The organism is Pseudomonas sp. B28(2017) (genome assembly GCF_002113025.1).
Lineage (GTDB): Bacteria > Pseudomonadota > Gammaproteobacteria > Pseudomonadales > Pseudomonadaceae > Aquipseudomonas.
This window is the reverse complement of record NZ_NEJH01000001.1, coordinates 859,465-974,807: the sequence shown is the minus strand read 5'-3', so window position 1 is coordinate 974,807 and position 115,343 is coordinate 859,465. Positions and strand designations below refer to the sequence as shown.

90 protein-coding genes, 1 tRNA gene and 11 pseudogenes (2 of these 102 only partly in view) are annotated in these 115,343 nt (G+C 59.3%); 41 read left to right on the top strand and 61 right to left on the bottom strand.

Annotated features, from left to right (window positions below):
- The 3 genes and pseudogenes from CAF65_RS04420 to CAF65_RS04410 form a co-directional block, all read left to right on the top strand.
- Window positions 1-983: the 3' portion of an autotransporter domain-containing protein gene (locus CAF65_RS04420; protein ID WP_085715188.1), read on the top strand. The gene continues 2,065 nt to the left of window position 1, outside the view; 983 of the gene's 3,048 nt are visible here — the last part of the coding sequence; its start codon lies beyond the left edge, outside the window; the stop codon is at window positions 981-983.
- Window positions 984-1,181, top strand: a pseudogene (locus CAF65_RS04415) (polyurethanase); the annotation flags it as partial.
- 103 nt (window positions 1,182-1,284) lie between these two features.
- The gene (locus CAF65_RS04410; RefSeq protein ID WP_085715187.1) at window positions 1,285-3,138 is read left to right on the top strand and encodes a polyurethanase; all 1,854 of its coding nucleotides are present in this window, start codon (window positions 1,285-1,287) and stop codon (window positions 3,136-3,138) included.
- A 109-nt stretch (window positions 3,139-3,247) separates the two neighbouring features.
- On the opposite strand, the gene CAF65_RS04405 is transcribed toward CAF65_RS04410, so the two are convergent.
- Window positions 3,248-3,466 (bottom strand): YgdI/YgdR family lipoprotein, encoded by a 219-nt coding sequence (locus tag CAF65_RS04405; RefSeq protein WP_085715186.1) that lies wholly within the window; start codon window positions 3,464-3,466, stop codon window positions 3,248-3,250.
- 9 nt (window positions 3,467-3,475) lie between these two features.
- The gene (locus tag CAF65_RS28345; RefSeq protein ID WP_158090057.1) at window positions 3,476-3,640 is read right to left on the bottom strand and encodes a hypothetical protein; all 165 of its coding nucleotides are present in this window, start codon (window positions 3,638-3,640) and stop codon (window positions 3,476-3,478) included.
- 18 nt (window positions 3,641-3,658) lie between these two features.
- Here CAF65_RS28345 and CAF65_RS04400 point away from each other — a divergent pair, with 18 nt between their 5' ends.
- Window positions 3,659-5,326, top strand: coding sequence for a VRR-NUC domain-containing protein (locus CAF65_RS04400; RefSeq protein ID WP_085715185.1), 1,668 nt, complete (start codon window positions 3,659-3,661; stop codon window positions 5,324-5,326).
- The gene (locus CAF65_RS04395) at window positions 5,323-7,671 is read left to right on the top strand and encodes an ATP-dependent DNA helicase (protein ID WP_085715251.1); all 2,349 of its coding nucleotides are present in this window, start codon (window positions 5,323-5,325) and stop codon (window positions 7,669-7,671) included. The genes CAF65_RS04400 and CAF65_RS04395 overlap by 4 nt, the downstream gene beginning before the upstream one ends.
- 41 nt (window positions 7,672-7,712) lie before the next feature.
- On the opposite strand, the gene CAF65_RS04390 is transcribed toward CAF65_RS04395, so the two are convergent.
- A complete protein-coding gene (locus tag CAF65_RS04390) occupies window positions 7,713-8,867 on the bottom strand; it encodes a MalY/PatB family protein (protein WP_085715184.1) in 1,155 nt (384 codons plus the stop codon).
- 303 nt (window positions 8,868-9,170) lie between these two features.
- Here CAF65_RS04390 and fdnG point away from each other — a divergent pair, with 303 nt between their 5' ends.
- The 7 genes from fdnG to CAF65_RS04350 all read left to right on the top strand — a co-directional run bounded on the left by fdnG (window position 9,171) and on the right by CAF65_RS04350 (window position 18,278).
- Window positions 9,171-12,236, top strand: a complete 3,066-nt coding sequence (gene fdnG / locus CAF65_RS04380) for a formate dehydrogenase-N subunit alpha (RefSeq protein WP_143492072.1) — start codon at window positions 9,171-9,173, stop codon at window positions 12,234-12,236.
- The gene (fdxH, locus tag CAF65_RS04375; RefSeq protein ID WP_085715181.1) at window positions 12,237-13,172 is read left to right on the top strand and encodes a formate dehydrogenase subunit beta; all 936 of its coding nucleotides are present in this window, start codon (window positions 12,237-12,239) and stop codon (window positions 13,170-13,172) included. It begins immediately after the preceding gene.
- Entirely contained in the window at window positions 13,169-13,834 is a 666-nt protein-coding gene (locus CAF65_RS04370; RefSeq protein WP_085715180.1) for a formate dehydrogenase subunit gamma, read from the top strand. Before fdxH ends, CAF65_RS04370 begins: the two co-directional genes overlap by 4 nt.
- Window positions 13,835-13,837: 3 nt before the next feature.
- Entirely contained in the window at window positions 13,838-14,764 is a 927-nt protein-coding gene (gene fdhE, locus CAF65_RS04365) for a formate dehydrogenase accessory protein FdhE (protein ID WP_085715179.1), read from the top strand.
- Between the two features lie 51 nt (window positions 14,765-14,815).
- Window positions 14,816-16,246 (top strand): L-seryl-tRNA(Sec) selenium transferase, encoded by a 1,431-nt coding sequence (gene selA / locus CAF65_RS04360; protein ID WP_085715178.1) that lies wholly within the window; start codon window positions 14,816-14,818, stop codon window positions 16,244-16,246.
- Window positions 16,243-18,150, top strand: a complete 1,908-nt coding sequence (gene selB, locus CAF65_RS04355; RefSeq protein ID WP_085715177.1) for a selenocysteine-specific translation elongation factor — start codon at window positions 16,243-16,245, stop codon at window positions 18,148-18,150. The genes selA and selB overlap by 4 nt, the downstream gene beginning before the upstream one ends.
- A gap of 32 nt (window positions 18,151-18,182) precedes the next feature.
- Window positions 18,183-18,278 (top strand) — tRNA-Sec (locus CAF65_RS04350).
- Window positions 18,279-18,286: 8 nt separating this feature from the next.
- Here the strand turns inward: CAF65_RS04350 and CAF65_RS04345 are convergent.
- From CAF65_RS04345 to CAF65_RS04300, 10 genes are all read right to left on the bottom strand, one after another.
- Window positions 18,287-19,618: an OprD family porin gene (locus CAF65_RS04345; protein WP_085715176.1), complete on the bottom strand. Its 1,332-nt coding sequence runs from the start codon at window positions 19,616-19,618 to the stop codon at window positions 18,287-18,289.
- A 276-nt stretch (window positions 19,619-19,894) separates the two neighbouring features.
- The gene (locus tag CAF65_RS04340; protein ID WP_085715175.1) at window positions 19,895-21,373 is read right to left on the bottom strand and encodes a DUF1254 domain-containing protein; all 1,479 of its coding nucleotides are present in this window, start codon (window positions 21,371-21,373) and stop codon (window positions 19,895-19,897) included.
- A gap of 187 nt (window positions 21,374-21,560) precedes the next feature.
- A complete protein-coding gene (locus tag CAF65_RS04335; protein WP_085715174.1) occupies window positions 21,561-22,628 on the bottom strand; it encodes an alpha/beta fold hydrolase in 1,068 nt (355 codons plus the stop codon).
- A 163-nt stretch (window positions 22,629-22,791) separates the two neighbouring features.
- Window positions 22,792-24,150, bottom strand: coding sequence for an ATP-binding protein (locus tag CAF65_RS04330; protein WP_085715173.1), 1,359 nt, complete (start codon window positions 24,148-24,150; stop codon window positions 22,792-22,794).
- The gene (locus CAF65_RS04325; RefSeq protein WP_085715172.1) at window positions 24,126-24,791 is read right to left on the bottom strand and encodes a response regulator transcription factor; all 666 of its coding nucleotides are present in this window, start codon (window positions 24,789-24,791) and stop codon (window positions 24,126-24,128) included. Before CAF65_RS04325 ends, CAF65_RS04330 begins: the two co-directional genes overlap by 25 nt.
- A gap of 86 nt (window positions 24,792-24,877) precedes the next feature.
- Window positions 24,878-25,312, bottom strand: coding sequence for a hypothetical protein (locus tag CAF65_RS04320; RefSeq protein WP_085715171.1), 435 nt, complete (start codon window positions 25,310-25,312; stop codon window positions 24,878-24,880).
- A 27-nt stretch (window positions 25,313-25,339) separates the two neighbouring features.
- A complete protein-coding gene (locus CAF65_RS04315; RefSeq protein WP_085715170.1) occupies window positions 25,340-26,104 on the bottom strand; it encodes a hypothetical protein in 765 nt (254 codons plus the stop codon).
- Window positions 26,105-26,491: 387 nt separating this feature from the next.
- Entirely contained in the window at window positions 26,492-26,806 is a 315-nt protein-coding gene (locus CAF65_RS04310; RefSeq protein ID WP_085715169.1) for a winged helix-turn-helix domain-containing protein, read from the bottom strand.
- A 327-nt stretch (window positions 26,807-27,133) separates the two neighbouring features.
- On the bottom strand, window positions 27,134-28,117 hold the full coding sequence (locus CAF65_RS04305; protein WP_085715168.1) for a fatty acid desaturase: 984 nt from the start codon (window positions 28,115-28,117) through the stop codon (window positions 27,134-27,136).
- Window positions 28,118-28,182: 65 nt separating this feature from the next.
- A complete protein-coding gene (locus CAF65_RS04300; protein ID WP_085715167.1) occupies window positions 28,183-29,241 on the bottom strand; it encodes a hypothetical protein in 1,059 nt (352 codons plus the stop codon).
- Window positions 29,242-29,614: 373 nt separating this feature from the next.
- Here CAF65_RS04300 and CAF65_RS29005 point away from each other — a divergent pair, with 373 nt between their 5' ends.
- On the top strand, window positions 29,615-29,818 hold the full coding sequence (locus tag CAF65_RS29005) for a hypothetical protein (protein ID WP_143492071.1): 204 nt from the start codon (window positions 29,615-29,617) through the stop codon (window positions 29,816-29,818).
- 264 nt (window positions 29,819-30,082) lie between these two features.
- Here the strand turns inward: CAF65_RS29005 and CAF65_RS28665 are convergent.
- Window positions 30,083-30,253, bottom strand: a pseudogene (locus CAF65_RS28665) (integrase); the annotation flags it as partial.
- A 322-nt stretch (window positions 30,254-30,575) separates the two neighbouring features.
- Here CAF65_RS28665 and CAF65_RS04290 point away from each other — a divergent pair.
- The 4 genes from CAF65_RS04290 (at window position 30,576) to CAF65_RS04275 (ending at window position 34,004) form a co-directional block, all read left to right on the top strand.
- Window positions 30,576-31,586 (top strand): aldo/keto reductase, encoded by a 1,011-nt coding sequence (locus CAF65_RS04290; RefSeq protein ID WP_085715165.1) that lies wholly within the window; start codon window positions 30,576-30,578, stop codon window positions 31,584-31,586.
- A gap of 72 nt (window positions 31,587-31,658) precedes the next feature.
- The gene (locus CAF65_RS04285) at window positions 31,659-32,069 is read left to right on the top strand and encodes an SRPBCC family protein (RefSeq protein ID WP_085715164.1); all 411 of its coding nucleotides are present in this window, start codon (window positions 31,659-31,661) and stop codon (window positions 32,067-32,069) included.
- A 110-nt stretch (window positions 32,070-32,179) separates the two neighbouring features.
- Window positions 32,180-33,076, top strand: coding sequence for a LysR family transcriptional regulator (locus tag CAF65_RS04280; RefSeq protein WP_085715163.1), 897 nt, complete (start codon window positions 32,180-32,182; stop codon window positions 33,074-33,076).
- A gap of 7 nt (window positions 33,077-33,083) precedes the next feature.
- Entirely contained in the window at window positions 33,084-34,004 is a 921-nt protein-coding gene (locus CAF65_RS04275) for a LysR family transcriptional regulator (protein ID WP_085715162.1), read from the top strand.
- 35 nt (window positions 34,005-34,039) lie between these two features.
- On the opposite strand, the pseudogene CAF65_RS04270 reads toward CAF65_RS04275, so the two are convergent.
- Window positions 34,040-35,340, bottom strand: a pseudogene (locus CAF65_RS04270) (MFS transporter).
- 309 nt (window positions 35,341-35,649) lie between these two features.
- On the opposite strand from CAF65_RS04270, the gene CAF65_RS04265 reads away from it, so the two are divergent.
- From CAF65_RS04265 to CAF65_RS28440, 4 genes and pseudogenes are all read left to right on the top strand, one after another.
- Window positions 35,650-36,813 (top strand): iron-containing alcohol dehydrogenase, encoded by a 1,164-nt coding sequence (locus CAF65_RS04265; RefSeq protein ID WP_085715161.1) that lies wholly within the window; start codon window positions 35,650-35,652, stop codon window positions 36,811-36,813.
- Window positions 36,814-36,870: 57 nt separating this feature from the next.
- The gene (locus tag CAF65_RS04260; protein WP_085715160.1) at window positions 36,871-37,185 is read left to right on the top strand and encodes an NIPSNAP family protein; all 315 of its coding nucleotides are present in this window, start codon (window positions 36,871-36,873) and stop codon (window positions 37,183-37,185) included.
- 28 nt (window positions 37,186-37,213) lie between these two features.
- A complete protein-coding gene (locus tag CAF65_RS04255) occupies window positions 37,214-38,788 on the top strand; it encodes an aldehyde dehydrogenase (NADP(+)) (RefSeq protein WP_371918990.1) in 1,575 nt (524 codons plus the stop codon).
- Window positions 38,789-38,884: 96 nt separating this feature from the next.
- Window positions 38,885-39,013 (top strand): annotated as a pseudogene (locus CAF65_RS28440) (3-oxoacyl-ACP reductase); the annotation flags it as partial.
- 111 nt (window positions 39,014-39,124) lie between these two features.
- Here CAF65_RS28440 and CAF65_RS04245 read toward each other — a convergent pair.
- From CAF65_RS04245 to CAF65_RS04235, 3 genes and pseudogenes are all read right to left on the bottom strand, one after another.
- On the bottom strand, window positions 39,125-39,922 hold the full coding sequence (locus CAF65_RS04245) for an SDR family NAD(P)-dependent oxidoreductase (protein WP_085715157.1): 798 nt from the start codon (window positions 39,920-39,922) through the stop codon (window positions 39,125-39,127).
- Between the two features lie 86 nt (window positions 39,923-40,008).
- A complete protein-coding gene (locus CAF65_RS04240) occupies window positions 40,009-40,920 on the bottom strand; it encodes a LysR substrate-binding domain-containing protein (protein WP_085715156.1) in 912 nt (303 codons plus the stop codon).
- A 77-nt stretch (window positions 40,921-40,997) separates the two neighbouring features.
- Window positions 40,998-41,323 (bottom strand): annotated as a pseudogene (locus tag CAF65_RS04235) (MFS transporter); the annotation flags it as partial.
- A 1-nt stretch (window position 41,324) separates the two neighbouring features.
- Between CAF65_RS04235 and CAF65_RS04230 the strand changes: the two are divergent.
- From CAF65_RS04230 to CAF65_RS04220, 3 genes and pseudogenes are all read left to right on the top strand, one after another.
- Window positions 41,325-42,154, top strand: a pseudogene (locus tag CAF65_RS04230) (HlyD family secretion protein); the annotation flags it as partial.
- 15 nt (window positions 42,155-42,169) lie between these two features.
- Window positions 42,170-43,591: an OprD family outer membrane porin gene (locus CAF65_RS04225; RefSeq protein ID WP_085715155.1), complete on the top strand. Its 1,422-nt coding sequence runs from the start codon at window positions 42,170-42,172 to the stop codon at window positions 43,589-43,591.
- A gap of 95 nt (window positions 43,592-43,686) precedes the next feature.
- A pseudogene (locus CAF65_RS04220) lies at window positions 43,687-44,229 on the top strand (transporter); the annotation flags it as partial.
- A gap of 337 nt (window positions 44,230-44,566) precedes the next feature.
- Here the strand turns inward: CAF65_RS04220 and CAF65_RS04215 are convergent.
- Window positions 44,567-44,980, bottom strand: a complete 414-nt coding sequence (locus tag CAF65_RS04215; protein ID WP_085715154.1) for a DoxX family protein — start codon at window positions 44,978-44,980, stop codon at window positions 44,567-44,569.
- A gap of 321 nt (window positions 44,981-45,301) precedes the next feature.
- On the opposite strand from CAF65_RS04215, the gene wrbA reads away from it, so the two are divergent.
- Window positions 45,302-45,904: an NAD(P)H:quinone oxidoreductase gene (gene wrbA / locus CAF65_RS04210; RefSeq protein WP_085715153.1), complete on the top strand. Its 603-nt coding sequence runs from the start codon at window positions 45,302-45,304 to the stop codon at window positions 45,902-45,904.
- A 1,030-nt stretch (window positions 45,905-46,934) separates the two neighbouring features.
- Here the strand turns inward: wrbA and CAF65_RS28660 are convergent.
- From CAF65_RS28660 to CAF65_RS04175, 8 genes and pseudogenes are all read right to left on the bottom strand, one after another.
- Entirely contained in the window at window positions 46,935-47,057 is a 123-nt protein-coding gene (locus CAF65_RS28660; protein WP_256578599.1) for a hypothetical protein, read from the bottom strand.
- A gap of 574 nt (window positions 47,058-47,631) precedes the next feature.
- Window positions 47,632-47,844: pseudogene (locus CAF65_RS04205) on the bottom strand (inositol monophosphatase family protein); the annotation flags it as partial.
- Between the two features lie 106 nt (window positions 47,845-47,950).
- A pseudogene (locus CAF65_RS04200) lies at window positions 47,951-48,356 on the bottom strand (TonB-dependent receptor plug domain-containing protein); the annotation flags it as partial.
- Window positions 48,357-48,446: 90 nt separating this feature from the next.
- A complete protein-coding gene (locus tag CAF65_RS04195) occupies window positions 48,447-49,865 on the bottom strand; it encodes an aldehyde dehydrogenase family protein (RefSeq protein ID WP_085715152.1) in 1,419 nt (472 codons plus the stop codon).
- Window positions 49,866-49,877: 12 nt separating this feature from the next.
- The gene (locus CAF65_RS04190; RefSeq protein WP_085715151.1) at window positions 49,878-50,918 is read right to left on the bottom strand and encodes a homoserine dehydrogenase; all 1,041 of its coding nucleotides are present in this window, start codon (window positions 50,916-50,918) and stop codon (window positions 49,878-49,880) included.
- 119 nt (window positions 50,919-51,037) lie between these two features.
- Complete coding sequence (locus CAF65_RS04185) at window positions 51,038-52,561, bottom strand: diguanylate cyclase (RefSeq protein WP_085715150.1); 1,524 nt, start codon at window positions 52,559-52,561, stop codon at window positions 51,038-51,040.
- A gap of 388 nt (window positions 52,562-52,949) precedes the next feature.
- Window positions 52,950-53,846 carry a DMT family transporter gene (locus tag CAF65_RS04180; protein WP_085715149.1) on the bottom strand — a complete coding sequence of 299 codons (897 nt, stop codon included), beginning with the start codon at window positions 53,844-53,846 and terminating at the stop codon, window positions 52,950-52,952.
- Between the two features lie 147 nt (window positions 53,847-53,993).
- A complete protein-coding gene (locus tag CAF65_RS04175) occupies window positions 53,994-55,073 on the bottom strand; it encodes an SDR family oxidoreductase (protein ID WP_085715148.1) in 1,080 nt (359 codons plus the stop codon).
- Between the two features lie 74 nt (window positions 55,074-55,147).
- On the opposite strand from CAF65_RS04175, the gene CAF65_RS04170 reads away from it, so the two are divergent.
- Complete coding sequence (locus CAF65_RS04170) at window positions 55,148-55,537, top strand: MerR family transcriptional regulator (RefSeq protein ID WP_085715147.1); 390 nt, start codon at window positions 55,148-55,150, stop codon at window positions 55,535-55,537.
- A 231-nt stretch (window positions 55,538-55,768) separates the two neighbouring features.
- Here CAF65_RS04170 and CAF65_RS04165 read toward each other — a convergent pair whose 3' ends face one another.
- The 9 genes and pseudogenes from CAF65_RS04165 to CAF65_RS29000 all read right to left on the bottom strand — a co-directional run.
- Entirely contained in the window at window positions 55,769-56,206 is a 438-nt protein-coding gene (locus tag CAF65_RS04165) for an Lrp/AsnC family transcriptional regulator (RefSeq protein ID WP_085715146.1), read from the bottom strand.
- On the bottom strand, window positions 56,203-57,591 hold the full coding sequence (locus CAF65_RS04160; protein WP_085715145.1) for a pyridoxal-phosphate dependent enzyme: 1,389 nt from the start codon (window positions 57,589-57,591) through the stop codon (window positions 56,203-56,205). Before CAF65_RS04160 ends, CAF65_RS04165 begins: the two co-directional genes overlap by 4 nt.
- A gap of 18 nt (window positions 57,592-57,609) precedes the next feature.
- Entirely contained in the window at window positions 57,610-58,500 is an 891-nt protein-coding gene (locus tag CAF65_RS04155; RefSeq protein WP_085715144.1) for a LysR substrate-binding domain-containing protein, read from the bottom strand.
- 51 nt (window positions 58,501-58,551) lie between these two features.
- On the bottom strand, window positions 58,552-59,988 hold the full coding sequence (locus CAF65_RS04150; RefSeq protein ID WP_085715143.1) for an amino acid permease: 1,437 nt from the start codon (window positions 59,986-59,988) through the stop codon (window positions 58,552-58,554).
- Between the two features lie 136 nt (window positions 59,989-60,124).
- The gene (locus CAF65_RS04145) at window positions 60,125-61,393 is read right to left on the bottom strand and encodes a cystathionine gamma-synthase family protein (RefSeq protein WP_085715250.1); all 1,269 of its coding nucleotides are present in this window, start codon (window positions 61,391-61,393) and stop codon (window positions 60,125-60,127) included.
- Between the two features lie 354 nt (window positions 61,394-61,747).
- Window positions 61,748-62,188, bottom strand: coding sequence for a CBS domain-containing protein (locus CAF65_RS04140; RefSeq protein ID WP_085715142.1), 441 nt, complete (start codon window positions 62,186-62,188; stop codon window positions 61,748-61,750).
- Between the two features lie 663 nt (window positions 62,189-62,851).
- Window positions 62,852-64,435 (bottom strand): MFS transporter, encoded by a 1,584-nt coding sequence (locus CAF65_RS04135; protein ID WP_178076653.1) that lies wholly within the window; start codon window positions 64,433-64,435, stop codon window positions 62,852-62,854.
- A gap of 143 nt (window positions 64,436-64,578) precedes the next feature.
- On the bottom strand, window positions 64,579-65,232 hold the full coding sequence (locus CAF65_RS04130; RefSeq protein ID WP_085715140.1) for a hydrolase: 654 nt from the start codon (window positions 65,230-65,232) through the stop codon (window positions 64,579-64,581).
- Between the two features lie 121 nt (window positions 65,233-65,353).
- Window positions 65,354-65,443 (bottom strand): annotated as a pseudogene (locus CAF65_RS29000) (LysR family transcriptional regulator); the annotation flags it as partial.
- A 160-nt stretch (window positions 65,444-65,603) separates the two neighbouring features.
- Between CAF65_RS29000 and CAF65_RS04125 the strand changes: the two are divergent.
- The 4 genes and pseudogenes from CAF65_RS04125 to CAF65_RS04115 all read left to right on the top strand — a co-directional run bounded on the left by CAF65_RS04125 (window position 65,604) and on the right by CAF65_RS04115 (window position 69,365).
- The gene (locus CAF65_RS04125; RefSeq protein ID WP_085715139.1) at window positions 65,604-66,620 is read left to right on the top strand and encodes an alpha/beta hydrolase; all 1,017 of its coding nucleotides are present in this window, start codon (window positions 65,604-65,606) and stop codon (window positions 66,618-66,620) included.
- A 63-nt stretch (window positions 66,621-66,683) separates the two neighbouring features.
- Window positions 66,684-68,111: a mechanosensitive ion channel family protein gene (locus tag CAF65_RS04120; RefSeq protein WP_085715138.1), complete on the top strand. Its 1,428-nt coding sequence runs from the start codon at window positions 66,684-66,686 to the stop codon at window positions 68,109-68,111.
- A 205-nt stretch (window positions 68,112-68,316) separates the two neighbouring features.
- A pseudogene (locus CAF65_RS28995) lies at window positions 68,317-68,415 on the top strand (AraC family transcriptional regulator); the annotation flags it as partial.
- 128 nt (window positions 68,416-68,543) lie between these two features.
- Window positions 68,544-69,365: a DeoR/GlpR family DNA-binding transcription regulator gene (locus tag CAF65_RS04115; RefSeq protein ID WP_085715137.1), complete on the top strand. Its 822-nt coding sequence runs from the start codon at window positions 68,544-68,546 to the stop codon at window positions 69,363-69,365.
- A 46-nt stretch (window positions 69,366-69,411) separates the two neighbouring features.
- Here CAF65_RS04115 and otnI read toward each other — a convergent pair whose 3' ends face one another.
- The 16 genes from otnI to CAF65_RS04040 form a co-directional block, all read right to left on the bottom strand.
- Window positions 69,412-70,200 (bottom strand): 2-oxo-tetronate isomerase, encoded by a 789-nt coding sequence (otnI, locus tag CAF65_RS04110; RefSeq protein ID WP_085715136.1) that lies wholly within the window; start codon window positions 70,198-70,200, stop codon window positions 69,412-69,414.
- Window positions 70,201-70,221: 21 nt separating this feature from the next.
- Complete coding sequence (locus CAF65_RS04105) at window positions 70,222-71,682, bottom strand: SLC13 family permease (RefSeq protein WP_085715135.1); 1,461 nt, start codon at window positions 71,680-71,682, stop codon at window positions 70,222-70,224.
- 189 nt (window positions 71,683-71,871) lie between these two features.
- The gene (locus CAF65_RS04100) at window positions 71,872-72,510 is read right to left on the bottom strand and encodes an aldolase (RefSeq protein ID WP_178076657.1); all 639 of its coding nucleotides are present in this window, start codon (window positions 72,508-72,510) and stop codon (window positions 71,872-71,874) included.
- Window positions 72,511-72,518: 8 nt separating this feature from the next.
- Entirely contained in the window at window positions 72,519-73,817 is a 1,299-nt protein-coding gene (gene otnK, locus CAF65_RS04095) for a 3-oxo-tetronate kinase (RefSeq protein ID WP_085715133.1), read from the bottom strand.
- 10 nt (window positions 73,818-73,827) lie between these two features.
- On the bottom strand, window positions 73,828-74,733 hold the full coding sequence (gene ltnD / locus CAF65_RS04090; protein WP_085715132.1) for an L-threonate dehydrogenase: 906 nt from the start codon (window positions 74,731-74,733) through the stop codon (window positions 73,828-73,830).
- Window positions 74,730-74,876, bottom strand: coding sequence for a hypothetical protein (locus CAF65_RS28430; RefSeq protein ID WP_178076646.1), 147 nt, complete (start codon window positions 74,874-74,876; stop codon window positions 74,730-74,732). The genes ltnD and CAF65_RS28430 overlap by 4 nt, the downstream gene beginning before the upstream one ends.
- Before the next feature lie 321 nt (window positions 74,877-75,197).
- Entirely contained in the window at window positions 75,198-77,966 is a 2,769-nt protein-coding gene (gene metC, locus CAF65_RS04085) for a cystathionine beta-lyase (protein WP_085715131.1), read from the bottom strand.
- A 22-nt stretch (window positions 77,967-77,988) separates the two neighbouring features.
- The gene (locus CAF65_RS04080; protein WP_085715130.1) at window positions 77,989-78,645 is read right to left on the bottom strand and encodes a glutathione S-transferase N-terminal domain-containing protein; all 657 of its coding nucleotides are present in this window, start codon (window positions 78,643-78,645) and stop codon (window positions 77,989-77,991) included.
- The gene (locus tag CAF65_RS04075; RefSeq protein WP_085715129.1) at window positions 78,642-79,238 is read right to left on the bottom strand and encodes a cysteine dioxygenase; all 597 of its coding nucleotides are present in this window, start codon (window positions 79,236-79,238) and stop codon (window positions 78,642-78,644) included. The genes CAF65_RS04080 and CAF65_RS04075 overlap by 4 nt, the downstream gene beginning before the upstream one ends.
- Window positions 79,239-79,255: 17 nt before the next feature.
- A complete protein-coding gene (locus CAF65_RS04070; protein ID WP_085715128.1) occupies window positions 79,256-80,092 on the bottom strand; it encodes an amino acid ABC transporter ATP-binding protein in 837 nt (278 codons plus the stop codon).
- Complete coding sequence (locus tag CAF65_RS04065; RefSeq protein WP_085715127.1) at window positions 80,079-80,867, bottom strand: amino acid ABC transporter permease; 789 nt, start codon at window positions 80,865-80,867, stop codon at window positions 80,079-80,081. Before CAF65_RS04065 ends, CAF65_RS04070 begins: the two co-directional genes overlap by 14 nt.
- Window positions 80,857-81,591, bottom strand: coding sequence for an amino acid ABC transporter permease (locus CAF65_RS04060; RefSeq protein ID WP_085715126.1), 735 nt, complete (start codon window positions 81,589-81,591; stop codon window positions 80,857-80,859). Before CAF65_RS04060 ends, CAF65_RS04065 begins: the two co-directional genes overlap by 11 nt.
- Window positions 81,588-82,799 carry an aminotransferase class I/II-fold pyridoxal phosphate-dependent enzyme gene (locus tag CAF65_RS04055; protein ID WP_085715125.1) on the bottom strand — a complete coding sequence of 404 codons (1,212 nt, stop codon included), beginning with the start codon at window positions 82,797-82,799 and terminating at the stop codon, window positions 81,588-81,590. Before CAF65_RS04055 ends, CAF65_RS04060 begins: the two co-directional genes overlap by 4 nt.
- Window positions 82,796-84,220 carry an FAD-binding oxidoreductase gene (locus tag CAF65_RS04050; protein ID WP_085715124.1) on the bottom strand — a complete coding sequence of 475 codons (1,425 nt, stop codon included), beginning with the start codon at window positions 84,218-84,220 and terminating at the stop codon, window positions 82,796-82,798. Before CAF65_RS04050 ends, CAF65_RS04055 begins: the two co-directional genes overlap by 4 nt.
- Window positions 84,217-85,068 carry a transporter substrate-binding domain-containing protein gene (locus CAF65_RS04045; RefSeq protein ID WP_085715123.1) on the bottom strand — a complete coding sequence of 284 codons (852 nt, stop codon included), beginning with the start codon at window positions 85,066-85,068 and terminating at the stop codon, window positions 84,217-84,219. Before CAF65_RS04045 ends, CAF65_RS04050 begins: the two co-directional genes overlap by 4 nt.
- 61 nt (window positions 85,069-85,129) lie before the next feature.
- Window positions 85,130-85,972, bottom strand: coding sequence for a transporter substrate-binding domain-containing protein (locus CAF65_RS04040; protein WP_085715122.1), 843 nt, complete (start codon window positions 85,970-85,972; stop codon window positions 85,130-85,132).
- Between the two features lie 245 nt (window positions 85,973-86,217).
- Here CAF65_RS04040 and CAF65_RS04035 point away from each other — a divergent pair, with 245 nt between their 5' ends.
- Entirely contained in the window at window positions 86,218-87,069 is an 852-nt protein-coding gene (locus CAF65_RS04035) for a LysR substrate-binding domain-containing protein (protein WP_085715121.1), read from the top strand.
- 46 nt (window positions 87,070-87,115) lie between these two features.
- On the opposite strand, the gene CAF65_RS04030 is transcribed toward CAF65_RS04035, so the two are convergent.
- Genes CAF65_RS04030 through CAF65_RS04020 form a run of 3 tightly spaced genes read right to left on the bottom strand, consistent with a single transcriptional unit; the run spans window position 87,116 to window position 90,198 of the window.
- Entirely contained in the window at window positions 87,116-88,498 is a 1,383-nt protein-coding gene (locus CAF65_RS04030) for an LLM class flavin-dependent oxidoreductase (RefSeq protein WP_085715120.1), read from the bottom strand.
- Between the two features lie 36 nt (window positions 88,499-88,534).
- Window positions 88,535-89,380: an amino acid ABC transporter permease gene (locus tag CAF65_RS04025; RefSeq protein ID WP_085715119.1), complete on the bottom strand. Its 846-nt coding sequence runs from the start codon at window positions 89,378-89,380 to the stop codon at window positions 88,535-88,537.
- Window positions 89,377-90,198 carry an ABC transporter substrate-binding protein gene (locus tag CAF65_RS04020; protein WP_085715118.1) on the bottom strand — a complete coding sequence of 274 codons (822 nt, stop codon included), beginning with the start codon at window positions 90,196-90,198 and terminating at the stop codon, window positions 89,377-89,379. The genes CAF65_RS04025 and CAF65_RS04020 overlap by 4 nt, the downstream gene beginning before the upstream one ends.
- Before the next feature lie 237 nt (window positions 90,199-90,435).
- Between CAF65_RS04020 and CAF65_RS04015 the strand changes: the two genes are divergently transcribed.
- The 4 genes from CAF65_RS04015 (at window position 90,436) to CAF65_RS04000 (ending at window position 94,869) form a co-directional block, all read left to right on the top strand.
- Complete coding sequence (locus CAF65_RS04015; RefSeq protein ID WP_085715117.1) at window positions 90,436-91,608, top strand: DUF1624 domain-containing protein; 1,173 nt, start codon at window positions 90,436-90,438, stop codon at window positions 91,606-91,608.
- A 223-nt stretch (window positions 91,609-91,831) separates the two neighbouring features.
- On the top strand, window positions 91,832-93,151 hold the full coding sequence (locus CAF65_RS04010; protein WP_085715116.1) for an MFS transporter: 1,320 nt from the start codon (window positions 91,832-91,834) through the stop codon (window positions 93,149-93,151).
- A 26-nt stretch (window positions 93,152-93,177) separates the two neighbouring features.
- A complete protein-coding gene (locus CAF65_RS04005) occupies window positions 93,178-93,930 on the top strand; it encodes an Asp/Glu racemase (RefSeq protein ID WP_085715115.1) in 753 nt (250 codons plus the stop codon).
- Window positions 93,931-93,951: 21 nt separating this feature from the next.
- Complete coding sequence (locus CAF65_RS04000; protein WP_178076652.1) at window positions 93,952-94,869, top strand: LysR family transcriptional regulator; 918 nt, start codon at window positions 93,952-93,954, stop codon at window positions 94,867-94,869.
- A gap of 315 nt (window positions 94,870-95,184) precedes the next feature.
- On the opposite strand, the gene CAF65_RS03995 is transcribed toward CAF65_RS04000, so the two are convergent.
- Window positions 95,185-105,921 carry a peroxidase family protein gene (locus CAF65_RS03995; RefSeq protein WP_085715114.1) on the bottom strand — a complete coding sequence of 3,579 codons (10,737 nt, stop codon included), beginning with the start codon at window positions 105,919-105,921 and terminating at the stop codon, window positions 95,185-95,187.
- A 298-nt stretch (window positions 105,922-106,219) separates the two neighbouring features.
- Entirely contained in the window at window positions 106,220-106,642 is a 423-nt protein-coding gene (locus tag CAF65_RS03990; RefSeq protein WP_085715248.1) for a hypothetical protein, read from the bottom strand.
- Between the two features lie 72 nt (window positions 106,643-106,714).
- Between CAF65_RS03990 and CAF65_RS03985 the strand changes: the two genes are divergently transcribed.
- Window positions 106,715-108,211 (top strand): sensor histidine kinase, encoded by a 1,497-nt coding sequence (locus CAF65_RS03985; protein ID WP_085715113.1) that lies wholly within the window; start codon window positions 106,715-106,717, stop codon window positions 108,209-108,211.
- 63 nt (window positions 108,212-108,274) lie between these two features.
- On the opposite strand, the gene CAF65_RS03980 is transcribed toward CAF65_RS03985, so the two are convergent.
- Window positions 108,275-108,967: a response regulator transcription factor gene (locus CAF65_RS03980; protein WP_085715112.1), complete on the bottom strand. Its 693-nt coding sequence runs from the start codon at window positions 108,965-108,967 to the stop codon at window positions 108,275-108,277.
- A 514-nt stretch (window positions 108,968-109,481) separates the two neighbouring features.
- On the opposite strand from CAF65_RS03980, the gene CAF65_RS03975 reads away from it, so the two are divergent.
- The 3 genes from CAF65_RS03975 to gfa all read left to right on the top strand — a co-directional run bounded on the left by CAF65_RS03975 (window position 109,482) and on the right by gfa (window position 111,763).
- A complete protein-coding gene (locus CAF65_RS03975; RefSeq protein ID WP_085715111.1) occupies window positions 109,482-110,102 on the top strand; it encodes a LysE family translocator in 621 nt (206 codons plus the stop codon).
- Window positions 110,103-110,188: 86 nt separating this feature from the next.
- Window positions 110,189-111,055 (top strand): patatin-like phospholipase family protein, encoded by an 867-nt coding sequence (locus tag CAF65_RS03970; RefSeq protein ID WP_085715110.1) that lies wholly within the window; start codon window positions 110,189-110,191, stop codon window positions 111,053-111,055.
- Window positions 111,056-111,184: 129 nt separating this feature from the next.
- A complete protein-coding gene (gene gfa / locus CAF65_RS03965) occupies window positions 111,185-111,763 on the top strand; it encodes an S-(hydroxymethyl)glutathione synthase (protein WP_085715109.1) in 579 nt (192 codons plus the stop codon).
- 83 nt (window positions 111,764-111,846) lie between these two features.
- Here the strand turns inward: gfa and CAF65_RS03960 are convergent, their stop codons facing one another.
- Complete coding sequence (locus tag CAF65_RS03960) at window positions 111,847-112,425, bottom strand: DUF4157 domain-containing protein (RefSeq protein WP_085715108.1); 579 nt, start codon at window positions 112,423-112,425, stop codon at window positions 111,847-111,849.
- Window positions 112,426-112,810: 385 nt separating this feature from the next.
- Here CAF65_RS03960 and CAF65_RS03955 point away from each other — a divergent pair, with 385 nt between their 5' ends.
- The gene (locus CAF65_RS03955; protein ID WP_085715107.1) at window positions 112,811-114,133 is read left to right on the top strand and encodes a DUF1329 domain-containing protein; all 1,323 of its coding nucleotides are present in this window, start codon (window positions 112,811-112,813) and stop codon (window positions 114,131-114,133) included.
- Between the two features lie 108 nt (window positions 114,134-114,241).
- On the opposite strand, the gene CAF65_RS03950 is transcribed toward CAF65_RS03955, so the two are convergent.
- Entirely contained in the window at window positions 114,242-114,403 is a 162-nt protein-coding gene (locus tag CAF65_RS03950) for a DUF2986 domain-containing protein (RefSeq protein ID WP_085715106.1), read from the bottom strand.
- A 57-nt stretch (window positions 114,404-114,460) separates the two neighbouring features.
- Complete coding sequence (locus tag CAF65_RS03945; protein WP_085715105.1) at window positions 114,461-115,027, bottom strand: nucleotidyltransferase family protein; 567 nt, start codon at window positions 115,025-115,027, stop codon at window positions 114,461-114,463.
- Window positions 115,028-115,256: 229 nt separating this feature from the next.
- Here CAF65_RS03945 and CAF65_RS03940 point away from each other — a divergent pair, with 229 nt between their 5' ends.
- Window positions 115,257-115,343: the start of an MFS transporter gene (locus tag CAF65_RS03940; protein WP_085715104.1), read on the top strand. Its footprint extends 1,251 nt past the window's final position; only the first 87 of its 1,338 coding nucleotides appear in the window; its start codon is at window positions 115,257-115,259; the stop codon falls past the right edge of the window.

Genomic DNA, 115,343 nt, shown 5'->3' with positions numbered 1-115,343 from the left:
CTGTCGCGCAACAAGCGTTCCAGCAACTGTCCGGCGAGATTCATCCGGCGATCGGTACGCTGCTGATCAACGACAGCCGTTACCTGCGCGATGCTGTCGGCGAACGTCTGCGCGAGCATGATCTGTTCGACGCCGCGGCACCGACCGATGAGCGCAGCAACGCCTGGCTCAAAGTACTGGGCGCCTGGGGCAAGAGCGATGGCGGGCATGACAACGCCAGTTCCAACAGCTCCATTGGCGGGCTGCTGGCCGGTGTCGATGGCTTGATCGCTGAAGATACGCGGCTGGGTTTCGTCACCGGTTACAGCGACAGCTCGTTGAGCATGGGTGATAGCACGCACTCGCAAGCCAAGGTCGACAGCTATCACCTGGGTGCTTATCTGGGCCATGAAATCGATGCGCTGCGCTTGAGCCTCGGCGGTGCTTACAGCTGGCATCGCATCGACGCCAAACGCGACCTGCAATTCGGCGACGTCAGCGGCAAGCAGAAATCCAAACGCGATGCGACCACCGCGCAACTGTTCACCGAAGCGGCGTATCGCCTGGACTTGCAACCGCTGGCGCTGGAGCCGTTCGTCAATTTGGCGTACGTGCACCTCAACAGCGACAGATTCAGCGAAAAAGGTGACGCCGCCGCACTCGAGGGCGGTGACAACAACCGCGACGCGGTGCTCTCGACCCTCGGCCTGCGGGCGAGCAAAGCCATTTCACTGTCCGACCAGCAACAACTGGAACTGTCCGGCACGCTCGGCTGGCAGCACAACCTCGGCAATACCCGTTCCGAAGACCACCTGGCCTTCGTCAACGGCAACACAGCGTTCAGCGTGCAAAGCGTGTCCATGGACCGCAATGCCGCGGTGGTCGGTGCTCGCGCTGGATGGGCGCTGGGACGCGATACCCGTTTGAACATGGACTACAACGGAGTGCTCGGCTCCCGGGAAAAAGACCATGGGGTAGGCCTGACCCTAGACTGGCAGTTCTGATTTGATGCGATCAACGGCTACCAGGGCAGCGACACCCTGGTGTTCATGGGCGTTGAAGGCGCGGGGCAGGGCCATGACTACCGACAGCATGCCTCCCAGGCCGGTCAAGACAGGGTGCTGAAGGTTGGCGACTTTTCCGTGACCCTGATCGGGGTGGGGCTGGATGACCTTTCGAGTTCCGGCTTTGTGTTTGCCTGACAGATTTTTGTAACAGCACAGGAGGCTCCGGGGCACCCCGCGATCGAGGTGTCCCGGCCGTGAGCGATCTCTGACAATTCCAACAAAGAGAGAGGCAATACCCATGGGTGTGTATGACTACAAGAACCTGAGCACCGCAGACGCCAAAGCGTTGTTCGCTGATGCGATGGCGATCACGCTGTACGCTTATCACAACCTCGACAACGGCTTTGCCGCCGGTTACCAGCACAACGGTTTCGGAGTGGGCCTGCCGGCAACGTTGGTGACCGCGCTGATTGGCGGCACCAATTCCCAAGGGGTGATTCCCGGTATCCCCTGGAACCCTGATTCGGAAAAAGCCGCACTGGACGCGGTACAGAAAGCCGGTTGGACACCCATCACGGCCGCGCAGCTGGGCTACGACGGCAAAGTCGATGCACGGGGAACCTTCTTCGGCGAAAAGGCCGGCTATACCAGCGCCCAGGTGGAAATCCTCGGTAAGTACAACGCCCAAGGGCACCTCACGGAAATCGGCGTCGCCTTTCGCGGCACCAGCGGCCCTCGTGAAATCCAGATCAGCGACTCCATCGGCGATGTCATCAATGACCTTTTGGCAGCATTGGGTCCACAGGATTACGCGAAAAACTATGTGGGTGAAGCGTTCGGCAAGCTGCTCGCCGACGTCGCGGCGTTTGCCCGGGCCAACGGCCTGTCCGGCAAGGACGTGCTGGTCAGCGGTCACAGCCTGGGCGGGTTGGCAGTCAACAGCCTGGCGGATTTGAGTCGCGAAAAATGGGGTGGCTTCTTCCAGGATTCCAACTACATCGCCTACGCCTCGCCAACTCAAGGCAGCAGCGACAAGGTGCTGAACGTCGGCTATGAAAACGATCCAGTGTTCCGCGCGCTGGACGGTTCGGCGTTCAACCTGGCATCGGTCGGCGTGCACGATGCCGATCAAGCCTCGGCCACCAACAACATTGTCAGCTTCAATGACCACTATGCGTCGATCGCATGGAATCTGCTGCCGTTTTCCATCCTCAACATCCCGACCTGGATTTCCCACCTGCCGACCGGTTACGGCGACGGCATGACCCGGGTGCTGGAATCCCGGTTCTACGACCTCACCAGCAAAGACTCGACCATCATTGTTGCCAACCTCTCGGACCCGGCGCGAGCCAACACCTGGGTACAGGACCTGAACCGCAATGCCAACCCTCACAAAGGCAGCACTTTCATTATCGGCAGTGACGGCAACGATCTGATTCAGGGCAGCAAGGGCAACGACTATCTGGAAGGCCGCGACGGCAACGACACCTTCCGCGATGCCGGTGGCTACAACATCCTGTTGGGCGGCAAGGGGCACAACGTGCTCGACTTGCAGCAGTCGGTGAAAAACTTTGACTTTGCCAACGATGGCGCCGGCAACCTGTACATCCGCGATGCCAATGGCGGCATCAGTATCACCCGTGACATCGGCAGCATCATGAGCAAGGAGCCCGGCTTTCTATGGGGGCTGGTCAAGGATGACGTGACCCACAGCGTCACCGCCAACGGGCTGGTGGACGGCAACCAGCTGACCCAGTACGCGTCGTCGATAAAGGGGGGCGCGGGGAACGATACGCTCAAGGCGCAGGCGGTCGGCGATTGGTTGTTCGGGCTCGACGGCAACGATAATTTGATCGGAGGCAAGGGCAACGACGTGTTGATCGGCGGGGCCGGCAACGACTTGCTGGAATCGGGGGGCGGGATCGATACGTTCCTGTTCAGTGGCGCGTTTGGCCACGACCGGGTGCTGGGCTATCAGGCGAACGACAAACTGGTGTTTCTCGGGGTGCAGGGTGTGTTGCCGAACGACGACTTCCGGGCTCATGCCACAATGGTAGGGCAGGATACCGTGCTGACGTTTGGTGATGATTCGGTGACGTTGGTCGGGGTCGGGCTGGACACTTTGTCTGGGGCGGGGATTGTGATCGCCTGAGGATGATGCGGCGCCTGTAAGGGCCTCTTCGCAAGCAGGCTCGCTCCCACAAGAATCACACGAACTCCTGTGGGAGCGAGACTGCTCGCGAAGAACGATAATGCGGTATTCAGTCTTCCTGGCGAATGGTGGTCACTTCGTCGGCCCTGACTTTCACTTTCGCCCCGGAAATATCCTCGAATTCGAAGAAGCCATTCTTGGTATTCGGCATGTCCTTGGTCAAATACTGGGTGCCGTTCTGCAGGGTCACCACCGTTGGCGTAGAACAACCGGCCAGTACCAGAAAGGCCGCTACCGCCAATGGCAAACCCAGAGTATTGATGTTCATAACCACCTCTCAGCCTTCAAAAATGCTGCGACTGTCGTGCGCGACAGCACCTCTAACGCGGTTGGTGCCATGGATCGGCAGAAAGTTCGACGCGCTGGAAAAAATACCTGACAGCGCTTCCGCCCATCCTTTTCCGATTGCATCGGGGAGGGCGTTGCTGGTATCTGTACGCATAACCAGTATTCGCTCGCCATGGCCCATTTTTCCGTGACTGAAACCCCCCTCGACGATCCGTTCTATTACTTGAACAACTTCACACAAGTGCTTGATTGGCTTGAGCATCGCTATGGCGATGTGTTGAGCGTCGAGGAGCAGCGATTCATTCGCGACTTCAATGATTTGTCTCGCGAATCCCGGGCATTGCTGGTCAGGATGGTGATGCGCAAGGGCATTCATTTCAGGTGCAGCAAACTGCATTACGCCGAAATCGGTGACATTGCCAGCGCTGCCGAACCGCTCGTGGCACTGGGGTGGCTCGATGAAAAACTGCCATTGTCGGTCGAGGTGTTGTTCGACCTGCTGCTCAAGGCCGAAGTCGTTCAATATTTTGGCAACGCCATCGATCAGCCCAAGGGCAAAAAGACCGATTGGCTGTTGATGCTGGTCGAGCAGTTTCCCGAAGCGCGTAGTTTCGGTGAGTGGTGTCCGTCGCTGAACGAGCGCTTGTTCAGTTTGACTGTCATGGGCCTGTGCGATCGCTTGCGCTTGATGTTTTTCGGCAATCTTTATCAGGACTGGTCCGAATTCGTGCTGGCCGACCTTGGTATCTTCACCTACGAAAAAGTCGAATTCTGCGCTGATTCCCGGGGTTTTCGCAGCCGCGAGGACGTGGACGCCTGCATGTTCCTCCACCAATGCCAGCAGCGCTTCGAGGCCGGTGAGGCGTTGGCCGGCATCATTGAGCAGATCAACGGGTTGACGCTGATCAACCCCTGGCTGCAAAGGCGTCGTGACAAGCTGCTGTTCCAGATCGCCCAGCACTGCGAACGCATGGCGGATTTCTCCATGGCGCTGGCGTTGTACCGCAATTGTGCCTACCCCGGCGCACGTCAGCGGTCGATCCGCGTGCTGGAACGTTGCGGGGAATACGAGCGGGCCCTGGACCTCGCCACCCAGGCCGAACAATCACCACAAAGCGCCGCCGAACAACAACAGTTGCTGCGCATGTTGCCCCGACTGCGGCGCAAACTGGGCGGTCCGCCCGTGAAACGTCCGTCTGCGCGGGACATGCTGCGTCTGGAACTGCAACTGCCCAGAACCGACCCGGAGATGTCGGTGGAGTTTCACGTTCAAGCGCACCTGACGGAAGATTCGGCGCCGGTGCATTACGTCGAAAACAGCCTGATCAACTCACTGTTCGGCCTGCTGTGCTGGCCAGCCATTTTTGCGCCGTTGCCGGGGGCCTTTTTCCACCCGTTCCAGCGCGGCCCGGTGGACCTGCTCAACGAAGACTTCCATGAGCGCCGGGCTGACCTGTTCGAAGCCTGCCTTGCGGAACTCGACGATGGGCGATACCTGTCGACCATTCATCGGCGTTATAACGAAAAACGGGGCGTGCAGTCGCCCTTCGTGTTCTGGAACGTACTGAGCGATGAATTGCTGGAACAAGCCCTGGACTGCTTGCCGGCCGAGCACCTCAGGCACTGGTTCAACCGGTTGTTGCTCGACATCAAGGCCAATCGCGCCGGCATGCCGGACCTGATCCAGTTCTGGCCGCAGCAAAAGACCTACCGCATGATCGAAGTCAAAGGCCCGGGGGATCGCTTGCAGGATAACCAGCTTCGCTGGCTGGAGTTCTGTCATGAACACCACATGCCGATTGCCGTGTGTTATGTGCAATGGGCGGAGCAGGGCGCTTGAGCTACAGCATCGCGGTGCGGGCCCTGTGCGAGTTCACGGCCAAGACCGGCGACCTCGATCTGCGTTTCACTCCGTCGCCTACCGCACTGGAGGGCATCGTCGGGCACCGTACGGTGGCATCGCGCCGCAGTGAGGGCTATCAAAGCGAAGTCGCTCTTGAAGGCCAGTATCAAACATTGACGGTCAAGGGCAGGGCGGATGGTTATGACCCTGGGCAAAACTGCCTGGAAGAGGTCAAGACCTACCGCGGTGATCTGAGCCAACAACCGGCCAACCACCGTCAATTGCATTGGGCCCAGGCCAAGATCTACGGCTGGTTGATGTGCCGGAAACTGGATCTGTCACAGATCAATCTTGCGCTTGTGTATTTCGATATCGTCAGCGAAAAGGAAACCTGCCTGGTCGAGCCCTTCGAGGCCGCGCAACTGCGACAGTTCTTCGAGCTGCACTGCGCAAGTTTCCTCCAATGGGCGCAACAGGAAGTCGCCCATCGCGACGGGCGCAATCTTGCGGCGCAGCATCTGGCGTTTCCCCACACCGATTTTCGGACGGGACAGCGCCACCTGGCCGAGTCTGTGTTCAAGGCTGTCAGCACGGGGCGCTGCCTGATGGCCCAGGCACCCACTGGCATTGGTAAAACCCTGGGCACCTTGTTTCCCGTGCTCAAGACGCTGGCGCCGCAGCAACTGGACAAAGTGTTCTTCCTCACGGCGAAAACCCCGGGACGCAAACTGGCCCTGGACGCCGCGCAAGTGATTCTTGCCAGCGCCGATTCTCCGCCGTTGCGGGTGCTGGAGATGATCGCCCGGGACAAGGCCTGCGAACACCCGGATAAAGCCTGCCACGGCGAGTCCTGTCCACTGGCCCGGGGTTTCTACGATCGCCTGCCCGCCGCCCGGCAGGCGGCCAGTCAACTGAGCCTGTTGAACCAGAGCGCCTTGCGCGAGGTCGCCCTGGCACACGATGTGTGTCCGTATTACCTGAGCCAGGAAATGGCGCGCTGGGCCGACGTGGTGGTTGCCGACTACAACTATTATTTCGATTTCAGCGCGCTGCTGTTCGGTCTGGCCCAGGCCAACAACTGGAAAGTCGCGGTGCTGGTCGACGAAGCCCATAACCTGGTGGAACGCGGCCGGCAGATGTACAGCGCCAGTCTCGATCAGGCGACCTTCAACAGCGTGCGCAAAACCGCACCCGAAGTGCTGAAAAAGCCGATGCAGCGGGTCAACCGCGAGTGGAATGCCCTGCATAACGCACAAACCGGCGCCTACCAAGCCTATGACAAGGCGCCGGAAAAGCTCCTTCAGGCACTTTCATCGTGCAGCGCCAGCATGGGTGATTATATGAACGATCACCCGCAAGGACTGGACAGCACACTGCGGGGCTTTTACTTCGACATGCTGCATTTTTGCCGGGTGGCCGAACTGTTCGATGAGCAGTTCCTGTTCGACATCAGCAAGCGTGATCTTGAGCGCAAGCGCAATCTCTCGCAGCTGTGCCTGCGCAATGTGGTTCCCGCCGGGCTCATCCGCCCGCGCCTGACTGCCGCGCGCAGCACGGTGCTGTTTTCCGCAACCCTCAGCCCCCGGCACTATTACGCCGATTTACTGGGAACACCGGCGGATACGGTGTGTATCGACGTCGAATCGCCGTTTCATGCCGATCAACTGCAAGTGCACATCGTCAATCAGATCTCCACGCGGTTCGTCCATCGCCAGTCCTCTCTCGAACCGATCGTGGACTTGATCGCCAGGCAGTTCTGCAAACGCCCCGGCAATTACCTGGCGTTTTTCAGCAGTTTCGATTATTTGCAGCAGGTGGCGCAGTTACTCGCCGAGAAACATCCGCATATCAGTCTGTGGTCGCAGTCCCGAGGCATGGGCGAAGCGCAACGTCAGCAGTTTCTCGATCAATTCCACGCCGACGGCCAGGGTGTCGGCTTTGCGGTACTGGGCGGGGCCTTTGGTGAAGGCATCGATTTACCCGGTGCCCGGTTGATCGGCGCATTTATCGCCACGTTGGGGCTGGCACAGCTCAATCCGGTGAACGAGCAACTGAAACGGCGCATGGCCGCCATTTTTGGCACCGGTTACGACTATACGTATCTGTTTCCCGGCATACAGAAAGTGGTGCAGGCCGCTGGACGGGTCATTCGTACGCAACAGGACCAAGGAGTGGTGATGTTGATCGATGACCGTTTTGGCGAGGGCAAGGTCAAGCAGTTGCTGCCGCGTTGGTGGGCCATAGCAGGCAATTGCTCGGAGCATCAAAGCATCGGGTTGTCACCCTGTGGGAGCGGGCTTGCCCGCGATGGCGTCGGCACAGTCGACATTGATGCTGACTGACACTGCGCCATCGCGAGCAAGCTCGCTCCTACAGGGGGATATCAGGCCTTGAGATGGCGCAAACTGCGCTCCATCCGCGCAATGCCTTCTTCCAGCAGCGACCGTGGGCAACCGAAATTCAGGCGCACGAACTGTTTGCAGTCATCGCCAAAGTCCAGGCCGGCGCTCAAACCGACCCTGGCCTGTTCGAGGAAGAACTGCTGCGGGTTGTCCAGTCCCAGTGCCGTGCAGTCGAGCCATGCCAGATAGGTGCTTTGCGGCAGGTTCATGGTGATACCCGGCAGGCGGGTACGCACGGCCTCGGCGAGGAAATCGCGGTTGCCCTGCAGGTAGACCTTCAGCGCGGCCAGCCATGGCGCGGCTTCGCTGTAGGCGACGCGGGTGGCCTCCATGCCCAGCGGATTGACACTGTCGACCATGCCGCAACGGGCGTGGTTGACCTTCTCGCGCAGGTGGCGGTCCTGGATGATCATGAACGAGGTTTTCAGGCCGGCAATATTGTAGGCCTTGCTCGCCGACATCAGCGTGATGGTGCGCTGGGCGATCTGCGGGCTCAGGGTGGCCATCGGAATGTGCGTGCGGCCATCGAAGCACAACTCGGCGTGGATCTCGTCGGAAATGATCCAGGCATCATGCTCAAGGCAAATGTCGGCAATGGCTTGCAGTTCTGCGCGGGGGAAGGCCTTGCCCAGCGGATTATGCGGGTTGCTCAGCAGCAGTGCGCCACCCCCTTGCAGTGACTGGCTCAAGGCATCCAGCGGCGTGGTGTAGGTGCCATCGGCTTGCGCTTCGAAATTCAGCTCGACCTTGTTCAGGCCCCAATGCCCGGGGGCGTGGCGCAGCGGTGGGTAGTTCGGAACCTGCACGACGACGTTCTGTTGCGGCTGCACCAGGGCCTTCAATGCCATGTTGAAGCCCGACTCGACGCCCGGCAGGAAAATCAGCTCCTGGGGCTCGACGCGCCAGGCGTATTTGTTCCAGAGGTCGGCAACGATCGCCTCGCGCAGATCATCCTGGGCCACGCTGTAACCGACCATCGGGTGTTCCAGGCGCTTTTGCAGGGCCTGGATGATCACCGGCGGCGCAGCGAAATCCATGTCGGCGACCCACATCGGCAACACGTCGGCCGGGTAGCGACTCCACTTGGTACTGCCGGTGTTGTGGCGGTCGAACACCTGATCAAAATCGAAAGTCATGCGGGGTCTCGTAACTGCAGGTTGGTTATGGCGCCATGATAATCGCCAACCCCCTGTAGGAGCGAGCACGCTCGCGATGGAGTATCAGTCGACACTCACTCAACTGACACACCATCGTCGGAACGCCGCCCGGATCAAGCTCGCTCCTACAGTGGTTTGTGTCCGGGGGGCCGACGGTCGGCTGTCATGGTGAATTCGACAGTATTGACTACAGTTTGTAGTGTCGGCAGCCAGACTGCCGCGACCGTGGTTGTTCAAAAAAGCCCGGCCATGTACCGGGCGCCACCTGATCAGGAGTGCACGATGGATCTCAGCCGTCGTCAGTTCTTCAAGGTCGCCGGCATCGGCCTTGCAGGCTCTAGCCTGGGCGCGTTGGGCATGGCCCCGACGCCAGCCTTTGCCGAACAGGTGCGTCACTTCAAGCTCGCCCACACCCATGAAACCCGCAACACCTGCCCGTATTGCTCGGTCGGTTGCGGCTTGATCATGTACAGCCAGGGCGATACGGCGAAGAATGTCGCGCAAAACATCATCCACATCGAAGGTGACGCCGACCACCCGGTCAACCGCGGCACCCTTTGCCCCAAAGGCGCAGGCCTGCTGGATTTCATTCACAGCCCGGGCCGCCTGCAATATCCGCAGACGCGCAAACCCGGCAGCACCGAGTGGACCCGCATCTCCTGGGATGAAGCGCTCGATCGCGTCGCCGACCTGATGAAGGCCGACCGCGATGCCAACTTCACCGAGAAGAATGCCCAGGGCCAAACGGTAAACCGCTGGCTGACCACCGGTTTCCTCGCAGCATCGGCGGCCTCCAGTGAAGCGGGCTACATCACCCACAAGGTGGTTCGCAGTCTCGGCATGCTGGGGTTCGATAACCAGGCGCGTGTCTGACACGGCCCGACGGTGGCAAGTCTTGCCCCGACGTACGGCCGTGGTGCCATGACCAACACCTGGACCGATATCGCCAACGCGAATCTGGTTCTGGTGATGGGCGGCAACGCAGCAGAAGCGCACCCGTGCGGCTTCAAGTGGGTGACCGAGGCCAAGGCGCACAACAAGGCGCGGCTGATCGTGGTCGACCCGCGGTTTACCCGGACCGCCTCGGTGGCCGACTATTACGCGCCGATCCGTACCGGCACCGATATCGCCTTCATGGGCGGGTTGATCAATTACCTGCTGACCGAGGACAAGATCCAGCACGAGTACGTGCGCAACTACACCGACGTGTCGTTCATCGTCAAAGCCGGCTATGGCTTCGAAGACGGGATCTTCAGCGGCTACGACGCGGCCAAGCGCCTGTACACCGACAAGTCCGGCTGGGGTTATGAACTGGGCGAGGACGGCTTTGCCAAGGTTGATCCGACCTTGCAAGACCCACGTTGTGTCTATCAGTTGATGAAGCAGCATTACAGCCGCTACAGCAAAGAACTGACGAGCCAGATTTGTGGCATGCCGGTCGATGCCATGCAGAAAATATGGGAGGAAATCGCTACTTGCTCGCAACCGGGCAAGACCATGACCATCCTCTATGCGCTGGGCTGGACCCAGCACTCGATTGGCGCGCAAATGATCCGCAGCGCGGCGATGGTGCAATTGCTGCTGGGCAACGTCGGCATGCCGGGCGGTGGCGTGAATGCCTTGCGCGGGCACTCCAACATCCAGGGGCTGACCGACCTGGGGCTGTTGTCCAACTCACTGCCAGGCTACCTCACGCTACCCGGTGATGCCGAACAGGATTACAACGCCTACATCCTCAAGCGCACGCAGAAACCATTGCGTCCGGGGCAACTGTCCTACTGGCAGAACTACGGCAAATTCCACGTCAGCCTGATGAAAGCCTGGTATGGCGCCAACGCCACGGCCGAGAACAACTGGGCCTACGACTACCTGCCGAAACTGGACATTCCCCAATACGACATCCTCAAGGTGTTTGATTTGATGGGCCAGGGCAAGGTCAACGGTTACCTGTGCCAGGGCTTCAACCCGATTGCCGCGTTGCCGGACAAAAACCGGGTGACCGCGGCACTGGCCAAACTTAAGTGGCTGGTGGTGATGGACCCGCTGGCCACCGAAACTTCGGAATTCTGGCGCAATGTCGGGTCGTACAACGATGTGAAGAGTGCCGACATCCAGACCGAAGTCATTCGCCTGCCCACCACTTGCTTTGCCGAGGAGGACGGCTCGCTGGTCAACAGCAGTCGCTGGCTGCAATGGCACTGGAAGGGTGCCGACGGGCCGGGTGAAGCGCAGACCGACATCCGGATCATGAGCGAGCTGTTCGTGCGCCTGCGCCAGCGCTATCAGGCCGAAGGCGGCAAATACCCCGATCCGCTGCTCAAGCTGTCGTGGCCGTACAAGATCCCGAACGAACCTTCGCCCGAGGAGCTGGCGAAGGAGGTCAACGGCTACGCTACCACTGACTTCACCGACGCTACGGGCGCGGCGATCAAGGGCAATTCGCAACTGGCCGGGTTTGGCCAGCTCAAGGATGACGGCAGCACGGCGTCCGGCTGCTGGATTTTCTGTGGCAGCTGGACCGAACTGGGCAACCAGATGGCCCGTCGCGACAACAGCGACCCGTATGGCATGCACCAGCATCAGGGCTGGGCCTGGGCCTGGCCGGCCAACCGGCGGATTCTCTACAACCGCGCCTCGGCGGATTTGCAAGGCAAACCGTGGGATCCGAAAAAACGCCTGGTGTGGTGGAACGGCAAAGCCTGGGCCGGCACCGATGTGCCGGACTACAAGGCCGACGTGCCGCCGGAAGCCGGGATGAATCCGTTCATCATGAACCCCGAAGGCGTGGCGCGATTCTTCGCCGTCGACAAGATGAACGAAGGCCCGTTCCCCGAGCACTACGAGCCGTTCGAGACACCGATCGGCATCAACCCGCTGCACCCGCAAAACAAGAAAGCCACCAGCAACCCGGCGGCACGGATCTTCGATTCGGTCTGGGATTCCCTCGGCGTGGCCAAGGACTACCCGTACGCCGCCACCAGTTACCGGCTGACCGAACATTTCCACTTCTGGAGCAAGCATTGCAAGCTCAACGCGATTGCCCAGCCCGAGCAGTTCGTGGAAATCGGCGAGGTGCTGGCCAAGGAAAAAGGCATCGTCGCCGGCGACCGGGTGCGGGTCACCAGCAAGCGTGGCTTCATTGAAGCGGTGGCCGTGGTGACCAAGCGGATTCGCCCGCTGCAGGTCAACAATCAGGTGGTGCACCAGATCGGCATTCCGCTGCACTGGGGGTTCACCGGGCTCACGCGGCACGGTTACCTGACCAACACCCTGGTGCCGTTCCTCGGCGATGGCAACACCCAGACCCCGGAATCCAAGTCATTCCTGGTCAACGTGGAGAAAGTCTAAATGGCCAGCCAAGACATTATCGCCCGTTCGGCCACCACCACAGTCCCGTCCTCGGTACGCCAGCTGGAGGAAGTCGCCAAGCTGATCGACACCACCAAATGCATCGGCTGCAAGGCTTGCCAGGTCGCCTGCTCGGAATGGAACGAGCTGCGCGACGAGGTCGGTCACAACCATGGCACCTACGACAACCCGCAGGACCTCACCGCAGAGACCTGGACGTTGATGCGTTTCACCGAGCACGAGACCGACGCTGGCAACCTCGAATGGCTGATCCGCAAGGATGGCTGCATGCACTGCGCCGAGCCCGGTTGCCTGGCGGCGTGCCCCAGCCCCGGCGCGATCATCAAGCACGCCAATGGCATCGTCGATTTCAACCAGGACCATTGCATCGGCTGTGGTTATTGCATCACCGGGTGTCCATTCAACATTCCACGGATCTCGCAAAAGGATCACAAGGCCTACAAATGCACTCTGTGTTCGGACCGGGTGGCGGTTGGGCTGGAACCGGCCTGCGTGAAAACCTGCCCGACCGGTGCCATCGTGTTCGGGTCAAAGGACGACATGAAGGAGCATGCCGCCGAGCGTATCGTCGATCTCAAAAGCCGGGGCTTTGAAAACGCCGGTCTGTATGACCCCGAAGGCGTCGGCGGCACCCACGTGATGTACGTGTTGCACCACGCCGATACGCCAAGACTGTACGCCGGTTTGCCCGATCACCCGGCGATCAGTCCGCTGGTAGGGCTGTGGAAAGGCCTGAGCAAGCCGTTGGCGCTGCTGGCCATGGGTGTAGCGGTGCTGGCCGGGTTCTTCCACTACGTGCGCGTCGGTCCGCAAATCGTCGAGGAGGATGAACATCCGTCCCCGCCGGACAACGCCGTGCACGAAGTCGATCCGTCGGTGCACACCTTCGATCCCCGTGGGGAGGGCAGGCCATGAGCAACAAGACGATCCTGCGCTACACCAGCAACCAGCGCACCAATCACTGGCTGGTGGCGATCCTGTTCTTCATGGCGGGGTTGTCCGGGCTGGCGCTGTTCCACCCGGCGCTGTTCTGGCTGAGCAACCTGTTCGGCGGCGGACCCTGGACACGCATCCTCCACCCGTTCATGGGCGTGCTGATGTTCGTGTTGTTCCTCGGCCTGGTGTTGCGCTTCTGGCGCGCCAACTACTTCATCGCCAACGATCGCCTGTGGCTCAAGCGCATCGACCGGGTGATGCTGAACAAAGAGGAGGGCGTGCCACCCATCGGCAAATACAACCCCGGGCAGAAGCTGCTGTTCTGGACTTTACTGCTGTGCATGCTGGTGCTGCTATTGAGCGGCCTGGTGATCTGGCGTGCGTACTTCAGCGACTGGTTCGGCATCACCACGATACGCTGGGCGATGTTGCTGCATGCGTTTGCCGCTTTTGTGCTGATCTTGAGCATCATCGTGCACATCTATGCCGGGATCTGGATCAAAGGCTCGGTCAGCGCCATGTTGCACGGCCGGGTCAGCCGTGGCTGGGCGAGGAAACACCACGAACTCTGGTACCGCCAAGTGACTCAAGATGAGACCCGCGACGAAGCACCCCAGCGACCGATCACCAAAAAGGGCTGACATTTGCCAACCATCCTCGAACCCGGAGAAATCGAAGCGGCGGCCAGTTCGCCACCGTTTCTGTACATGCCACCGCATAACCTGTTCAGCCTGCGCGCCCAGCGCCTGGAAACGCTGGCCGAAGGGCACTCGCTGGCCGATTACCTGCGCCTGATTGCCGGGTTGTGCCGGGTGCAGCAACAGGTGCTGGACGATCCGCCGCTTGGCGAGCCTCTCGACCGGCAACGCATCCAATTGTGCCAGCAGCACGGCTTGCCGCCGTTCGCGGCCGACAGCCTGGCACGCGAAGACGATTGGCAGCTTTACCTCGATGCCTTGCTGCAACGCTTTAGCTCACCGCCACAATCCGCCGTGGCCGATGCCATAAACACCTTGCGCCTGGCCGGTGCCGGGCAACGCCGCGCCTGGTCGGTGGCATTGCTCAGCGGCCAGTATTCGCTGGTGCCGGCGGCGCTGGTGCCGTTTCTCGGTGCGGCGTTGCAAACAGCGTGGAGCCACTGGCTGTTGAGTAAGCCGAACCTGGCTCTGACACCCGGCGACAGCCTCAGCCAGTGCCCGGCCTGTGGCTCGCCGGCCATGGCCGGGGTCATCCGCCATCGCGGCAAGCACAGTGGCTTGCGTTATCTGGTCTGTTCACTGTGCGCCTGCGAGTGGCATGTGGTGCGGGTCAAGTGTGTGTATTGCGAGCAGAGCAAGGGCCTTGAATACCTCAGCCTCGAAGATGACCGCCATGCCGCCAACCACGCGCCGTTGCGCGCCGAAGTCTGCCCCGGTTGCAACAGCTATCTGAAATTGCTCTATCTGGAGAACGATGCGGACGCCGAAGCGCTGTCGGCAGACCTGTCCAGCCTGATGCTCGACATGCGCCTGGCCCAGGACGGTTATCAGCGTTTGGCACCGAATCTGTTGCTGGCGCCGGGAGACGAGTAACCGCAGCGTCTACACTCTGGCGCGACGGTCATTTGTTTTGAGGAGCGCCAGATGTCCGCACGCGGTGCCAGCCAATCCTTGCGTCTGCCTTCCATCGACAGTTTGTTGCGTCACCCGGCGTGCCGGCCGTTGGCCGAGCGCTATGGACGCGACGTTTTGCTGATGGCCTTGCGGCTGTTGCTGGACGAGTTGCGCAACGGGGTGCAGCAAGGTTTGCTCGAACCTGTAGAAGTCAGCGCTGAAGTGCTGGCGGGCCGGGTCGGCGAACGATTGGCAATCGAGCATCGCAGCCATGTGCGGCGGGTATTCAACCTCACTGGCACGGTGCTGCACACCAACCTCGGGCGGGCATTGTTGCCCGAAGAAGCGATTGCGGCTGTGCAAATGGCGGCCCGCTATCCGCTCAACCTGGAGTTTGACCTGCGCAGTGGCAAGCGCGGTGACCGCGACGACCTGATCGAAGGCTTGATCCGCGAGCTGACCGGCGCCGAAGCGGTGACCGTGGTCAACAATAATGCCGCAGCGGTTTTGCTAACCCTCAACAGCCTGGGCGTGCGCAAGGAAGGGATTATTTCCCGCGGTGAACTGATTGAAATCGGCGGCGCCTTCCGCATTCCCGACATCATGGCCCGTGCCGGGGTGAAGCTGGTTGAGGTCGGCACCACCAACCGCACCCATGCCCGCGACTACGAGGCCGCCATCGGCCCACGCAGCGGTTTGATCATGCGTGTGCATGCGAGTAACTACAGCATTCAAGGCTTCACCACGAGCGTGCCGACCGCCGAACTGGCGCAACTGGCACACCGGCACGGCTTGCCGCTGCTCGAAGACCTCGGCAGCGGCAGCCTGCTGGACTTGACCCGCTGGGGGCTGCCCGCTGAACCGACGGTGCGTCAGGCGCTGCTCGATGGCGCGGACATCGTCACCTTCAGTGGCGACAAACTGCTCGGCGGGCCGCAGGCCGGGTTGATTGTCGGCCGCAAGGAACTGATCGCCAGGATCAAGAAAAACCCGCTCAAACGTGCGCTGCGGGTCGACAAAATGACCCTGGCTGCCCTGGAAGCAGTGTTGGGTTTGTACCGCAACCCGGACCGACTGGCCGAGCGCTTGCCCAGCCTGCGCCTGTTGACCCGGCCACAGGCCGATATCCTCGCCCAGGCCGAGCGACTGCGGCCGGCGCTGGCCCAAGTGCTGGGTGAGGGCTGGAGCGTCAGCGCCATGCCGGCACTGGGCATGATCGGCAGTGGCAGCCAACCGGTGGCACGACTGGCCAGCGCGGCGCTGTGCCTGCGCCCGCTGACGTCCAAGCGCTTGCGCGGGCGGTCGCTGTTGACCCTGGAAGCAGCCTTTCGCGCCTTGCCCATCGCGGTACTCGGGCGCATTGACGATGACGCCCTGTGGCTGGACCTGCGGCAACTGGACGACGAGCCGGCATGGCTGGCACAGCTTAATCAATTGCAGGTGGAGGGCCGGGCAGGGTGATTGTCGGCACCGCAGGGCACATCGACCATGGCAAGACGGCGCTTCTCCAGGCACTGACCGGTCAGGTGGGCGACCGGCGCCGGGAAGAGCGTGAGCGCGGTATGACCATCGACCTCGGCTACCTGTATGCCGAGCTGGAACCGGGAGCAGGCTTGACCGGTTTCATCGACGTTCCCGGGCATGAACGCTTCACCCACAACATGCTGGCCGGGGCACAGGGCATCGATCTGGTGTTGCTGGTGGTGGCCGCCGATGACGGGGTGATGCCGCAGACCCGCGAGCACCTGGCGATTGTCGAGTTGCTGGGCATCCCGCAGGCGCTGGTGGCGATCAATAAGTGCGACCGGGTCGACAGCGCCAGGGTGCAGGTCGTGGGCGATCAGGTCCGCACCTTGCTCGCCCCCGGGCCATATGCCGATGCGCCGCTGATTGCGCTGTCGAGCGTGACCGGTGAGGGCATCGAATCCTTGCGCAAGGCGTTACTCGATGCCCAACGTGAAGTGTCACAACGCAGCACCGAAGGTGGGTTTCGCCTGGCGATCGATCGGGCGTTCAGCGTGGCCGGAGCCGGTATCGTGGTGACCGGTACGGCGCTGTCCGGTCAGGTCGCAGTGGGCGATACCTTGCTGTTGGGGCCACAAGGCAAACCGGTGCGCATTCGCGGCCTGCACGCGCAAAACCAGGCCGCCGACCACGCCGTTGCCGGCCAGCGCGTGGCATTGAACCTGAGTGCCGAACGGCTGGCCCTGGAGCATGTCCACCGCGGCCACTGGTTGCTCGCCGCCGGCTTGTACGCACCGAGCCAACGCCTGGACATCGACATGCAGCTACTCCCCGGCGAACCCAGGGCCTTCGAGCACTTTCAACCGGTGCACGTGCACCTCGGCACCCAGGACGTCACCGGTCGAGTCGCCTTGCTCGAAGGAGCCAGCCTGGCGCCCGGTGGGCGGATGTTCGCGCAACTGCTGCTCAATACAGCGGTGCAGGCAGTGAAAGGCGACCCGCTGATCCTGCGCGATCAGAGTGCCCAACGCACCCTGGGTGGCGGCCGGGTGCTCGATCCGTTTGCACCCACCCGGCAACGTCGCAGCGCCGAACGATTGGCGCAACTGCAAGCGCTGGCGGACAGCGCAAAGCTGGAAGATGTGTTGCCGGCATTGCTGGCCCACAGCGACAGCGGGCTTGATCCGCAGCGCCTGGAGCGGCAGTTCAACCGACCGCGCAGCAGTTGGACATTGCCCGCAGATGTGCGCTTGATCGACACCCGCCAAGGCGCGTTGCTGTTCAGTGCCAGCCGCTGGGAAGCCCTGAAGATTGCAGTGCTCGAGCACCTCGAGCGTTTCCATCAGCTTGAACCGGACCAGATGGGGCCGGACCGGGATCGTCTGCGCCGATTCACCGGTTGCGAGATGGAGCGCTCGACATTTATCAGTCTGCTCGACGAGTTGCTGGCCAGCGGCGACATCGCCAGCAGCGGCCCTTGGTTGCATCTGCCCGGGCATCAGGTGTGTTTGAGCGAAGAGGACGAAACCCTGTGGCTGCAATTGCAGCCGCTGTTCGAACTGGCGGGCTTCGCCCCGCCGTGGGTTCGCGACCTGGGGCATGACGAAGCGGCCGTGCGTGGGTTGCTGCGCAAAATGGCGCGCCTGGGCTTGATGCACCAAGTGGTACGGGACCTGTTTTACACAGACAGCATGATTCGCCAATTGGCGGCTATGCTGTTGCAACTGGCGGAAGGCAACCCGGTGATTCAGGTGGCGGCGTTTCGTGATGCGGTGGGCCTGGGGCGCAAGCGCAGCATTCAGATACTGGAGTACTTCGACCGTATCGGCCTGACCCGGCGCTTTGGCGATCGTCGACAGGTTCGCCGGGACAGTGCGTTGGCCCAGCGCACAGAACTCTGATACCCGGGCATGATTCAGGGGCATGGTTTCAAGGAAGGCAATCGCGCCCGGTGGCGCGGCCGGGCTTCAAACCCGGTTGGGGACGGCATCCGTTCCCGGGCAGGTTCGACTCCGGCTGCCTTCCGCCACATTCCACTCAGAACGGCCCGAAGTTCAACGGGTACTGGATGACCACGTACACCCGGTCGATGTCATCCCCGGCCTGGGCCGCGTTCGCCCGGTGCGACACATGGGACAGTTGCAGCGACAAGCCCTTGGCCGTCCCGGACTGCACGACGTAGTGCAGGTCGATATCGCGCTCCCAGTGTTTGCCCCCAGCACCTTGTTGCGGCACGAAGGTGCCGGTCGCCGGGTCGAACGGGTTGTACGCCCCGCCTTGTGGTGCATGCGTGCCGTCGATCTGGTCGCCGGTGACGTAGCGGGTCATGAACTTCAGGCCGGGTATCCCGAACGTGGCCAGGTCCAGGTCGTAACGAACCTGCCAGGAGCGTTCGTGGGCGCCATTGAAGTCGGCGAACTTGATCGAGTTGGCCAGGTAGATGGAGTCGCCACCGACAAAATCGAACGGCGTATCACCGTCGATTTTCTGATAAGCCAGGGTGAACGCATGGGCGCCCAGCGTGTACTGGCCGGCCAGGCTGTACGCTGTGTTGTCGATGGCACCGGCCAGCGCCTGGCCGGCGTCTTTGGTGTGATAGAGGTTGGCGTCGAGGAACACTTCGGACTGCTTGAAGTGCAGGTTGCCGTAGTACTGGTGCCAAGTGTCAGTCAACTCCGAGGCGTACAGCGCGCCGCCGACCGGGCTTCGGGTAAACAGGTCGGCGCCGACAAACGAAATGCCGCCAGCCTCGGTGTTGGCGCCATAGCCGAAAAAGTCACCCTTGCCTGAAGCGCTGTCCTGATTCTTGAACGCTGTGAAGTGGCCGGCTTGCAGGTTCATGCCGTCGATTTCGCGACTGTTGAGCAGAAAGCCGGTCGCGTACTCCGGTTGCAGGCGTTTGTCCGCGGTGTCGAATACCGGGGACTCGACTATCATTTCGCCAAACGCCAGAGTGGTGTTCGACGCCTTGAGCTTGATCGCGCCGCCACCGCTGGAGTAGTCGCTTTCACTACGGCCATCACTGCCCACGGGTAGCAAACCGGTTCCGGAATGGCCTTTGCCGCCGTCGAGTTTCAATCCCAGAAATGCATGGGCATCGAGGCCGAAGCCAAGCGTGCCCGGTGTGAAGCCGGATTCAAAAGTGCCGATAAAGCCCTGAGCCCATTCGGCTTTGTAGTTCTTGCCGGTCGGCGAGGGAGATCGATAGTCGCTGTTCAGGTAAAAGTTTCGACTGAGCACGCCAAGCGTCGCGCCGTCCAGAAAGCCCTGCGCCGATTCATCCGCCACCGCGTTCCCGGCCGTGCTGGCGAGCAGCACCAATAACCAGAGTGGTAATCCAGCCCTGAGGTCTTGCGAGTCACACTTCATCAATCGTTCACCACAGGCACAGCAACGGCAGGGGATGATCCACTGTAGAAGCGAGCAAGCTCGCTCCTACAGTGAACCGTCATCCGCAGTCGCTTGTTGTTTCGAAGGACCTCAATGGCCTTTGGACGCAGCAAACATGATGGTTACGTAGATTGGGCCGCGAATATTGAATCGGTGTGCTGTCTTTGACTCATTGTGCGTATACGGTGCATTTGCTTCGCCTTGCCGCCAGAACAAAATGAGCGCCACTCGGGCGCTCATTTTTTCCAATCCCTTTCAGTTCGTTTTCACCACGGGCGGCGGCGTCCATTGGCCGTCGAGCGCGTCTGATTCCGGCCAATAAGCCCGGATGTACAGCGAGAAACTGGCATCCCTGGGCGAGGGCAGCCAGTTGCTTTCCTTGTCCTTGCCTGGTGATTCGCTTTGCACATAGAGGGTCAACGAGCCATCAGGGTTGGTTTGCAGGGACTTGCTCTTGGTCCCGATGGAATAGCGCTTGAGGTCATTGGGGGCGAAGAAGTGTTGTTCGTTGTACAGCGTCAGCGACCAGAAACCCCTGACCGGCGGCAGATTGCGTTTGGCGAATGTCACGCTGTAGTCGTACCGGCCGTTGAGGCGCAGGCCGTTCTCGTCCAGGTCCTGGTAGAAGTACTTGGTCTCTTTCTGCCGGTTCACGAATAAGTTCGAGCGCGCCACGGCGGTACGGCTGAAATAGTCGGTGCCAAACGCTGCCCCGTTGCTCACAGTGCTCCAGTGATCCGGCAATTGCAGGCCAAAGTTACGGAACTGCAACAGTGGATCAATCACTTCGCTGTCGGCCTTTTTCGCCTCGTCGATCATCGCCGCCCGAAGTTGCGGATCGGCCTTGGCGATGGCCCCGAGGGCGGCCATTTGCGCATAGCGGACTTCTTCGCCCGGCAACGGTTTGGCGTCCTTGAGCAGGGCCGGCAGTTCGTCGAAGAACTTCTCCGGTACCACCCATCTGGTTTCGGCGTTGCCCTCAGCAGCCTGGGCCGGGAATTTCGGTTGTTTTTTCCAGTCGCGCTTTTTGGTCTTGCCGTCGTATTGCGACAGTGGGTACATGTCGATGCCCGACAGGGACGGCTGTACGGCCAGGCGGTCGGCGGCGGTGTCGTCCTGAAAGACCCGCGGAATCACGAACCCGGTGTTCGTGCGCGACCGGTATACCCGGGTGATGCCGGGCGGCACCTTGCCGTTCCAGTCCGGGCCGACCAACAGGTAGAAACCTGGTTGGGTGTTATACATTTTGCCCAGCTCGGCGAAGCTGTCGGAACGCAGGTCCACCACCTGATACACCCAAAAGCGGCCGTCGAAGTCAGGCACTTGCAGCACCACCGGCTCAAGGTCCAGGGCGATGCTGCCGGCGCCGTACACCACGTCCTGGTTCGGACAGCTCACCAGCCGCTGGGCCGGGTCAATGTAGTCACTGAGCATCGACAACCGGTTGATCGGGGCCACGGGCACAATGCCACCCATCAAGCCGGGCCCTGGCAGGTCTTTGAAAGCCTGGCGACGATTGAAGATGTTGGCCATCGGCCACGCCCAGAAATACGCCTCCCGCGCCATCATGCGCACATACGGCTCAGTGACCTTGGTGCCTGCGACAGGACCTGGGACCGGGCTGGCGACGGTGGTTTCGACAGCGCGGCTCTGGGCACCCATCAGGGGAGTGGCGGCGAGCGTACTGGCGACAGTAAAAGCAAAGAGGACATGGCGCCGGGGCAAACGAATCATGAAGCGTCCTTACCTGATAGCAGTCACCCGATGCAGGTGGGTTGCTGAAAAGATAGCTCACGTTTGCCGCAGCGATGAGGGGAGGGCGGTTGACCATCGACCTCCAGAAAAAACGGCCCGATTACGTAAACGGGCCGTGTGGTGGAGGTCGTTGTTCGGAGGAAAAGCGGGCAAGCCGAATCAGCCCTCAAAGATGGTCCGCGTCGATCACAGCCTTGGCGAATGCCTGCGGAGCTTCCTGCGGCAGGTTGTGGCCGATGCCGCCGTTGATCAGCCGGAACTCGTATTTGCCGGTGAAACGCTTGGCATAGTCTTCGGGCGCAGGGTGCGGTGCGCCGTTGGCATCGCCTTCAAGGGTAATGGTTGGCACACTGATGGACGGTGCCGTGGCCAGTTTCTTCTCCAGTGCTTCGTATCGGCTTTCGCCCTGGACCAGGCCCAGGCGCCAGCGGTAGTTGAACACGGTGATGTCGACATGGTCCGGGTTGTCCAGTGCCTTGGCGCTGCGGTCAAAGGTGGCGTCATCGAACGCCCATTTCGGCGAAGCCAGTTGCCAGATCAGCTTGGCGAAGTCGTGGGTGTTTCTCTCGTAACCGGCCTGGCCGCGGTCAGTGGCGAAGTAGAACTGATACCACCACTGCAATTCCGCCTTGGGTGGCAGCGGGTTCTTGCCGGCTGCCTGGTTGCCGATCAGATAACCGCTGACCGATACCAGTGCCTTGACCCGCTCAGGCCACAGCGCCGAGACAATGTCGGCCGAACGGGCACCCCAGTCATAGCCACCGAGCACCGCTTGTTTGATCTTCAGCGCGTCCATGAAGTCGATGACATCACTGGCCAGCGCAGCCGGCTGGCCGTTGCGCAAGGTTTCTTCGGACAGGAAACGCGTATCACCATAGCCGCGCGCATAGGGCATCAGCACTCGATAGCCCTTGGCAGCCAGCAACGGCGCGACCTCGTCATAGCTGTGAATGTCGTACGGCCAGCCGTGCAGCAGGATCACCACCGGCCCGTTGGCCGGGCCGGTTTCGGCGTACGCCACGTCCAGCAGGCCGGCGTTGACATGCTTGAGCGGACCGAAGGGCGAGGGCGCCGACTGCGTGGCAGCGGCAGAGGCCGCCGCTGGCTGCGCGGTGGCGGCCGTTTGCGCGTGGGCCGCGCCGAACACGGCGAACAGCGCAAGCGCGAGGATCGAAGGGCCGACCAGGTGGCGGCGAGTGTTGCGGGGTTTGCTGTTGCGCAGTGCCATCTTCATGGGATGTCTCCATTACCAGCCATGGGTCAGGGGTCCTGTCTGAGCCCCTTCAAACCTTGATTGCATTGAAACGCGGCAACGTATCCGGCCTGTGTCGAATCGACGGCCGGATGAAAGTCAGTGTATCGGGCAGTCATGCTGACACACTGTGATACACAGGGACTTAGGCTGAGCCTCTTGGTAACCCGATCGCAACACATAAACCGCTTTTGTCCGTCTCATTCGAGAATCCCAGATGCAGGCGAGCCCCGGTACGTTCGGCGATGGCCTTGACGATGGACAAGCCCAGCCCCGAGCCTGATTCTTCAGTGCCCACGCTGCGATAGAACGGGTCGAACACGCGCATTTGTTCATCGGCGGTGATACCCGGTCCGGAATCCTTGATCTGAAGGATTACCGTTTCCTGCGCCAGCTCCACCGACAGGTCGACGCGTCCGCCGCAAGGGGTGTAGCGGATCGCGTTGTCCACCAGATTCTTCACCAGGATCAGCAGGTCCATTTCGTTGATGACGAGCTGCACGTCTTGGGTGCTGTCAACGCCGATGTCGATGTTCTTGCGCTCCGCCAGGGGCAACAGGTCCTCCAGCACCCGTCGATAGACCTCATGCACCGAAACCGTGGTCTGCGGCCGCTCGGCGTTTGATTGCGCGGCGGCCAGGGCCAGCAACTGATCGATCAGTTTTCTGCTGCGTTCTATGCCGCGCGACAGCGGCAGCAGGCGCTCGACGGCTTGCGTCGGCATGGGTGTGGCCTGCAGTCGCTCGGCTTGCAGGGACAGGGCGGTCATGGGCGAGCGCAGTTCGTGGGCGGCGTCGGCGATAAAGCGGCGCTGGGCTTCCATGGACTGCGCAACCCGCGCGAGCAGGCGATTGATGGCCACGACGAAAGGGAGGATCTCGGTTGGCAAATGGTTTTCGTCGACCGGATGCAGGGCCTGTTTGTCCCGTCGATTAATTTCATCGGACAGGATCGCGATGGGGCGAAACAACTTGCGCACCAGATCACTCACCACCAGCAATAGCACGGGAAACAGAATGAGAAAGGGCAACAGGCTGCGCAAGGCACTCTCGCGCGCCTCCTTGTCGCGAACCCCCGTCTCTTGGGCGACGACGATGCGCTCGCCACGGGCGGTGGTCCTCACCAGCGTGCGAAAGTCTTCACCGGCGATGTTCAAGGTCGACAGACCATCGGCCAGCGTCATGGGGAAGGGCAGCGGCAGGACGTTGTCGTCAGTGGTGCCGACGGCTTTGCTGCCGTCGGCGAGGTATTGCACGATGACCCTGGATTCCTCGTCGTCACCGGCGATTTTTCCGGCAGCGGGGTAGTGCAGGGTCATCTGCTGCCGATCGAACAGTACGGCCACCTGACGCAAGGTTTCGTCCTGCATTTCGTGAGCCTCGCCGAGGGCAGAGACAAACGCAAACAACCCGGCCAGCACCGCTACGAGCAGGATGGCCAGCGACAGCGCGACTGACAGCCGTACCTGGACCGAGTCGCTCAGGCGCTTTTTGAAACCATCCATCCCATACCCCTGACGTTCTTGATGACCTGGTTGCCCAGCTTGCGTCGCAGCGAATGAATCAGAAACTCCACGGCGTTGCTTTCCACTTCGTTGCCCCAGCCGTAGAGGCGGTCTTCAAGTTCGCTGCGCGAGAGGATCGCCCCGGGGCGGATCAGCAGGGCCTGTAACAGGGCGAACTCGCGGCTGGACAGTTGCACGCCGGGGTTTTCGGCAGTACTCGCCTGTTTCGACACCAGGTCCAGCGCCACCACGCCGTTGTCCAGCAATGACTGGGCGCTCCCGCCATTGCGGCGCAGCACAGCGCGCATGCGGGCCAGCAACTCCGCCATGTCGAAGGGTTTGAGCAAGTAGTCGTCGGCACCTCCGTCGAGGCCGCGCAGGCGATCGTCGAGGCTGTCCCGTGCGGTGATGATCAGCAGAGGCACCGGGTTGTTGCGGCCGCGAATGCTGTCGAGCACATCGAGCCCGTCCTTGCCTGGCAACCCGAGGTCCAGCAGCACCAGGTCGTAGGTCTGGGTCTCCAGCGCCGAAAGTGCGGTAAAGCCGTTTTTCACCCAGTCGGTCGCGTAGCTCGCATCAGTCAGCGCGCCCTGGATGGCGTCCCCGATCATCGGGTCATCTTCGACCAACAATATGCGCATGTCCCGCTCCGAATAAAAAAGGCGCGGCGGTCTCGACCGTCGCGCCTGTATTGAAGCACCTGTACCGGTGTTTGTCCGCCCGGTTATTACGCGCCTTTCATCGAATCGAAGGCCTTCATCAGCTCGTCCATGCGGGCCTTGCAATCGTTCTGTTGCTGATTGCTGGCGCGCAATGCGTCGAGCGCCCGGTCAATGGCTTTGTCCAGGACATGCCAGTCGCTGGCGGCGCGAGGCTTGATCCCGGCCTCGGCAGAGTCCCAGGCGCTCTCCAGGTCCTTGATGCGGGCTTTCGCGGCCGGCAGGTCGTTTTTATCGACGAGCGCGGCAACGTCGGCAGCGATATTGCGGAACTCGGACAGATCACCCAGTTTTGAACCGGCCTGGGTTTGTGCGCTCATCGCACCGGATGAGGTGCCCGCGGCAGGCTTGTCGCCGGGTTTCGAGCAGCCGGCGGCGATGCTGAGCAAAAAGATCGACGAGACAATGGCGACGTGGCGAATGATGTTTTGAAAAGGGCGCATGACGATTCCTTGATGGACTATTTAGCGTTACTGAGTGACGGTTTTACGGTTGCCGACGTTGATCTGCGCGACCGCCACCAACAGGACGATGACGCACAGGAAGATCGTGCTGGTCCAGGTGGCGCCCATGCCGAAGCCACCGTAGGTCCTGGATTGGGTCAGCAGGTCGCCGAGAGAGGCACCGAACGGGCGGGTCAGGATGTAGGCGACCCAGAAGGCCAATACCACATTGGCGCCCAGACGCCAGGCCACCAGGGTCGCGGCGATCAGCGCGCCGAAAATCACGGCGCCGAGAGTGAAGCCCAGGCCGAGTGCTTCGGTGGCCAGGTCACCGGCCGCCGTACCGAGGGCAAAGGTGCAGAGCACGGTCGTCCAGTAGAACCATTCCCGTCGTGGTGTGACGATCTCGCGGATCGACAGGTTGTGTTCCACCCGATACCAGACAAAAAAATTGAGTGCCAACAAAACAGAAAACACGGCCGTGCTGGTGTACAGGCTGACGTCGAGAACGTCAGTCAGGATGTCGGTGAGCTGCGTCCCGACGATGCTCACCAGCACCACGGTCAGCCAGTAGATCCAAGGCGCGCAGGCGGTTTTGCGCATCTGTATGAACAGCGCGACGGCCAGCAATGTCGCCATGCCGACGCTGGTCCAGCCCAGACCGAGGCCGGCATCGACAGCGAGAAAGTCCGCGCCGGTTTCACCCACCGTCGTGGACAAGATCTTGATCACCCAGAATGACAGGGTCACCTCGGGTACTTTGTTCAGCCATCCGGCTGTATCGGGTTTCATGGGCGGGTTGCCTCTCCTGTGCAGCGCCGAACTTGCGCAAGGGAGACGATACGCAGCGAAACTTAGCTGAGACTGAGGGGCAGGGAAGTCGACCGGTTTCTGATACGGCTTCGAGGCCCAGGTTGACTTCAGGTCAACAAAACATGCTTTTGGCGGGACAGGGTGCCGGGGCAGAATAAAAGCCAACTCGGCTGAGGCACTATTTAGTCGAGTTATGTCGATAAGCGCTGCGTATGGCGCCGATCTTCGGTCGTGGGAATCCCGGCTGATGTTTCACTCTGATCATCGCAGTGGGTATTCGGCAAAGGCCATGGCACAACAGAATAAGCGCAAACCGATATCGTGCGCTTCTTCATGTACTACAACCGCACAAGGCTCCACTTGGTGTTATTGCTCGTGGGCGATATTCTGGATCAAGCAATATCCTCGATTTCTAACAGCGCAGAATAATCGCTCACCACTAGTGACCTTTTTGAACTTGTCTTGCAGGCGGCTAAGGCTCATCTCCAGGCCGCAGTACTGATTCGGCTCTCTACCGATACTTCGAATCAACTCCTCTTTGCTCACCACCCGGTCATCTGCTTGCACTAGAGTACTTACCAAAGCTGATTCGATGCCTGTGAGGATGACCTTTACATCATCCTTCACCAGCACCTTATGTATGATGTCTAACTTCCAGTTTTCCTTACTGGGCACGGTCATTTTCAGTTCCTTCTGTTGAATGCAGGTTTTCACTTTCCCTGTATAGCGTTCCTCGCCATGCGTAGAGGCGTGCTCATCAGTTCAAATCGGTACGGAACAGGCCACGATCAAACAAACTGTTGAACATGCGTATTCAAAGATTATCAAGGAAAGAATATATGACGCATATATTCGCGACCTGCGGTCATGCCTCTGGATTTAATTGCACATTTTCCCATAAAATTGATAAGCGATGGTTCTTGCCATTGCCGGTGGCCCTATAAAATCCTGCGATTCATTAGCACTCCATGGTAGTTGTCGCGTCAACCGTCTAACCACTGAACCCTTTCAGGCTCGACGATCGAAAAAATGGCCCATCAGTTTCAGCAGCGGCCGGCGTCGATTTTTCCAGGCAAAGTCCCATTCATTGATTTGCGATGCCACCGGACTGTGTTGCTGTTGATTCAGCAGGCTGTGGACCCTGGACAGGCGATACCAGGGCACCGAGGGGAAGGCGTGGTGAACGACATGCAGGTTGAAGTTCAGGATGATAAAGCGCGACCAGAGCGGCAGACTTTTGCAATCGTGAGATATGGCGTCCTGTTCCCAGTACTGAAGTCGATCGGCATCCTTGGGCAATAGCGGGGCCTCGGCGTGGTGGGGCAAGTTCAGCAACTCCACCATAAAACAGAGAAACACCCATGCCACCAGATAAAAGACCACCAAGTCCGCCAAATGACCGAAGGCCAGAGCAACCCCAGCCATTACCAGGTAACCGACCAAGTAGATACGGGCGAAACGAATCTCTTTGATTATTCTCGCTGAGCTGTTTCCCTGGGTGCGTGCAATAAAGGGCGCTCGCCAGTTGGAGAGAAAATGGTTGGCGGCGATCATGGGGATCCAGTGCTTCCACATGAACTCCAGCCTCCGTTCCTGTTTCTTGGTCATGACCGCGAACTTCTCGATCATGTTTTTGTTTTCCGGATCGTTGATCGGGTGGGCCGCCCAGGTGTGATGGGCCATGTGAGATCGGCGCCGCACCAGAAAGGGTAGAGCGATCAGCCAGCCGCTGAAATGGCCGATGAAGTTGTTGAGGTTGCGATTGTCGGAGGCCGCGCCGTGCAACGCCTCATGCAGGATAAGGTAGACCTGCAGAACGGAAAATCCTGCCAATACCAAGGCCAGCCCTTGAAGGACTGTGGATGAACTCAGCCATAGGTTCCAGGCCAGGGTGAGAACCAGCAGGTCAACTACCCACAATATGACTGTCCAAGGTTCTTTGGCGCCGTCAGGGATCTGTTTTCGAATAACAAGCCATTGCTCTTTGGTCATTTTCTGAAGTATCCAATAGTCATTTTTCTAGGGATGTATGGCGGTCGAATAGATAGAGTTTGTTTTTAATTGGGGCTGATATTGCAGAGATGACTGGCCAGCCTGGAGTAGGCTTGGTCAAAGAACATCACCTCGGCATCGAAACCATGGCTTCGTGGCACCTGAGGAAAGTCCTGAAGCACCAGCAAGATGCAGTCGTATCTGGCGCCATCCTGCTGGTACCAAGCGGGGAGGTAGGCGGTAATCGAGAATCCCAGCCTGATCATGCTGCTGATAAGTTCCAGTTTGTCGGCAAGAACACAGGCACTGATGTACTCGGCACGTTTCCAGTGCTGCAGAAGTGCCTTGAGTTCATCCATGATTTCCTGCCCCGTTTCGCTTGCACCAACATAACCGGACAGCATCAGGGCCTTTGCAGCAGTGCCGTAGGAGTAGAGAAATGCCCCGTGCTGATCGGTCCCTTGTGGTCCGGTCAGGTGGGTGGCTGGATAAGCATCGGATACCGCTTCAAGCCTCAGTGACTTATACAGGTAGTCGCTTATGAACTCAGTGCCGGATATGCTGGCATACCAGGGCGCTATATGACGGAAGCCGTCCGCGGTCCGAGGATGTATGGCGGTCAAGTGATATTCCCTTATGCCATCGACCATATCCGGGCCACCGTCATGGCCCACTAGCACGGCCGCTCTTATCTTCTTCATGACCGAGTGACTGGCTATATTCCGAGTGATATAGAACCCCAGCTCGTTAGGCTCAGTAAAATGACTTTCCAGGCCGAGTCTTACCAGGCTGGATATGAGACCTGCTCTGCGGGTGTCTGGATGTATCACCCCGTAACACACTTCCCACGACTGGTTCCAGGGGCGGCGGGCGATACATAAGCAGCCGACAATCAGCGAGTCGATCTCAACGACGAACCACTTTTGCAACCCGGAAATCATCGCGTTATAGATATAGATCTGGTTCAGGCAGGGATGGGTCGTTTGCGCATAGGTAACACTAAATAACTCTGCGAGGCTGTTTACATCCTCGGTTCTCCCGGAACGCAGGATAAAGCCAGGGGATTGCTGCTCGACGCCTAGGAGAAAGGTCGCTGCTTGATCCAGATAGTTAATTTCGGTCATGGCGGCACACCAAGTTTTTAATGTTTGGTTTTTATTCGTGACGAGCGAGTGCAGTGCGTCGTTAGTGGCGCACGCAATAAAAGAGGGGCGTCAACTTGCAGGTAGCCGCGGTGGCTCTCTGCGAAAGTCAATATGCGAGTGGTCGGGGGTGTTCTGGTAGGCTTTTTCGCGGTTCATCTGTAGTTCATCCGTGATCGTATACATCATGCAACTCCTGTTTCTAGCTCTGGCAGACTGGATTCCTTCCAATTAGCCGCAGATCGACTATAGATACTCATTGTGGCCTGTCAAATGGATTCGGCGAATTTATCCTGTACCTTCGATTCGGTGTTGCGAAGTTTTGCCGCTAGCGGCCTGGCTTGGTCAACGCGCCATGTTCACCAAGAACTTGCCCCTCAGGTTTTTGGAGCAGCCTAAGAGTGTTCCGTTCTTGGGTAACATGCCCGGCTTCAAGTGGTTATTTACCAGTAGCTCGGCCTTCTCAAATAGCACGGAGCTTGTTCTTTTTCTGGCGCCGAGACTGGTTGATCGCCATATAACCAAACTAAATAGAAACGTTTGGGTGCGACCCCGGTGACGAATGTCGGAAGATGCCTGGACATTTCCTCAAACATAATTAGTTCAACCTTGAGAACGGATTGTTTTTCCAAGAGAGCTCCGGAACAAATTTTTTCGAAGCTACGGTAACGCTATAGCGGAAGCGAAACTAACCGGTGGTGGAGGTTGTTCAGGGTTTGATATGCGACGCCCTGGTACGTCCTGGCAGTGAATCCCGGAAACCGCGCTGGCACTCTCCCACTTTTGCAACTGGTCGAAGCGGAAGAGGCCTTGGTCGCACCGGCCAGGTTTCGCCATCCAGGCGGCGCAGGTCTTCCACCTGCAGGCCAATCACCTCCGAGCGCCGGAGGCCGCCACCGCTCCAGGCCAACAATAGCAGGGCCCGATCACGTAACACGCGCACGCCAACGTTGCAAGTGGCGAGCATCGCCTGCAAGGGCTCCAGCGCCCGGGCGTAGCGCAGTTAGCGCCCCCCGGCAGAGTTAGCTTCCTCAGGCTTATTCAGTCCGGCGACCGTTACTGAATAAGTAATCAGAGACATATTTTTGATCTCAGGCATGAAAACCTGCCACTCACATCGTTGGCACCGTGAACAGATGCCTAGGCTCAACTCATCGACTAAAGCTAGAGCTGCACATTCGCGACAATGATTTAGTGGGTAATGCTTATAAGGTCTCAAGTCTGTCGAATTATGACTTGGACGATCTTGGTAGAGGCGGCATAGGATTGCCGCCATCGGAGTTCATAACCGACTCCCCTTACCAGGAAAACATTAGATGAACCTCAAATCCCTTATCGCCAATCCACTGGGCTTCGGCACAGCACCACTGGGCAACATGTTTCGCAATGTGCCAGAGGCCGAGGTACAAGCCACTGTCGACGCAGCCTGGAACAACGGCGTGCGCTACTTCGACACCGCGCCGTTCTACGGTGCCGGCCTCTCCGAATCGCGCCTGGGCAACGCCCTGGTCGGTCGTCCTCGCGACGAATACGTGCTCAGCTCCAAGGTCGGCCGGATCATCCTCGACGAACTGGAAGACCCTACCAGCCGTGAGCTGGGCGAGAAGAGCGGCTTGTTCGAACACGGCAACCGCAACCGCATCGTCAACGACTACAGCGCCGACGCTACCCTGCGTTCCATCGAGGATAGCCTGCGCCGTCTGAAGACCGACCGCCTGGACATCGTCTGGATCCACGACATCGCCCAGGACTTCTATGGTGACGAGTGGCTGGAGCGTTTCGAGACCGCACGCAAAGGGGCCTTCCGTGTCCTCACCCGCCTGCGTGAAGAAGGCGTGATCAAGGCGTGGGGCCTGGGTGTGAATCGGGTCGAGCCGATCGAGCTGACCCTCGACCTGGACGAGCCGCGTCCCGATGGCTTCCTGCTCGCTGGCCGTTATTCGCTGCTGGACCACGACCGCGCCCTGCAACGTGTCATGCCGCAAGCAGTGGAGCAGGGCGTTGGCATCGTCGTCGGCGGTCCTTACAGCTCTGGCGTCACTGCCGGTGGCGAGCACTTCGAATACCAGAAGGCCACCCAGCCAGTGCTGGAGAAGCTCGAGCGCATCCGCTCGGTCGCCCGTACCCATGGTGTCGACGTCAAGGCCGCCGCCCTGCAATTCGCCCTGGCCCACCCGGCCGTAGTCGCAGCGATCCCGGGCTCGACCCGTCCGCTGCACGCCAACGAAGACCTTGCGGCCCTGAGTACGGTCATCCCCGCCGCCTTCTGGAACGACCTGCGACAGCAAGGGCTGATCAATGCCCTGGCGCCTGTTCCAACTGTTTGAAATGACTTTGCGGGGCCGCGCCGCGGCCCTGTCCTTACCACATCATCGGGGTTGAACCCCAGGAGAAACATCATGGCTACTGCACAATCTTCCATCGACCTTCACATCGATGCCGACCGTGTCTGGCAACTGATTGGCGGCTTCGACGCTCTGCCCGACTGGCTGCCGTTCATTCCGCAAAGCACCTTAAGCGAAGGCGGTCGCGTGCGCACGCTCAAGAGCATCGACGGCGACACCATCATCGAGCGTCTGCTGGATTTCAACGAAGCCGGGCGCAGCTACAGCTACACCATCCTTCAAGGCCCGGCGCCGGTTCGCGATTACCAGTCGACCCTGCGCGTGGTGTCGGCAGGCCAGGGGGCCCGCGTGGAATGGTCCGGCTCGTTTGTGCCGGTCGGTGTCAGCGATGCCGAAGCGACCGCGATGTTCACCACCATCTACCAGGATGGCCTGGCGGCGCTGAAGCAGGCACTGGAAGGTTGATGGATGACTTGGGGCCGCAAAGCGGCCCCAAGCCTGAGCAGCCTGCCCCGCATCCGAACCGTGTTTTAGCGCGCCGTTAACCACGGCCTTGCTCATTTTCGAAGACTGATATGCTGGACTTCAGACAACTCCGTTATTTCGTCGCCGTGGCTGAGTTCGAACACGTGGGCAAGGCGGCGGAACAACTGCACATCTCCCAGTCGCCGCTCAGCCGGCAAATTGCCCAGCTTGAAGAACGCCTGGGCCTGCAGCTGTTCGAACGCAGCCAGCAACGGCTGCGCATTACCTCCGATGGGCGCACCTTCCTGCACGAGGCCAAGGCCCTGCTGAAACACGCCGAACGACTTGAGTCACTCGGCCGCCGGCTGGGCCGGGGCGAGTCGGGTGGGCTGTGCATCGGCTACGTCAACCACGCCATCCATGCTGGGGTGTTGCCCAAGGCGTTGCGCCAGGTGCGTGAGGAGCGGCCGGGAATCCATATCGCCCTGTACAACCTGACGGCCCAGGAGCAATTCGAGGGGTTGCGCCAGCGCAGCCTCGATATCGCGCTGGTGTGCGAGCCGATACCGGAGGGTGATCTGGATCTGCTGGTAACACCGGTATTCAAAGACCCGCTCCATCTCGCGCTACCCTCTGGGCACCCACTGGCAGACAAGGCGCAGATTGACCCCGTCGATCTGCACGAGCAGGACTGGATCATGGTCGACGGGCACGCGACCCCCAACCGGCGTGAGCGTTTCATGGCCCGTTGCGTGGAGGCAGGCTTTGCGCCACAGATCCGGCTGGAGGCCGTCGAACCATTGAGTGCGCTGGGGCTGGTGTCCGCTGGCTTGGGGTTGGCGCTGATCCAGCAGAGCATTGGCGGCGACAGCAACCCTGAAGTGGTGCTGCGCGAGTTGCCGTGGTTGCAGCAAAGCATCGGCCTTTGGGCAGCCTGGCACCGTGTTGACCTGCGCCCGATTGTGAGCGAGTTTCGTCAGATCGTATTGGCTGGTGCGGAGCGTTAAGGAGATCATGATTCCATCCCTGGACAGTATTTTCGCCCGACTGCGTTTGCGTCAGTTGCGTCTGCTCATCGAGCTGGATCGCTGCGGCTCACTGCACAAGGCCGCCGAGGCTATGGCCATCTCTCAGCCCGGGGCAACCAAAGCGTTGCGCGAGGTCGAGGAGATTCTTGGTGTGCCGCTGTTCGTGCGCCAGCACAGCGGCCTGGTGGCCAATGATGCCGGACGTTGCGTGGTGCGCTATGCACGGTTGATCCACAGCGACCTGGGCCATTTGCGCGACGAGGTGCTGGGGATCGTGCAAGGCCAGGGCGGGCGCCTGGCGGTGGGCAGCATCATGGGTGCCATACCGACACTGGTGGGGGCGCTGGGGCACCTGCGGCGCAAGCAGCCGCAGCTGGCGGTGGAGATCGTCGAGAACACCAGCGCCAACCTGTTGGCGCAACTGGATGAGGGGCGCCTGGACCTGGCGATCTGTCGCCCGGGGCTTGGGCGCAACGCGGCGGATTATGTCTTCCTGGAGCTGGCCCATGAACCACTGGCGGTGGTGGCCCATCCACAGCATCCGCTGGCCGGGGCGCAGGCGTTGGACGTGGGCGACCTGAGCCGCTACCGATGGATCGTCTACCCGGCCAACATGCCCATGCGCCAGGCTCTGGAGCGCGAGCTGAGCGAGGCAGGGGTAGAAGTGCCGCGCTATCCCCTGGAAACCTCGTCCACCTTCACCACGTTCATGCTGCTGGAAGAAGACCCCACCCTGGTGGCGGTAATACCCAGTACTGTGGCGGCATTCGCCGAGCAGCGCGGTTTACTGGTGTCGCTGGCGGTGCGGTTGCGGGCGTTGAGCGAGCCGTTCGGGGTGGTGCACCGGGTGGCTTCGCCGTTGTCCCATGCGGCGCGATTGTTGGTGGACGAGTTGCTCGCGCAGTAGGTGCAATGGGGCCGTTGTTTCGGCCCCGCCCACACTCAGAACTGCCGTTCGCGGTAGTCGATCAGGCTCGAGAACAGGGCAATCAGCAACGCCGCAACGACAAAGAAGATCAATGCGAAAAAGTACTCGCCGGTGAACTGTACGATCAGGCCAATGACGATCGGCACCAGCACCCCGGCCATGTTGCCGCAGAAGTTCATGGCCCCGCCTAGCACGCCAGTACGCGAGGGGCCGCCGATGATCGCCGGCAGGCACCAGTACATGCCACACCAGCGGATGAAGAACATCGCCACGCACAACAGGATGATCACCGGGCCCGTGCTGGCGACAAAAGCGGCGGCGAGGATGCATGCTGCGGCGACCAGTGCCGAGCCACTGAACATCGAGCGCATTACCAGGTTCGGCGAAGCGCCGCTGGCGCGCCATTTGTCTCCGATCCAGCCGCCGACCAGTTCGCCGATGAATCCGCACATGAAGATCATGAAGGTCGCCCCCCCATGGCCGAGATATCCAGGCCGTGGGCCTTGTGCAGGTAGCTGGGCATCCATGTCAGCAAGCCGTAGAACACCGCGAGGATGCAGCTGTAGCCGGCGAACATGGCGAAGATCGAGCGATCCTTGAGTAGCACGCGCAGGGGAGTGCTGATCTTGGCGGCAGCGGCATGAGCGCTGGCGTTGCCTTCGGTAATATGTCGCAGCTCGGCCTCGTTGACGCCCGGGTGTTCGCCGGGGTGGTTGCGGATGTACTTCCAGGCCAGGATGCCAGCCAGGATGGTACCTACCCCAGCGATCACGAAGGCCAGGCGCCAAGAGCCGAGCCAGGCGATCAGCGCGGAGATCAGGATCGCGCCCAGGGCACTGCCCAATGGGGCGCCGCCGTCCACCAGCACGGCGCCGCGACCGCGCTCATTGGGGGTGAGCCAGGAGCTGTTGAGCTTGGCGCCGGCGGGCATGATTGGCGATTCGGCCACACCCAAGCCGATGCGTGTCAGCAGCACCAGCCAGTGGTGCGAGGCTGCGCCGAGCGCCTGGAAAGCACCCCAGGCGACGGTTGCGGCACCGATGATGCCGCGCGTGTGGAAGCGGTCCAGCAACAAGCCACCGGGAATCTGCATCAGCGCATACGACCAGAAGAACGCGCTGAGCATCAGCCCCTCCATGGCTGGCGTCAGGTTGAATTCCGGTGCGATCAGCGGTAGGGCTACCGACAGCGAGGCGCGGTCGATGTAGTTGATCGCGGTGAGCAGCATCAGGATCAGGAAGATGCGCCAGCGCACCGTGGTCATGGGGGCGTTGGCGTCCAGTGTCAGGACAGCCGGGGAAGCGGTGGTCTTCATCGCAGTGCTCGTTCTTGTGATTATCGGGATGCACATCAACCGAAGCCTGCGGCGGCGGGCTTACCCATGCCTCCGCCACGTGCTCGGGCTGTGTGCGCTCCGATTGTTGGAGCCCTGGCGGGTAGCAGGTAATGAAAAGAGCTGATCCATGGATAACCGCTGCTTATCGATAAGCCATGGTTATCCCCGGATCAGCTCTTTTCATTATCCAGCGCCTGTCCCCCTCCCTAGATTGCCCAGGCACGGCCCGTCGCGAAGCTCGGCGGGTTCAACAATAACAACACGGCTCCACGTGCCAGAGGATCTTCCATGAGCAACTTCCAGTTTCATTTCCCCACCCTCGCTAAGTGCGGTGAAGGCTTGGCCAACCAGGCCGGCGGGCTGCTCAAGCCCTATGTCCAGGGCGCGCTGCTGGTGGTCACCGACCAGGGCTTGATCGATGCCGGTATCCTTGGTGGTTTCTTTGCATCCCTGGAGCAGGCCGGCATCGACTACCACCTTTTCTCGGCGGTGGAAGCTAACCCCAGTACCGACGTCCTGGACGCTGCCGTGCGCCTGTTGCGCGAGAATGATTGCAAGGCGGTGATCGGCGTGGGTGGTGGCAGCAGCATCGACACCGCCAAGGGCGTGGCGGCAATGGCCACCAACCCAGGCAACATTCTCGACTACGAAGGCTACGACAAGCTGGTCAACCCGCCGCTGCCGATCTTCGCCATCCCGACTACCGCCGGCACCGGCAGTGAGTGCACCGCCTCGACGGTGTTCACCAACAAGCAGACGTTGTTCAAGACAGTCATCATCAGCCCGCAGCTGTTCCCGCGCCTGGCGATCCTCGACCCGGCGCTGACCTTGAAGCTGCCGGCCTCGATCACGGCCGCCACCGGCATGGACGCGCTGACCCACGCGATCGAGTCCTATGTTTCGCGTCAGGCCAACCCAATCAGCCAGGCCATGGCCCTGCAGGCGATCCGTATGATCGCGGGCAGCCTCGAGAAGTGCTGTTTCGTCGGCACCGACATGGCCGCTCGCGAGCAGATGCTGCTGGGCTCGTTCCTTGCCGGAGTGGCTTTTTCCCAGTCCAAGCTGGGCAACGTGCACGCGATTTCCCATACCTTCGGAGGCGTGTTCAACATCCCCCACGGTATCGCCAACGCCGCGCTGCTGCCTTATGTCATCAAGTTCAATGTTCCAGCCTGCCCGGAGCGCTTCCGTGACATCGCCATCGCCCTAGGGGCCGATGTCACCGCCCTGAGCGTGGAGCAGGCTGCGGCCTGCACGGTGGAGCGGGTGGTGGCGCTGAACCGCGCCATCGGTATTCCCACCACCATCCGCGAACTGGGTGTGGATCTGGAGTTCCTGCCGCAGATGGTCAGCGACTCCATGCGCAGCGGTAACGTACTGGTCAACCCGCGCCTGACCACGGCCCGCGATGTCGAGCGCCTGATTACCGACGCCTACCACGGCAACCTCTGAAACCCATTACTCACTGCGTGCCCGGTCGCGGGCACGCCTGTCCAGGAAGCTCTGTCCATGTTCTATGAAATGCGTACCTACACCCTGCACATCGGCAAGATGAAGGAATACCTGGAACACTTCGAGAAAGTAGGTCTGCCGGTGATCTCGCGCTACGCCACCCTGGTTGGCTGGTGGTACACCGAGATCGGCGAGCTCAACCAAGTGGTGCACATCTGGGCCTATGAGAGCCTGGACGACCGTATCCGCCGCCGCGCCGCGCTCTACGAAGACCGAGACTGGCTCGAACACTTCATCCCCAAGGCCTTCCCCATGCTGGTCCGCATGGAGTCCAAGCTGCTGATGCCGGCGGCATTCTCGCCGATCCAGTGATCCCCGATTTTCTTGTGAGCGAATTTCCATGTCCGACGGATACAACTTCATCGGCGGGCGCCGTAGCGGCCTGGGCTCGGTGCTACTGAACAGTATCGATGCCCACAGCGGCGAGCGCCTGCCCGGTTTCTTTCACCAAGCCACTGATGGGGAGGTGGACGCCGCTGCCCAAGCGGCAGCTATGGCCTACCCGACGTACCGTGCCCTGGCGCCGGAGCACCGGGCGCGCTTCCTTGAGGCCATCGCCGACGAGCTGGACGCCCTGGGTGACGACTTCATAGCGCTGGTCGGGCGCGAGACCGCCTTGCCGCCAGCACGCATCAATGGTGAGCGCGGCCGCACCAGCGGCCAGTTGCGGCTGTTCGCCCAGGTGCTGCGCAGGGGCGATTTCCTTGGTGCGCGCATCGACCGTGCCTTGCCCCAGCGCCAACCACTGCCGCGCCCGGACCTGCGCCAGTACCGCCTGGGTTTGGGTCCGGTGGCGGTGTTTGGTGCCAGCAATTTCCCGCTGGCGTTCTCCACCGCGGGTGGCGACACTGCCGCCGCACTCGCCGCTGGCTGCCCGGTGGTGGTCAAGGCCCATGGTGGGCATATGGCCACGGCGCAGCAGGTGGCCGATGCCATCGAGCGAGCAGCCCTTCGCACGCAGATGCCTGCCGGTGTGTTCAACATGATCTTCGGTAGTGGTGTCGGCGAGCGTCTGGTGCGCCACCCCGCGATCCAGGCGGTCGGTTTCACCGGTTCGCTCAAGGGCGGCCGGGCCCTGTGCGACCTAGCGGCGGCGCGTGCGCAGCCGATCCCGGTGTTTGCCGAAATGAGCAGCATCAACCCGGTGCTGGTTTTGCCCGAGGCCCTGCGCCAGCGTGGTGAGATCATCGCCCGCGAACTGAGCGCTTCGGTGGTGCAAGGGGCAGGGCAGTTCTGCACCAACCCAGGTCTTGTAATTGGCCTGCGCTCGCCCGCATTCAGCGCGTTTATCGAGGCCTTGCGCCTGCAACTGGACGACCAGCCGGCGCAGACCATGCTCAACCGCGGCACCCTGGCCAGCTACGCGGCAGGGTTGTGCGCCCTGGAGGCGCACCCGCAGGTGCAACGCCTGAGCGCCGCCCGCCAGGACGGTATGCAGGCGTCGACGCAGTTGTTCAAGGCCGATGTGCGCTTGTTGCTCGAAGGCGACGAGCTGCTGCAGGAAGAGGTGTTCGGCCCGGCCACCGTGGTGGTGGAAGTGGCCGACCGTGAGGAGCTGCACCGGGCCCTGGCCGGGCTGCGGGGGCAATTGACCGCCACCCTGATCGGTGAACCGGACGAGCTCCTGAAGGCGGGTGACCTGCTGGCTGCATTGGAGGAGAAGGTCGGGCGGGTGCTGATCAATGGTTACCCGACCGGCGTCGAGGTCAGCGATGCCATGGTCCATGGCGGCCCGTACCCGGCCACCTCGGACGCCCGTGGCACCTCGGTCGGTACCCTGGCCATCGACCGCTTCCTGCGGCCGGTGTGCTACCAGAATTTGCCCGATGCGCTGCTGCCCGATGCACTGAAGAATGCCAACCCGTTGGGTATCAATCGCCTGGTGGATGGGGTGTGCAGCCGCGGCGTGTTGTAGCACCTTCCAGGCAATCGCACTGGCCCTGTCCTTACGAAAGGGTCTGTGACCTCTGCGTGCACGTACCCTGACTATTCACTCAATACGGAGCCGATCATGGATCTGGGTATCAAAGGTCGCGGGGCGATCGTCTGCGCCGCCAGCCAAGGGCTGGGCAAGGGCTGCGCCGAGGCCCTGGCGGGCGATGGCGTCAACCTGGTGATCACGCGGATGGCCACCAGCACTTGGCCAGGACCGGGTTGCGGCAAAGGTTTATCGAGGGGCAAAGGTGTGTTGAATCGAAGTCATCAATGACAAAGGGCCGCTGTGCGGCCCTTGTTTCCAAGCAAGCTGAATTCAGATCGCGAGGCTGTCGACCACACCGCCGTCGACCCGCAGGGCTGCGCCGGTGGTGGCGGAGGAGTAAGGGGAAGCGAGGTAGACCACCAAGTGGGCGACTTCGTCGACTTCGGCGGCGCGCTGGATGATCGAACTCGGGCGGGCGCTGCGCACGAAATGGTCAGCCTCTTCGCGGATGCTGCGGCCGGAGACCTTGGCGGCCTCGGCCACCAGGTTGGCGACGCCGTCGGTCAGGGTCGGCCCTGGCAGTACTGCGTTGACGGTGACGCCGGTACCTGCCAGACGCTTGGCCAGGCCGTGAGAGACGGCGAGGTTGGCACTCTTGGTCACGCCGTAGTTGATCATGTCGGCGGGGATGGCGACACCCGATTCGGAGGAGATGAACAGGATCCTCCCCCAGCCTTTCTCCACCATCCCTGGGGCATAGTGGCGAGCCAGACGCACGCCGGACAGCACGTTGGTTTCGTAGAAACGGGTCCACTCGCTGTCAGCTACCTCAAAGAAGTCGACATCGTCGTAGATGCCCAGGTTGTTGACCAGGATGTCGGCCTTTGGGTGGGCAGCGAACAGGGTTTCGGCGCCAGCGGCGGTGCCCAGGTCGGCGACGACGCCCTGTACCTGGCCACGCCCGCCTTGGGCGCGAAGTTCGGCCAGGGCGGCATCCACCGATTTCTGGCTACGGCCGGCGATGACTACATCGGCATGGGCACGTGCCAGGCCGCGGGCGATGGCCAGGCCAATACCGCCGGTCGAGCCGCTGATGATGGCGGTGCGTCCGCCGAGGTCGATGTTCATGGGATGGCTCCTGTGGGTGAGTTGCATCGATGGGGGGCATGCTAGTGGGACGCGTACAGACTGTAAAAGACATAATTCGACTTGGTTCAGACCTTTCTGGTCTTTTGAGCCAGCGCCAACACCCGCTCGCGGAAAACCCCCACGATCGGTCGCAGGTCCACCTGATGCCAGGCTGCCCACAGCTTCACGCAGGGCCTGAACCAGTCCAGCTGGCGCAACACCACCGTAGGGCCCGCGCTGGCGGCCAGGCTGCTCTGCACCATAGCCAGGCCCAGCCCTGCGGACACCAGCCCGAGCACGCTCAGCGGGTCGGTCGCCTCCAGCGACAGGCGCGGGGTGAAGCCGGCATCGGCGCAGCGGGCGATGAAGTCATCGCGTTTGTTGATCTGGTCGGGTTGGCCGCCGGTGATGATCCACTCCTGTTCATGCAGATCGGCGGGGGTAAGTTCGGCCCTGGTCGCCAGCGGGTGCTCGGCGGGTATGGCCAGCAGCATGGGGTCGTCCAGCACGGGCAGAGCAAGCAGGTCTGGGTCATTGTCGGGTACGGACTCGCAGACCAGGGCGATATCCAGGCTGCGTTGGCGCAGGCCTTCGAACTGCTCTCTCGGTGTCATGTTGTAGAGGGCGATATGGATCTGCGGACGTTCGCCACGGATCGCCCGAACAGCGCCGGGCAGCACGCCGGCATGGATGGCGTGGTTAACGTAGCCGATGCACAGACCGCCTTCCTCACCGCGGCCCAGGCGCTTGCCCAGCGATTCCAGGCGCTCGGCGTGCTTGAGCAGGCCGCGGGCTTCGGACAGGAAAGTGCGCCCGTCACTGGTCAGGAACAGCCGTTGGTTGCGCCGTTCGAACAGGGCCAGGCCGAGGTGATCCTCGAGTTGGGCGATCTGCCGGCTCAGGGGGGATTGGGAAATGTGTAGCTGCTCCGCCGCGCGGCCGACGTTCTCACATTCGGCGACGGCGACGAAGTAGCGCAACTGACGTAGATCTTGCATGGGACCTCCAAGGGACTGCTCCACGTTGTACTAGGGCGGTCCCGACTTGGCTAGGCCTCAGTGCGCACCTCTTGATTTTACGCAGCCTCGCCGATTGCGTTGGCAGTGGCCTTGCCGCGCCCGCCAAGCCATACCAGCAACAGCCCGCCCGCTGCCAGCAGACCGCCAGCGACCGGTATTGCAGCATAGCCAAGGTCCAGGCTGATGACGACGCCACCCAGCGCCGCGCCCACCGCGTTGCCGAGGTTGAACGCGCCGACGTTGATCGAGCAAGCAAGGCCCGGGCCTCGGCAGCGGCGATCATCACGCGCATCTGCAGCGGTGGCACCACGGCGAAGGTGAACACGCCCCATACCAGCAACGCCAGGGCTGCGCCGAGGTGCCTGCCCAGTACCAGCGGCATCGATGTAGTGACGCTGTCCGCCGATGTGTCAGGTCGCATCGTCAGCTTGACGGTGCAGGACAACCAGCATGTGGAGAAGGGCCAGTTGCTGCTGGAAATCGACCCGGCGCGCTATGCGCTGGCGGTCGAGCATGCCAGGCGTTCGGTTGCAGTAGCCAAAGCGGCTCAGGGCCAATCACAGGCGGCCATCATTTCCAGTGAGGCCTTGCTCAAACAGCGCCAAAGCGAAAAGCACAGACGGCGCACCCTCAAGCAAGGCTTCGCGATCTCTGGGGAGGAGTGGGAGAAGTCCAGTACCGAAGTGGCAGTGGCCCAGGCTGAACTGATGAGAAATCAGGCCAACCTTGGTCTGGCGCAGGCCAACGTCCAGCTGGCCGTTGCCGCCTTGACCCAAGCCGAACTGGACCTGCAACGAACCCGGGTGACAGCGCCGGTCAGCGGTTATGTGACCAATCTGTTGACCCGCGAGGGTGACTACGCCAGTGCTGGCAGCGCGCTGTTGGCGTTGGTCGACAGTGACTCGTTCTATGTCAGTGGGTACTTCGAAGAAACCAAACTGCCGAGAATCAATGAAGGCAACAAGGTCCGCATTCAGTTGATGAGCGGCGAGACTTTCGCCGGGGCCGTGCAGAGCATTGCTTTTGCGATCACTGACCGGGAGAACTCACCGGCAATCGCTTGCTGGCTAATATCAACCCCAGCTACACCTGGGTCAAACTGGCGCAGCGGGTTCCGGTGCGAATTCAGATAGACCCGCAATATGTCGGCAGGGGACGCCTGCGTGCAGGCACCACCGCCACGGTAAAGGTGCTTGAAAACTCTCAACCGTAAGCAGGAGTAGCGTCGATGACCATTCCCCTGAAACAACTCTTGGGCGTTACTCTATCGCTGGGTGTTTCATTGGCAGTGAATAACGCCGAGGCAGACAACTCGCTGGGCCAACGGGATAACCTGAACACCGACATCAATGATCGGCAAAAGGCGGAAATGGCGGTGCCGGCCGGTTTTGTCAGTGGCTCTTCGTTCAATGCAATATTACGCAACTACTACTTCAGCCGCGATAACCACAACACCCCGGCTCGGCTCGATCAGCGTGAGTGGGTACAGGCTGTCTACCTGTCGTTTCGCTCCGGGTATACCGATACGCCGATCGGCGTGGGTGTAGATGTGCATGGGTTTTATGGGCTCAAACTGGATGGCGGAGGAGGCAGCGGTGGCGCCGGATTGCTTCCGCTGAACTCGGAAAAAGAGCCAGAATCGGAGTTTTCCGCAGCCGGAGCTGCACTTAAATTCAGGGGCTTCGACACGCTGGTCCAGGCCGGCGATCAGTATCTGGAAAACCCCGTCGTTGCCGGCGGTGTCAGCCGAGTATTTCCCCAGAGCTTCCGTGGCGTTGGGTTGAAGAACTACAGCCTGCCGGACCTGACCCTCGATGCCGGTTGGGTCGACTCCACCCGTTTGCGTAATCAGAGTGGTCAAAGCCATTTGGTCACCAGCTATGGCGCCAGTAACAAGGCTGGTGTGCCGGCCGATCGTGAAAGCCCGCACATGGGTTGGCTCGGAGGTGTTTACAGTGTGCCGGGGGCCATCACCCTGACGGTGTATGGCGGGCAGTTGAGCGACATCTGGAATCAGTACTACGCGGGCGCCAGCTGGCCATTGAAGGTAACCTCAGTAATCACGCTGACGCCGTACCTGCACTATTTCAAAACCCGCGATCAGGGCCAGAGTCAGCTCGGACGCATCGACAATGACACCTACAGCGGTGGTCTGACGGTGTCCGGCGCTGGGCAGAGCCTGACCCTGGGCTTACAAAAAGTCGACGGCAACACACCCTTTGACTACGTGGCCCAGGATGACCGGTCGTTTCTCTACTTGAGCAACTCTCAGCAGTTCGCCGACTTCAATGGCCCGGGGGAGAAATCCTGGAAGCTGCAATATCAGACCAGCCTGAAGTTTCTGGATGCCCCCAATGTCCAGTTCAGCACTTCCTATACCCGAGGCGAAGCCGATCTGACCCGTGTAGATCCCGCGAGCAAGGGATATGGCTACATCTTCAACGCTTCCGGAAAGGATGCTCACCATTGGGAACGCGATGTGGCCCTGCGTTATGCGGTGCCAGACGGCAAGGCCAGGGGATGGAGCGTGACGCTACGTTGGGCCGCGCATCGCTCGGGTGACGGTTACACGGCCCCGGGCAACACCCGAGGTAATTCGAACGCCGATGAATACCGCGTGATCGTGGATTATCCGTTCAGTATTTTTTAGCCAGCAGCTAAGAAGGCAGGATATGCGCCAGCAGGCAGGGTTAATCAAGGCCATCGGTATCAGCTCGCTGTTCATTTGCTCACCGAGCCAAGCCGATTAGCCCGTTCCTGTTGCAGTGGGCGCCGCGCTCGGTACTCGGCAGGCCTTACTGGCAACGGCTGAATTTTGTTTTTTCGTTGCCGACGGGGTCCTACAGCGCTGACTCGGACATCAACACCGGCAGCAATGTTTGGGTGTTTAACCCCCATTACGTGTTCACTTGGGAGCTGACTGATCGCTTGGAAGTGAGCGGTTGTTTCCACTATGCATGGTCAAGTCGCAACAACGATCCGGCGTGCGCCTTAAAGGCAGACAGCATCCAGCCAGGCGAGGCGATCCACAGTAATCTTGCGGTGTCTTACGCCGTGTCTGATAACTGGCGGGTAGGGGTGGCCGGCTACCAACTAAAGCAGATCAGCGATGACCGGATCGACGGACATCGACAGAAAGACTCTCGGGAACAAGTCATGGGCATTGGGCCGGGTGTGATGTATCGGCAAGGAAAACAGACACTGTTTGCCAACCTGTATTTTGAGAGCGGTGCCGAAAATCGCTCGCAGGGAACACAGCTGACGTTGCGTTACCAGCACGCATTTTAGTTCTTGCTCCCGCTCGGCCTATCGGACCGCGGGCGACAAGCCGTTGATGAAGATGGCGATGAGGTGGATAACGCACTGATCGCCGGCCTCAAGATAGGCTCAAACTTCTGAAATCTTAGGTCAGGCGAATTGAAGGGGGTGGCGAATAAGGCCAGCATCTTGCAGACGGTCTTCTGCACTTGATGCAGCTCATAAAACTTACAACAGATCTCAGGGGCACCGTTTCGAGCATTACATGGGTATGTAATGTGAATCTTTTAGGTCCAGGCAAGCATACGGACAGTCCCACAAGAAAAAGAAACCGTCCTGAGCTCAGAATGCCCCTATGCGCGCGTTGCTATCTGCCATCAATTGAATACTTGCCAGGACCTGTAATGCCCAGCAGTAGCAAGCCGCCCATGATGCTGAGGTTTTTGAAATAATGGATCATGTTGGCCGCGCGCTCTGGGTCAACCATAGTCCAAAAGTGATGCCCGATTAGAGAGGTACCGAGTACGAATAAGACGTAGAGAAACGCGAGTGGGCGGGTGTAGAAACCCACGACTATCGCTATGGCGACAAAGAACTCCATGACTACCGCGACCCCCGCAGCAACCATGGGCATGGGCGCGCCGAGTGAGCTTATGTAGGCAGCGGTACCGCCAAAGTTGGTCAGCTTGCCCCAGCCGGAAACTATGAAAAGGATCATTAGAAGGATGCGGGCGAGCAGGATGATCTCGTTTCTCTGATTCTCAAACAGGTTGTATCTCATGGTGTTCCGCCTGTGGACGCGAGAGGGGATGCGCAAGTAAGTATGGTATTGAAGCCTTGCGCGTACTTTTAACACTAGCAGTTGATTGGCGGTCTGCTCTGGGACGGGGAGCAATAAAAAACTAGCTCTGTCTGCCAACAGGCAGCATATGGAGCTGCTAGTGTTTAATCCGCACTCCGTCAAAGTCTCTGCAGTCGGGTGGGTGTGGACCGCAGTTTTGTTCGTGACCAAGCACTACATCTACCGCTGTTGCTCGTTGACAGTGGTGTAACCCAAGATCTTCCTAATCAATCGAATGGCGCTTAATCCAGGAGAAAAGTCATGGCGAAGGTACTGGTTCTCTATTACTCAATGTACGGTCACCTCGAGACGATGGCTGGCGCAGTGGCCGAAGGCGCACGATCCGTACCCGGCACCGACGTGACGCTCAAGCGTGTCGCTGAAACCATCCCGGCCGAACAGGCAGCAGCCATCGGCATCAAACTTGACCAGAAGGCACCGGTGGCGACACCTGACGAGCTGGCCAATTACGATGCCATCATCTTTGGTACACCGACGCGCTTTGGCAATATGGCGGGACAGATGCGCACGTTTCTCGACCAGACCGGCGGACTGTGGATGAGCGGCGCGCTGGTCGGGAAAATCGGCAGTGTCTTTGCGTCGACCGGCACCCAACACGGTGGCCAGGAAACCACTATTACGTCGTTCCACAGCACACTCCTGCATCAGGGAATGGTCATCGTGGGTGTGCCTTACAGCTGCGCAGGGCTGACCAACATGAGCGAGATCACCGGCGGTACGCCCTATGGCGCGACCACCCTGGCAGGCGCCGACGGTAAACGGCAACCGTCACAAAATGAACTGGACATTGCGCGTTTCCAGGGTAAACACGTCGCTGAACTCGCAATAAAGATCGCGGGTTAACGCGAGCATGTAAATGGGCACATGTTGTAGGACAGGAGTCGAGCTTCGCTAGCCTGTGTAGTACAGAACGGATGTCACCATCGCACCGCTGATGCTCGTCGGCGGTTTGGCGATGTTGCTAGCAAAAGTCTTGCGAGTCGATAGTCATTGAAGAGGTAAGCGTTGTTGGATTCAGAGGAGCGACGTTCTAGCGAGGTCGCTCCTCATCCCGTCAGTCAAACTGACCTCCAAGGCTCTGCGTTTGTAGGTGCGCGAGAGATGGAACACTCTTCGACGGCGGTTACCGCCGACTGGTTCTCGTTAAAACGATAGAGCAGGGCAGGGATGAGTTCGTTAAGGAACAAACCGTGGTCCACCTTGCCACGTCCACGTTAACTTTAGTTTTTGACACGACGCGGTGAAGCGCCGTTTCTGCAATCTCGAACCGTAGTGAAGACCAGGACATGGTCATCACCGCGGCGATGGTTTACCTGAAGAGGTGTCTACGAAACCTGAGACGATTCAGTTTCGTACTAATGTTGTAAATCGAATAATTATAGAGGGAGAGGGGGCTAGAGGAAGAGTAGCTGCTTCCAACAACGCAACAGTCGAATACGCACGAGATCAGTCCAGACTTAACTCAACTAAATAGTCGTTTAGTTGAGTTGGCTAATGATTCCACGTAAAGATCATTACGTTGCCATGGGCGGTAGACCATCTTCAAGAGCTCATATCTCTCACTAGACACGCGGCGTCGGGGCTCTCTGATGTGGTCCAACCTAATCTAGCAGGGTGCCAAAATTTGAAAGTTGCGGCTGACAGAGCAGTGCGAGTGATAGTAAAGGTAAACATTCCAACCGGCAAACCCCAGAGCTCGAACGGCATTACGGAGCTTTGAAATCCCGGGCGAGCCAGGCAAACCAAGGCTAACACTTCGGTTCAGTATTACGCTGTAAACCTGTTTTTTGACTTGTTAACTACGGTGGTTAACAAGTCAAAATTGTGGTTAACAACGGTACCGGGCGAGCATTTCACTGAGCTTTTCATCCAATCAGGTTTTCGCGAGTTTCAGGGGGATCTGGTGGCCGGTGAGCTCAACAGCCTTCAAACGCAACGTGTGCATCGCCAAACCGTCAGCGTCTGCAAGCAAATCAATGGGCGTTGTGTTTTCCATCTGTGGCAACCTTGAAATCTGCGCACCAACTCCACGCTGAACGCGGCAGATTTCACACAGCGACGTGTTTGCTGGCGGATCTGTGACGTAAGTAATGCCGTAAACGAACAGGCGCACCCCAAAAAGATGCTTGAAATCAAACGGACAGACGAACTCGCATACGGTGCATGATCACGCGAATCAGGACTCATACCGGTCCGGTAAGTGAACTCGTTAAGCAGAGACCACGAGGACCAATGGAGACCAAAAATGAACTCATCGTGGATCATCAGTGCAAGCCACCGGGTGACCGTACCAACCATATACTCATCAGATAGAATGCGAAACGTGTGACCTAGAGAGTGCGGAAGTAATTCATTGAAGTGGGGACGAAACCATCGTTTCAAAGATTTACTTCCGAAAATTTCAGAGAATTACTTCCGAGCGCTTTGTCAGGACTAAATCTGACCACCAGACGCTCCCACGTCCGTATATGATACTTCGCATAATGTATATTATGTTAAATCATATGCCATGTTAGAAATGTTCATTAGCTGTCTTGCCTTGTGATTGCCGCCTTTGACCCCTACCTGAATCAGACAGCGTGCCTCAGCAGCTCCACCAATTGCGCATGCAATGCAGGATAACCACAAGCAACGACACTCCCGCCATTTTGAGCTGTTCTGCCATCCCAGGCGGTAATCACTCCACCGGCACCTTCGATAATCGGTATCAACGCCTGTACGTCGTAGAGCTGCAAGCTAGCCTCGATAATCACATTTACGAAACCTGAAGTGAGCATGCAGTACCAAGGATTTCGTGTGCGGGATACCGATCCTGAATCAGTTCGCGCATTGCTCGTTCGGCAGCCTTGGCCAAGGTGACCGGATCGAAGCTGGTTCGTCTACAAGGTGGTTGCGCCCCAGCGTACGCCCGTCGGTGGCAACGCCATTTGCTTCAACGGCGTTGCCCTGCAACGTGCCATCGAGCCATTGGAAACCACCCCTCATTGTCCAGTTGTCATTGAGGAAGTGCTCGAAACGCAGCTGCGCCATGTTGTTGTCGTTGTACAAGTTGATCGGCAAACCATTGCGATTGAACTCGCCGGTGGTAAATCCACGCACCGTGAAGATGGTCAGCCCGCCCCACTCCGCCGGCATAGTCAAGGGCGTCCTGCAGGCGAGTCGCCCCGATGTCCTCGACAACATATTTGGTCACCACGCTGATGGACTGCGGCGTCTCGTGAATCGCAGTGTCGGTTCGCGTCGCGCTGGCAGAACGCGTTGCACGGTCGCCCTTCACTGGCCCTTGGGCCGTTTTGTTTTCCACTCTTTCAGCGTTTTGCGGGACATCGGGCGTCGGATAAAAGCGGCCACCCGATGTGAGTCGATGGCAATTTACTTCGTAGGTTTAATCCACCTCGCTGATGCAAACGACTTTAGGCTGCGTCATGTCCTCATACGCAAATCGAACACCTTCGCGCCCCAAACTTCCGTACTTGAAACCACCGAAAGGCATGGCATCGAAACGATAATCGGAAGAGTCATTGATCATCACGCCACCCGCTTCAATTTGCCGCGCCAATTTCAAGGCTTTGGAAAGATCACGTGTGAAGAGTCCCGCATGCAAGCTGTACTCAGGAGCGTTGGCCAGAGCAATAGCGTCTTCCAGATGGTCAAAAGGCTCCAGGATAACCACCGGCGCGAAGACTTCCTGCTGCCAAATCGTACTGCTATGCCTCACATGCTCAAGCACGGTCGGCGCATAGCTTGCCCCTTGGCGATGGTGCCCACACAGAAGAACTGCCCCCTCGGCCAGTGCTTCGTTTACCAATTGTTCGGTACGACGGGCCGCCTGTTCCGTAATCATCGGGCCTACATCCGTTGCCCGCTGGGCAGGATCACCCACTACCAAGGCGCGCGTTTGGCTGACAAAACGCTCACGGAAGTCCTCATAAATTGAACTATGTATAAGGATGCGTTGAGTGCCGATGCAATTCTGCCCTGCTGCCCAAAAGGCACCAGACACACAGGACTCCACGGTCGGTTCGATATCACAATCTTCCAGCACAAGAACCGGGGCATTTCCCCCCAGATCCATTGCCAGCTTCTTCAACCCGGCACTACGCGCAATGGCCTCACCCGTGGCAAAACCACCCGTAAAGGAAATCATCCGAACTTCGCGAACCTCCACCAATGCTTTACCCAAGTCGACGCCACCAGTAGCCGGGGTAATCACAGAGGGTGGAAGACCCGCTTTCACCAAGCACTCAACGAGCTTGAGTGCAGACAACGGCGCGAGCTCCGAGGGTTTTAAAATCACGGCATTGCCACCGGCGATTGCCGGGCCGAGTTTATGGGCGACCAGATTCAGCGGATCGTTATAAGGCGTGATGGCGACGATAAGTCCCAAGGGCTCCCGCGTGAACCAACCTTGACGCGATTCCGATCCTTCATAAGCCCCAAATGGAATCACTTCCCCGGCGTTACGACGAGCCTCTTCCGCTGATAGCTTCAGCGTGTTCACACAACGCTTCACTTCCTTCTCTGCTTGTCGCAGCGTCTTCCCCGCCTCTGCAACAATGAGTTTGGCAAACGCTTCAGCCTCAAGCTCTACACGCCGGGCCGCCTCCTCAAGAATGCGCGCACGCAGGTGACGAGGCATTGCCGCACTCTCGCGCACGCCGATTCGCGCGCGTTCCAGCAAGCCAGGAACTGCGGCTGCATCGAGGCAAGGGACGCTCCCTACCAAGCGTCCATCGAATGGACTGAACACATCAATCTGTTTGGATTCAACAAGCTGGATACTGGCCATGCTGGATACGCTCATCACTATCTCCTGTTATTTGCCGTGGGCGGTGTGGATGGCGACGATGTCCGACAGCAATGCGAAGGCCGTCTCGATACGCCCTGCCCCAGGCCCGGACACGGTGACAGCCCCCAGCAATTCGGTATTGAATGACACTGCATTCGTAGCACCGCTGATTCCGGCAAGAGGATGTGAGTTCGACAGTAACCGAGCTTCGACACTCGCTCGAACCGAGCCATCTGCTTCACGATCGGCTGAGCCAATCAGTTTCCAGCTCGCGCCATTGGCACTTGCATGGGCAATATCTTCCGAGCTGATATTGCTGATCCCCGAGCACGCTACATCGCTGACGTTCAGTCGTGCATTGAGCAGTTCGTTGGCCAGGATCACCACCTTGAGGCGTACGTCAAACCCTTCCACATCGGCGGTTGGATCTGCCTCGGCGTAGCCGAGCTGTTGCGCCTGTACGACGGCATCGTTGAACGCCAGGCCGTCTTTCATCTGGGTGAGCACGTAGTTGGAAGTGCCGTTCAGGATGCCTTCGAAGCCTTGCACGTTGGCACCCGCCAAGGCCTGCTTGGCCAGACGAATCACGGGGGTGCCACTCATCACCGCCCCCTCGTATTCGAAGGCGACCTGGTTGCGACGGGCCAACGCTTTGAGCTCGGTACCGTGCAGCGCAATAGGCCCCTTATTGGTGGTTACTACATGAATGCCGCTTTCCAAGGCCCAGCGGCAAAAGGTAGTCGCAGGCTCGCCATCCACCGGATTGGTAAAAGTGGCCTCAGCGATGATGTCTGCACCGGAATGCTTGATCACGGTTTCGTTGAAGGCCTCAGCATTGCCGCCGGGCAGTTGAGCGAATGCGCCTTTCTCAACCGGCAGCGCAACCAACTGCTTTGCATCCAGACCGTCTTTAGCAACGATTGAGCCGAGGAACAGATCGGTGACACCGACAATTTTGATAGTGAAGCCCAGGGCCTCTTTCCACTGGGCATTACGATCGGCGACCAATTGGGCGAAGCCACGGTTTACGCCACCAAACCCTACCAAGGCAATTTTGTACTCGGTCATAAACGCTGTTCCTATATTGATGTTGTTCGATAGGAACATCCTAAGAGCCGGGGTTTGGCAGTTGAATATGGCAGAGTGCTGTATTAGTTGGGCGTTTTGCCCAAGCGCGATAACGGTGCTTACGCGTCGTGACAGATTTCCTGATCCCTCCTCACAAACTGGTTACGTCCCAGCGCCTTGGCGTTGTATAGCGCCTGATCTGCCACCTCGACCAGTTTTTGTAATTGATCTAGTTGCGGGCCCGTGGCCGCAGCAATCCCGATACTCACACTTAACCTTCCGAACGGACTGCAAGGGTGCGAGATGTTCTCTAACGTCAAGCGGTCGAGGATAAGTTGCGCAACCACCGCAGCACCATCACTGTCGGTATCAGGCATGATGACGCCCATCTCCTCTCCACCATAACGTGCCACCAGATCTGACGGTCGTCGCACACACTCCTGGAGGATTCGGCCAACGGTTTGCAGGCATGCATCTCCGGCTACATGCCCGAATGAGTCGTTGAACAGCTTGAAGTAGTCGATATCGATCATCAGCAACGCCAACGTTGTACCGTCACGCTGCGCGCGCTGTGCTTCCATGGCGAGGCTCTTATCAAAGCAACGCCGATTCGCCAGGCCAGTGAGGGCGTCCTTCATCGTCAGCAGCTCAAGCTGATGATTGGATGAAAGCAATTGCTGCTGCACTCCCCGCAACCGTTCTTCTGCCTTGGTACGCCGACGGATATCCAGAATCAGGAGCCAGCCAATGAGGCCGGTGATTCCTAGCAGCCCCGTCACCACCACTGCCGATAGCAACGCCTCCATGCGCCATGCAGCGAGGGCTTCGCGCTTGCCAATTGCCACAGTAGTTATCAGCGGCAGCCGTTCATTCTTGCGGAAAGCGTAAAGCCGCTCCACGCCATCCAGGCTGGAAGTAAACGACGCCGTACCGACTGAACGATCGACCAGATATTTCGCATAGATCGGCGACTGAGAGAAGTTGCGCCCCATGTCCTGTTCACGGAAAGGATAACGCACCAGCAGCGTACCATCGGTGTAGGACAGGCCGATGGCGCCCTCCTGCCCCACATCGAGCTTGCCAAACAACCGCAGGAAGTTCTCTACCCCCAGGGTTACTGCCACAACGCCGGCGAACTCTCCGCGCGCGTCATTGAAGCGGCGGCTGACGGTGATGACCCACTCCTGAGTGGAGCGGCTACGGATTGGCGGCCCAATGAAGGGTTCGCGAGAGGGATCATCACGGTGATGGATGAAGTAAGCCCGGTCACTGCTGTTGGCCCCGGCCGGAATAGGTCGGTTGGAAGACATCAACCAGCGACCCTGATGGTCATAAATGGTGATGCCACTGAGTTGCGGCATCAGCGGCTGCTGGCGGTTGACCAACGCTTTCAACCGCTCGATCTGCGCGGGGCCGCTGCCTTCGGTTTCGAGACGTTCGACGAGCCCGAGCAAGAGCAGCGAGCTCTGCCGGACAATCCCCTCGGAATAAGTAGCCAGCGCCTGGGTCAGGTTCAACCCATGGACGTTCACGTCGTCCAGCGCCCGCTCCCGAGAACCCAGCACGCTCCATATCGTGAGTGACACCAAAGAGCAGCCGATCACCAACAACAAAAGCACAACCAGGTGAGTATCACGTTTCACATTACTACCTTTTGGAAAGTCCGCTTTTCCGTTCCAGCGACTATTGAGTAAAGGCGATAGCCGCCGCCATTCCTCCTCTACTTGTACAAGGATACAGTAGTGGTTGATCGCTGCAGCAACTGATTATGAGGTAGGAAAGGGTAAATTCTGCTTCCCATCAAAGTATCCAAGCGATGGTAATTTAGAGAATTTAAGACCGATGGCTCACACAAAGTGACATAGCGAGAAGAATAAGTGCCCGTCAGTTGTCTCTGAATTAGATCGCTCCCCGACCACCCTAGTTGCCGGCTATGGGAAAGCAGCAGCTGAGTGCAGTCATTCGTGAACGTCGGTTATCGGCGGAAGCCGTCAGGCGCTCAAGACACTAAAAAAGCCATTCGAAAATAGCTCACTCGGTCGAAGGGTTGGATGCTTTACTGCCCACGCGGATTAGTTCATTGGAGAAACACAGGCCGACGATGATCAGTGCCGCTCCCGTGTACAGGCTTTCGCGCGGTACTTCATTGAGCGCCACAAACGCCAGCAGCGCGGCGAACAGTGGCTCGGTCAGCTCCAGCGCTTGCACTTGGGATGGCTTGAGATACTCGATGGCCTTGGTGGTGCAGAAGAAGCCCAGGATTGTCGGCAGCGCGGCCAGCGCCAGCAGTGCCGCGATCGCCAGCGGTGACAGCTCGCCGATTGCGAAACCATCGGCTGCAGCCGGCATCAGCAGGTACAGGCTGCCAAAGAACAACAATTGCCGCGTGAAGTGCAGCCCCCCTGACACACCCATACGCTTCATGGCAACCGAAAAGGCCCCATAGCCGCAGCCGGCCATAGAGGCTAGCGCAGCACCTTGCAGGGTAAAGCCCTGCTGCAGGTCGGCGCTGAAGATCACCGCGATCCCAGCGATAGCCAGTGCGGCACCCACGGTCGCGTTCGCGGTGATGGCATCCTTGAGGAAAATGCGCCCCAGAATGATCGAGGAAATTGAGGCACTGGCCATCAGCACCACCACACCTGCTGCAGCGTAGTGCCGATAGGCGGACGTTTCGAAATGGAACAGCACAAAGATGCCAAGGAATGCGCAGATAGCCGCCTGAGTCCATTTGGTTGACGCCGGCGGGCGCTTGAGGAAAAACAGTAAGATCGAGAGAAGCACGCAACCCAGTGCGGTCTTGATGACAGCGACACTGCTAGCGGTGAAACCATTACTCATGAGTACTTTGCTGAGTACACCGATCGTTGCGTTCAGTGCCGCAGCGGAGAGTGCAAATATGACGCCTTTGCTGAAACTGGATTGCATTGATGACGATCCCTGTCGCTGAATTGTCGTTCGATAGAATGCCGCCCTACATCGACGGCGCAAAGTTTGAGGATACGAAGATCCCACCAACCCCAGTATTTAGTGGGGCATAAGGGGCTAACGACTTTGTCGTCCCCAAGGGAGAAGTCAAAGGGCCTCGCCCTTGGCTATGCAATATGAGTTGACGAACGTTGCAGTGTGCTGCAAAGACAGACGAATATCCGGTTTGGCTATTCCATGCCTGTTGGCAAATTGCTCGACCGTCGCTGTATCAAAACGAGTGGTCTGGATAAAGTCCAAGGCTTCGGGTTTTGTATTCAAAAACCACGCGACGGGAGGAATACTCAGTAGCAACTTCAACAATCGAAGTGAAATGTGACGCTTGGGAGACTTTATGCCCAAAGGCTGTGCCACCTGTATCAGGAGTTCTCGCAAGTTTGGAGTTTGGTCATCAAGCGCCAGCAGTTCCTGGCCCTCCATGGCAGGATCAAAAGCACAAACCGCCACCAGCTCAACCAGGTAATCCACGGTGACCAATGGCAGCCAGTGCTCAGCGGTACCGGGCACCGCAGTCAGCTTTCCCTGCACCAGGTTGCGTATCAGCGCCACCAGCGGCTGACCGTCAAGGATATGCCCCGTGCGGCTGTGGCCACAGACCGTCGCAGGGTGGACAACGGTAATCTCCCCGCCCTTGGCGGACATGATCTCCAGGGTCGCAAAATGCGCCTCCAGCTTGCTTCCCTCGTAACCACCAACACGTCGGTAGACGGCAGGCCAATTCGTCAACTCCGGATGACGAGGATCAATTCCGACTCGTTGCAGATGTTCATGATTTTTCAGCATGTAGCCGCCGATCATCACTAAACGGCTTTTTTGCTCAGCCGCCAGCAGCGCCACGCGTTTTGCCCCCTCCACATTCACCGCTCGAGAATGCTCCACTGAAAGCCCCCATGCGAAGTGGGCGCCCAGGTGGAATATGACTCTGGCGTGCCTTAGCACTTCTCGGTCAGCAAGACTCAGCCCGAGGTTGTCCCGTTCCAGATCGCCAGATACGGCAAATACCCGGGTTGCGCACCCTCCCAAATTGTCGACTTGCTCGCGCAGCGCAGCCAGTCGCTCCGGGCGACGCATCAAGACCCGAATGGTGTGACCTTTTGCACTCAGATACGCCACCAAATGTTGACCGACGAAGCCGGTACCCCCCGTGACAAAGCACTCCACGCTCATTTACCTGCTCCTTGTTTAATGTGAGAAGTCAAGCGTAAACTATCGACCCAACTCTATAGTCAAGCGGTGTTTTCATGAAAATCGGCGAACTCGAGGCCCGCAGCGGCGCCAGCCGCCATACGTTGCGTTACTATGAGCAAATCGGTCTGATCTCACCGCTGCGGCAAACTAATAACTATCGCGTTTACACAGCGCAGACTCTGCAGGATCTGGACTTTATCCAGCGCGCGCAAAGCATGGGGTTTTCCCTGGGGGAAATAGGCGAGATTCTGGATGCGCAGCGGAACAAGCTGATCGATTGTGCTGACGGCGCGAAGCTAATTGAAAAGAAGATGGCAGAAATCAAACAGAAAATCTCCAACCTACAAAGCATTTATCGGTATCTGGATGAAGAGCGTGCAACCCTCGAAGCCAGTGCTGCCAAGCAACTTGAGCTGCAGCAGCTGAGCAACTCTTCCAACTGAACTGTCAGCATCGGGGAAACGGAAGCTGCGCCCGCCTCCATTTTCAAACCCATCGCTTACGCATTTTCTAGAACCTTGTAGCCAGGCCTTTGATTTTCACATCAGTGAATTGCTCCGGATTCTCTAGACACATGATGTCCACTTGGGGCGTTCTCTGACGGTCAAGACTACGAAGCGTGCTGGTCAAGTCCGATGCAAATGGCTGGTCAGGTCAGTGCAATTACTCAGCGCTCAAAACACCGCGGAAAGGACAAACGATGTCACGGTGTTTTCCACCCCAGGCATGGCCGCGATTTCCTTCCACACCAGATGGACACGTTCAGGTGTGGCGGCATTCACACGCAGCATTAAATCAAACTCACCACTGAGTACTTCACATTGCGCGACTTCGGGAATGGAGCGCAGCGCAGTCAGTACTTCTTCGCCACGCATACGGTCGTAGCGGTAGACGAAGATCACCGCGCTGATAAGCGACGTAGGCCGCCGCGACTCACCGAGACGTACCGTATAGCCCTGGATCGCACCGTCGCGCTCAAGACGCTCGATGCGCTGGCGCACCGCATTGCGCGACAAGTTGATCTTGGCACCCAGTTCGATATGGGCTATTCGCGCATTGGCGGTAAGTTCGGCCAGTATGCGTTCGTCCAACGGATCGAGAATGCGCTTCATGCAAGCCTCTGCTGTGCCAGACGAAGAGCTTGGCACAGACCGTCCAGATCGCCTTTGGCCAGGTACGGTGGTCGCGCGCGCACCTCGACAGTGCTCGGAACGCTTGCTTGCCAGACGCCCAGTTCGGCCAACAGCGCCGCTGACTTGGTCGGCGCAATTTGCCCGAAGGTGACCATCGGCGCGCCCAGGCTGCGTCGATGAAGCCGGCCGGCCAGTACACCAACAGCGGTGTGAGGATCGATGGCCGAGCCTGTTTCTCGGAACTGCTCGACTACTTCATCGCGCACCTGGGATTCGTCTACTGCATAGGAATCGAAGAGTACTCGTGCACGCAGCCATTGCTGGTTGCCGATGCTCATTTCTCCGCAACTTTCAAAATGCTCCATCAGCGCTTTTGTTGAGCAGCTATCGTGCTCGTAAATCTCCCAGATAAACCGCTCCAGGTTGGAAAACAACGAGAAGTCCATCGCCGGCGACATTGTTCGATTAGTGATCCGGGTGGAGTAGCGATTGCAATGAAAAAACTGGTGCAGGGCATCATTGCTGTTGGTGGAAATGATCACCTGATTGATGGGTAATCCCATTTTCTGCGCAATGTAACCGGCGTAGATCTCGGCCGAGCTGGCAGCTGGAACACTAAAGCCAACGGGACGCGAGCCACCGCCCAGTTGCAAGGTCGCGTGGAAGTAAAAAACGATCTGGGCCAGGACGCCGATCCAATTGGTCGAGTTGAAACAGACCGGCAACACTCCGTCCAATGGCCACTCACGCAAGAGTCTGGAGACCAGCGTCTGGCAATCATCGAAATTACCTTCAACCGGAAACAGCTGAACCCGCTGCGGGTCGGCTGCCTGCAAGGCACTGAGTTGCTCAGGCGCAAGCCCGTCGCGCGGAAACAGTATCGCCATGCGGGTGGCCGGGCAGTTAGCAAAGGCTTCAAGCGCCGCGACGCCGGTATCACCGTTAGTTGCACCGACCACCATTGCTTCTTTACCGACCTCCTCCAGAAAATGCTCGACCAGGCGCGACTGCAATTGCGCGGCGAAATCCTTGGAAGAACCGGTCGGGCCATGAAACAGCTGGAGTATCCACTCGTTATGCCCGATCTGCTCAAGCGGCGTAATAGCGCGGTGCTTGAATTGTTGAAAGCTGTCACTGAGCAAGGCACGCAGGGTGCTTTCGTCTATGGAAGAGCCAACAAAAGGCGAAACCACTCGCCAAACCAACTCATCAAACGGCAGCCACGACCAGCTGGCAATCTGTTTCTCTGTGAAGACAGGCAAACTGGCCGGGACATAGAGACCACCATTTTCGGCGAGCCCCGACAGAACCACACTGCGAAAATCAGCACGCATGTCGCCGCCGCGAGTGCTTACATAATGCATGACAACTCCAAATCAGTTTTACAAAAGGCGATGGGCTTGAGCCACCAGCCAGGTAGAAAAATTTGCGGCATCAGGCGATAGCACTTCGTTCTGTTCGTGCACCAGATAAAAGGATTCGCTTGCCTCGATTCGGTGATTGAATGGCGCAACCAACTGCCCACTCTTAAGCAAATCTTCGACCACGGAAGACCGTGCCAGCGCAACGCCCTGCCCCAATTCGGCCATGCGAATCGTGGAGATCAGCGTGTCAAACTGAAGGCCACGGGAGTAGTCGACGTCGTCTGCTCCAACTCGCTTCAACCAATAACCCCAACCTTCTTCGTACCCCAGCACATGAAGCAGAGAATGGTTCATCAAGTCGCGAGGCTCATGTATGGGTGAGCTGGCCATGAGCTTTGGAGAGCAAACAGGCTGAAGGATGTCCCAAGTCAATCGCTGGGCGTGCAAGCCAGACCACTCACCGCATCCCCAGCGAATCTCCAGGTCATCCTCGCCGTCCGGTTCTTTCACCCAAATATTGCTGATATATCGAATATCGATCTGGGGATACTCCCGACAAAAATCTGCCAGTCGGGGGGCCAACCAATAGTGAAGAAAGGAAAGGCTGCCGCGCACCTTCAAATGTCTTCGATTGTGCTGGCCGAAAATCTCGTTTGTGCCGACTGCAAGGCGACTGATCGCGTCTTGTACGACAGGCAGGTACGACTGCCCTTCCTCGGTCAAGCCAAGCCCTCGAGGTAAGCGCTTGAACAGCGCCACACCGAGGTGGCTTTCTAATTGACGGATCTGCTGACTCACAGCCCCTTGAGTCAAATGGAGCTCTTCCGCCGCGTGGGTAAAATTTAAATAACGCGCCGATACTTCGAATGCCCTCAACCAGTTCAAGGGTGGTAGTGACTTTTGACTCATCGGCGCAACCTCATCAGGGCTTTATCTATGCTCAATCATTGCCTGAGAAATTCACGCGGTGCTAGAGGAATGAGCAGCTGCGGCTGAAGCCAACCGCTCTGCCCTCTTGTTTCGAGTGATCCAGTAAACGAAATAACACCACGCGATAAAGGGAAGGCCGAAGTAAAGCGCCACTCGTTGTTCAGGATCAAAAGCGATACCCACACAGGCCAGCAGACAACACAGCAGAGCACCGATAGGCACCCATGGATAGCCACGCACACGAAAGTGCAGGTCTTCCACTCGTCCGCCATTAGCGACGTATTGACGACGGAACGCGATCTGGCTTGCAGCAATGCTCATCCACACGACTACGACCGCCAGACCGGAAATGGACACCAAGGCCAAATAAACCGTATCAGGGGCAAACACACTGCTGAGCAGAGAAGCCACTGCACCCGCCATACTAAGCACGATGGCGTTCACCGGTGTGCCCCGACTGGAGAGCCTGGCGTAGCGCTTAGGCATATGTCCTTGATCGCTCAACGTCCAGAGCATGCGCGATGCGGCATACAGCCCCGAGTTAGCGGCGGAAATCAGTGCCGTGAGAATGACGAAGTTCATAATGTCGGCAGAGTATGGGATGCCAATCAGCTCAAACACCATCACGAACGGACTTTCTACGAGCCCCGCTTGTTCTCGTGGCAGTAACGTCGCAAGGACGAAAATTGTCCCCACGAAGAACAGCGCCAAACGTACCACTGTCGTGCGGATTGCCTTGGGCACGCTAGTTTGTGGATCATGCGCTTCACCTGCCGCAATCCCGATCAACTCGGTTCCGGAAAATGCGAAGGAAACAGCCAGGAGAGTCATTGCAATGGGTAAGAACCCGGTCGGGAAAAGCCCCTCACGTGTGAAGTTGGATAATCCCGCGCCCTGCAAACTCTGTGTGTGAACAAGACCGATAATTGCCGCTCCACCGATCACAATGAACGTGATAACGGTCAGAACCTTAATCAGCGAAAGCCAAAATTCAGTCTCCGCAAACAGCCGGACAGAAACGACATTACTTACAAACACTGCAATGGCGAAAAGCGCACTCCAAATCCAGACCGGTGTGTCAGGAAACCACCGAACCATCAGGATGCCCGCAGCAGTAAATTCTGAACCGATAGCTACTGCCCAAGTGAGCCAGTAAAGCCAGGCCACTGTATAGCCTGTGCCTGGGCCCAGGTATCGCGTTGCGTAGCTACTGAAAGATCCGGTTTCCGGCATCTGTACAGCCAACTCACCGAGACAGACCATGACTAAATACACCATCACTGCACCGATGATGTAAGCGATCACTGCACCGAGTGGCCCTGCCTGATTAACCGTGTAACCGGAGGTAAGGAATAACCCCGTACCGATCACACCGCCCAACGCCAACATCACGATATGGCGGGTTTGCATTTCCTTTTTGAAATTCGAGTCTGGATCGAGCCGATTATCTTCTATCTGTGTGGTCATAATTGTATTCTCATGAATGTGCGGACAAGCGTCCTTGTAACTGGCTTTTGGGCAGTACAATTTTGTTGTCGCTGGATTTTATTATTTTCATTCTTCATGAAGGGCTTAGGATAGATATCGAAAGTCCTGCCCGTATTCAGGCTCCTACCTCAATGAAACGTTGGGCACTGTCAGCGTGAAGGCTTGCATCACCTTGTTTACTTCGAACTAAAGTGAAGGCTTGTTTTAGGTCAGCCAATAAATCTGCTGAATCTTCAATACCTACGGACACTCGAACCAAACCTTCGGAAATTCCAAGTGCCTGACGTTCCTCCAAAGTATTTTCCACATGACTGGTCGTCCGAGCCGGCCCATAGATAGTCTCGACAGCGCCCAAATTACCCGCCCGATGCGCATATCTGAGCAGCGGGAGCAAACGAGTCACTGTGTCCATGCCTCCTTTGAGCACGAAGCTGACGATGGCTCCGAATCCGTTCATTTGCGAACGAGCGATCTCATGACCTGGATGTTGAGGCAACCCCGGATAGTTCACAGACTCGACCAGCGGCTCAGTACAGAGGTACTCGGCCAAAAGTTGCGCGCTCGCCTGTTGCTGACGAAGACGCAGTGCCAGAGTCTTGATGCCCCGAATGATGAGATACGCCGAAAAAGGATCCAGCGAGGCACCATTGATTTCGCGGTAATGGCGAACTTGAGACATCAAATGCTCGGCACCGCAAACCACGCCACCGAGTACATCACCATGACCGGACAGGAATTTGGTCGCGCTGTGCACAACCACATCTACGCCCAAAGCGAGCGGATTCTGATTTAGAGGGGTCGCGAATGTATTGTCCGCAACAACCAAAGCGCCCACTCGCTTCGCCGCTGCCACAAGGCGCCGAATATCTAGGATTTTAAGCGTTGGGTTCGTGGGTGTTTCCAGGTACAGGACGCTGCAACCTTTAGCGATCTCCTGCTCAAGTGCCAAAGTATCGAGCGTATCGCAAAGGGTTACCTCCACCCCCATGCGTGGAAGAAACTCCTCAAAAATTTTGTTCGTACCACCGTAGCTGTCACGTGTAGAGATCACACGCTGCCCATAGGATAGGAAGGTGTGTAGTACACCGCTGATTGCAGCCATTCCGGTACTGAAAGCTACAGCCGACTCTGCGTTTTCGAGCTCACAGAGTTTATCTTCCAGGACGGAGACGGTGGGATTGCTCATCCGGCTGTAAATGAAGCCGGGCTCCTTTCCCAATGCCACGTCATACCACTTATCGATATCGTCATAGCCATAGGCGGCACTGACCACGATGGGTGTCTGGGTCGCATTGTAGGGATGTTGAACCTGTTCTCCTCCCCATACGACTCGAGTCCCCATCCCAAACTCTGAAGTTTGGACGGTGCGTTTCTTATTTTCCATGTAGTTGTCTCGCATCAAGGGAAACACAACCGTGTTCCAAGTGGGCTTGGGAGGACTATATGGAAGGCTCATGCTTGTGAAAAATCATGATATTTGGGAGTAAGGGGTGCTTTTTTTAATGGCTGGATGCGAGTTACAGAGTGTCAAACAGTTATTGGCTGAGAAGTCTTCACCAATATGCAGCTGCGAGACATGTGGAGCTTGGGTGTGCCGTACTAAAGCGCTATGGAGTTGCAGAGATGAACCCAATGACTCCTGACGCAAATGCTCCCTGATTAATACCCGCCCGACGGGCAGCACATTGGAAAACTCAATGTGCCTGTGAGCCCCGCATCCGCCTTACCCCTGGTCGCTTCAATGCCCACGGATATAGTGTTCCAGTTGCCGGATCAGGTCGGCCTGCTCGACGATGGCTTCTTTCACCAGATCACCAATCGACAAGAGGCCAATCAGTTGATCACCCTCCAGCACCGGTAAGTGGCGCAGATGACTGTCGGTCATGACCACCATGCAACGCTCGATGCTCTGCCGACTGTCTGCCGTCACGACGGGCGCGCTCATGATGGCCCTGACCGGCGTACCGACCGAAGAGCGGCCCTGCAGAACGACCTTGCGCGCATAGTCGCGTTCGCTGATAACGCCAACCACCCGCCCCTCTTCTATCACGGGTAGAGCCCCCACATTCTTTTCAGCCATCATCTTCAGCGCTTCAAGCACCATCTGATCTGGTGCAATGCTATGCACCTGCTGGTTTTGCATGACCTTCAGTTTCAGCAATTGTGCGGCTGTTTTCATACACGCCCCCGAAACCCATTACGGTAAAAAAAGCAAAAAAAAACGCCTGAAACCATTCGGTTCCAGGCGCCTTTGCCTGTTCTTTTGCAGTGTTAAAACCAGACTTCCCTGCCTGATGCACCAATGTGCCCCATGCCCTGTTCGGCCAATCGATCGTCGTTGACCGAGGAGGCTGTCCTGATGAATACGCTCCATTTGAATCTGATGTGAGCCCTGCAGCCTTTGTGCCAGTCGGCAGCAGAGAGACTTCATCCTGTGTGCAAATCCAGGCTCCCAGGCTTGAGATGATTGTCGCGGCGGCTGCGATCCAGGCGAGTTTCAGCGAGGGTCAGCAGACTTCCCAGGAAAGCGAATTGCCAAGGGTGCAAATCGAGACGCTTGAGTTAATGGAGGCGAAAGTCCATTTTGCCGCTTCCGTCTGGTGCGTGTTGGTATGTATAGCGCTTTAAAAAAGTGCATGTACCGGTCGTAGTGGTCTCCAGCTAACCAGCAACAGATGGTGGTCCCGACAGCCGGCGCGGCACTTAGCGTTACTTGAGGCTCCCTGCCAGAAGGTGTTGGCTTTCCGCAAGCGCATGCCGCAAATCAAACTGGAGTTGTGTGAAAGCCTGAGCGCCGTTGACGTTTTCAATGATTTAAAAGACGGGTTTCAACGCTGTTCAGTCAGCCTTTGAGCAGGTGCCGAATACGTACAGGCTTTCCAGCGATTTGAAAGCGCCGGGCGGCTGATTCGATTTTCAACTCTGCGCGAGTGACTCGACCGTGGTGGCGTAGATGGTCGTACCAGGACTCGTCAAAAAACAACTCGATCCACAGTTGCGGATTTTCGGTGTCCTGCATCAACTGCCAGGAAAATGAACCATTGCGCTGCCGCATCCTGCGCACCTCTTCCATAGCCTCTTTGAAGGCATCGGTATCCACCGTGTCAATCTCATATTCGAGTGTAATCATGACAGGCCCACGCTCACCTTCAATGTCGACACCCATCAACGGTTGCGGCCAATGCAGCGAAGGGGCCAGGTCTTCTGCGCTCAGCGCGGGCAGTTTGACCCACCAGCCCAACCCTGCTCCCACCACCATGATGACGGCGGCAAGACTCAGCGATATCGAGATCGAAAACCAGCTGGCGATAAGTCCCCATACCACACCGCCCAAAGCCATGCTGCCAAAGAAAGTCAGGATGTAGACCGCCAACGCCCTGGCCCTTACCCACGCAGGTACCGATGTTTGTGCAGACACCTGAAAGCTGGACAATACTGCGATCCAGGCAGCGCCACTGAGGAACATCACAGGGACAAGCAGATAGAAATCCTGAATCCATGCCAAAGCCAGCAATACTGCCGCATAGATAAGGCTGGCCGATGCCACCAGCGGATTGACAGCAACATGCTGACGAATCCTGGGCAGAAACATTGCACCCGCCACCGCCCCGATCCCGACGCAACCGAGCAAGATCCCGAATTGCTCAGCGCTGCCCTTCAGTTCACTTCGCACGATCAGTGGAAGCAAGGACATGCCGGCGCTTGCACCCAGGAAAAAAGCCAGGGCGCGCACCAGAACTCGCTGCAGGTGCCGTGAACTACGGGTATAGCGCCAACCCGTACGTATAGCGCCAAACAGTCGCTCCGCCGGCAATACGGTCTGTTGTGGCGTGCGATGCCACAAGGCGAGCACCGCGATAACGCCAAGGAAGGACAGGGCATTGACGGCGAATGTCGCCCATGGCCCTACCAGGCTGATGATGATGCCAGCGATGGCCGGCCCGAGTGCCCGGGCAACGTTGACCCCCACGCTACTAAGCGATATCGCGGCGGGCAGATCACTGGCTGGAACCAATTCGGGTGTCAACGCTGACCATGCTGGCATGGTCAGCGCTGTTCCAATCCCCATGGCCAGAGTAAACAGGAGCAAAAGCGTAGTGCTCATCAGGTCCGCAAAGGTGATCAAGGCGAGCGCAAGTGCAATGACGGCCATCCCTGCCTGGACAGCCAACAGGTAACGTCGTTTGTCGACGATGTCGGCCAGTGCGCCAGCAGGTAGCGCCAGAAGGAACATGGGAGCGGCAGCAGCTACCTGCACCAGAGACACCATGAAAGGGCTGGCCGACAAGGAGGTCATCAGCCACCCGGCCCCGACTTCATGCATCCACGTCCCTATGCTGGATGCAATGCTGGCGAGCCATAGACTGCGAAACAGTCCATGGCGAAGCGGTTGCCAAGCCGTACCCGGTGCCTGCTCTTCAGTCATCGTACTCACCATTTCCTCCCTACTCCTCCCTACAGTTTGCCAAGGAGTGGCCAACGATGCGACAGACTCGTACCCAATGCCAATCTTCCAGATTCTGCGACAAAGTGCGCCTCGTCCCCTGGTGGGGAAGAGGCGCATACAGATCAGTGACCTTCCGATGCGTTAAACATGGTTTTGGCATAAATCAAACCAAGACCATAACCGCCACCGTGAGTGATAGCGGTTTTCACCGTCTCGTTATAGGTGTCGCCGCGAGCCCAGTCACGCTGCAGTTCAAGCAGGTATTGGAGCGAGGTCATCGGACGCGCACCCGCTTGAATCATACGTTCGATAGCGCGCTCATGAGCCTCATCTGAAACGTCACCACATGCATCGCAAATGATGTAGACCTCGAACCCTTGTTCAAGAGCCGAGATCGCCGGTCCAACGATGCAGACCGAAGTCCAGAGACCGGCAAGAACGATTCTGCTGCGACCGATCTTGTTCACGGCGACGGCTATACGCTCGTCCTCCCAGGTATTCATGCTGGTCCGATCAATCAGCTCCTGGCCGGCGAAGACCGAGGTGATCTCTTCAAACATGGGGCCCGAAAAACTTTTTTCGGCGACGGTGGTAAGGATGGAAGGAACGCCAAATTCCTTCGCTGCTTTCGAGATCAGTGCAGCGTTGTTACGCAGTGAGACAGCGTCAATGGATTTGGTTGCAAATGCCATCTGCGACTGAAAGTCGATCAGGATCAGAGCGTGGTTGCTCGGGTCGATCAGGCCTTTGCCTGGTGCTGCTTTTGCGGTTGCCATAACACTTCTCCAGATATGTTTTGAGAAGCGCTATTTTCGGTTTCGCTGGAGCAGAGCGATTGTACGGATGTGCGAATCTGGAGGATTTGTGCCGAGAGAATTTCTTTCGCCAGCAGTCACCGCGCGATAGCGCTGCAGGAACAGCGGCGGCGGTGAAGTTGCCGGAATCCATGACCCGGCAAAAAATGCGCATGTCTTCGAATGGATTGATTGTCACTACCCGGTTGACAGTTAAACGCTTTAGAGCCGCTTTTTCACTTTCCAGCACCTCATTAATCTGTGCTCACGGTGTTGCTGAGGCCTCCCCCCGCGCCACAGCAGCCCGATCCCAAGGCATACAAAAACTCAAACGACTTAAAAAGGATTTGCACATGAACATCAAGAAAACCCTCGCCGCTTCCCTCCTCACCCTGTCCGTCGGCAATGCGTTCGCTGCACAAAGCACCGGCGTCGAACACAACACCCAGGCCTTCCTCGATGCCCTCGCCGCTGGCGGTGGCAAACCACTTGAGCAATTGAGCCCGAAAGACGCCCGTGGGGTGCTGACCGGCGCCCAGGCTTCGGTGAAGGTTGATCTGTCCGGTGTGGACGTCAGCGACAAGGCGATCAAGATCAATGGCCAGACCATCAACCTCAAAGTGGTGCGCCCCGCCAAGGTCAAAGGCGAGTTGCCGGTGTTCATGTTCTTCCATGGTGGCGGCTGGGTGTTGGGCGACTTCCCGACACACCAACGCCTGATTCGTGACCTGGTGGTGGGCTCCGGGGCGGTCGCGGTGTACGTCGACTACACGCCGTCGCCGGAAGCGCAGTACCCGACCGCGATCAACCAGGCCTATGCCGCAACGAAATGGGTGGCCGAGCATGGCAAGGACATCGGTGTCGACGGCAAGCGTCTGGCGGTGGCCGGCAACAGCGTCGGCGGCAACATGGCGGCAGTCGTGGCGCTGATGGCCAAGGAGCAGAACACCCCTGCCCTGCGCTTCCAGCTGTTGATGTGGCCGGTGACCAACGCACAGTTCGACGACGGCTCGTACCAGCAGTTCGCCGAAGGGCACTTCCTCACCAAAGGCATGATGCAGTGGTTCTGGGACAACTACACCACCAACCCGGCCGAGCGTGCACAGATCCATGCCTCGCCGCTCAATGCCAGCACCGACCAGCTCAAGGGCCTGCCCGCCGCACTGGTGCAGACCGCCGAATTCGACGTGCTGCGTGACGAAGGCGAAGGTTACGCCCGCCACCTCGATGCCGCCGGTGTGCCGGTGACCTCAGTGCGCTACAACGGGATGATTCATGACTTTGGCCTGCTCAATCCGCTGAGCCGGATTCCTGAAGTCAAGGCGGCGGTACGTCAGGCCGCGGCCGAGCTCAAGACGCATCTGAACTAAGTCCAACCTCTCGCCACATCCCAGGGTGTGGCGAGTTTTTTTGTGCCCGCCGGAGTGCAATCCATGAGCCTTTTCTCTGCCCACTTGTTGCCCTGGAGCGCCCTGCTGCTGGTGCTCGACGCTCTGCTCTGGCACCTCGTTCCGTTCAAGCATCGCGCGCCAAAGGTCGGTGTGCGGCTGGTGTTGTTTCTGGCGTTCAGTGCGCTGGTCATAAACGCCGGCGTCAGCCCGTTACAGGCGCCGTTGTTTGCCGATGACCCGGTGGCGCAACTCGGTGCGACGGCGCTGGGGATTCTGTGGTGGCTGTATGCCGCACGGGTGCTCACGGAAGTGTTCGGCCTGGTGCTTATGCGCCGCATCGGCCACAGCGGCCGTTTGTTGCAGGACGTTATCGGTGCCCTGGTGTTTCTGGCCTCCATCGTCGCGGCCGCCGGTTACGTGCTGGATCTGCCGGTCAAAGGTCTGCTCGCGACTTCCGGCGTGTTCGCCATCGTCGTCGGTCTGGCGCTGCAGAGTACGTTGGCCGACGTGTTCTCCGGCATTGTGCTCAATACCACCAAACCCTATCAGGTGGACGACTTTGTCGTTATCGATGGCGTCGAGGGCAAGGTGCTCGACATCAACTGGCGCGCCACGCACCTGTTGAGCAGCGCCGGCACGATGGCCGTGGTGCCGAACTCGGTGGCGGCCAAGGCCAAGATCGTCAACCTCAGCCGTCCGAACAACCTGCACGGGGTGTCGATCAGCATCAGGGTGCCAAACCACATCCGCCCTCGCCGGGTACTCGACGCCCTCGACCGCACCCTGCAAGGCAGCAGCAGCCTGTTGCTGAACCCTGCCCCCAAAGCGGTGTTGAAAGAGGCCGGCGAAGAGATGTCCGAATACGTTGCCAGCGGTTTCATCGCCGAATTGGGCAAAAAGAGTGAAGTGCGTAATCAACTGTTCGACCTGGCCCATCGGCACCTCGAAGCCGCAGGCATTTCCCGGCAGCCCGATGGCGTGATCGAGCCGTCGAGCCGCGCCCGGGCCTTGCTCGATGAAGTAAAAGTCTTCCGCTCCCTGAGCGCCGAGGAACGTGATCGCCTGGCGCGGAACATGGTGGCGCAGCAATACGCGGCCGGTGAGGTGGTGCTGGATCTGGAAGAAGTACCGGACAGCCTGTTCGTCATCGCCACCGGCGTGGTCAGCGCCACGGTCCCCGACGGCAACATGCAGGTCGAAGCCGGGCGCATGGGGCCGAGTGAAATCATGGGCGAACAAAGCATCCTCGCCGACACACCGTCCCAGGCACGGTTCACTGCCATGACCTCAAGCATCATCTATCGCCTCGACAAATCCCTGACCCGCAGTTGCATGGAGCAACGACGCGAAGTCGACCGGGCGCTGAACAAGCTGCAAGCGGTGCGGCAGCAGAACAGCCGGATGGCGTTGATGGCCAAACCGGTGGCGGTCAGGAAAGGTGGCTTTCTGGGATGGTTGCAGAGCCGTTAAACAACGGTCAGGCAATGACCTTGTGGGAGCGAGCCTGCTCGCGAAGAGGGAATATCAGTGACATTGATGTCATCTGCCACGCCGCTTTCGCGATCAGGTTTTGCACTCGTTTGGTTCATATCGGTGTCGCGCAGATCGTAATGATGCAAAGGTACCGTTCCATTGTGTTTTCAACCAGGCACCCGTCTTTGGACTTTACTGAATCAAGCAACTGATCGAGAAGACCAACCTGACCCTGACGCAAATCGGCCTGGAATGCGGCTTCTGCGATCAGGCGCACTTCAGTCACATTTTCACCCGCAGCGGCGATTGCCTTGTTCTGGTGTAGGGGAATGGGCTCGATGCCTCATCTCGCTACTGATCCAGCCGCAGATTCGTTACTATGTTTGCCTGCCTTCCTTGTCCGCGGATTTCTTCATTACTGGAGCCTGAATGCCTAGTCAAAAGGACATGGCCGCCGAAAGCGGCGCACCGATGATCCCTGAACAGCGCCGTGAATTGATGCTGCGACAGTTGCGCAAGCATCAGGTGCTGAGCGTTCATCAATTGATGGAAATGTTCGACTGTTCGCACATGACCATACGGCGCGACATCGCGTTGCTGGAGCAGGAAGGTCGTGCCTACTCGGTAACGGGTGGGGTGCGAATCGCCAGTCAGTTGCACAGCGAGCCCAGCCACCAGCTCAAGGCGGTAGTAGAGTTGCCGCAGAAACAGGCCATGGCCAAACTCGCCGCCCGGCTACTGCATGCCGATATGGCGATTTACCTGGATGCGGGAACCAGCACCCTGGAAATTGTTCCTTACATCAAGGCGCTGTCCGGCATGACCGTGGTGACCAACGATTTCGGCATTGTCCAGGCCCTGATCGATGCGCCTCATGTGACGGTGATCCACACCGGCGGGCAGCTGGATCACTCCAATCAATCGTGCGTGGGCAGCCTGGCGGTTGCCACCTTGCGTCAGGTCGTCACCGATATCGCGTTCATATCGACCAGCTCATGGGATTTGCGTCGCGGACTCACCACGCCTTCGGCGCTGAAGGTGGAGGTCAAGCAAGCCGCCATGCAATCGGCTTCGCAAGTGGTGCTGGTGGCCAGCAGCTCGAAATACGGGACCTTCAGTATGTACAGGATCGCCGGTCTCGAGCAGTTCGACATTATCCTCAGCGATGACGCGTTGACCCCTGCCGCGGCCGATGGTATCCGCAAGCAGGGAGTCGAACTGTTACTTCCATCGGACAATAGCGTGGCCTGAAACGACGGGCTCCTGTTTCCAGCGGAGCCCATGGCCTGGCTTCGTATTACGCTTGACGCGCCTTCCAGTCCCGCAGCCATTGCAAGCCGGAAGTCGTGTTGCCACGAGGCCGGTATTCGCACCCTATCCACCCGTCATAACCCAACTTGTCGATCAGCTCGAACAGATAGGGATAGTTGACTTCTCCCAGGTCCGGCTCGTGCCGGTCAGGCACGCCCGCGATCTGGATGTGACCGATACCGTCGAAGTCCCGACGCAGTTTAGTGGCCAGGTCGCCCTCGACGATCTGGCAGTGGTAGCAGTCGAACTGAACCTTCAGGTTACTGGCGCCCACTTCCTTGCAGATGGCCTGGGCCTGATCCTGGCGATTGAGAAAAAAGCCCGGCATGTCCCGCGTATTGATTGGCTCAAGCAATACCGTGACGCCTGCCTTGGCTGCCTGAGCAGTCGCATAGGCGAGGTTTTCCAGGTAAATGCCGTGATGCCGTGCCCGGTCATTCTCGCAGGGCAGCAGGCCGGCCATGACATGGATGCGTGAGTTGCCCAGCACGCCGGCGTATTCCAAGGCGCGATCAAAACCGCTACGAAATTCACTCTCTCGCCCCGGCAACGACACCGTACCCCGCTCGCCTGCCGCCCAATCACCGGGCGGCGCATTGAACAATGCCTGCACCAGGCCGTTGTCGCTCAAGCGTTGCTTGAGTTCTTCAGCACTGTAGTCGTAGGGGAACAGATATTCCACCGCTTCGAAACCATCGGCAGCCGCGGCGGCGAAGCGATCCAGAAACTCATGTTCCGGGTAAAGCATGCTGAGGTTGGCAGCAAAACGAGGCATGGTAGCTCCTGAGATAACGGGTTAGACAAAGGGCCAGATCAGCAGGGTAATACAGAAACCCAAGGTGCCGAGCAAAGTGGTCAGCACCGTCCAGGTGCGCAAGCCGTCGGCCACGTTCAATCCGGACAGCTTGGTGAAGATCCAGTAACCGGCATCATTGATATGCGACATGGCCAAGCCCCCGCCACCCATGGCCAGGCACAGCAACGCCATGTGGTTCGGGGTGAGATTGAGCGTTGCAATCAGCGGGCTGATGATGCCGGCAGTGGTCACCAGCGCCACGGTGGTCGAACCCTGCACCGCGCGTAACAGCATGGTCAGCAGAAAACCCAGTGCCAGTACTGGCAGACCGGTGGTGCGCAGCATATCGGAGACCACGGCACCGATTCCGGTATCCACCAGCACCTTGCCGAACACTCCGCCGGCACCGGCAATCAGGATCACCATGGCCACACCGGGCAAGGCCGAACCGATCACGTCGGACACCTGAGTGCGGCTCCAGCCCCGACGCGAACCCAGCAACCAGGCACACAGCAAGGTGTCGATCAGCAGCGCCACCAGCGGTGCACCCAGCACCGTCATGACGCCGCGCAGGGTCGATTCCGCAGGCAGCAACGAGGTGGACAGAGTCCCCAGCAGAATCAGAATGATGGGCAGCAGGATCAGGCTGACGATCAGGCCAAAACCCGGCGCCGGTGCCGCTGGCAATTTGGAAACGATGCTGCTGGTGGCTTCTTCCAGGCCCATGTGCGACACGGCCACAGCCGCTCGCTCAGGGTTCTTGTCGTTGCCATTGGACCAGGCGGCCAGGTCCTCGTTGGTGACATGCGGGCCATAGACCTCGGCGCGAATATCATCGGTCATCGGGAACACCCGACGGGTCATGCGCCCGGCCACGCGGTAGCCGACATAGCAAAGCAGTGCGGTGATCGGTAGTCCGAACATCAGCACGCGGCCCAGATCCGCACCCAATTGGCTGGCAGCGGCCACGGCGCCCGGGTGTGGCGGCAGGAAGGCGTGGACGGTCAACAAGGCGGCGCACATCGGCAGCGCAAACACCAACAGTGGCTTGCGCGCACTGCGGGCAACACCATAGGCCAGTGGCATGAGGATGATCACACCCACCTCGAAGAACACCGGCACCCCCACCATGAAGCCGGCAATCGTCAAGGCCAGGGGCGTACGCCGGTTGCCGAAACGGGTAATCAGCGTCTTGGCCAGCGCCTCGGCACCGCCGGAGAGCTCGATGATCCGCCCGATCATCGCACCCAGGGCAATGATGATTGCAATATGGCCCAAGGTCTTGCCCATGCCGCCTTCGATGGTAGCGACCAGATCGGCCGGCTTCACCCCGGCCACCAGCGCCACCAGAATGCTCACCAGCATCAAGGCTACGAAGGGTTGGAACTTGTACTTGAGCACCAGGAACAACAACAGCGCGATGCCGACTCCCGCGGTCATCATCAAGACTAAAGGGCTCATTTCAGAAACCCTCCATGCCGGCTGATTGAAACGGTTCTACCACTGGATCTGAACACGCCGCGGTGAAAGTGAGTCATGCTTGGATTTCCTGTTGTTATTGTTTTTTCAGGCAAGCCGTGTCCGTCGAGAGTCGCTGTGCGCCCCCCAGGCAAGGCTTGCGGTATCGATCTGTGGTGTTAAGCCAGCGCTTTACCAGTGCGCACCAAAAGTTTCTCGCAACTCGTCCAGCGCGGCCTGATCGAGCGGATCAGGCTTGGGATTGCTCATCAGCCAGAGTCGCGCGGTTTCCTCGAGTTCTTCCAGGGCATAGCTGGCCCTGGACACCGAACTCTCCCAGACCACCGGCCCCAGCCGTTCGAGCATCACGCCGCGAACGCTGTTAGCCAGCTGGGCGACCTGTTCGGCAACCTTCGGCGAACCGGGTCGCTGGTAGCCAATCAACGGGATATGCCCGACTTTCATGACCTGATACGGCGTCAACGGCGGCAGAATGTCGCCCGCCTGCCAGACACCGGCCAGGGTCAACGCCACCAGATGGGTGGAATGGGTATGCACCACGCCACCGACGCCCGGGTTGCGGTCGTAGACCTGGCGATGCAGCGCCAGGGTTTTTGAAGGCTTGTCACCGGACACCCATTCACCCGCCAGATTGACCTTGGCGATGGTCGCCGGATCGAGGCGTCCGAGGCAGACGTCAGTCGGGGTGATCAACCAGCCGTCATCCAGGCGCGCGCTGATATTGCCGGCGCTGCCGACGGTGTACCCACGCTGGTAAAGACTGCGGCCCACTTCACAGATTTCTTCGCGCAGGGCGTTTTCGTTACTCACTGCGCGGCTCATCGCGCACCTCCTGCCGGGGCAAGTTGGCTCAAGGCTTTGCTGAAGAAATCCCGGCCACCGAAGTTGCCCGACTTGAGTGCCAGCGCCAGAGGCTCGTCAGTGTTGCTGACGGTCGCCGGCACACCCGGATCAATCTGCGCGCCGATCTGCAGCAACTGTACGCCCAGCGCCTGAACCACAGCGCCCGAGGTTTCTCCGCCGGCGACCACGAAGCGGCGCACGCCGCTCTGACGCAGACCCTGGGCAATTTCGCCAAAGGCGTTTTCCACCAGACTCCCGGCTTGCTCGATGCCCAGTTGCTGTTGCACCAACTTGACCTCTTCCGGCGAGCAGGTGGCGTAGATCAATACGGTTTGTTCGCTATCGCGAGCAAAGGCCAGGGCTTGCGCCACCACCGATTCACCAGCAGCCAAGGCCAACGGATCAATGCGCAAGGCCGGTCGACCCGCTTCGAGCCAGGCCGCCACCTGTCCATTGGTGGCAATCGAAGCACTACCGGCCAACACCACTTCCAGGCCTGCCACCGCCGGGAGTTTCGCGGCATCGAGGTCGCGCAGCTTGCCGGCCCGACGGAAGTTTTCCGGCAAGCCCAAGGCCAGCCCCGAACCGCCCGTCAACAACGGCAAATCGGCGCAGGCGGTACCAAGGGTGTACAGATCGCTGTCCGACAAGGCATCAGCGATTGCCATGCCGACACCCTGCGCCCTCAGCTCTGCGATGCGTGCCCTCACCTGCTCTGTGCCACGGGCAATGGTGTCGTAGCGCAACAGACCGATGTTCAGGCGGGTCTGCGATTGCAGGACCCGAACCAGATTGGCATCGGTCATCGGCGTCAGTGGGTGATGTTGCATGCCCGACTCGCTGAGCAACTGATCCTGCACAAACAAGTGGCCGCGAAAGATCGTTCGGCCATTTTCCGGGAACGCCGGGCAGGCCAGGGTAAAGTCGCTACCCAGTGCGGCCAGCAGCGCTTCGCTGACCTGGCCGATATTGCCGGCCGCGGTGGAGTCGAACGTCGAGCAATATTTGAAAAAGATCTGTTCACACCCTTGCTCGCGCAGCCAGGCCAGCGCGGCGAGAGACTGCTCAACCGCTTCGGCGACCGGCGTGGTACGCGATTTCAGGGCAATGACGATCGCATCGGCATCAAGCCCGGCGGCAATTTCCGCACTCGGGATTCCAATGCTTTGCACCGTGCGCATACCGCCGCGAACCAGCATGTTGGCCAGGTCCGTGGCACCGGTGAAGTCGTCGGCGATGCAGCCCAGCAGCGGGCGTGCAGTGGATGTAGTCATGGGGTGTTCCTCAAACGGGCTCAGGCTTGGCAGTCGGCAATTCGATGCCCGGGAAAATCTTGATCACCGCCGAATCGTCCTCACGGCCGAAGCCGGCACTGGACGCCTGCATGAACATCTGGTGAGCGGTGGCCGACAGCGGCAGCGGGAATTTGCTGGCCCGGGCGGTATCCAGCACCAGGCCCAGGTCCTTGACGAAAATATCCACCGCGGACAACGGCGTGTAGTCAGCCTTGAGAATGTGCGGCACGCGGTTTTCGAACATCCAGGAATTACCGGCGCTGTGGGTGATCACCTCGTACAGCGCATCGGCATCGACCCCTTCACGCAGGCCCAGCGCCATGGCTTCGGCAGAAGCGGCAATATGCACCCCAGCCAGAAGCTGGTTGATGATCTTGACCTTCGAACCCAGGCCATGGGCGTCGCCCAGACGATACACCTTGCCGGCCATACCCGCCAGGATCGTCTCGGCCTTGGCATAGGCGTCGGCCGGGCCCGACGTCATCATGGTCATCTCGCCAGCGGCAGCCTTGGCGGCGCCACCGGAAATCGGTGCATCCAGATAGAGCAAACCCAGCGCGGCCAGGCGCTGGCCCAGGTCCACGGCGTAGGTCGGGGCGACTGTGGCGCAGCCGATCACCAGACTGCCCGGCCGCAGACGGGCCACGGCCCCGCCCTCACCAAACAAAACGGTCTCGGTCTGCTCGGCGTTGACCACCACGGTAATGATCACGTCACACTCAGCGGCCATGTGCGACGGTGACAGGCAAGCCACACCACCCTCCCCGGCGAACTGCTCTGTTACGGCAGTGCGCACATCACAGGCATGCACATTGAAACCGTTGCGCAACAACGAGCGGGCAATGCCCAGCCCCATCGCGCCCAGACCGACTACACCGACATTCTTGTTATTCATGGGATACTCCAGAGGAAAAGCCGCGACTGCTTCAATACCTGCAAGGCGCAGACGTTGGCCGCGTTGTAGACAGGGCGTCGGCAGACAGGATCAGCACCGATGGCACTGTCGTACAGGACGTGAGTCGGGATCTCATCGAGCATCAAGGCGGTCCTGTTGTTGTGGTGTTATCTGGTTGTCATACCGGCTGGGCAGATAATCCACCAATGAACGGATTATGTGAAGTATTTTTTCTGATTCACATAATTTAACATCGCTTGCGTCACGCTGAACGAAGAGATGTTGCCTCCCCATGGGAGGCAACCGAATCACGAACTCGTTGAAAACCCTGGATTCGCCAGGGTTGGCGCTGGAGGCTCACGTCAGTGAGACAGTGAAAGTATCGGAGTGCGACATTGACCGTATTGAGCCATTGTCCCTTGCAAGCGCTATCCTGGAATTTGCATTACCAAGAGCAAAGCGCATCAAAAGACTCGACCTTGGCCATCTCCTGCCCCTCCAAACCCGCGCTGCAGATCCTCAATCAACGCTGCGGCATCTTCCAGCCCGATGTGCAAGCGCAAGACCGGGTTCAATGAGCGATCCGCCGCACTGTCGCGGTCTTGGGTATCGGCCACGGTAATCAGGCTTTCAAAACCGCCCCAGGAAGCACCCAACCCGAACAGTTGCAGCGCATCGATGAAACGCTCGGCATACGCGGTGTCCGCCTCGTTCAGTTCAAAGGACAGCAAACCATTGCTGCCAGTGAAGTCCCGCCGCCATAAGGCATGATCGGGATGATCGGGCAAGGCCGGATGGAACACCCGCTTCACCTGCGGTTGCGCTTGCAACCAATGGGCGACTTCCAGAGCCTGACGCTCATGCACCTCCAGTCGTGGCGCCAGGGTTCGAGCGCCGCGCAATACCAGATAGGCGTCGTCGGGGCTGACGGTTGCTCCAAAGTTGTCGCTCATGGACGCGAGTGCCGGCCACACGTCTTCGTGGGTGCAGACACTGCCCATGACCACATCACTGTGGCCGCTCAGGTACTTGGTCAGTGCCATGATCGAGATGTCTGCGCCGAGCGTCAGCGGGCGGTACAGGTAACCGGAGCCCCAGGTATTGTCGACAGCCAGCAGGATACCTCGCGGTTTGCACAGGGCGGCAATGGCCGGCAAGTCGCACAGTTCATACAACAATGACCCCGGCACTTCGGTGTAGACCATTTTCGTGTTGGCTTGCAGTTGAGCCGCCAGGTCACGGCCGTCCGGGGCGAAATAGCTGACCTGAATTCCGAATGGCTGAAGAAACTCCCGTGCCAGTCGCCGCACAGGCGCGTATACCGCGTCGGTGATCAGCACATGATCGCCGGGCCGCAGGTAAGCGAGAAACGTCTGCGCGACCGCTGCCAGCCCGGTTCCAAACAAGCGAGTGCGATAACCGCCCTCCAGTTCGCTGACCAGGTCTTCGAGGGCGAACGCCGTTGGATTGCCGCGCGCCCCATAACTCAGTACACGCTCGCTATCACGGCGAGCACGGGCGTCACGCATTTGCGCCAGGTTGTCGAACAGCACGGTGCTCAAGCGAGTGATCGGTACATTGACTGCGCGGCCGCCGACACCCTGGGCCCGTGCCGAATGCACCAGCCGCGTACGCACCTGCGAGTCCTGACGTGCTTGAGCCTGCAAGGGTTTAAGGCTGGCGATCTCGTCGTCGCTCATCTGCGCCAGCAAACCGACCTCCCACGCCAGGTATTGACGCGCCGCGTCCTTGTTGCCGGAGTGGCGGTCATGGGTAAAGAACAGAAAATCAATGCATTGATCATTGGATGGAGTGTCCGGGCTTTCCTGCACGGAGAAACCTGCTGCACGCCAGGCATCCAGCCCGCCGTCCAGCAGCCGCACTTGCCCACGCAGGGCTTCGGGCAAATCCAGTGCAGCGAACGCGGCCAGTTGCGCATCATCGGCCAACAGCACCAGCGGTCGCTGCTCACCCGCCACGTGTTGCGCGAGCAAGGGGCGGATCGACCAGCGCGAACCGGCAATGTGGCCTTTGCGATAGGCCATGCCCGGACGCAGATCGATCAGTGCGACGGCCTCATCTTTGAGTGCATCAGACAGTGCCTGCGCAGTGATCAATGGCAGCGCCTCGTGGGCGATCAAGTCGCTTGCAGGTAATGCCAGACCGCTGTTCACGCCACCGGCCAGCACATAGGCTTCATGCCCCAGCTGACGCAGCCAGCTTGCGACAATCGGCGCCCGGATACCATCGCTGTCGATCAGCACCAGCCGCGCCTGACGCACGCCGACATACAGGTCAGTAGACTGAATCAGCTGGCCGCCCGGTGTGTGTTGCGCCCCCGGTAAACTGCCGGCGGCAAACTCTTCGGCGGTGCGCACGTCGCACAAAAAAACACTGCGCCCGGCATCGCGAGCCCACTGCTCGACCTGCGCAGCCGCAACCGTTTTCACCCCGGCCCTGTCCGCCAATCGGGCAGCCGCCAGCCGTTGCGTGGCCAATGGTGCTGCAGTCACGGCATCGGCATAACGACGGCTGCTTGCGTGTTCCAATTGAAAGTCTTCCAGATACCAGCCTTGGGTTCCGTTCTCCAGGGCATAGACAGGGTTCTTCAAACCGAGGTTGATCAGCGTCTGCGCACCGATAATGCTGCGGGTTCGACCGGCGCAATTGACCACGATCGGCGTGTGTTCGTCTGGCACCAGGTCATGGATGCGATACCCCAGTTCGCCGTTCGGACAGCACACGGAACCGGGAATGGTCATCTTGCGGTATTCCTCGAACGGTCGGCCGTCGAGCACCACCAAAGGCTTGCCTCGGGTTTGCCATTCGGCCAGTTGTCGTGCGGTGACATGTGGCGTGTGACTGACCTCTTCGACCAATTCGCCAAAAGCCTTGGACGGCACATGCACCCCGGCAAACAGCTGATAACCGGCGGCCTGCCAGCCATCGGCACCGCCCTCCAGAATGTGTACGCGGTCATACCCCAACGCGTGAAGACGCTGCGCAGCACGCCTGGTAACATCGCCACCGTTCTGGTCATGGATCACCAGTCGCACCTGAGGGTTGGGCGCCAGTCGCCGAACCTCCAGCTCCAGTCGGCTGTAGGGCAGGTTGACTGCGAAAAACAGATGGGCATCGCCATACTGGCCATGCTCGCGCACATCAAACAGGGCGATTTCCTGCCCGTCAAACAGCCACTGCTGCAATTGCCCTGGGGTTACGGTCTGGCTCATGGGGGTTCCGCTCGAAAGAAAATTATTGAAGCGCCAGAGCGCGTTCATTGGCCGCCACTTCGCGCCCCTTCGCATACGCACGCTGAATGGCTGGACGTGCCTTGAGGCGTTCGCGCCAGGCATGGATGTGCGGGAAGTGCTGCAGTTCCTGTCCCTGCCGCCGCGGCTGAATCCACGGGAAAATCGCCATGTCGGCGATGGAGTATTCACCCGCCACATGCGGCACTTCAGACAGACGCATTTCCAGTACCCGATACAACCGCGTCGCTTCGGCATTCAGCAAATCCAAAGCGAATGGAATCGGTTCCGGGGCCTTCTCTTTAAACACCTGTAGCTGACTCAGGTAAGGGGTTACATGCCCCACCTGCCAGAACAGCCACTCCTGGACTTTCTGTCGCTCGACACTGCCTGCCGGTGGTAGAAAACGCCCCACCTTGCTGGCCAGGTAATTGAGAATGGCGCCGGACTCGAACAGGCTCAGCGGTTCGCTCACCCCCTCTGGCGTATGGTCGACAATCGCCGGAATTCGCCCATTGGCGCTGATCCGTTGAAACGCCGCCTGCTTTTGTTCGCCCTCGCGGATGTTGATCGGCACCACGCGGTACTCCAGCCCGAGCTCTTCGAGCAGGATGCCGATCTTCAAACCATTGCCGGTCGGCCAGTAATACAGATCGATCATGGGTAGGCCTTGATCGACGGCGCCATCTGCGAGGCGTTGTAATTGAGAATGCGCCCGTCGGCCTCGACGCCGTAGCGGCCATTGAGCGACTCGAGCGGCAGACCGTAGAGATGAAAATGCAGAGTCGCCTGTTCGCCTTCGACACGAATGCCGTGCAGGTCTTCACCCAGGAACGAGATTGACGTGCCTGGCTGCACGACCACTTCCTTTTGCAACTGCAAGGTGGTGAAACCCGGTTCACAGCCTTCGTCATCGCGATCGTAAACGTAGTTGATCTCCTGCCCTTCGACGGCACTGATGATCGCCCAGGTTTCGTGGTTGTGCGGGATCGTACTTTTACCCGGCAACAGTGAGTTCAGGTACAGCGTTGGCGAGTCGCCGTCGTCGTTGAGCCGGTAGCGAAACGCAGTACTGCCCTGCCCCGGCACCGGCGCCGGGAACTCGACGAAATTGAACAGATCACGGCGCTCGGCCAGGGCTTCGAGCTGGGCAACGATTTCCACCAGCGCAGCGCGGTCGACGCCCCGTTGGTTGATCACGCGGATTTTCTTCAGGAAATCCTCGATGACGGCGGCACGGTTTTCGGTACTCATGGACAGGCTCCTCGGTTTTAGACGGACAGGCTGTAGCGACCCAGGTTGGTCAGCAGATAAGGATCGTTGGCGACCGCGGGACGGCGCCCCGGATCACCCACGGCATGGCGCAGAAACGCCTGGGTGCGTTCGCTGGCCGGGTGCTGGAAAATCTGTGCGGCACTGCCGTGCTCGACGATCACACCGTTTTCGGTGAAGTAGACGATGTCGCTGATTTCTTCGGCGAAACGCATCTCATGGGTGACCAGCACGCAAGTCATGCCCTCTTCGGTCAACTCGCGAATCACGGTCAGCACCTCGCCGACGGTTTCCGGGTCGAGCGCCGAGGTCACCTCATCGAAAAGAATCAGCTCCGGGCGCATCGCCAGAGCACGGGCAATCGCCACCCGCTGTTGCTGACCACCGGACAGTTGTCCCGGATAGGCATCGGCCTTGTGCTCCATGCGCACTTTGGCCAGCAAGGCACGCGCCTGTTTTTCCGCATCGGCACGGCTGCGACCCAACACCTTGCGCGGCGCAATCACCAGGTTCTCCAGCACCGACAGATGCGGGAACAGGTTGTACTGCTGAAACACAAACCCGACGCGTTTGCGCAGTTCGATGCGCTGTGCTTCCTGCACCAGCGTGTGAACCTCGGTAGAGCCGACGCGGATGCTGCCACGCTGGGGCTGCAACAGCCCGGTGATGCAGCGCAGGATGGTCGACTTGCCGGAGCCGGACGGGCCGATGATCGACACCGCTTGCCCCCGGTACACGTCGAGGTCGATGCCTTTGAGCACCGGGTTGCTGCCAAACGACAGGTGCAGATCGCGCAGGCTCACCAGCGGCTCGGCGACAGTTTCAATAGAAGGCATAACGTCGCTCCAGGCGTTGGGTGAGGCGGGAAATCGGGTAGCAATAAGCGAAGAACAGCACCAGCAGGCTCAGGTAGATCACCACGGTGAAACCGGTCATGTTCACGGTGTTGCTGGCAATCTGCGCGGTGTCGATCACGTCATGCACACCCACCAGAGAGGCCAGCGCGGTGCCCATGGTGATCACCGCATACAGGTTCATCCACGGCGGCAACATGCGCTTGAAGCACTGCGGCAGGATGACCGAGCGGAAAATCTGCCCCTGGGTAAACGCCAGCGAGCGCGAAGCCTCCCATTGCGTGCCGGGGATCGAAGCAATGGCGCCACGGAAGATCTCCGCGACGTTGGCGCTCGCCGGCAAGGCCAGGCCGATCGTCACCTTGACCCAGTCCGGAAACGAGACGTAAGCGCTGCCGATGTGGATCTCGAACGGAAACACGTAGGTGGTGAAATAGATCAGCACCAGCCACGGCGCATTGCGGAAAATCTGCACCCAGATCCGTGCCGGCAAACGCAGCAGGCGCAGCGGCGATAACGCCAGCACCCCCACCAGCAATCCCAGCAGCGAACCCAATGCGATCGCGAGCAGACTGATCAGAATGTTCTGGCCAAAGCCGGCGGCCAGGGCCGGCGACCATTGCAGCAACGCCTTCAATAGCGGGCTTTGCGGGGTGAACCAGAGCAACCAGAGGCCGGCGCCGACCAACAGCAACAGTTTGCCGAGATGCCGACGCGACCAGGCCACCGATGGGCTGACGGACGATTCAATGGCCATAGCCGGGCATCCTCAGGCGCGCTTCAAGGTAGCGCCCCACACAATTGACGATAAAACTCAGCAGGCCGAAAAAGCTCAGGATCAGAATCATCAGCTCCAGAACGTTATCGCTCTGCGTCCAGATCATGATCGACGCGTAGGTGATGTCGCCGACGGCAATCGCCGAGGCCACGGCAGTCATCTTCACCAGGTCGATCAGGTTGTTGATCAGTGACGGCAAAGCGAAGCGCAGGGCCAGCGGCAGTTGCACGTTCCATAGCAACTGACGGCTGCTCAATGCCAGCGAACTGGCCGCCTCCAGCGTCACCGCCGGTACAGCCTCGATGCCGGCGCGCAGGGCCTCGGCGTGGAAAGCGCCCTTGTGCAACGAGATCACGATCACCACCCAGGCGAACGGCGTCAGCGGGTTCGCGGCTCCAACGGCTTGAGTGAGCAACATGTTCAAGACGAGGAACGCGCAATACAGCTGCACCAGGGTCGGCGTGTTGCGGGTGACCTCGACGAACACACGTGCCGGTTTCGCCAACCAGGGATTGCCCGACGTCAGCATCGCCGCCAGTCCGAGCCCGGCGAGCAAACTGCCGATGATCGTGAACAGACACAACCACATCGTGGTCAACGCCCCCTGCACTACGGTGCCGCGTTGATAGGCGTCCAGCAGGAAGTTGTAGTTCAGACCGAGCCCGGCAGCCCAGTGGACGAATACCTCCAGCCAATCACTCATGCTGCGCCCCGCAATTGCGCGCAGGCCCGGGCGATGCGGCGTCCGGCTTCAGCGACGCTGTCGGTCGAGGTGGCGATAGACAGGCGAAACCATGGCGACAGGCCATAGGCACTGCCTGCCACCCCGGCCACGCCCTCCTCCAGCAAATACGCGACGACATCGGCATCGCTTGCGAGGCGCGCACCGTCCGGACGATATCGCCCCAGCAAACCGGCGCAGCGCACAAACACAAAGAAACCGCCCTGAGGCTCAAGCACGTCGAGACCGTCGACGTCACGCAACGTGTTCACCAATAAATCCCGACGCAGTTGATAGGCCGCGACCTGCTCAGACAGGAAATCCAGCCCGCCATCGAAGGCTGCCAATGCAGCGGCCTGGCCCACCGAGGAAGCTCCGGAAGTGGATTGCGACTGCACGACGGCCATGGCGTCGGTCAGCACTCGTGGGCCGGCACCAAAACCAATGCGCCAACCGGTCATGGCATATGTCTTGGACACGCCGCCCACTAACAGGCAGCGCGTTTGCAGATCTGGTGCGACATTGAGCAGGCTCTGTGCAGCTTGACCATCAAAACGGATGTGTTCATAGAGTTCATCCAACAGAATCAGCACCTGTGGGTGACGGCGCAGCACCTCGGCGATCGCTTGCAATTCGAGCGCACTGTACACCGCGCCACTAGGATTTCCGGGGCCGTTGAGGATCAGCCAGCGTGTGCGCTCACCGATGTGTTGCTCAAGTTGTTCTGCAGTGAGTTTGCAGCCCTGCGCGAGCCCGCACTCGATAAAAACCGGCTCGCCACCGTTGAACCGAACACTGTCCGGGAACGATGGCCAATACGGTGTGGGTACCAGCACTTCATCGCCCTCGTCGAGGGTCGCGGCGAAGGCGTTGAAAATAATCTGCTTGGCCCCGTTGGCAATCACGATGGAGGGCAACGGATAGTCCAGGTGATTTTCACGCCGGAGCTTGCGCTGCACGGCACCCCGCAAGGCTTTCACGCCCAGAGTCGGCGTGTACTTGGTGGCACCGGCGGCAATGGCGGTATAAGCAGCCTGCTTGATGTGCTTGGGCGTGTCGAAGTCCGGCTCTCCGGTGGTCAGGTCGAGGATGTCATGACCGGCTTCGCGCAACTCGGTTGCACGGGATTTGGCGGCGGCGTTGGCCGACAGGGCGACGCGCTGCACTCGCTTGGAAAGTCTGAGCGTCATGGCTGAATCACCTCCACGACCTTGCCCGGGTTGAGCAGGTTTTTCGGGTCCAGCGCATGCTTGATGCGCCGCATCAGATCCAGCTCCACCGGGCTCTTGTAGCGATCCAGCATGCTCAGTTTGCGTTGGCCGATACCATGTTCGGCGCTGATGGAACCACCGTGGGCATGGGCGCTGTCATGAACCAGCAGACTGAGTGCCGCGTAATTCGCCATGTGCGCATCCACCGTCGAGTCCAGCGGGTGAGCGACGTTGTAATGCAGGTTGCCATCGCCCAGATGGCCGAAGGTGTAATGACGAACACCGGGGAAATGAACCTGCAACAGCGCATCAGTGTGGGCGACAAAATCCACGACTCGGGAAATCGGCACCGAGATGTCGTGCTTCATGTTACGGCCGGCTCGCTTTTGCGCCTCGCTCATGTTTTCTCGCAACAGCCACAGAGCTTCGCTTTGCGCGAGGCTTTCGGCGATCAGTGCATTGGCCAGCAAGTCCTTTTCAAACGCCTCGCCGAGCACTGTTTCAAAGGCTTCGCGGGCGTGGCTCTCACCATGGTTGTCCGACAGTTCCAGTAGAGCGAACCAGGGCTGGCTTACGCCAAGAAACGGTTGAGGCCCCTCGGGAAATTGCTCACGCAACAGCGCCAGGCAGTTGTCACTCAGAAGCTCGAAAGCGCTGAGGCTGGCGCCGAAACCCGCGCGGGCATGGGACAGCAATTGCACCGCCTGTGACAGTGAATCAAAGGCCAACAACGCGGTGGCTTGCGCCTTGGGCGAGGGGAACAATTTGAGGGTCGCGGCGGTAATAATCCCGAGGGTGCCTTCGCTGCCGATGTACAGGTCGCGCAAGTCGTAGCCCGTATTGTCCTTGCGCAAACCGCGCAGGCCATTCCAGATTTCACCCTCGGCGGTCACCACTTCCAGCCCCAGCGTCAGATCGCGGGCATTGCCGTAGCGCAACACCGCAGTGCCGCCGGCATTGGTGCCGAGATTGCCGCCGATGGTGCAACTGCCTTCGGCGCCAAGACTCAGGGGAAACAGCCGACCAGCCTCACGGGCGACGTCCTGCACCTTTTGCAGAATACAGCCGGCCTCGACGGTCAGCGTGTCGTTGTCGGTGTCCACCACACGCACCCGATTCAGGCGATCGAGCAACAGCAAGACAGCCCGGCCATTAGCGTCCGGTGTGGCGCCGCCCATCAGTCCGGTGTTGCCACCCTGCACCACTATCGGCGTATCGCAAGCGACACAGGCACGAACCACAGCTGCGACCTCTTCGGTGTTCGCTGGGTGCACGGCGGCAACCACCTGCCCCACGTAACGCCCTTGCTTGTCGGCCAGGTACGGCGTGGCTTCTTCGCTGCTCTGCACGTGGCTGGCGCCGAGCAGTTGTTGCAGGGTTACAAATAACGGTCGACTCATCGCTGCACCGCCAGCGGCGCAGCATTGCGATATTGCTCGTGCAAATCACGCAAGGCCGCGGACGGTGCCATTCCCGTACGCTCGCCGAGTTCGATCAGCCAACCGCTGCGGTGCCAGTCGCGCACAATGGCATCCAGTTTCGCCTGGGTATCGTGTTCGCCCTTGCGCAACCAGATAACCGAGTTGGACGGGATCAGATCACCCGGCAGCGGGATTTCATACCCGGCCCACTCGGCATCGCTCAATAACGCATGCATGGTCGGGCTGACATGCACTGCCGCCACGCAACCATTGCCACGCAGCGACAACAGCGACTCGGACTGACTGCGGAACGCCTTGATCTGGGCACCGTAGGTTTCCTGCAACGGCTTGATGAAGTTACTGCCCTGGGATACGCATACCGGCTGGCCCTTGAGATCGGCCCACTGGGTAATGCCCGAGCCTTTGCGAATCAAGGCCGCCCCGCCCACTTCCTCGTAAGGCGTGGGCACGTAGTCGAGTATCTCGCCGCGCTCTTCGGTGAACTGCATGTTGGCGATCAGGATGTCGACCTTGCCTTGCTGCAAAAACTGTACGCGGTTCGGCGCGAGCACCGAAACGGTGTTGACCCCGACGCCCAGCGCCTTGGCCACACCCTTGGCCAATTCGACGTTGTAGCCCAAATGCTCGCCCGTCTTCGGATCGATGGTGCCAAATGGCGGGCCGCTAAGCATTACCCCGACACTGATGGCGTGGCGCTGCACGATCCTGTCCAGCGTGGCATCGGCACGGGCCAGGCTTGCACCCAGTGCAATAGCGCTGGCCAGGCATAGTGAGGTCAGGTTTTTAGCGGAAAAATGACGGTTCATGCGCGACTACCTTAAATAGCCGTCGCGCGATGCGGCGGCGTATTGAATACGATGAGGTGAATCAGGCGCCGTTGGCCTGGAACTGCTTTTGCAGCTCGACCAGCGCCGGTGACGCGGGAGTGATGTGGTTGCGGGTCTGGGCTTCGATCAACCAGCCGCTGCGGTGCAGTTGCTTGACGATCGGGTCGAGCCTGGCCTGGGTGTCGCTTTCACCACGGCGCGTCCAGATCACCGACGGCGCCGGGTTGAGCTCCGGACTGATGGCGCGATAGCCTTGCCATTCGGTGTTGTCGGCGATTAACGGATTGATCAGTGTGGCGTCATGTACCGCTGCAACGCAGTTGTTGCCACGCAGTGCCAACAAGGACTCGGACGAACTCTTGAACGCTTTCAACTCAACGCCCAACCCGGTGAGCGGCTTGATGTAGCTGCTGCCCTGAGAGGTGCAGACCGGTTGCCCTTTCAGGTCTTCCCAACGAGTGATCTTGCTGTCCTTGAGCACGGCGGCAGTGCCGCCAACCCGGTAAAACGGTGTCGGTACAAAACCGAGGATCTCGCCGCGTTCTGCCGTCCATTCCATATTGGCGATCAGCAAATCCACTTTGCCCTGCTGCAGAAACTGCACGCGGTTGGCCGGCAATACCGGTACCAGTTGCACTTCGGCGCCCAACTGCCGACCCAGTTCCTGTGCGAGTTCGACGTTCAAACCGCGGGGTTTCTGTGTGGCCGGGTCAATGCCGCCAAAGGGGCCACCTGACAACAGCACCCCGACCACCAGCACATGACGCTGCTCGATCCTGTCCAGCGTCGCGTCAGCCTGGGCGGCGGTGCTGGCGGCCAGTGAGATGAAGGCGCCCAACATCACGGGCAATAAACGTTTTACAGACGCGCGCTCGAGCAACATGGATTTCCCCCTCATGAATGATCGGCAAAAAACCGATCCGATGAGTGGCATCCTGCGTACAGCGTGGAGGTAACGGAAATACAAATATCTAATATCGTTATAACTCTGGCACTGTCATTTTTTAGATAAACGCTCATAAGCCAGTGTTTATTGGCCTTCGCAAGATTCCTGAAAAATCAATTTCTCAAAATACATAAATAAATGTAATGTTTATGTTCGCACCCTTGATATAAAAAGCCGCCGCCATGTCGACCCTCGATCTCGAATTACTGCGCACGTTCATTGCCGTGGTCGATCACCACAGTTTTGCCGAGGCCGGCGTACAACTGTCCCGCACACAATCGTCGGTCACTCAGCACATGCAACGCCTGGAGCAACAGGTCGGGGTCAGCCTGTTCGAAAAACGCGGGCGGCAAAAGCAGCTCACGGAAGCCGGGCAGCAGTTACTGCGCCATGCCCGACAAATGCTTTCGCTCAACGATGACGCGCTGAACTCCTTGCGCGAAAGCAGCTTGAGCGGCGTGCTGCGCATCGGCTCACCCCATGACATCGCCGACACCATCCTGCCACCGATTCTCAGTCACATCGCGCGCTCGGCTCCGCGTTTGCGCCTGGAAATCGACGTCGGCCGCAGCCCGTTTCTCATGGACGACCTGCACCGCGGCAAGGTCGACATGGTGATCTCCACTCGCGAAGACCCCAGCCTGGAAGGTTTTGCCTTGCGTACCTCGCCGGTATGGTGGATTTGCTCTGCGCAGTTCCTTCATAACCCCGGCGAGCCTTTGCCGTTGATCCTGGTGGATGAGCCCAGCATCTATCGACGATATGCTCTTGAGGCACTCGAGCGCGCCAACATTCCCTGGCGCCAGGCATATCTGGCGTCGAACCTGATTGGCATCAAGGCAGCAACGCGTGCAGGTCTTGGCGTTACTGCCAGAAGTATGGAAATGTTAGGCCCGGACATGCGGGTGCTGGGTGAAAGCGATGGTTTGCCCCGTCTGCCGGACGTCACTTACCACCTGTGGATTCGACCCAATACGCTTAATCCTCTGGTGCGTCGCGCTTATGAGTTGATTCGCAGCAACCGCGGGCATTGAATGCCGAAGGTGCACGGGGTGTATGGGGCGAGTCGCCCCATCCCCTCTAAAGAGCCTTGTCGAAACGGAACGAGGCCCCATAGGCCGACGCCGGCAAGAGACTTGAACCATCGGCCCGTAACCGCGAACGGAAGGTCCCGCTTTGCGGTTGAGTACGGTACAGCCCACGTTTCTGCAGTTCCGGGATGATCAGTTCGACGAAGTCCTCAAGGCTTGCGGGGCTGATCAGCGGATTGAGCATGTAGCCACTGGTGCCGGAGATTCGTGCATGCTCCGCGATGCGTTCGGCCACCTGTTGGGGGGTGCCCACCAGGATCAGATCGCTGCCTCGGGTGACGTTGGCAAACCGTTGTTTGACATCGCCAGCGGTCAAGGGTTTGCCGCTGCCATCGGGGCGCATCACGTAGGAGGTCATGCCTTCGGTGTGGGTGGAAAGCGCATCACTGTCGGCGTAGCGGCTGATGTCGATGCCGGTGTCACCCGCGTAACTGACCAGTTGTGCCTGCAAGTGATAGTTGCTTTGCAGTTCGTCATATTTGCGCTGAGCTTCGATCTCGGTCCTGGCCGTGACAATACGCAGCACCGTCAGTGATTTCACATCCTCACGCTGACGACCGCGTGCCTGGGCCTTGGCCCAGATTTCTTCCAGCCCCTGACGAATTTCCTGCGGGTTGGACTTGGCAATGAAGATCAGCTCGGCGTGCTTGGCCGCAAACTCACGTCCGCGTCCCGACCAGCCGGCCTGAATCAACAACGGCGTGCGCTGTGGCGATGGCGAGGTCAAGTGCGGCCCGGCCACCCGGTAATGCTCACCGACGTGGTTGATCGGCCGCACACGATCACCCCGAGCATAGAGTTGGCGCGACCTGTCCGCGACCACGGCGTTGTCGGCCCAACTGCCCTCCCAGAGCTTGTAGACCACATCGAGGAACTCTTCGGCGCGCTCATAGCGGTCATCATGCTTGATCATCTGCTCCAGGCCGAAGTTGCGGGCGGCACTGGACAGGTAAGACGTGACGATGTTCCAGCCGACCCGGCCATTGGTGAGGTGATCCAGCGTGCTGAAGCGCCGGGCATGGGTAAACGGATGTTCGTAGCTGGTGGTGACGGTGACGCCAAAGGCCAGGTTTTCCGTCACGGCAGCCAAGGCCGGGATGATCATCAAGGGATCGTTCGCCGGTGCTTCTACCGCCCATTTCATGGCCGCATCGGCATTGCCGCCAAATACATCGTAGAAGCCCAGCACATCACCAAAAAACAGCATGTCGAGGTGAGCCTGGTCGGCAATGCGTGCCAGGTTCGACCAGTAGCCAAGAGAGTTGATGGTTAGTCGTTCGTCGGCCGGGTGCGTCCACAGGCTTGGCGCACCGCCGCAACCGACACTGGCCTGCTCGTAGAGTGCAAACAGCAGAGGTTTTGGATCGGACATAGTGGTTCCTGTAAATAAGTGATTAAACCGGGCGGGTCACCGCCGATGCTTGAAACCTTTGCCGTAGTGGCGTTCGAGGCGGTGCTGTATCAACTCGAGCCCGATGGACAGCAGCCAATAGATGACGGCTGCGGTGGTGAGCATTTCGATGTAGCGATATGAAGACCGACCATAGGACTGCGCCAGGAACATCACCTCCCAGACACCCATCACCGAGATCAGCGAGGAGTCCTTGAGCATTGAAATGAACTGGCTGGTTGTCGGAGGAATGATCGTGCGCAGGGCTTGCGGCAGGACGACGTGCAGAAACGTCGCCGTCGGCCTGAGACCCAGCGCCATCGCCGCTTCACGCTGCCCAGGTGCTACGGCCAGGATGCCGGCGCGAAAGATCTCGCTGAGGTAGGCCCCATAATTGAGCGAGAGCGCAAGGATACCGGCGCTGATGGCCCCGGGAACAACGCCCAGCTGCGGTAAACCCAGGTAGATCAGGAGAATTTGAATCAACAGCGGAGTACCGCGAAAAAAAGAGGCGTAAAAGCTCGCGATACCGAAAGCCACGGCACTGCGTGACAAACGCGCCAGCGCCGTCACAAACCCCAGGAGCAGTGACAGCCAGATCGAGCAGAAGCACAGAAACAACGTCAGTGCGGCACCCTGCAGGAAACCGTTGGGCCCCAGATGCAGGCCGACCAGATTCGGCCACTTTTCCAGAATGATCGAGAACTTCAGATCGAAGCTCATGAAAAACATGACGCACAAACCGAACAGCGCCGCCCACGTCAAATACAGGCGAGTGCGAAAGCCAAAGAACTGGCTCAGACGGCGCGGCGCGGCTTCGGGTGCGAGAGTCGCCTTGGCGGGATGTGAATTGAGGGCTGTCATCGGCTGATATCGGCACCGATCCACTTCTGCGAAATCTTGCTCAGCGTACCGTCAGCCTTGAGTTGGGTGATGACCTCGGTGACTTTGGCATTCCATTGCGGATCACCCTTCTCGATCGCCACGACGTTCGGTTCGGCGTAGAGCGCATCGCCGGCAATCTTGAAGCGCGGATCCTGGGCAATACGCTCACGCGCGGTGATGAGGTTGGTGACCATGGCATCCAGACGCACGCCAGTACCCAGTGCCAGATCCTGGAAGGCCACTGTCTCGTTGTCGTAGGGAGCTACCTGGACTTTATCGAATGGATAGCTCAACGGTTTGTCCTCGGCGCCTTCGATCACCAGATCCTTGTTCAGGTAGGCTTCGTAAGTCGACGCGCTGATCACACCGACTTTTTTGCCGGACAAGTCTTTGCCCGCAGCGATGTCTTTGTCCTTGGCATTCACTACGATCACCGCGGGTGACTGGTAATACTCGACCGGGAAGTCGAACACTTCGGCGCGGGCTTTACTCGGGGTCATCGAGCAAACGCAGATGTCATAACGTCCACTCCAGTGGCCAGCCGCGATCACATCCCACGACGGGGTCTCCAGTTTGAGCTTGACGCCAAGACGCTGGGCAACCGCCTTAGCGACATCCACGTCAAACCCGTCCAGCTGGTTCTGCTCATTGAGAAAGGAAAACGGCGGATAACTCTCCATCAGGACGCCGGTCAACTCGCCTTTTTTTGTCACACGATCCAGGATCGGGCCTGCAAAAGCCGTAGAGCAACTGGCGGCTAACGCCAGGCCCAAAGACAACAATGCCGTGGTTTTCAAGTACGAAGCTCCAATCAGTTGTAAAAATCTGATTAGATTAAAACGCACTATAAAATACGTTTGTACTTGTTTTATGGAATATATAGCTAGCTTCAGGCTATATCGAAATTGAGGGTTCGATCACGGGCTTCACTCTGTTCTTCTTTGCAGAGAGATCGACATAGTGTTATACGATAACATTACTCAAACTGTCAGCGACTGTTGGCAGAGCTGTTCACTCCCATCCTGTGATTTCCGATGACTATCCCTGTTCATATTCCGCCCGTTACGCGCTTAAACCAGCGTCTGTTGTCCATCGATGCCCTCAGGGGATTAGTGATCATATTCATGCTGCTGGACCACGTGCGAGAGACTTTCTTCCTGCACCGCCAGGTCGCTGACCCGATGGGGATCGAGACCACCGAACCGGCATTGTTTTTCAGCCGGACGCTCGCTCATCTGTGTGCCCCCGTGTTCGTACTTCTCACTGGACTGTCTGCGTACCTGTACGGCGAAAAACATCAGGGCAGGCGCGACATTTCCACCTTCCTGTTCAAGCGCGGCCTGTTCCTGGTGCTGCTGGAGTTCACCTTGGTGAATTTCGCCTGGACATTCCAGTTCCCACCCACTGTGATTTACATGCAGGTGATCTGGGCCATCGGCGTCAGCATGATTGCCCTCTCCATACTGGTCTGGCTGCCAAGGCCAATCCTGTTTGCCTTGGGCTTGCTCATCGTCGCCGGGCACAACCTGCTCGATGGTCTGCACTTCCCGGTCGGTGCAACGATGCACGTGCCTTGGGCGGTTCTCCATGATCGCGGCTGGATCGACGTATCCGAAGGGCTAAGGTTGCGAACCTCCTATCCTGTTCTGCCCTGGATCGGGGTGATCGCCCTGGGTTACTGCATCGGCCCCTGGTTTGCTCGTTCGGCCTGCGTCAACATGCGTCAACGCAACCTGTTGCTGGCAGGCATTGGAGCGTTGACAGGCTTCCTGGCACTGCGCCTTGCCAATGGTTATGGCGAAGCCCATTGGGTGGCCTACGAAAGCACCGCACAAAGCTTGATGAGTTTTTTCAACATCACAAAATATCCACCTTCCCTGCTATTCCTTGCTCTGACTCTAGGGGTGGGGCTGTTACTGCTTCTGGGCTTTGAGCTCGCCCGGCAACGCAAGTGGATCAGCGCCCTGGCGGTATTTGGTGCGGCACCCATGTTCTTCTATCTGCTTCACCTTTACGTACTGAAAGTGCTGTATCTGATCGGCGTTGCACTGTTGGGTTTGAACCAGGGTAGCTACTTCGGTTTCGACGGCATCTGGGCTGTGTGGCTGACGGCAATGCTCCTGGCCACGTCGCTGTACTTACCTGTGCGCTGGTTCGCCGCACTGAAGGCGCGTCGTCGCGATATCGGCTGGCTCAAGTATTTCTGACTGCGGCAGCAGCGCGGTGAAAAACGTTGTACCGGCTTCCGATTGCGATCTTCTCTTACCCCTCCTCACTGCCATCGTCACCCGCGATGGCAGGCTCGTGAATGGCTGATATACGAACGGCTTTCACCTCTCCTAACATCGGTCGCACATGACCACTCGGCTGCCATTCACTACTCGGCACACGAGCTCCAAGAATAAAAACGCAAACCCGCGAGGTTGAACCATGAAAACCCTGGCCGCCAGTTCCACGGCGCAAGCTCCTGTCGTCGATAGAATCGGTCAACTGACCGCCACCCAGCGCTACGTGACGCTGGGTGGTTCCTGGGCCGCCTGGCTATTCGATGCCCTGGATGCCACCGTCTTCGGCTTTGTCCTGCTGGCGGTCGCCAAGACCTTCGCCGTCGGCCTGGGCGACGTGGTCTCCACGGTGGCCTGGTTTCTGCTGGCCACCGGCATCGGTGGTTTCTTCCTCGGCAACATTTCCGACAAGATCGGCCGCAAGAAAACCATGATGCTGTCGGTGTTCGTCTACGGCACCGGCACCCTGCTCTGTGCTTTTGCCGACAGCCTGTGGCAACTCAATGTGTTCCGCTTCTGTGTCGGCATCGCCGTCGGTGGCTTGTGGTCCGCCGCGGCGGCGCTGGTGTCCGAGATCTGGCCTGCGGCCGGTCGTGCCAAGGCCTTTGCGGTGATGCAGACCGGCTGGTCGGGTGGTGGGCTGCTGGCGGCGATTTTCGCCTGGACGTTCCTCGATGGCGGCAACCCTGAATCCTGGCGCAGCTTGTTCATCTACGCCTCGATCCCGGCGTATTTCACCCTGGTGTTCATCTGGCTGTTCGTCAAGGAATCACCTGTCTGGCTGGCCAACCGTGAATTCATGCGGCGTAACAGCGACAAGGGTCGACTGCTGGAAATATTCCGCCCGCAATACCTGAAAGTGACCCTGCTGGGCCTGAGCATTTCGGTACTGGGCATGTACGGTTACTGGATCATCACCACGTTCATGCCGGCTTACCTGCAGAGCATTCTGAATGTGCGCATCGATCAGGCTCCGGTGTTTGTCATCTGGATCGGCATCGGCGCCACCATCGGTTACCTGGCCTACGGCTACCTGGCGGAAAGCATCGGTCGTCGCCTGTCGTTCGCTGTATTTTTTGGCGGCATGGCAATCATGGTGCCGGTGTTTGCCTACACGGCGACCTTGATGCCATTGACGGACGGCAAGCTGCTGTTCACCACCCAGAATGTCATCGCCCTCGGTTCGCTGGCGGCACTGCTGGGCTTCTTCACCGGTTATTTCAGCGGGTTCGGCGCCTGGTACTCGGAGTTGTTCCCGACCAGCATTCGTTCAACTGCGTCGGGATTCTGTTTCAACTTCGGCCGAGTCGGTGCCATCGCCGGCATCAAGCTGGTGCCAGTACTGATCCCGCTCATCGGCTTCACCGCCACCATTTCCCTTGCCTCCGTTTCCTACGTCATCGCCGCTGTCATGGTGTTCACGTTGCAGGAAACCAAAGGCGTTCAACTCACCAGCGGCAACTGACCTGAACTGCTCAAAGGAAGAATTCCATGAAAAATTTTCGCATCGGCCAAATCGTTCCCAGTTCCAACACGACAATGGAAACCGAAATTCCGGCCATGCTGACTTCGCGCTACGAACTGTTTCCCGAAGAGCGCTTTACCTTTCACTCCTCACGCATGCGCATGATGCACGTCAGCCCCGAAGAGCTGAAGAAGATGGACATCGACAGCGACCGTTGCGCGCTGGAATTGAGCGATGCGCGAGTGGATGTCATGGCCTATGCCTGCCTGGTGGCGATCATGTGCCAAGGCGCGGGCTATCACAAAGTCTCGCAAGAGCGACTGAGCAAGACAGTGGCGTCCAATCAATCGAACGCACCAGTACTCAGCTCCGCAGGCGCACTGATCGACAGTCTGAAAATGCTCGATTACAAAAAAATCTCGATCATCACCCCGTACATGAAGCCGCTGACCCAACAGGTCATCGACTACATCGAAGCGGCCGGAATCGAAGTGGTCGATTCCATCAGCCTGGAGGTTTCCGACAACCTCGAAGTCGGGCGTCTGGACCCGATGAATCTGCTGGCTCACGCCGACCGGCTCAACATCGGCCAGGCCGATGGCGTGGTGTTGTCGTGCTGCGTGCAAATGCCGTCGCTACCCGCGATCCAGCTTGTCCAGGATCGCCTCGACAAGCCGGTGCTGTCGGCATCGGTCGCCACCGTTTACCAGATGTTGAAAACCCTTGGCCTCAAGGCACAAGTACCCAACGCCGGCCATCTGTTGTCCGGGACGTTTTGAGCCGATGTCGAAGGAGGTACTATGCTGGCCACTCAGGCCAAACCGGTACCTCCCATGAAACTCGATCCGGTCTCGTTGCGACTCTTTGTCAGCGTCGTTGAAGAAGGCACCATTGCTGCCGCCGCCAAACGCGAACACATCGCCGCGGCGGCGGTCAGCAAACGGCTCAGCGAGCTGGAAGAACTGCTCGACTCGAAACTGCTCAATCGCACCAACAAAGGCATCACCCCGACCGACGCCGGTCTGTCGCTACTGTTCATGGCGCGCAGTGCATTGAACAACCTCAATGAAATCGTCGTGCAGATGCGTGACTACTCCCATGGCCGCCGTGGCTCGGTGCATGTCCTGGCCAATATTTCCGCCATCACCCAATTCCTCCCGGGCCTGATCAAGTCGTTCATGGAACTGTACCCACTGATCAATATCAGCCTCGAAGAAAGGCAAAGCCTGGCCATCACCAAGGCCGTGTCCGAAAATCGCACTGACATTGGCATCTTCACCCGTCTTCCGCACGGTGCCGATATCGAGGTTTTCCCTTTTCGTACCGATCGCCTGGTGTTACTTGTGCCCCTCGGGCATCCGCTGGCGACACGCCACTCCGTCAAGTTCAGCGAAACCCTGGATCACGAATACATAGCCTTGCGCAGTGGCACTCATCTCAACTTTCAGTTGATCAAGGCGGCCAACGACCTGGGGCGTTCGCTGAAAATCCGCATGGAAGTCTCCAGCTACGACGCGCTATGCCTGATGGTTCAGGCCGGCCTGGGCATTGGCATCCTGCCCGAGGGGAGCGCGGCGATTTACAAAATGGACGGTGCGAAGGCGATCAGGCTGGATGAGCCGTGGGCCTCCCGCGAACTCAGCGTGTGTGTGAGGTCGCGAGAGGCGTTGTCGGTCGCGGCGGGATTGTTTCTGGAGCACTTGCTCGAAAGGGCGTAAGCGATATCAGACTCAAACCGCGATGGCGTGCGCCTGGAGGACGGTGTGATGGTCGAACACTGGGATGTGATCCAGGACGAGACAACACGCGAAGGTTCCGCCGGCGGGTACCCCATGTTTGGAGATCAGTTCCCCGGCTGACACTCAACACCACCTCGCTCGGCGGTCTTTGAGCAACCAGCGCACTGCTGAAATATCACTGCCCGAGATCTTTAACGCGAAACTGATGGGTCATTGAATGGAAGGAAAAAGGGAGGGCATCCATTGCCCTCCCCTCCGCTGTCCACGCTCCCTGCGACACTACTGACCAGTACCTCAAGTGGCCAGAATGAAGTCCGTCTGATCAACGCCCGCGCTGTTGACACCCACAAGGTGAATCGTGTCCGCCCCGATCCCGACCACCGTGTCCGCCCCGCTAGCCGTGATGGTCACGTTGGCAGCGAACGTTGCGCTGGTGATCCCCATCGGCCTGAGATCGAGCAAGTCGTGCCCTGTGCCCGGATTGGCCAAGAAGTTCAGGACCGTATCGTTGCCGAAACCCGCGGCACCAAACACGAACGTATCGTTGCCGGCCACGCCGCCACTCATCACGTCGTTACCGCCAGCGCCGACGATGAAGTCGTCACCTGCACCCCCCACGATCGTGTTGGCCAGCTCGTTGCCAGTGCCCACAAAGTTGCCACTGCCGCCGAAAAACAGATTCTCGACGTTGGCCCCCAGGGTGTAGCTCGCGAGCGAGGTCCAGACGGTGTCGTTGCCGTCACCGAGGTTCTCGCCTACCACGTCCCCAAGGTCGGTGACTTCGTAGATATCGTTGCCGCCGCCACCGGCCATCGTGTCGGCACCTCCGTTACCGATGAGGATGTCGTTACCCGCACCGCCCCTGAGCGTGTTGACCAGCTCGTTGCCGGTACCCGCAAAGTTGCCGCTGCCACCGAAAAACAGATTGTCAACGTTGGCACTCAGGGCGTAGTTCGCGAGCGAGGTCCAGACCTCGTCGATGCCGGCACCGGCGGCCTCGATCACCTGGTCCCCAGGGTCGGTGACTTCGTAGATATCGTTGCCAGCACCGCCGGACATTGTGTCGGCACCTGCGGCACCGATGAGGACGTCATTACCCGCACCGCCCGCCATCTCGTTGTTGAGCACGTTGCCGGTGCCCGCGAAGTTGCCGCTGCCGCCGAAGAACAGATTCTCGACGTTGGCACCCAGGCTGTAGCTCGCGAGCGAGGTCCAGACCGTGTCGTTGCCGCCACCGGCGAGCTCGATCACCTGGTCCCCGGTGTCGGTGACTTCGTAGATATCGCTGCCACCGCCGCCGACCATCGTGTCGGCACCTCCGGCACCGATGATGATGTCGTTACCCGCACCGCCCACGATCGTGTTGTCGAGCACGTTGCCGGTGCCCGCGAAGTTGCCGCTGCCGCCGAAAAACAGATTCTCGACGTTGTCACTCAGGGTGTAGCTCGAGAGCGAGGTCCAGACCTCGTCGATGCCGCCACCGGCGAGTTCGGTCACCACGTCCCCAGCGTCGGTGACTTCGTAGATATCGTTGCCATCGCCGCCGGCCATCGTATCGGCACCAAGACCGCCGATGAGCACGTCATTGCCCGCGTCACCATTGAGGATGTCGTTGCCGCCCAAGCCGTTCAGGATGTCATTGCCAGCACCTCCGCTGGCCACGTCGTCGCCTGTTGTGCCGGTCCAGATGTCGACACCGGCGGTACCGACAAACAGATCACCGACCACTGTCGTTGCGGCAGAGGTGACTTGCTCAAATGTGCCGAGGTCATCGGTGTAGCTCGCGACGATACGCAGTTGCTGACCGACCTGCGCCTGGTCGGGCGTGAAGGTCGTGCCCGTCGCGCCGGCGATGTCGGTAAAGATCGCACCGCTGCCCGCCTGCCACTGATGGGTAATCACCGAAGTCGTGGTCCCGTTGGCGTCGGTGAACGCATCCGTGGCGGTCAAGGCCGTGGCTTCCGTCGGGGTCGTATCGCTGATCAGCACAGTGCCAACAGGCAGGACATTGACGGTGCCGGTACCGGCCGCCGTGATGGGTGCGGTCGGTGCCGAGAACACTTCCTCAAGCACGCCATTGGCGTCCTTGTAGACCGCCCTGACGCGCAGAGCCAGTCCGGTTGCCACGACGAGTTGCGGAATAGCCGGCACGGCGCCAATGAGAGTCGCTGGTGGTGGGACCCTGAGTTCCGAGCCCACCGTGACGGTCGTACCCTCCGCGCGCGCGACCTCACCGGCGGCAAAGAAGGTGATGTCTTCGAAGACCCCCGAGCCCGGGCGCGCTTCGAACTGCCAGAAGTAACTGATGGGGCTGGTGATCGCGCCGCCAGTCGCGGTATTGTCGGCATCGGTGATGCCGGCCGCCGAGACGGTCAGCGTCTGGCCGACGGCTGGCGTGGGATCGTCGATCCTCAGCGAGCCGACCGGCACCGAGTTCACACCGCCGAGAACAACCGCCTGATCGGCGAACTGCAACCGCTCGATATTGCTGAGGGTGTCAGTCCCGTCCCTGCCAGCGACGCTGTCGGTGACCGTCAAGGTGCCGTTGGCGTTGTTGACCACGGTGTAATCCGCAAAATTGCCGGAGAACAGCGCCGTGTCGAAGTCCTGAGTGGTCGAGGTCAGGATCTCACGGACAACCTGGAGCTGGCCGGGGTTATAGGTGCCGTTCAACATCAGCGGGACCAGCGGCGTCATGTTGTCGAAGGTGGCGATTTCCGGGCCGGTGCCATCGATGTTCTGCCGCACGCTGATGCGTACGTTGAGCCATTTGTCGCCGTCGATGAGGTCATCGCCGCCGCGGCCTTCGATGACGTCGCTGCCAGCGCCGCCCAGGACGATGTTGCCCCCGTCGAACTTATCGTCGGCCGTGCCGGCGATGCCGTCCGCCCCGTTGCCGGCGGCGCCGACGAACGCCCGTAGACCGCTGATGAGGTCGAAGTTGGTGAGCACGCTGCCGTTGACGCCAGCCACAGCGAGCAATGCAGCATCGGAATCGTCGCCGCTGAGGAAGTCGGCGTGTGACGATCCCGACAGCCCTTCCACCAGGTCCAGCCGGGCAAGGATCGACGCGGTGGAACCGGGCACCTGCGGTTGGTCGAAGAAGCGCAGCCTGGAGTTGAGGCCGATGGTCACGCCAGCCGGGTCGTCCTTGAAGGTTGCCCAGTCGAAACCGGAGAAGCCGATGAAACGGTCCGCCTCGCTGGGGCTGCCGATCATGATGTCATCACCGCCCTCCCCGTCGAAGTTGTCCGGTCCGCCATCGCCCATGAACACATCGTTGCCTTTGATCGGATCGTTGCCGAATGCGTCGAAGTTGTCGCCGGCAACACCATCGGCGGATCCACCCTGGATCCAGTCGTCACCTTCGCCACCGCGCGCGAATTCGTTCGCCTTGCTGCCAAGGATGAAGTCGTTGCCCAGGCCGCCGCTGGTATCGGCCGCGTCCTCGCCGGTGATGATGAAGTCCTGGCCGGCCTGGCCGAGGATCAGGTTGAGGCCGTTGCCGCCCTGGATGACGTCGTTGCCGTCCTCGCCGTGGATGACGTCGTCGCCGCCGATGTCGGTGATGATGTCGTCACCGGTACCGCCAAAGAGTTGGTCGTTGCCGTAGCCGCCATCGATTCGGTCGTTACCGGCATCGCCATAGACCGTGTCGTCGTCCGAGTCACCGGCAATGAGGATGTCGTTGCCGGGCGTACCGCCCAGCACGACCGTATCGGCACCGGTGTAGTGCAGGTAGTTGGTATCCGGACCCGGCGTGGCGGGATTGTCGCGGATCACCAGTGGCGTGAGGAAGTCACTGCGTGGTGAGCCAATCGGGTGGTTCGACGGGCCAAACGGATCAGCATTGGCCGGCAGATCGTCGGCGGTGCCGACAATGCCGTCTGGACCGGCTATGACACTCGGGTTGTACTGGTTCGCCTGGTTGACCTCCAGAGTGTAGGCCGGCGTCAGGAACACCCTGCCAGGAAGGTGTGTAGCGTCGGTATTGGCCATCACCAGCGAGGAGAACGTGTTGTTCTCAAGCTCGGCACCAAAGTCCATCGAGGCGGTGCGCTCCAGATAGTAGAAGCGGTCACCGTCCTGGAGTTTCTCCATCTGGTTCTCGAAGACGAAGTTGAAGGTCGAGCCGAGCATGCCGCCAAAGGGCATCTTCTCCTCGGCCAGCCCGCCAACCCAGAAGTCGATGTTATCCAGGCCGGTGATGGTCACATCGTCTGCCGTGTGCAATACACCGTCCGCACCCGCGGTGCTGGTCCAGGCGCCGGTGCTGTTCAGGAAGTCGACACGGTCTGCCGGTGCGGTCGCGCCGCCCAACACCAGGTCCGCAGCTGCGGCGCGCTTGTCCGCCAGCGTGGTGGCGGCGGTGATGGTCGGGTGCGTGCCGTAGGCGGCGATGAAGTTGATCAGCGATTCCGGATGCTTTATGTGCTGCACGAAATCGGCCCAGCTCGTGTAGGGCTTGAGCTCTGCGTCGCCGGTGGGCAGATAGAACTCCCGCCGCGCGGCGTTCAGGGACGGAATGCCGGTATCGCGGCCGCGCGCCAGGTTGATGGAGGGCAGATCGAGCGGCAGACCCAGCAGGTTGTTGCGCAGGGCTTCGGTGACGAACTCGTCGATCTCGTTGCCCACCTGACGGGTCACGCCGCGCACGATGGCACCGGCCGCCTGTTCCGGAGTGGGACCGCTGCCCGCGAACTCGAGCGGGTTGAGGAAGGCCTGAATCAGCCCGATATCGCTCGAGGCGAAGTTCGGATCAAGCCGGTCGACCTGCTCCAGCAGCATCGAGTGCCCGAAGCGATAGACGGTGTGCGCGAACTCGGCAACGATGCTCGGATCGATCGCGGTGTCGTACACCTGCCCCGGGGCGAAGAACGGATCGACCATCGGCTGGATGGTACGCGCGAACTCCTCGAACACTAGGTGCTGGTACTGCATCTCGGTGCCGAACTTCGCGGTCTGGAACAGGCGCTCGCCGTTCCAGTCGAGGGTCGAGGTATCGGCGGGAACGGCAGTGACAGGCGTCAGCAGCCACTCGTTCAGGAACGATACATCGCCGCTTGCCGCTGTCGCCAGGACCACCGCCTTGGTGTGATCGACCAGGCGGTTGTGCTCATGGTGGAAGATGGAGTGGACGGTGGTCAGGCCGATGTTTTCGTTGACCCGGCCATCGCCGGCAATGTAGTGCGCGTCCAGCAGTTCGTTGTCGTAGAAGCCTGCGGCCACCGGGCCGCCCGCAACGGTGTCTACATCAGGCAGGAGCGCTGCGCCGGTCTGGCTGTCCACCGGAACGGCGGTGTGCGCGATGTCGTTGAGGAAGGCATGGCCAGTGCGCACGGCATCGACCAGGCTGATGGGCGCCAGCGGATTACCTTCAACGAGCACATCGTCGGCCGTACCGGCAATGCCGTCAGGCCCCTTCATCACCACTTGCGGGAAGCCGTTCGGCCCCTTGATGAAATTGCCGTAGGCGTCGGTCGCCAGCAATGGCACGTTGTCGAAATCGGCATCGGTGAGGTTGATGCCCAGCAGCGCGTTCGCCTGCGCCTTGACCACCTTCCAGGTGGCCATGCCGCCGATCCCGACGTCGTCGGCCGTGCCGAACACGCCATCGGCGCCCAGATCACGATTCTCGATCAGCTTGCCGGTGGCCACCGGATCGCCGGCTGCGTTGAGCTCGTACGCGCGCAGGAACACCTGGTGCGAGGGATGCGAGCTGTAGGTCTGGTTCTGGTCGACAAACGGCGAGGTGGTGTTGGTGTTCTCGTGGATGTCATCGGCCGTGCCCAGAATGCCATCGGGGCCAGGCTGATTGGTGGCGCGCGTCAGCACCATGAAGTTGGTCGGGCTACCGGGCACGAACAGCGGATCATCCGGCTGCAGCGGAATGAACACGGTGCCCGAGCCGCCCTTGGTAACGAGGTCCAGACCATGGTCGAAAAACTGCCCGAAGAAGGTCATCCATTGGTTGAAGGGCGCGGTCAGGCCCGCGTCGGGGCTTATGTTCGGGTCGAAGAAGGTCTGGAACGTCGTGCCGTCGGTACGGGTTCCGGTCACCACCTGCGCACCGGCCTTGAGCACATCGTCAGCCGTGCCGAGAATGCCATCCAGACCCGGATCGAAGGTAGCCGCGACCGCCGCCGGGTTGTTGGCGGTCTGGTCGACGATCAGGTTGCTGATGGTGCGCGGCTGCGAGTCGATCACCAGGCCACTGGTCTGGGTGTAACTCGTGCCGGCGTCGGCCGTGCGGAAGTCCGGCGTGGTCAGGCGCGGGAATACATTATCCGCGGCCCCGAACTCGGGATGGAGCAGGTTGTTCTCCGTCCCTTCGACCGTACGTAAACCGAACGGCATCCGTACGTTGTCGAGCAGCGAGTTCAGGTTCTCACCGGCCGCGTTGCGTTCCGCTATCTTGATCTGGTCAAGGATGAACGCCAGGTCCGATTGCGTGTAACGCACACCGTTGCTGGGGGCAGTGGTCTGCGGATCGATCAGCGAAGGCGCCACTACCGGGGCCGGCGGCGCAGCCACTACTGCGGTAGTGGGTGCCGAGAATACCTGCTCGGTCACACCATGATCGTCCGCATAGAAGGCTTTGACGCGGATTGCCAGGCCGGCAAGATCCGAGGTCACCTTGAAAGTGGGCTGGTCCGCCCTGGTAAATCCGATACCGATGCGGCCTGGGCCGAGGATGATGTCCTCGAAGACGCCCGAGCCCGGTGTCGCTTCAAACTGCCAGATGTAACTGATGGGATTGTGGATCGCCCCGCCCGCGTTGTCGCCATCGGTGATGCCGGCCGCCGACGCGGTCAGCGTCTGGCCAACGGTCGGCGCGGTGTTGCTCACCGTCAGCGCACCCACAGGCTCGGCGTTGACCCCTTGCACGAGGACCACGGATTGATCGGAGAACTGCAGCCGCTCGATATTGGTGAGACGGTCGGTTTCTTCCTGACCGACATTGTCGGTCACGGTGACGATGTCGGTGCCGACGATATTGAGGGCAACGGCGGGATCAACGACGATGCCGTTGACGGCGATCGTGTAGTTCGCCAGCGGGCCCATGAAGTTGACGGTGTCAAACGCAGCCCCGCCTGCGGATGTCCCGGGCAGGATTTCGCGCACGGCGACGAGCTGGCCGGGGTTGAAGGTGCCGTTCAGCATGAGCGGGATCAAGGGCACCATGCTGTCGAAGGTGGCGATCTCCGGCCCGGTGCCATCGATGTTCTGGCGCACGCTGATGCGCACGTTGAGCCAGCTGTCGCCGTCGATGAGGTCACTGCCGCCACGGCCTTCGATGATGTCGCTGCCATCGCCGCCGAGGATGATGTTGCCCGCGCCGAACTGATCGTCGGCCGTCCCGCCGATACCGTCGGCACCGAAACCGGCGCTGCCGACGAAGGCCCGCAGGCCACTGACGAGATCGAAGTTGGTGAGGATGCTGCCCCTGGCCGTGATGTTGGCAATGATGGCTGCGTTTTGTTCATCGCCGCGCAGGAAGTCGGCGAAGGCCGACCCCGACAGGCCCTCCACTTCCGCGAACCGGTCATAGACCGCATCGGGAGATTGCGCGAATGCACCCACGATATTGCCCGCTGCATCGGGCACCGGGTGATAGGGGCTGAAGAAAGGCACGACCATGTCGACGGTCACGCCGTACTTGTCATTCTTGTAGGTGGTCCAGTCGAATCCGGACATGCCGTCCATCTTGTCCTGAGCGTCGCTGGCGACGAAGACGTCGTCGCCACCTTCGCCGATCATTTCATCGAATCCACCCTTTCCGATGAAGATATCGTTACCGGGCACATCGTCGGACAACGTGGGGCTATTGCTGTCGCCGACCGCACCATCCTGGGTGCCGCCCTCGATCCAGTCGTCGCCTTCGTCGCCCTGTGGCGAGAGGTTGACCTTGTTGCCGAGGAGGAAGTCGTCGCCCTTGCCGCCGAAGATCATCGAGATGTCCTCGGTGGTGATGACGAAGTCTTTACCGTCACCGCCGAGGACCAGATTGTTGCCGGCCAGGGTCGAGTTGCCGGCCTGGATGACGTCGTTGCCGTCCTCGCCGTGGATGACGTCGTCGCCGCCGATGTCGGTGATGATGTCGTCACCGGTGCCGCCGAAGATGTTGTCATTGCCGTAGCCGCCGTCGAGCCGGTCGTTGCCGGCGTCGCCATAGACGGTGTCGTCGTCCGAGTCGCCGGCAATGAGGATGTCGTTGCCGGCCGTGCCGCCGAGCACGACCGTATCACCGCCGGTGTAGTGCAGGTAGTTGGTATCCGGGCCCACTGTGTCGGGGTTGTCACGGATCACCAGCGGCGTGAAATGGTCAATCCGTGGTGAGCCGATCGGGTGATCCGACGGGCCGAACGGATCGGCGTTGGCGGGCAGATCGTCGGCCGTGCCGACGATGCCGTCCGGGCCGGCCACCACGCTCTGGTTGAACTGGTGCAACGGGTCGGTCTCGAGGATGAAGGCCGGCGTCTGGAATATGTTGGCCGGGAGGTGGGTGGCGTCGCTGTTGAGCATCACCAGGTTGGCGAACGAATTGTTCTCAAGCTCGGTGCCGAAGTTGAGTCCCGCGGTGCGGGCCAGATAGTAGAAGCGGTCGCCGTTCTGCAGGTTTTCCAACTGGGTTTCGAAGACGAAGTTGAAGCTCGAACCCAGCAGGCCGCCAAAGGGCATTTTCTCCTCGGCCAGGCCACCGATCCAGAAATCGACGTTGTCCAGGCCGGAGATAGTAAAGTCGTCTGCGGTGTTCGGAATACCGTCCGCACCGGCGTTGTTCGCCCAGACACCGGTGCTGTGCAGGAAGTCGAGACGGTCGATTGGCGCAGTCGCACTGCCGAACACCAGGTCTGCTGCCGCGGCGCGCTTGCCCGCCATCGTCGTAGCGCTAGTGATGGTTGAATGCGTGCCGTAGGCGGCGATGAAGTTGACCAGCGATTCCGGGTGTTTCATGTGCTGCGCGAAATCGGCCCAGCTCGTGTAGGGGGTCAACTGGCTGTCGCCGGTCATGTGGTAGAACTCGCGCCGCGCCGCGTTCAGCGACGGGATGCCGGCGTCGCGGCCGCGCGTCAGGTTGAGGGCGGCCAGGTCCAGCGGCAGACCGACCAGGTTGTTGCGCACCGCGTCGGTCACGAACTCATCGATCTCGTTGCCGACCTGGCGGGTCAGACCGCGTACGACGGCGCCTGTCGCCTGCTCAGGGGTCGGGCCGCTCGCAGCAAATGCCAGCGGGTTGAGGAAGGCCGCGATCAGGCCGGTCTGTTGATTGCCCGCGACAGTCGGATTGCCGTCGCCGACGACGTTGAAGTTGGCGTCGAAACGATCGACCGTCTCCACCAGCATCGAATGGCCGAAGCGAAAGACGGTGTGCGCGAACTCGGCGACGATCGACGGGTCGATCGTGGTGTCGTTACCCATGGGGGCCAGGAAGGCGTCCACTTGCGGCTGGACGGTGCGCGCGAACTCCTCGAACACCAGGTGCTGGTACTGCATCTCGGTGCCGAACTTGGCGGCCTGGAACAACCGCTCGCCGTTCCAGTGCAGGGCCGCGATGTCGGCAGGCGTCACTGGCAACGCTGTCAATTGGGCGTCGGGCATCAGCCACTTGTTCAGGAAATCGAGATCGTTGGAGGCCAGCACCGTCTGCTTGGTCTGGTCAACCAGCCGGTTGTGCTCGTGGTGGAACACGGAGTGAACGGTGGTCAGGCCGATGTTCTCGTTAACGCGGCCATCGCCGGCGATGTAGTGCGCATCCAGCAACTCGTTGTCGTAGGTGCCGGGCGCTTGCGGGCCGCCAATGACGGTGTCCGCGTCGGGCGTCAGGCCGCCGGTGGGATCGGCGCTGTGCGCAATGTCGATGAGGAACTGGTGACCGGTGCGCACGGCGTTCGTCAGGTCGATGGGAGCGGCGCGGTTACCTTCGACGAGTATGTCGTCGGCGGTGCCGGCAATGCCATCCGGGCCCTTCATCACCACTTGCGGAAGGCCGTTGGGCCCCTTGAGGAAGTTGCCGTAGGCGTCGGTCGCCAGCAGCGGCAGATTGAACACATCGGCATCGGTCAGGTTGATGCCGAGCAGATCATGGGCCTGGGCCTTGACCACCTTCCAGGTGGCCATGCCACCGATTTCGACGTCGTCGGCGGTGCCGAACACACCGTCGGCCCCCAGGTCACGATTGGTGATCAGCTTGCCGGTGGCCACCGGATCACCGGCGGCGTTGAGCTCATAGGCGCGCAGGAATACCTGATGCGAAGGATGCGAGCTGTAGGTCTGGTTCTGGTCGACAAACGGCGAGGTGGTATTTTGCTGTTCGTGGATGTCGTCGGCCGTGCCGAGGATGCCATCGGGGCCGGGCAGATTGGTGGCCCGGGTCAACACCATGAAGTTGGTCGGGCTACCAGGCACGAACAGTGGATCGTCGGGCTGCAGCGGAATGAACACTGTGCCGCTGCCACCCTTGGTGACCAGGTCCAGGCCATGGTCGAAGAACTGGCCGAAGAAGGTCATCCAGGCGTTGAAGGGCACGGTCAGGCCCGCGTCTGGCGTGATATTGGGGATCTGGAACACGGAAACGTCGTCGGCGGTGCCGAACAGGCCATCCAGACCGGGGCTGGTGACCGTCTGTGAATCCGGATTGAACGCTGCGGCCGCGACCGCCGCCGGGTTGTTGGCAGTCTGGTCGACGATCAGGTTGCTGATGGTGCGCGGCTGCGAGTCAAAGACGAAACCGCTGGTCTGCAGGTAGGAGGTCGGCGTGGTTCCGCCAGGATCGGTGGGACCGAAGAAGCCGGCCGGCTGTACCTGCGCGGTATTGAATACCGGCGTCGTCATGCGCGGGAAGATGTTGTCGGCGGCACCGAACTGGGGATCGGCCAGGTTGTTGAGGATGCCGGAGACGGTGCGCAGGCCGAAAGGTACTTCTACGTTCGGCAGCATGTCTATCAGGCTCGCGCCTGCCGCATTCCGTTCGGCGATGAAAATTTGTTCGAGAATGAACTCGAGATCGGACTTGATGAAGCTGGCCATGGTTGTTTCCTCGATGCTCGACTAATCAGGAAACCACACGCATAAAACACGGCTGCAAGCGCGCGGTTTAGTGTTGAACCCCATAAATGAAATTCGAAAATTGAACGACGGGACCTGGTCGTACAGGCGCACGGAGCCCTTGCTGAATGGAATGCAATCAGCAGTGCTCAACTAAGGGTCAATTCCCCGTGGCAACCGTACCTACAGGCTGGTATTGCGCCTCAAGGAGGCGACGGCCCGTGAACGCAGGTTGAATAGAAGGTGCAACTTGCTAAACGCCCCGTCACGTATCGGGGCTCTATGCATTTGTCCATGGAGCTCTCTCAGGCATAGTGGGCTTGGCACAGATGCCACACATCCAGCGACCGGAGTCATTGGCCGGAATATGCTGGCGAAGATCGCCATAGTCCGGGACTTCCTGAGGGGTGATGGCACGGTTCTGCGTCCATGCGGCTTCGTCAACAAGCCTTTTATCCATGAGAAAACTGGCATCGACCACGAATTGACTAGTATCTAATGGAGACTGGTTCCACGCGCCTGGTGGTGAACCGGGTTTGACTTGAATGCCAAGCGTGCAGCCGTGTCCATCCTGGTCTGTATGGCCATGAGGTGACAGTACAAGGCGCGAATGGCCGACCACACCATGGGTAATAACCCCCGGCAGTTGTTGCCGGAAATAGCGGTTATCCAGAATGATCGAGAATCTTTTTAAGTTATTCATCGCGCCTCCCGCCTTCATCCTCGAACGCCAGCTTTACTCTCCATTGAAAATGAGTATTGAGGTGCTACCCGGATGTGTACAGAGACGAAAGCCCAACCAAATTCTGAGACCTTGGTCAATGAATCGGATCAGACCTTGGTCGAATCAGGCGTTGACCAAACGTCCGGTGGAGGAGTGCCCGGGAGACTGGGCACCCTTGCGAAATTGCGCCATTTAAGCCGCTCAACCCAGTTCGTGATCTGCGCCACAATCATTCTGGGTTTGACCATGACGTTCGTTGGAAACCTCGTCAGCCAGAGTATCGAAGATGCAACGGTTCAAACGGCGGCAGAGACGGGCGCGCGTTATATGGAGAACTTTCTCGAACCTTTCGTCCAGGGATTGACCACTGCCAGGGAACTCCCCGATGAAACTATTCAGACTATTGATAACCTGCTGTCCAGCACCTCGTTCAGTACACATGTTGTCTCGGTGAAAATCTGGCTCCCGGACGGCACGATTGTCTACAGCACCGACAAATCCACGTTCAAGAAAAATTTTCCGACAGAGGAGATCTCACAGGCGCTGGCAGGCAAGATCTATACGGAACTGAACGAAGATCTTGAGGATGATACCGAGGATGCCTTTGAGCGAAGCCTGAACATTCCGTTCTATGAAATTTTTGCTCCACTGCGCGAAGCGGGTAGTGGAAAGATTGTTGCGGTGGGTGAGTTCTACGAAACTGCGGAAGCGTTACAGCGCGAAATCAATAACGTTCGCAAGAAAGTATGGGCGGTTGTTGGTACAGCAACGATGGCGATGATTTTGCTTTTGTTTTTTATCGTTCGACGTGGCGACAAGATAATAAAGCGGCAGGAAGCAGCACTTGAATGGCGAATGGAGGAGCAAGCCAGGTTGCACTCCAATAATGCCGCCCTTCAGCACAAGGTCACTACCGCCAATCGCGAATTCTCCAGAATCAATGAACTCACCCTTCGCCGGATCGGGGCAGATCTTCATGATGGTCCTGCTCAGCTGTTGTCACTTATTCTCCTTCGCCTTGAAGAGCTCGAAGATTCGGCAGGCACCTCGGATGGGGAAGCCCTCGAAATGATCAGACGTGCCGGCGAGGATGCTTTAAACGAAGTGCGGGAAATATCACTTGGTCTGGCGGTTCCCGAAGTCAATGACCTGACTCTGCACGATGCGCTGGTATTGCTTGTTCAGCGGCACGAAGAGCGAACGGAGACGCGAGTCGACCTGCAGCTTGATAGGCTTCCAGACGACGTACCGATAGCACATAAAATCTGTATTTACCGCTTCGCTCAGGAAGCATTGAACAATGCTTATATCCACGCCGGAGGAAAAGGCCAAACACTCAGCGCCTCGCACTCCGAAGGCCTGCTGCAAGTGCAAGTCGAGGATGCGGGATCGGGTATTCCAACCGAGAAACCGAGTGTGCCGGGGCGAGGCAGAAGTCATCTGGGCATTGTCGGCATGCGCTATCGCGTCGAATCCCTCGGCGGAATTTTCACCATTGAATCGGCGCCCCATGCCGGAACCAAAGCCAGGGCGCAATTCAGGATCTGATCACCCGTGCCAAGATGATCGTTGCACTCAAGTCACCGCAAGCGCTTATGACTCGTTATCTGGCTAACCGTTGTCATTCAAGTCGCGGCGTTGAAGAGCGCCACACAAGCCAGGTATATGGTCACTCTCCCAATGCCGTCTCACTGCAGCGACTGCCTGCGTCCTGTTACGAACGCGCAGCTTGTACATGACATTTGTCATATAGTGCTTGATGGTCTTCTCGCAGAGCTCGAGCTTGATAGCAACCTCGCGGTTGGTCAGGCCTTTCGATACTTCCCGGATAACCTGTTCTTCGCGATGGGTCAGCTCGACCTTTTGCTTGTCATCCGCGTGCTTTCTGAAATTGCTCAACAGCTTGCTGGCAAGCCTGGGTGTTATGAAGGTTTCACCAGCAGCGACATTTCTGATGATCTGTACAAGCTCACGGCCGCTTATGCCTTTCAACGCATACCCCTGCGCGCCCGCTTCGAGGGCGGAATAGGCGTCCTCGATGGACTCGGATACCGTCAGCATCAAAACCTTGACTGCCGGCGAAGAAGCCGAGATCGCTCGCACGGCAGCAAAGCTGTCGCCCGGCATGTTTACATCCATCAGCAACACATTCGGAGCAAAACGAGCGGCAATTTCCAGGGCCTCATCGGCAGACCCACCCTGCTCGACCACCTGAAAGTCAGCTATTTTCTTCAGCGCCATTGTGACCCCATCCCTTAACAGCGGGTGATCATCAACGATGCCGATCCTGATCATGGAACTCATAAGAAGCTCCTCATTGGAAGCGATGGAGCTGTTTGGTGGTGTCGCGTTTTTCATTTTTCACCCCTCGCGTCATGCCGAACCTGGCAAGCCCCGTTGTCTCCATGATGTGCGGGACGAAAGTTGTTGCGGGTACCTGGGGGCTGCAACTAATGAGCCATTTCAATCGGGCGAAGAAAAAGCTCAAATCAATTAACAGGATGTTTCGAGCGAGAGAATGGGTGAGGCGGGGAATATTCCTCAAATCAGGTGGTAAACGCCCGGTTGGGTGGGTGAAATTCCCCAATTATGGAGGTAGCAGGTTGCGAACCTCCCACCCTGTTCTGCCCTGGATCGGGGGTGATCGCCCTGGGTTACTGCATCGGCCCCTGGTTTTCTCCTTCGGCTTGCGTCACCGCGCGTCAACGCAACCTGTTACTGGCTGGAGCTGGAGCGGCATTTCGAGCACTCAACGAAATCTGAAGCCTATCAGCCATGTGCTAACGTTCGCGCTTCATCACTTTGAAGTCATACGCCGATGTCCATCGCAGACAACCTCCTTGCTTTTACCTTTGCCGCCACCCTGCTGACGCTGACACCGGGCCTCGATACCGCTCTGGTCTTGCGAACTGCAACGGTGGAAGGCAAACAGCAGGCGTTTCGCGCTGCCCTGGGTATCAATGCCGGCTGCTTGTTGTGGGGCGCTGCCATCGCCTTTGGCCTGGGTGCTCTGATTGCCGTATCGGAGCTGGCGTACAGCCTGTTGAAGTACTGCGGCGCCGCTTACCTGGCGTGGCTCGGATTGAACATGTTGCTGCGTCCACGCAACTCATTATCGCCCGTCGAAGCGGACGCAAAGCCGAATGCAAACTGGTTCCTGAAGGGCATGATGGGCAACGTCCTCAATCCCAAGATCGGGATTTTCTACGTCTCCTTTCTCCCGCAGTTTGTTCCCCAAGGGCACAACCTGATTGCCTGGACATTCGGTCTGGTCAGCATTCACGTGGTGCTCGGTCTGTTGTGGTCGTCGACGTTGATTGGCGCAACTCAACAGCTTGCCGGCGTTCTGCGGCGTGAGAAGGTCATCACCTGGATGGATCGCACAACCGGCCTGGTCTTTGTGCTGTTCGCAGCGCGGCTGGCCTTTAGCAAGCGTTGAGAACCACCTCAGCGGCGAGCACCCGCAAGTAACCGTTATCCGTCAGCTACACTCACTCGATACATTTCTGCGCCGAGACTTCGACCATGGCGACCAGTACCGCAGTCGTATTCGCTGGTGGCGGCAGCCTGGGTGCGGTGCAGGTGGGCATGTTGCGGGCCCTGGTCGAGGCCCATGTTCGATTCGACATGGTGGTTGGCGCTTCGGTAGGTGCTATCAACGGTGCCTATTTTGCCGCAAGGCCCGATTCCGATGGCGTCGAGGCACTCGCCGGATTCTGGCGCGGGCTGAGTAAAGCTGACATCTTTCCCCTCTCCTGGCTCGATACCTGTAGAGGACTGATCAAACGGCGTGGCTTTCTGTTGCAGCCGGCGGCCTTGAACCGATTGCTGGGTCAGGCACTGCCCATTCATCGCATCGAGGAGGCGGTGCTGCCCCTGCACATCGTCACCACCGACCTGCTCAGTGGTGCCGAGACCGTTCTGTCCAGTGGCGAACTCGAACAGGCGTTACTGGCCAGCGCTGCCATCCCGCTGGTGTTCCCCTGCGTACAAATCGCCGACCGGTTCCTGGTTGACGGCGGCGTGGCAAGCAACACACCTATTTCGACGGCCGTAGCCTTGGGTGCCACCAACGTCGTGGTCATCCCCACCGGCGTGAGTTGCGCCCTGACACAACCGCCCCGGGGCCTGGTCGCCCTGGCCCTGCACACCGTCAATCTGATGAGCATGCGCCAACTGGTGAGCGACATCGAACACTTCCGCACGCTCACCAGCCTGCACATCGTCCCGCCCTTGTGCCCCGTGGATGTCTCTGTGTTCAACTTTGACCAGACCGAGTCTTTGTTGCAGCGCGCCTATACACAGACCCTGCGGTGGCTTGAACGCGGAGGGCTCGAACGCACCAAGGTACCGGGTGCCCTGACGATCCATTCACATGCCCATGAGCATTGACAACCGACCGGACGCACCGAAGGAGGTCACCCGTCTATGCATTGTGTCCTTTTCGAAAGTCGATGAACTACCGGTCCGGGGCACAGCCCCAGGCATTTTTGTCTGACACCCTGAAACGGAGAAGCCAGCATGAGCACCCTGCAACTTCACCCTGCACTGGACAATGGAATCCAGCCCGCCGCCGCGAATTTCACAGGTGGCACCCTGCAATGCCTGTGTGCGACCGACAAGGTCGAGGTCAGAATCGACGCACAAACCCTGCATAACCACGCATGCGGTTGCAGCAAATGCTGGAAACCGAAAAACGCGATATTCGCCGTCATCGCCGTAGTGCCTCGGGATAAGGTCAGCGTCATTGCCCACGGCGAAAAACTGGCGATTGTCGACGAAAGCGCCACCATCCAGCGCCACGCCTGCAAGCAGTGTCACGCCCATCTCTTTGGGCGCATCGAGAACAAGAACCATGCGTTTTATGGCCTGGACTTCGTCCACACCGAGCTTTCGCCACAGAGCGGATGGGCTGCGCCGGGATTCGCGGCGTTCGTGTCCTCCATCATCGAAACCGGCACACCGCCAGCGCAAATGAAGGCAATTCGTGAGCGCCTGCGTTCGATCGGCCTGGAACCCTATGACTGCCTGTCCCCGGACTTGATGGACGCACTGGCGACTCATGTCGCCAAACAGAAAGGCCTGCTCCCCACCGCCTGATCGATCGGTCGCCGCGGTTTTTTTCCGGACCGCGGCTCCGGGCTGCCTGTTCTGAAGCAGGCAGCAATGGCGGCGAAGTCACTTCAGTAACTCTCTTTGCGCAACGACCGCCTGACCTCAGCCTGCATGGCGTAAGCCGGCGCCTCCACGGCATTGAAATCCTGGGTATAGCGCTGGGCGAAACCCTGCACCCCCCACTCCTGATACTGCTGCACATGTTTCAGTTCGTGAGCCCAGAGCGCGATGTCCTGTTCAGCGGATCGAGCGTCCCGGAAGAGGATGATATCGATCAGCGTCACGGCACCGACATCAGGGTTTTGCAGCATGGCAGTGGCGGCGCTGAACTGGCCGTTGTCGCTGATTTTGTAGCGCGCGCTATCGAGGACGGCGGGGTCGTACCAGCGCAGTAGATGTTCGCGGATATGCGCCGGAATGGGTTGGAGGCCGGTGCTGGCGGCTTCGGCACGGGCCTGGGTCAGCCACAGGGCCAGGGCAGGTGCCGCGATCTGGTAGACATCATCAGGCACCAGGTCTGGCAGGCAGACGCAGCCGTCCAGACACACCTGTTTTTCGCCGGCCGGGCAGCCGTTGCTCTGGGCCGGCACTTCAAGTGCCAGGCAAAGAACAGACAACGCCAGCAGGCGCGCGGTGATGGGCGGCATTGGGCGCTCCAGATTTTTTCCGAGCGTTGTTCATTCCATGGCATCGCGTCAATGCCTCTGCCTCGAAACATCAACAATCCTGACGATCGAGCGGTGAACTCGCCAACAGCGCTTTCAACGCCATCGGCCTGGCGAAATGGTACCCCTGGGCCTGCCCTGCCCCCATTTCGCGCAGCAGGCCCAGCGTTGCTTCATCCTCGACACCCTCGACAAGCGTCCGGGGCTGTCATGAATAGCCAAGGGACTGTCGTCAAATGAAAAGCGCCCCCGAATCGCGGGCTTTTTAATGGAGATTCTGAAAAAGCCTCTGGCGATTGAGCCGACGGATGTCATCGCGGCGCCTGAGTCACGAGTTGCCTGGTACGCCAGGCAGGAGAATAACAATATGAAAATCGTGAAAAGTCTTCTGGCTGGCCTACCCCTGATGGCGCTGGCCATCGATGCTCATGCCTATGTCTCGAGTCATGAAGCCGCGCGACTGGGCACCAGCCTGACGTGGGTGGGTGCCGAAAAGGCCGGCAATGCCGATGGCTCCATTCCGCCCTACAACGGTGGCCTGACCACGGCCCCTTCCAGTTTCAAGACCGGCGACAGCATGCGTCCGGACCCCTTTGCGGACGAAAAACCGTTGCTGGTGATCAATGGCAAGAACGTCGATTCATACAAAGGCCTGCTGACCGCCACCACCGTAGCGCTGGCCAGGCGCTACCCAGGTTTTCGCATCGACGTGTATCCGACCCACCGCACCGCATCGCTACCACAGGCGATACTGGACAACAGCCGCAGGAATGCCACCAACGCCAGGTCCATCAATGGCGGGATCGCCATCGACAATGTGATGCCCGGGGTGCCATTCCCGATCCCGCAATCAGGCGCCGAAGCGATGTGGAACTTCCTGCTGCGCTATCAGGGTGTCAACATCCATTCCAAGTACGACTCCTGGAGCGTCGACACGGCGGGCGTACCGAGCCTGGCTGTCACCGGCGAGGCATACGTGTCCTTCCCGATTTACGAGAACCTGTCGAAGCCGTTCAGCAGCTCGGACATTTATTATCAGTTGAGACTGTCCTACACCGGGCCTGCGCGCCGGGCTGGCGAGTCGATCATGCTCAAGAACGCCACCAATGCCACAGAGTTTCCTGGCCGCGCCTGGCAGTACATGCCTGCCCAGCGCCGCGTCAAACAGATTTCGATCCTGGCCTACGACACACCCAACCCCGGTACTGCCCGTGCACTCGAGCTGTATGACTGGACGCTGGTCGGCAAGCAGGAAATGATCGTGCCTTACAACACCTACAAACTCACTTACGCACGCAACGCCAAATCGCTGACCACCCCCAATTTCATTGCCCCGGATTTCGTACGCTGGGAAAAACACCGGGTCTACGTCGTGGAGGGCAACCTCAAGCCAGGTGCTACGCACATCTACCAGAAGCGCCGCTTTTACCTGGATGAAGATACCTGGGCCGCGGTGGCCTCCGATCAGTACGACACCAGTGGCCAGTTGTATCGTGGCTCCTTCGCGTTCTTCAGCCAGAGCTATGACCAGCAAGTCCCGGATGCCACCCCGTTCATGACCTACGACCTGTCGCGTGGCACCTATAACATCAATGGCGTGGTCGGACCCCATGGTGGCATCCGCTACATCGAGCCGCTGTCGACTGCGCAGTGGGTGCCAGAGTCCATGGCGGGTAGCGGTATTCGCTAGGTCTGCGGTGATGCAACGCATCGATGATGCATGACCGATACATGACAAAGCCCCCGGCTCGAAAGAACCAGGGGCTTGAGTTTTCAAATGGTGCGCGAGCTACAAAGATCAGCTCTCAGAGGAAATGGCCGGGTCGTGACTGGATTCAGCCGTCAGCTTCAATCGGTCGGCTTTACAAATGTATTTAGGCTTGTTCTTCGGTGCCAGTTTGGCACTGGCCTTTTTGGCCTTCTCCTTGAACAGCTGCTTCAGTTTCTTTTGACGGTTCATGTTGTGCTACTCAGCCTGTAATTCTTGAATGATATCAGCTTGAGACATTTAACCGATTCAACTTTGCGGCTCCATGATCCTGAGCCAGGGCCAGCGAGCCTGATAACTTTTCGCCTTCTGATCGAACAGGACTGGCTTGGGGTGCCATGGATTGATACGAAGCAGCCCGTACTCTGTGTCGGCCAGGCCGTTGGGCGCATAGACTTCGCCCGTTTCAACATCCAGACCGATGCAGGTGCCGGCAATCAGGTAGCGATCAATCCCGTCCCTGGCCGACTCAAGCTTTGGATAATCCCCACCAAACCGCTGGCCGTACCACAGGTGAACTCGAGCCTGATTCTTGATCTCAATGTTCACGTCGAGGTCCCGGAACAGACGCTGGCCTGATTGGATGACCTCATTTTCGGCTTCCCACGACAGGTCATCATCGAAGTAAAAGACATCGTAGTCTTTCACGCCCCACTCTGGCGGTCGCTGAGACTGATGATTCCACACGGCCTGGAACAGACAACCGGCAGTGAGCATGCATTGGCTCAAACCGAGTTCAGGCAAGCGAGCGGAAATTTCTGCGTTTACCGGGTTGGTCATTGCGATCCTGACGAGGCTTTCAACAGTCAAAGTCATTTTCATTCCTTAAAAATCGAACGGGCCCCGGCGACCGACAATACCCTCGGTGCTTTGCAAATTCGATAGGACATTGCCCTTTGCTCTCCCTCGGCCAATCTGGCGCGAATCATGCGTGATTCAACGGCATGAAGTCGGTGCTGACTATGCGGATGACACTTTTGAAGTGAGTCACCTCAGTGTCTGCCCCGATAATCGATAGCGTACTCACGGACTGTCGAGGTCAAGCATGACGAACGCAACGATGGAACAAGTCAGCCCGCAAACGCTGAGAAGAGTGATTGTGGCCGCCGGCATCGGCAATTTCGTCGAGTGG

Coding starts and splice junctions, on each gene's coding strand:
- CAF65_RS04325 (WP_085715172.1), bottom strand. CDS start 24,791: ATGCGCATATTGTTGGTCGAAGATGACCCGATGATCGGGGACGCCATC.
- CAF65_RS28345 (WP_158090057.1), bottom strand. CDS start 3,640: ATGCGTACAGATACCAGCAACGCCCTCCCCGATGCAATCGGAAAAGGA.
- otnI (WP_085715136.1), bottom strand. CDS start 70,200: ATGCCTCGTTTTGCTGCCAACCTCAGCATGCTTTACCCGGAACATGAG.
- CAF65_RS03970 (WP_085715110.1), top strand. CDS start 110,189: ATGGCGACCAGTACCGCAGTCGTATTCGCTGGTGGCGGCAGCCTGGGT.
- CAF65_RS04015 (WP_085715117.1), top strand. CDS start 90,436: ATGACTATCCCTGTTCATATTCCGCCCGTTACGCGCTTAAACCAGCGT.
- CAF65_RS04195 (WP_085715152.1), bottom strand. CDS start 49,865: ATGAGCGTATCCAGCATGGCCAGTATCCAGCTTGTTGAATCCAAACAG.
- CAF65_RS03980 (WP_085715112.1), bottom strand. CDS start 108,967: ATGAGTTCCATGATCAGGATCGGCATCGTTGATGATCACCCGCTGTTA.
- CAF65_RS04320 (WP_085715171.1), bottom strand. CDS start 25,312: ATGCGCCCTTTTCAAAACATCATTCGCCACGTCGCCATTGTCTCGTCG.
- CAF65_RS03990 (WP_085715248.1), bottom strand. CDS start 106,642: ATGAATAACTTAAAAAGATTCTCGATCATTCTGGATAACCGCTATTTC.
- CAF65_RS04225 (WP_085715155.1), top strand. CDS start 42,170: ATGACCATTCCCCTGAAACAACTCTTGGGCGTTACTCTATCGCTGGGT.
- CAF65_RS04335 (WP_085715174.1), bottom strand. CDS start 22,628: ATGAAGATGGCACTGCGCAACAGCAAACCCCGCAACACTCGCCGCCAC.
- metC (WP_085715131.1), bottom strand. CDS start 77,966: ATGAGCCAGACCGTAACCCCAGGGCAATTGCAGCAGTGGCTGTTTGAC.
- CAF65_RS04075 (WP_085715129.1), bottom strand. CDS start 79,238: ATGAGTACCGAAAACCGTGCCGCCGTCATCGAGGATTTCCTGAAGAAA.
- CAF65_RS04215 (WP_085715154.1), bottom strand. CDS start 44,980: ATGAGATACAACCTGTTTGAGAATCAGAGAAACGAGATCATCCTGCTC.
- CAF65_RS04310 (WP_085715169.1), bottom strand. CDS start 26,806: ATGACCGTGCCCAGTAAGGAAAACTGGAAGTTAGACATCATACATAAG.
- CAF65_RS04050 (WP_085715124.1), bottom strand. CDS start 84,220: ATGAGTCGACCGTTATTTGTAACCCTGCAACAACTGCTCGGCGCCAGC.
- CAF65_RS04045 (WP_085715123.1), bottom strand. CDS start 85,068: ATGAACCGTCATTTTTCCGCTAAAAACCTGACCTCACTATGCCTGGCC.
- CAF65_RS04065 (WP_085715127.1), bottom strand. CDS start 80,867: ATGGCCATTGAATCGTCCGTCAGCCCATCGGTGGCCTGGTCGCGTCGG.
- CAF65_RS04410 (WP_085715187.1), top strand. CDS start 1,285: ATGGGTGTGTATGACTACAAGAACCTGAGCACCGCAGACGCCAAAGCG.
- CAF65_RS04060 (WP_085715126.1), bottom strand. CDS start 81,591: ATGAGTGATTGGCTGGAGGTATTCGTCCACTGGGCTGCCGGGCTCGGT.
- CAF65_RS04290 (WP_085715165.1), top strand. CDS start 30,576: ATGAACCTCAAATCCCTTATCGCCAATCCACTGGGCTTCGGCACAGCA.
- CAF65_RS04160 (WP_085715145.1), bottom strand. CDS start 57,591: ATGCATTATGTAAGCACTCGCGGCGGCGACATGCGTGCTGATTTTCGC.
- CAF65_RS04345 (WP_085715176.1), bottom strand. CDS start 19,618: ATGAAGTGTGACTCGCAAGACCTCAGGGCTGGATTACCACTCTGGTTA.
- CAF65_RS04030 (WP_085715120.1), bottom strand. CDS start 88,498: ATGTCCGATCCAAAACCTCTGCTGTTTGCACTCTACGAGCAGGCCAGT.
- CAF65_RS04280 (WP_085715163.1), top strand. CDS start 32,180: ATGCTGGACTTCAGACAACTCCGTTATTTCGTCGCCGTGGCTGAGTTC.
- CAF65_RS04000 (WP_178076652.1), top strand. CDS start 93,952: ATGCTGGCCACTCAGGCCAAACCGGTACCTCCCATGAAACTCGATCCG.
- CAF65_RS04165 (WP_085715146.1), bottom strand. CDS start 56,206: ATGAAGCGCATTCTCGATCCGTTGGACGAACGCATACTGGCCGAACTT.
- gfa (WP_085715109.1), top strand. CDS start 111,185: ATGAGCACCCTGCAACTTCACCCTGCACTGGACAATGGAATCCAGCCC.
- CAF65_RS04180 (WP_085715149.1), bottom strand. CDS start 53,846: ATGCAATCCAGTTTCAGCAAAGGCGTCATATTTGCACTCTCCGCTGCG.
- CAF65_RS03995 (WP_085715114.1), bottom strand. CDS start 105,921: ATGGCCAGCTTCATCAAGTCCGATCTCGAGTTCATTCTCGAACAAATT.
- wrbA (WP_085715153.1), top strand. CDS start 45,302: ATGGCGAAGGTACTGGTTCTCTATTACTCAATGTACGGTCACCTCGAG.
- CAF65_RS04370 (WP_085715180.1), top strand. CDS start 13,169: ATGAGCAACAAGACGATCCTGCGCTACACCAGCAACCAGCGCACCAAT.
- CAF65_RS04135 (WP_178076653.1), bottom strand. CDS start 64,435: ATGACTGAAGAGCAGGCACCGGGTACGGCTTGGCAACCGCTTCGCCAT.
- CAF65_RS04055 (WP_085715125.1), bottom strand. CDS start 82,799: ATGACGCTCAGACTTTCCAAGCGAGTGCAGCGCGTCGCCCTGTCGGCC.
- CAF65_RS04145 (WP_085715250.1), bottom strand. CDS start 61,393: ATGGAAAATAAGAAACGCACCGTCCAAACTTCAGAGTTTGGGATGGGG.
- CAF65_RS04265 (WP_085715161.1), top strand. CDS start 35,650: ATGAGCAACTTCCAGTTTCATTTCCCCACCCTCGCTAAGTGCGGTGAA.
- CAF65_RS04035 (WP_085715121.1), top strand. CDS start 86,218: ATGTCGACCCTCGATCTCGAATTACTGCGCACGTTCATTGCCGTGGTC.
- CAF65_RS04285 (WP_085715164.1), top strand. CDS start 31,659: ATGGCTACTGCACAATCTTCCATCGACCTTCACATCGATGCCGACCGT.
- CAF65_RS03945 (WP_085715105.1), bottom strand. CDS start 115,027: ATGACTTTGACTGTTGAAAGCCTCGTCAGGATCGCAATGACCAACCCG.
- CAF65_RS04005 (WP_085715115.1), top strand. CDS start 93,178: ATGAAAAATTTTCGCATCGGCCAAATCGTTCCCAGTTCCAACACGACA.
- CAF65_RS04070 (WP_085715128.1), bottom strand. CDS start 80,092: ATGCCTTCTATTGAAACTGTCGCCGAGCCGCTGGTGAGCCTGCGCGAT.
- CAF65_RS04140 (WP_085715142.1), bottom strand. CDS start 62,188: ATGAAAACAGCCGCACAATTGCTGAAACTGAAGGTCATGCAAAACCAG.
- CAF65_RS04240 (WP_085715156.1), bottom strand. CDS start 40,920: ATGCAAGATCTACGTCAGTTGCGCTACTTCGTCGCCGTCGCCGAATGT.
- CAF65_RS04130 (WP_085715140.1), bottom strand. CDS start 65,232: ATGGCAACCGCAAAAGCAGCACCAGGCAAAGGCCTGATCGACCCGAGC.
- CAF65_RS04115 (WP_085715137.1), top strand. CDS start 68,544: ATGCCTAGTCAAAAGGACATGGCCGCCGAAAGCGGCGCACCGATGATC.
- CAF65_RS04150 (WP_085715143.1), bottom strand. CDS start 59,988: ATGACCACACAGATAGAAGATAATCGGCTCGATCCAGACTCGAATTTC.
- CAF65_RS04010 (WP_085715116.1), top strand. CDS start 91,832: ATGAAAACCCTGGCCGCCAGTTCCACGGCGCAAGCTCCTGTCGTCGAT.
- CAF65_RS03950 (WP_085715106.1), bottom strand. CDS start 114,403: ATGAACCGTCAAAAGAAACTGAAGCAGCTGTTCAAGGAGAAGGCCAAA.
- CAF65_RS03975 (WP_085715111.1), top strand. CDS start 109,482: ATGTCCATCGCAGACAACCTCCTTGCTTTTACCTTTGCCGCCACCCTG.
- ltnD (WP_085715132.1), bottom strand. CDS start 74,733: ATGAATAACAAGAATGTCGGTGTAGTCGGTCTGGGCGCGATGGGGCTG.
- CAF65_RS04040 (WP_085715122.1), bottom strand. CDS start 85,972: ATGTTGCTCGAGCGCGCGTCTGTAAAACGTTTATTGCCCGTGATGTTG.
- CAF65_RS04405 (WP_085715186.1), bottom strand. CDS start 3,466: ATGAACATCAATACTCTGGGTTTGCCATTGGCGGTAGCGGCCTTTCTG.
- CAF65_RS04340 (WP_085715175.1), bottom strand. CDS start 21,373: ATGATTCGTTTGCCCCGGCGCCATGTCCTCTTTGCTTTTACTGTCGCC.
- otnK (WP_085715133.1), bottom strand. CDS start 73,817: ATGACTACATCCACTGCACGCCCGCTGCTGGGCTGCATCGCCGACGAC.
- CAF65_RS04170 (WP_085715147.1), top strand. CDS start 55,148: ATGAAAATCGGCGAACTCGAGGCCCGCAGCGGCGCCAGCCGCCATACG.
- CAF65_RS04125 (WP_085715139.1), top strand. CDS start 65,604: ATGAACATCAAGAAAACCCTCGCCGCTTCCCTCCTCACCCTGTCCGTC.
- CAF65_RS04260 (WP_085715160.1), top strand. CDS start 36,871: ATGTTCTATGAAATGCGTACCTACACCCTGCACATCGGCAAGATGAAG.
- CAF65_RS04175 (WP_085715148.1), bottom strand. CDS start 55,073: ATGAGCGTGGAGTGCTTTGTCACGGGGGGTACCGGCTTCGTCGGTCAA.
- selA (WP_085715178.1), top strand. CDS start 14,816: ATGTCCGCACGCGGTGCCAGCCAATCCTTGCGTCTGCCTTCCATCGAC.
- CAF65_RS04120 (WP_085715138.1), top strand. CDS start 66,684: ATGAGCCTTTTCTCTGCCCACTTGTTGCCCTGGAGCGCCCTGCTGCTG.
- CAF65_RS04315 (WP_085715170.1), bottom strand. CDS start 26,104: ATGAAACCCGATACAGCCGGATGGCTGAACAAAGTACCCGAGGTGACC.
- CAF65_RS04155 (WP_085715144.1), bottom strand. CDS start 58,500: ATGAGTCAAAAGTCACTACCACCCTTGAACTGGTTGAGGGCATTCGAA.
- CAF65_RS28430 (WP_178076646.1), bottom strand. CDS start 74,876: ATGCTCGATGAGATCCCGACTCACGTCCTGTACGACAGTGCCATCGGT.
- CAF65_RS04400 (WP_085715185.1), top strand. CDS start 3,659: ATGGCCCATTTTTCCGTGACTGAAACCCCCCTCGACGATCCGTTCTAT.
- CAF65_RS04255 (WP_371918990.1), top strand. CDS start 37,214: ATGTCCGACGGATACAACTTCATCGGCGGGCGCCGTAGCGGCCTGGGC.
- CAF65_RS29005 (WP_143492071.1), top strand. CDS start 29,615: ATGTTCACCAAGAACTTGCCCCTCAGGTTTTTGGAGCAGCCTAAGAGT.
- CAF65_RS04330 (WP_085715173.1), bottom strand. CDS start 24,150: ATGGATGGTTTCAAAAAGCGCCTGAGCGACTCGGTCCAGGTACGGCTG.
- fdxH (WP_085715181.1), top strand. CDS start 12,237: ATGGCCAGCCAAGACATTATCGCCCGTTCGGCCACCACCACAGTCCCG.
- CAF65_RS03985 (WP_085715113.1), top strand. CDS start 106,715: ATGTGTACAGAGACGAAAGCCCAACCAAATTCTGAGACCTTGGTCAAT.
- CAF65_RS04190 (WP_085715151.1), bottom strand. CDS start 50,918: ATGACCGAGTACAAAATTGCCTTGGTAGGGTTTGGTGGCGTAAACCGT.
- CAF65_RS03960 (WP_085715108.1), bottom strand. CDS start 112,425: ATGCCGCCCATCACCGCGCGCCTGCTGGCGTTGTCTGTTCTTTGCCTG.
- CAF65_RS04390 (WP_085715184.1), bottom strand. CDS start 8,867: ATGACTTTCGATTTTGATCAGGTGTTCGACCGCCACAACACCGGCAGT.
- CAF65_RS04275 (WP_085715162.1), top strand. CDS start 33,084: ATGATTCCATCCCTGGACAGTATTTTCGCCCGACTGCGTTTGCGTCAG.
- CAF65_RS04080 (WP_085715130.1), bottom strand. CDS start 78,645: ATGATCGATCTGTATTACTGGCCGACCGGCAATGGTTTGAAGATCGGC.
- CAF65_RS04305 (WP_085715168.1), bottom strand. CDS start 28,117: ATGACCAAAGAGCAATGGCTTGTTATTCGAAAACAGATCCCTGACGGC.
- CAF65_RS04025 (WP_085715119.1), bottom strand. CDS start 89,380: ATGACAGCCCTCAATTCACATCCCGCCAAGGCGACTCTCGCACCCGAA.
- CAF65_RS03955 (WP_085715107.1), top strand. CDS start 112,811: ATGAAAATCGTGAAAAGTCTTCTGGCTGGCCTACCCCTGATGGCGCTG.
- CAF65_RS04245 (WP_085715157.1), bottom strand. CDS start 39,922: ATGAACATCGACCTCGGCGGACGCACCGCCATCATCAGCGGCTCGACC.
- CAF65_RS04105 (WP_085715135.1), bottom strand. CDS start 71,682: ATGAGCCCTTTAGTCTTGATGATGACCGCGGGAGTCGGCATCGCGCTG.
- CAF65_RS04300 (WP_085715167.1), bottom strand. CDS start 29,241: ATGACCGAAATTAACTATCTGGATCAAGCAGCGACCTTTCTCCTAGGC.
- CAF65_RS28660 (WP_256578599.1), bottom strand. CDS start 47,057: ATGGAAAACACAACGCCCATTGATTTGCTTGCAGACGCTGACGGTTTG.